The 103,507-nt window shown below is 42.0% G+C and carries 80 protein-coding genes (1 of these 80 running past the window's edge); 58 read left to right on the top strand and 22 right to left on the bottom strand.

Annotated elements, in window-relative coordinates; all coding sequences use genetic code 11:
* Nucleotides 1-894: 894 nt before the first annotated feature.
* On the bottom strand, nucleotides 895-4,335 hold the full coding sequence (locus J3U68_RS08840) for a PilC/PilY family type IV pilus protein (protein ID WP_267376168.1): 3,441 nt from the start codon (nucleotides 4,333-4,335) through the stop codon (nucleotides 895-897).
* Nucleotides 4,336-4,979: 644 nt separating this feature from the next.
* Between J3U68_RS08840 and J3U68_RS08835 the strand changes: the two genes are divergently transcribed.
* Nucleotides 4,980-5,489, top strand: coding sequence for a hypothetical protein (locus tag J3U68_RS08835; RefSeq protein ID WP_267376167.1), 510 nt, complete (start codon nucleotides 4,980-4,982; stop codon nucleotides 5,487-5,489).
* A gap of 984 nt (nucleotides 5,490-6,473) precedes the next feature.
* Here J3U68_RS08835 and J3U68_RS08830 read toward each other — a convergent pair.
* From J3U68_RS08830 to recC, 4 genes are all read right to left on the bottom strand, one after another.
* Nucleotides 6,474-7,787, bottom strand: coding sequence for a DUF445 domain-containing protein (locus tag J3U68_RS08830; RefSeq protein WP_267376165.1), 1,314 nt, complete (start codon nucleotides 7,785-7,787; stop codon nucleotides 6,474-6,476).
* Between the two features lie 48 nt (nucleotides 7,788-7,835).
* Nucleotides 7,836-8,240, bottom strand: coding sequence for a hypothetical protein (locus J3U68_RS08825; protein ID WP_267376164.1), 405 nt, complete (start codon nucleotides 8,238-8,240; stop codon nucleotides 7,836-7,838).
* A 61-nt stretch (nucleotides 8,241-8,301) separates the two neighbouring features.
* Complete coding sequence (gene recB, locus J3U68_RS08820; protein WP_267376163.1) at nucleotides 8,302-11,925, bottom strand: exodeoxyribonuclease V subunit beta; 3,624 nt, start codon at nucleotides 11,923-11,925, stop codon at nucleotides 8,302-8,304.
* Entirely contained in the window at nucleotides 11,922-15,149 is a 3,228-nt protein-coding gene (gene recC / locus J3U68_RS08815; RefSeq protein WP_267376162.1) for an exodeoxyribonuclease V subunit gamma, read from the bottom strand. Before recC ends, recB begins: the two co-directional genes overlap by 4 nt.
* A gap of 158 nt (nucleotides 15,150-15,307) precedes the next feature.
* On the opposite strand from recC, the gene J3U68_RS08810 reads away from it, so the two are divergent.
* Nucleotides 15,308-15,604 carry a hypothetical protein gene (locus J3U68_RS08810; RefSeq protein ID WP_267376161.1) on the top strand — a complete coding sequence of 99 codons (297 nt, stop codon included), beginning with the start codon at nucleotides 15,308-15,310 and terminating at the stop codon, nucleotides 15,602-15,604.
* A 465-nt stretch (nucleotides 15,605-16,069) separates the two neighbouring features.
* Nucleotides 16,070-16,444, top strand: coding sequence for a hypothetical protein (locus J3U68_RS08805; RefSeq protein ID WP_267376160.1), 375 nt, complete (start codon nucleotides 16,070-16,072; stop codon nucleotides 16,442-16,444).
* 74 nt (nucleotides 16,445-16,518) lie between these two features.
* Here J3U68_RS08805 and dsbD read toward each other — a convergent pair whose 3' ends face one another.
* Nucleotides 16,519-18,363, bottom strand: coding sequence for a protein-disulfide reductase DsbD (dsbD, locus tag J3U68_RS08800; RefSeq protein WP_267376159.1), 1,845 nt, complete (start codon nucleotides 18,361-18,363; stop codon nucleotides 16,519-16,521).
* Between the two features lie 134 nt (nucleotides 18,364-18,497).
* Nucleotides 18,498-19,271 (bottom strand): GTP cyclohydrolase FolE2, encoded by a 774-nt coding sequence (gene folE2, locus J3U68_RS08795; protein WP_267376158.1) that lies wholly within the window; start codon nucleotides 19,269-19,271, stop codon nucleotides 18,498-18,500.
* 256 nt (nucleotides 19,272-19,527) lie between these two features.
* Between folE2 and J3U68_RS08790 the strand changes: the two genes are divergently transcribed.
* The 3 genes from J3U68_RS08790 to J3U68_RS08780 are packed head-to-tail and all read left to right on the top strand — an operon-like array spanning nucleotide 19,528 to nucleotide 22,326.
* The gene (locus tag J3U68_RS08790; protein WP_267376157.1) at nucleotides 19,528-20,685 is read left to right on the top strand and encodes a trans-sulfuration enzyme family protein; all 1,158 of its coding nucleotides are present in this window, start codon (nucleotides 19,528-19,530) and stop codon (nucleotides 20,683-20,685) included.
* Between the two features lie 25 nt (nucleotides 20,686-20,710).
* Entirely contained in the window at nucleotides 20,711-21,499 is a 789-nt protein-coding gene (locus J3U68_RS08785) for a J domain-containing protein (protein WP_267376156.1), read from the top strand.
* A 50-nt stretch (nucleotides 21,500-21,549) separates the two neighbouring features.
* Nucleotides 21,550-22,326 carry a ferredoxin--NADP reductase gene (locus J3U68_RS08780; RefSeq protein ID WP_267376155.1) on the top strand — a complete coding sequence of 259 codons (777 nt, stop codon included), beginning with the start codon at nucleotides 21,550-21,552 and terminating at the stop codon, nucleotides 22,324-22,326.
* Nucleotides 22,327-22,830: 504 nt separating this feature from the next.
* Here the strand turns inward: J3U68_RS08780 and J3U68_RS08775 are convergent.
* From J3U68_RS08775 to J3U68_RS08765, 3 genes are all read right to left on the bottom strand, one after another.
* A complete protein-coding gene (locus J3U68_RS08775; protein WP_267376154.1) occupies nucleotides 22,831-23,724 on the bottom strand; it encodes a DUF817 domain-containing protein in 894 nt (297 codons plus the stop codon).
* A 519-nt stretch (nucleotides 23,725-24,243) separates the two neighbouring features.
* A complete protein-coding gene (locus J3U68_RS08770) occupies nucleotides 24,244-24,663 on the bottom strand; it encodes a DciA family protein (RefSeq protein ID WP_267376153.1) in 420 nt (139 codons plus the stop codon).
* Between the two features lie 4 nt (nucleotides 24,664-24,667).
* Nucleotides 24,668-24,955, bottom strand: a complete 288-nt coding sequence (locus J3U68_RS08765; protein WP_267376152.1) for a GNAT family N-acetyltransferase — start codon at nucleotides 24,953-24,955, stop codon at nucleotides 24,668-24,670.
* A gap of 228 nt (nucleotides 24,956-25,183) precedes the next feature.
* On the opposite strand from J3U68_RS08765, the gene secA reads away from it, so the two are divergent.
* From secA to J3U68_RS08735, 6 genes are all read left to right on the top strand, one after another.
* Nucleotides 25,184-27,874 (top strand): preprotein translocase subunit SecA, encoded by a 2,691-nt coding sequence (secA, locus tag J3U68_RS08760; protein ID WP_267376151.1) that lies wholly within the window; start codon nucleotides 25,184-25,186, stop codon nucleotides 27,872-27,874.
* A 758-nt stretch (nucleotides 27,875-28,632) separates the two neighbouring features.
* The gene (locus J3U68_RS08755) at nucleotides 28,633-29,409 is read left to right on the top strand and encodes a ferredoxin--NADP reductase (RefSeq protein ID WP_267376150.1); all 777 of its coding nucleotides are present in this window, start codon (nucleotides 28,633-28,635) and stop codon (nucleotides 29,407-29,409) included.
* A 100-nt stretch (nucleotides 29,410-29,509) separates the two neighbouring features.
* The gene (locus J3U68_RS08750; RefSeq protein ID WP_267376149.1) at nucleotides 29,510-30,427 is read left to right on the top strand and encodes a lysine exporter LysO family protein; all 918 of its coding nucleotides are present in this window, start codon (nucleotides 29,510-29,512) and stop codon (nucleotides 30,425-30,427) included.
* 1,487 nt (nucleotides 30,428-31,914) lie between these two features.
* A complete protein-coding gene (locus J3U68_RS08745) occupies nucleotides 31,915-33,168 on the top strand; it encodes an MFS transporter (protein WP_267376148.1) in 1,254 nt (417 codons plus the stop codon).
* Between the two features lie 1,416 nt (nucleotides 33,169-34,584).
* Nucleotides 34,585-36,612, top strand: a complete 2,028-nt coding sequence (gene uvrB / locus J3U68_RS08740) for an excinuclease ABC subunit UvrB (RefSeq protein WP_267376147.1) — start codon at nucleotides 34,585-34,587, stop codon at nucleotides 36,610-36,612.
* 70 nt (nucleotides 36,613-36,682) lie between these two features.
* The gene (locus tag J3U68_RS08735) at nucleotides 36,683-36,913 is read left to right on the top strand and encodes a hypothetical protein (RefSeq protein ID WP_267376146.1); all 231 of its coding nucleotides are present in this window, start codon (nucleotides 36,683-36,685) and stop codon (nucleotides 36,911-36,913) included.
* 878 nt (nucleotides 36,914-37,791) lie between these two features.
* Here J3U68_RS08735 and J3U68_RS08730 read toward each other — a convergent pair.
* Together J3U68_RS08730 and J3U68_RS08725 are read right to left on the bottom strand one after the other, a co-directional pair.
* Nucleotides 37,792-38,172: a VOC family protein gene (locus J3U68_RS08730; RefSeq protein WP_267376145.1), complete on the bottom strand. Its 381-nt coding sequence runs from the start codon at nucleotides 38,170-38,172 to the stop codon at nucleotides 37,792-37,794.
* Between the two features lie 142 nt (nucleotides 38,173-38,314).
* Nucleotides 38,315-38,728: a hypothetical protein gene (locus J3U68_RS08725; RefSeq protein WP_267376144.1), complete on the bottom strand. Its 414-nt coding sequence runs from the start codon at nucleotides 38,726-38,728 to the stop codon at nucleotides 38,315-38,317.
* A gap of 273 nt (nucleotides 38,729-39,001) precedes the next feature.
* On the opposite strand from J3U68_RS08725, the gene mqo reads away from it, so the two are divergent.
* Nucleotides 39,002-40,528: a malate dehydrogenase (quinone) gene (mqo, locus tag J3U68_RS08720; protein ID WP_267376143.1), complete on the top strand. Its 1,527-nt coding sequence runs from the start codon at nucleotides 39,002-39,004 to the stop codon at nucleotides 40,526-40,528.
* 628 nt (nucleotides 40,529-41,156) lie between these two features.
* Here mqo and J3U68_RS08715 read toward each other — a convergent pair.
* Nucleotides 41,157-41,663 carry a hypothetical protein gene (locus tag J3U68_RS08715; protein ID WP_267376141.1) on the bottom strand — a complete coding sequence of 169 codons (507 nt, stop codon included), beginning with the start codon at nucleotides 41,661-41,663 and terminating at the stop codon, nucleotides 41,157-41,159.
* Nucleotides 41,664-42,767: 1,104 nt separating this feature from the next.
* Between J3U68_RS08715 and J3U68_RS08710 the strand changes: the two genes are divergently transcribed.
* The 4 genes from J3U68_RS08710 to proP all read left to right on the top strand — a co-directional run bounded on the left by J3U68_RS08710 (nucleotide 42,768) and on the right by proP (nucleotide 50,410).
* Entirely contained in the window at nucleotides 42,768-43,175 is a 408-nt protein-coding gene (locus tag J3U68_RS08710; protein WP_267376139.1) for a hypothetical protein, read from the top strand.
* Nucleotides 43,176-43,802: 627 nt separating this feature from the next.
* On the top strand, nucleotides 43,803-45,491 hold the full coding sequence (locus J3U68_RS08705) for a glutamine--tRNA ligase/YqeY domain fusion protein (RefSeq protein WP_267376138.1): 1,689 nt from the start codon (nucleotides 43,803-43,805) through the stop codon (nucleotides 45,489-45,491).
* A gap of 134 nt (nucleotides 45,492-45,625) precedes the next feature.
* A complete protein-coding gene (yccS, locus tag J3U68_RS08700; protein WP_267376137.1) occupies nucleotides 45,626-47,776 on the top strand; it encodes a YccS family putative transporter in 2,151 nt (716 codons plus the stop codon).
* A 1,077-nt stretch (nucleotides 47,777-48,853) separates the two neighbouring features.
* Complete coding sequence (proP, locus tag J3U68_RS08695; protein WP_267376136.1) at nucleotides 48,854-50,410, top strand: glycine betaine/L-proline transporter ProP; 1,557 nt, start codon at nucleotides 48,854-48,856, stop codon at nucleotides 50,408-50,410.
* A 636-nt stretch (nucleotides 50,411-51,046) separates the two neighbouring features.
* On the opposite strand, the gene J3U68_RS08690 is transcribed toward proP, so the two are convergent.
* The 4 genes from J3U68_RS08690 to tsaD are packed head-to-tail and all read right to left on the bottom strand — an operon-like array spanning nucleotide 51,047 to nucleotide 54,971.
* Nucleotides 51,047-51,472, bottom strand: coding sequence for a DUF4124 domain-containing protein (locus J3U68_RS08690; protein ID WP_267376135.1), 426 nt, complete (start codon nucleotides 51,470-51,472; stop codon nucleotides 51,047-51,049).
* Nucleotides 51,473-51,499: 27 nt separating this feature from the next.
* Entirely contained in the window at nucleotides 51,500-51,979 is a 480-nt protein-coding gene (locus tag J3U68_RS08685) for a hypothetical protein (RefSeq protein WP_267376133.1), read from the bottom strand.
* Nucleotides 51,980-51,988: 9 nt separating this feature from the next.
* Complete coding sequence (locus J3U68_RS08680) at nucleotides 51,989-53,905, bottom strand: ABC-F family ATP-binding cassette domain-containing protein (protein WP_267376132.1); 1,917 nt, start codon at nucleotides 53,903-53,905, stop codon at nucleotides 51,989-51,991.
* A gap of 43 nt (nucleotides 53,906-53,948) precedes the next feature.
* On the bottom strand, nucleotides 53,949-54,971 hold the full coding sequence (tsaD, locus tag J3U68_RS08675; protein WP_267376131.1) for a tRNA (adenosine(37)-N6)-threonylcarbamoyltransferase complex transferase subunit TsaD: 1,023 nt from the start codon (nucleotides 54,969-54,971) through the stop codon (nucleotides 53,949-53,951).
* Between the two features lie 194 nt (nucleotides 54,972-55,165).
* Between tsaD and queC the strand changes: the two genes are divergently transcribed.
* The 7 genes from queC to J3U68_RS08640 all read left to right on the top strand — a co-directional run bounded on the left by queC (nucleotide 55,166) and on the right by J3U68_RS08640 (nucleotide 64,537).
* A complete protein-coding gene (queC, locus tag J3U68_RS08670) occupies nucleotides 55,166-55,849 on the top strand; it encodes a 7-cyano-7-deazaguanine synthase QueC (protein WP_267376251.1) in 684 nt (227 codons plus the stop codon).
* Nucleotides 55,850-55,985: 136 nt separating this feature from the next.
* Nucleotides 55,986-56,258, top strand: coding sequence for a YbeD family protein (locus J3U68_RS08665; protein ID WP_267376130.1), 273 nt, complete (start codon nucleotides 55,986-55,988; stop codon nucleotides 56,256-56,258).
* The gene (gene lipB, locus J3U68_RS08660) at nucleotides 56,255-56,899 is read left to right on the top strand and encodes a lipoyl(octanoyl) transferase LipB (RefSeq protein ID WP_267376129.1); all 645 of its coding nucleotides are present in this window, start codon (nucleotides 56,255-56,257) and stop codon (nucleotides 56,897-56,899) included. The genes J3U68_RS08665 and lipB overlap by 4 nt, the downstream gene beginning before the upstream one ends.
* Nucleotides 56,896-57,852 (top strand): lipoyl synthase, encoded by a 957-nt coding sequence (lipA, locus tag J3U68_RS08655; RefSeq protein ID WP_267376127.1) that lies wholly within the window; start codon nucleotides 56,896-56,898, stop codon nucleotides 57,850-57,852. The genes lipB and lipA overlap by 4 nt, the downstream gene beginning before the upstream one ends.
* Before the next feature lie 78 nt (nucleotides 57,853-57,930).
* On the top strand, nucleotides 57,931-58,215 hold the full coding sequence (locus J3U68_RS08650) for a pyrimidine/purine nucleoside phosphorylase (RefSeq protein ID WP_267376125.1): 285 nt from the start codon (nucleotides 57,931-57,933) through the stop codon (nucleotides 58,213-58,215).
* 398 nt (nucleotides 58,216-58,613) lie between these two features.
* Nucleotides 58,614-63,080, top strand: coding sequence for a glutamate synthase large subunit (gene gltB / locus J3U68_RS08645; RefSeq protein WP_267376123.1), 4,467 nt, complete (start codon nucleotides 58,614-58,616; stop codon nucleotides 63,078-63,080).
* Nucleotides 63,081-63,127: 47 nt separating this feature from the next.
* Nucleotides 63,128-64,537: an FAD-dependent oxidoreductase gene (locus J3U68_RS08640; RefSeq protein ID WP_267376122.1), complete on the top strand. Its 1,410-nt coding sequence runs from the start codon at nucleotides 63,128-63,130 to the stop codon at nucleotides 64,535-64,537.
* 305 nt (nucleotides 64,538-64,842) lie between these two features.
* Here J3U68_RS08640 and J3U68_RS08635 read toward each other — a convergent pair whose 3' ends face one another.
* The gene (locus J3U68_RS08635; RefSeq protein ID WP_267376121.1) at nucleotides 64,843-66,465 is read right to left on the bottom strand and encodes an FAD-dependent oxidoreductase; all 1,623 of its coding nucleotides are present in this window, start codon (nucleotides 66,463-66,465) and stop codon (nucleotides 64,843-64,845) included.
* Nucleotides 66,466-66,474: 9 nt separating this feature from the next.
* Nucleotides 66,475-67,983, bottom strand: coding sequence for a polyamine aminopropyltransferase (locus tag J3U68_RS08630; RefSeq protein WP_267376120.1), 1,509 nt, complete (start codon nucleotides 67,981-67,983; stop codon nucleotides 66,475-66,477).
* Between the two features lie 423 nt (nucleotides 67,984-68,406).
* Between J3U68_RS08630 and J3U68_RS08625 the strand changes: the two genes are divergently transcribed.
* The 4 genes from J3U68_RS08625 (at nucleotide 68,407) to speD (ending at nucleotide 72,350) form a co-directional block, all read left to right on the top strand.
* On the top strand, nucleotides 68,407-68,805 hold the full coding sequence (locus tag J3U68_RS08625) for a DUF350 domain-containing protein (RefSeq protein ID WP_267376119.1): 399 nt from the start codon (nucleotides 68,407-68,409) through the stop codon (nucleotides 68,803-68,805).
* Nucleotides 68,806-69,075: 270 nt separating this feature from the next.
* Entirely contained in the window at nucleotides 69,076-70,110 is a 1,035-nt protein-coding gene (locus J3U68_RS08620; RefSeq protein ID WP_267376118.1) for an SPFH domain-containing protein, read from the top strand.
* 9 nt (nucleotides 70,111-70,119) lie between these two features.
* Nucleotides 70,120-71,955 carry a DUF4178 domain-containing protein gene (locus J3U68_RS08615; RefSeq protein ID WP_267376117.1) on the top strand — a complete coding sequence of 612 codons (1,836 nt, stop codon included), beginning with the start codon at nucleotides 70,120-70,122 and terminating at the stop codon, nucleotides 71,953-71,955.
* Nucleotides 71,955-72,350, top strand: a complete 396-nt coding sequence (speD, locus tag J3U68_RS08610; RefSeq protein ID WP_267376116.1) for an adenosylmethionine decarboxylase — start codon at nucleotides 71,955-71,957, stop codon at nucleotides 72,348-72,350. The genes J3U68_RS08615 and speD overlap by 1 nt, the downstream gene beginning before the upstream one ends.
* Before the next feature lie 790 nt (nucleotides 72,351-73,140).
* Here the strand turns inward: speD and J3U68_RS08605 are convergent.
* A complete protein-coding gene (locus J3U68_RS08605) occupies nucleotides 73,141-73,947 on the bottom strand; it encodes an outer membrane protein assembly factor BamD (RefSeq protein ID WP_267376115.1) in 807 nt (268 codons plus the stop codon).
* On the opposite strand from J3U68_RS08605, the gene rluD reads away from it, so the two are divergent.
* Nucleotides 73,946-75,073 (top strand): 23S rRNA pseudouridine(1911/1915/1917) synthase RluD, encoded by a 1,128-nt coding sequence (gene rluD, locus J3U68_RS08600; RefSeq protein ID WP_267376114.1) that lies wholly within the window; start codon nucleotides 73,946-73,948, stop codon nucleotides 75,071-75,073. The genes J3U68_RS08605 and rluD overlap by 2 nt on opposite strands.
* A 9-nt stretch (nucleotides 75,074-75,082) precedes the next feature.
* The gene (pgeF, locus tag J3U68_RS08595; protein ID WP_416384645.1) at nucleotides 75,083-75,874 is read left to right on the top strand and encodes a peptidoglycan editing factor PgeF; all 792 of its coding nucleotides are present in this window, start codon (nucleotides 75,083-75,085) and stop codon (nucleotides 75,872-75,874) included.
* A gap of 161 nt (nucleotides 75,875-76,035) precedes the next feature.
* On the opposite strand, the gene J3U68_RS08590 is transcribed toward pgeF, so the two are convergent.
* Nucleotides 76,036-76,866, bottom strand: a complete 831-nt coding sequence (locus tag J3U68_RS08590) for a hypothetical protein (RefSeq protein ID WP_267376113.1) — start codon at nucleotides 76,864-76,866, stop codon at nucleotides 76,036-76,038.
* A gap of 329 nt (nucleotides 76,867-77,195) precedes the next feature.
* Between J3U68_RS08590 and J3U68_RS08585 the strand changes: the two genes are divergently transcribed.
* From J3U68_RS08585 to J3U68_RS08485, 21 genes are all read left to right on the top strand, one after another.
* The gene (locus tag J3U68_RS08585; RefSeq protein ID WP_267376111.1) at nucleotides 77,196-77,597 is read left to right on the top strand and encodes a hypothetical protein; all 402 of its coding nucleotides are present in this window, start codon (nucleotides 77,196-77,198) and stop codon (nucleotides 77,595-77,597) included.
* Between the two features lie 267 nt (nucleotides 77,598-77,864).
* The gene (locus tag J3U68_RS08580) at nucleotides 77,865-78,266 is read left to right on the top strand and encodes a hypothetical protein (RefSeq protein ID WP_267376109.1); all 402 of its coding nucleotides are present in this window, start codon (nucleotides 77,865-77,867) and stop codon (nucleotides 78,264-78,266) included.
* Between the two features lie 384 nt (nucleotides 78,267-78,650).
* The gene (locus J3U68_RS08575; protein ID WP_267376107.1) at nucleotides 78,651-79,316 is read left to right on the top strand and encodes a hypothetical protein; all 666 of its coding nucleotides are present in this window, start codon (nucleotides 78,651-78,653) and stop codon (nucleotides 79,314-79,316) included.
* Nucleotides 79,317-79,883: 567 nt separating this feature from the next.
* A complete protein-coding gene (locus J3U68_RS08570) occupies nucleotides 79,884-80,105 on the top strand; it encodes a hypothetical protein (RefSeq protein WP_267376105.1) in 222 nt (73 codons plus the stop codon).
* Nucleotides 80,106-81,769: 1,664 nt separating this feature from the next.
* Nucleotides 81,770-82,510, top strand: a complete 741-nt coding sequence (locus J3U68_RS08565; protein WP_267376103.1) for a beta-ketoacyl synthase chain length factor — start codon at nucleotides 81,770-81,772, stop codon at nucleotides 82,508-82,510.
* Entirely contained in the window at nucleotides 82,507-83,277 is a 771-nt protein-coding gene (locus J3U68_RS08560) for a lysophospholipid acyltransferase family protein (protein ID WP_267376102.1), read from the top strand. Before J3U68_RS08565 ends, J3U68_RS08560 begins: the two co-directional genes overlap by 4 nt.
* Nucleotides 83,277-83,552, top strand: coding sequence for a phosphopantetheine-binding protein (locus tag J3U68_RS08555; RefSeq protein WP_267376101.1), 276 nt, complete (start codon nucleotides 83,277-83,279; stop codon nucleotides 83,550-83,552). Before J3U68_RS08560 ends, J3U68_RS08555 begins: the two co-directional genes overlap by 1 nt.
* A 19-nt stretch (nucleotides 83,553-83,571) precedes the next feature.
* The gene (locus J3U68_RS08550) at nucleotides 83,572-83,829 is read left to right on the top strand and encodes an acyl carrier protein (RefSeq protein ID WP_267376099.1); all 258 of its coding nucleotides are present in this window, start codon (nucleotides 83,572-83,574) and stop codon (nucleotides 83,827-83,829) included.
* Nucleotides 83,822-84,376, top strand: coding sequence for a hypothetical protein (locus J3U68_RS08545; protein WP_267376097.1), 555 nt, complete (start codon nucleotides 83,822-83,824; stop codon nucleotides 84,374-84,376). Before J3U68_RS08550 ends, J3U68_RS08545 begins: the two co-directional genes overlap by 8 nt.
* Nucleotides 84,376-86,076, top strand: coding sequence for an AMP-binding protein (locus J3U68_RS08540; RefSeq protein WP_267376095.1), 1,701 nt, complete (start codon nucleotides 84,376-84,378; stop codon nucleotides 86,074-86,076). The genes J3U68_RS08545 and J3U68_RS08540 overlap by 1 nt, the downstream gene beginning before the upstream one ends.
* On the top strand, nucleotides 86,073-86,813 hold the full coding sequence (locus tag J3U68_RS08535) for a glycosyltransferase family 2 protein (RefSeq protein WP_267376094.1): 741 nt from the start codon (nucleotides 86,073-86,075) through the stop codon (nucleotides 86,811-86,813). The genes J3U68_RS08540 and J3U68_RS08535 overlap by 4 nt, the downstream gene beginning before the upstream one ends.
* Entirely contained in the window at nucleotides 86,764-87,759 is a 996-nt protein-coding gene (locus tag J3U68_RS08530; protein WP_323811435.1) for a glycosyl transferase family 2, read from the top strand. Before J3U68_RS08535 ends, J3U68_RS08530 begins: the two co-directional genes overlap by 50 nt.
* Nucleotides 87,740-88,189 (top strand): acyl-CoA thioesterase, encoded by a 450-nt coding sequence (locus J3U68_RS08525; protein WP_267376093.1) that lies wholly within the window; start codon nucleotides 87,740-87,742, stop codon nucleotides 88,187-88,189. Before J3U68_RS08530 ends, J3U68_RS08525 begins: the two co-directional genes overlap by 20 nt.
* Nucleotides 88,190-88,792, top strand: a complete 603-nt coding sequence (locus J3U68_RS08520; RefSeq protein ID WP_267376092.1) for an outer membrane lipoprotein carrier protein LolA — start codon at nucleotides 88,190-88,192, stop codon at nucleotides 88,790-88,792. It abuts the gene before it with no gap.
* On the top strand, nucleotides 88,767-91,121 hold the full coding sequence (locus J3U68_RS08515) for an MMPL family transporter (protein WP_267376091.1): 2,355 nt from the start codon (nucleotides 88,767-88,769) through the stop codon (nucleotides 91,119-91,121). Before J3U68_RS08520 ends, J3U68_RS08515 begins: the two co-directional genes overlap by 26 nt.
* On the top strand, nucleotides 91,118-92,371 hold the full coding sequence (locus J3U68_RS08510) for an NAD(P)/FAD-dependent oxidoreductase (RefSeq protein WP_267376089.1): 1,254 nt from the start codon (nucleotides 91,118-91,120) through the stop codon (nucleotides 92,369-92,371). The genes J3U68_RS08515 and J3U68_RS08510 overlap by 4 nt, the downstream gene beginning before the upstream one ends.
* Nucleotides 92,365-92,805, top strand: coding sequence for a hypothetical protein (locus tag J3U68_RS08505; RefSeq protein ID WP_267376088.1), 441 nt, complete (start codon nucleotides 92,365-92,367; stop codon nucleotides 92,803-92,805). The genes J3U68_RS08510 and J3U68_RS08505 overlap by 7 nt, the downstream gene beginning before the upstream one ends.
* A complete protein-coding gene (locus tag J3U68_RS08500) occupies nucleotides 92,798-94,018 on the top strand; it encodes a beta-ketoacyl-ACP synthase (RefSeq protein ID WP_267376087.1) in 1,221 nt (406 codons plus the stop codon). The genes J3U68_RS08505 and J3U68_RS08500 overlap by 8 nt, the downstream gene beginning before the upstream one ends.
* Complete coding sequence (locus J3U68_RS08495) at nucleotides 93,999-94,460, top strand: thioester dehydrase (RefSeq protein ID WP_267376086.1); 462 nt, start codon at nucleotides 93,999-94,001, stop codon at nucleotides 94,458-94,460. The genes J3U68_RS08500 and J3U68_RS08495 overlap by 20 nt, the downstream gene beginning before the upstream one ends.
* A 2-nt stretch (nucleotides 94,461-94,462) precedes the next feature.
* Nucleotides 94,463-95,197 (top strand): 3-oxoacyl-ACP reductase FabG, encoded by a 735-nt coding sequence (gene fabG, locus J3U68_RS08490; RefSeq protein ID WP_267376248.1) that lies wholly within the window; start codon nucleotides 94,463-94,465, stop codon nucleotides 95,195-95,197.
* Complete coding sequence (locus tag J3U68_RS08485; RefSeq protein WP_267376084.1) at nucleotides 95,191-96,420, top strand: beta-ketoacyl-ACP synthase; 1,230 nt, start codon at nucleotides 95,191-95,193, stop codon at nucleotides 96,418-96,420. The genes fabG and J3U68_RS08485 overlap by 7 nt, the downstream gene beginning before the upstream one ends.
* Here the strand turns inward: J3U68_RS08485 and J3U68_RS08480 are convergent.
* Nucleotides 96,401-97,030, bottom strand: coding sequence for a 4'-phosphopantetheinyl transferase family protein (locus tag J3U68_RS08480; protein ID WP_267376082.1), 630 nt, complete (start codon nucleotides 97,028-97,030; stop codon nucleotides 96,401-96,403). The two genes, J3U68_RS08485 and J3U68_RS08480, sit on opposite strands and share 20 nt — an antisense overlap.
* Before the next feature lie 30 nt (nucleotides 97,031-97,060).
* Between J3U68_RS08480 and J3U68_RS08475 the strand changes: the two genes are divergently transcribed.
* From J3U68_RS08475 to J3U68_RS08445, 7 genes are all read left to right on the top strand, one after another.
* A complete protein-coding gene (locus J3U68_RS08475) occupies nucleotides 97,061-97,486 on the top strand; it encodes a hypothetical protein (RefSeq protein WP_267376081.1) in 426 nt (141 codons plus the stop codon).
* A 320-nt stretch (nucleotides 97,487-97,806) separates the two neighbouring features.
* Complete coding sequence (locus J3U68_RS08470) at nucleotides 97,807-99,597, top strand: 2-isopropylmalate synthase (protein WP_267376246.1); 1,791 nt, start codon at nucleotides 97,807-97,809, stop codon at nucleotides 99,595-99,597.
* A 411-nt stretch (nucleotides 99,598-100,008) separates the two neighbouring features.
* On the top strand, nucleotides 100,009-100,311 hold the full coding sequence (gene ureA, locus J3U68_RS08465; RefSeq protein ID WP_267376079.1) for an urease subunit gamma: 303 nt from the start codon (nucleotides 100,009-100,011) through the stop codon (nucleotides 100,309-100,311).
* Between the two features lie 97 nt (nucleotides 100,312-100,408).
* Nucleotides 100,409-100,723 (top strand): urease subunit beta, encoded by a 315-nt coding sequence (gene ureB / locus J3U68_RS08460; protein WP_267376077.1) that lies wholly within the window; start codon nucleotides 100,409-100,411, stop codon nucleotides 100,721-100,723.
* 120 nt (nucleotides 100,724-100,843) lie between these two features.
* The gene (ureC, locus tag J3U68_RS08455; protein ID WP_267376075.1) at nucleotides 100,844-102,565 is read left to right on the top strand and encodes an urease subunit alpha; all 1,722 of its coding nucleotides are present in this window, start codon (nucleotides 100,844-100,846) and stop codon (nucleotides 102,563-102,565) included.
* 20 nt (nucleotides 102,566-102,585) lie between these two features.
* Nucleotides 102,586-103,107, top strand: coding sequence for an urease accessory protein UreE (gene ureE, locus J3U68_RS08450; RefSeq protein ID WP_267376074.1), 522 nt, complete (start codon nucleotides 102,586-102,588; stop codon nucleotides 103,105-103,107).
* 11 nt (nucleotides 103,108-103,118) lie between these two features.
* A protein-coding gene (locus tag J3U68_RS08445) for an urease accessory protein UreF (protein WP_267376072.1) crosses the window boundary here: on the top strand, nucleotides 103,119-103,507 show its 5' portion. Its footprint extends 331 nt past the window's final position; 389 of the gene's 720 nt are visible here — the first part of the coding sequence; its start codon is at nucleotides 103,119-103,121; the stop codon falls past the right edge of the window.

Below are 103,507 nucleotides of genomic sequence, written 5' to 3'. Positions count from 1 at the left end.
ACGCCCTATAAACATTCAATTCTCCATATTTACTTTATTATTGAATAAGTCGCAAAATCAAAATTAATTTAAGCTCTAATCTTCTTTAATTAATTAAATCATTTTTACATATATTTGTATATGTTATGGTTGTGCGTGGTAATTGTTTTAGCTTTTTGTATTTTTAGTTTATGATTAATTTTTATTGTTTGAGTATTAAATTAAATTAAATTATATTATATTTTATAGTGCTAATTTATGGCATACAATTATTTTAGTTAGGCATTATCAATTAATCGGCAAAGAAAATCTTCTGAAATGAATTTTAGTAAATATTTATAATTATTATTTAATTGATGTAAATATACAAATTCTGTGCATTTAAATTATATTAATCTGAGTTGGCAATCATACAGTTACTGCGGATGTTCATGCAAATTAGATATTGTTGATTAAGCCAATCAACAGTATGGTCTCGATCTGTCAAAGCGTTTTAGGGTTAGGTTTTAGAAATTTTGCTGATAAATTGTTGAAGAAATGAGTGACTAATTAAGTTGACATCATGTCTCAATAAAATTGAGGTTATTATAATTAACCAGATTTTATGGGCAATATAAAAGTAGTCGTTACTGGGCAGCAATCAGCAGCCGCTGTTATGGCAAAAAATTTTGGTTCGTCTGTTTTTGATTAGAATTTATAGGCAAATTATTAGTTTTGGGTCTGAATACTAGCCATGTTAAGCATGAATCATTTTACTGCAAGCTGTCGATGCAGGAGCCGATAAATAATTTAAGCTTTTAATTATGATGATTAATCATCAAAATCTGAATGATTTGAACAGATAAATATGATTAATTAAGATGGCAAAAAAAGGTCAGATAAATTATCTGACCTTGCTTGGCTTGTCCCTTTCTATCAATTCACATAATCAGTTTTAATTTCTCGCCAGCCAAGAATTTCAAATTTTCCCGGGCAAAGAGGCGTGGAAACTAATTCAAAATTTTCCCCATTAGTAAGATTTATATGTGGTTTTTTGTAGAAACAAGTATTAATTGGTGCAATTTCGCCAGGATTTTTTTGCATACCAGTTTTACCTGCATTTAGTGAATTATACTGATTACCAGTATTTATTCTCATTCCAACTAGTCCGTCCATGGCTATACTGCTTTTAAAGGATTGTTTATGTTGATATAGGGTGAAATGCGGTTGATTTTTGTTTAGCTTACCACCGCTAATACTATCAAATTGCGTTAAACGTGAAACCATGGTGGTGGTTTCACTGGTTTTTTGTATTTGGCATGGATCATTCTCAGCGGTTTGATTAAGCTTTTCCTTTTTCAGATTATAAGATCTGGTCATCACCATTCCGGTTGATAGTAGTTGGTTGACGGAACTGAGTACCCGTTCGCCGTCAATATTCAGTTTGAAGTACCAACCTTGATATTTTGTGGATGAGAAGGGGTGATCTGACAGCTCACCCGTTTTATTGTGGTAATCCATGAATTGTTGCAGCAAATTACGTTTTAAAACTAAAGCAGAGCCGCCTTGCTGTTCGTAGTCATCATAGATACCGTATATGGCTTGCTGTGTCTGCGATTCCAGATCAGATTGGTAAAGATCACTACCCGTACCAAAAACCACGATTACTTTATGCGCCGCATTGGGATCTTGACTGTCCGCTTTGGGCGCAAACAGGGTGGGTGCTACTGTGATCGGACCATCTGCGCGAAAGATTCGGGTGACTGTCCAATTGTCTGGATTAGGATCGCGAATATCAAAGCGGTACAGATTACCCCCATAATCTCCGGCATAAACCAGATCAGCTACGCCATCATTATTGCTGTCGTAAACCACTGGGCTGGCTAGACCACCGTTACCATTAGTCGCGGTCAGTTTTTTAACTAGTTTGCCTTTGCTGTCCCCAGTAACGAGATAACTTTCTGTTCCAACATCTATGCCAAGTACATCGTAAATGTATAGTGCCGATTCATTTTGGGATATTTCCTTATCGGGGAAATTAACGCCATTGTTGATAAATGCCAGTTCGCGCAGATGGGTTTTATAGGTATTCACTGGTGCGTTTTGATCGCGGTTAACTCGAGTAATGGCTACGGCAGGCGTACCGATTGTGTAACCGAATTGATTCTCTGAGCCACTGGGTGTTTGGAATAGAAATAGCTGTTTATACCAGTTGACGTCATTCATGTCGTCCGCTGCTATGGGTTCTTTAGTAGTCAGACTTCTACCCCCAATATTGATGGCAAACGCACCGCGTCCAGCTTGCCCCATATTAGAGACCATAAATATCTGCTGAGGCTTGTTCAGAAGGGCGGGTGTTTCAACCACGGTAAAGCCACCATTAAGCAAATAGCGATGGGGATGTTGGGCGTCTTTGCCATAATCTTTGCTGGTCAGATCTTTGTAATAATGACTGACCAGATCGGAACCATCGATACTGTTGCGTTCAATCGCCATTGGCATGTAGTTGAACTTCAGATCATAAGGGGCGCGATCGCTGTTGACCGCACGAAATACATACACCATGCCGTCATTGGCGGAGGTAATCAGATATTTTTGTTTGTTGAATTCTTCTTGTCCGATGGTTTCGATGGGATTATTGATGATGTCGCCCATATTTCTGGTATTACCAAAACCTGGTTTAAAAGGTCGTTGGCGATAATCCAGTACAAAGCCGTTTTGTTTAATTTTGTTGTCGGCTTTACCGCGGCTGAACCAATTAAGTAGGCCATCATGCCATTCGAGATTATTTGAATTTTGGTTATTACGGATGTTAAAACGTTCATTATTTAGGGCGTTACTTGCCGGATTTGCAAAGAGATAAGACGTTTTGCCGTCATTTAAAACCAGTTGGCGGTTGTTAAAAGAGGGCTGTATATTGCAATCATTTTTCTCTTCATTGGTTTCATTTTTAGAATGAAAACAAAGTTGACTACTCCAGTGTTCTGTTTCAACCTGAGCTTTGATTAATAGATCTTGATCCGTGGTAGAGGATTCGCCCATTGTTGGGGAGATGGTGTTGGTGGTGCCTGTCTCTATTTCTGACAGTGTTTTGATTTCTGTAAGAATTTCTTCAAAAGCTTTTAAAATTTCCTCAGGTTTTGAGACATTATAAAAGTAACGACTATCTGGATTAGTCACTGGATCATAATCAGGTTTGGGGGATGCGGCATTTTTTAACAATTCAATGCCCATGACATCGCCATCGGTGATTAATCCAAAGCCAATGGTGAAGGTGGTTGCTGTCTGGGTGAATTTTGCTGTATGCCCCGGTTGTTTGGCAAGTGGATCTGGTCCATCCCATGGTTGACCGGCGTTATCTGTTAGTCTGCGGTCGGTGCGTTTAGTTGTTTTATTATAGGATTTACCATCAGAATTAACTATATCTTTGCTATATATGTATTGACCAAAATTTTTGGTTCGTAATGTTTCAGTATAGTATTTTAATGTATTGGTAAAATTTTCAGTTCTTTCGGTAAATAATTTTGTATCATTTCGGCTTTGGTTACCGTCAAAATAGCCATCATAGCCATAATCATATTCATCTTGATATAAGGTTGAATCAGTGACCGGTCGATGGTAGCCGGAAGCAACGCCATCCGAAAGAATAATTAAATAGGATTTTTGACAACGGTACTGCAATTTATTCATCAGTATATTTCGAGCAGAAGCATTTAAACGTGAAAATGTTGGCGTACCCCAGTTAATTTTTGCCCATACTCGTCTAATTGTACGATGTAAATTTATGTAATCGACATATTCTTCGATATTGAAAAATTGATCCAGAAATGGGTCGCGATTATTGAATAGCTGTAAGGCAAAATTAAAATCGTGACGATATCGAGAGAGTATGTTAGTCAGTGCCAATTGAACAACGAGAAATCTATTATAGTCATGAGCTCTCCAATATTCGACCTTAATCATTTTTTCTGGAGGATCGTCTGGAGAAATGGGGGGTATAGGTATTGAATCTTTCTTAACAACGAAGTCTGGAAAATCAAAAGAATTTTGTTGTTTTCCCCATATTTTGCATTCATTATATCTTGGCCAAGGTTGCGCTTCTAAACATTTTTTAATTCCATATTCGAAGTATTTATCCTCAGATAGACCAGCATTCATACTGCCTGAATCATCAATAAAAAATAGAATATTGGGTTTGACACTATAGCCTACAGTTTGAATTGATTTACTGCGCAGATGGAGGGGAATATCTGCAAAGGTATTCTTTGCCAACGCAGAAAAGGGTAATGATAAGGACAATGTCATAATCAAAATTAATGGATTTTTGACTTTTAAGCATGTTCGGGGTTGGTGATCAGGCAAGAAGAGTTTTAACATTGCATTTCTCCTTTTTTATTATTTTGAATTTAATTTATGATAGTCTATGTGCAATAAAATTGAAATAATTTTATAATTTTTTTAAATTAAACATGAAGATTGATTAAAATTTTCTATAGATTTGTCATTATAAGTTGCATTTTTTATGCAAATTTAATGTTCAGTTTCAATTCTATTTTTGTTTGTATGTGGCGTTGATTCGATCTGGTTACTTTACAATTAATATATTAAGTTGTTGATGATAGGATCGATATCATTGTCTATTATCCAATCAATAGGCTTTTTTTCTCTTCTAAAATCCGCCATCGTTTTTTTGCAACTATTTAATCTACTGTTGTTTTCTGATGTTATGTTTATTCGACGTATGGTGATAAAAGTTGTGCTGTTGATGTTTATGGGATGATTAATGTGTTCTGTTATATTTTGTTGTTTTAATTATTTTGTGGGTATAGGCTGTGGTTGAGCTGTTTGCTCGATGTTTTTGTTGATGAATCTGATGGAATTATTTTGTCAACGCTGTTTTTATTAGCTGGAGTTTAAATTTTATTGCAATATGAATTCTTGTTTTTACATGGATTTATGAAATACTGAGGATTGAAGTTAGGTGGTAAGTAGTTTGTTAACGATATTATAGAGGAAACAATATGAAAATTTTAGCACGTGTATTAGCTGTATCTGCTTTATCTTCGATCAGTATTTCTGCTTTTGCTGAACCCAATACTAATTCTGTACCGGTGGCTGCGTTTAGCGAAACGGTTGAAACCAATACTTATACATCTGTGTTACCTGTTGTTGCAAATGATCCAATTTTGTCCAAATTGGATTTAAGTGCTCAGCAACAGGCTGAGGTAGCCAAAATTAGTCAGCAATTTGGCATTCAACGACCCTTACTGGACAATGAGCAGAAGCAAACTTTGGCCAATCTGCGTTATAGCCGCGATAATCTGGTCTTGGATCGAAATTTTGACGATGACAAAGCGAGAAAAATTATTGCACAAGAACAAAAATTCTGGAAAAAGCAAAAAAATAATATGGCCGATTTTGAATTGACTAATTTGAAACGTGAGCATGCTATTTATCAAATTCTCAGTCCATCGCAACAACAACAATTCTTACGTTTACGTCAGCAGTTAAAAGATATGCGTCGTAAATAATAATAAGGTCTTGAAAACACCACCTTCAGTAGATCTGCGGGTGGTGTGTTATTTGGTCTGTTAAGCAATCTGGATATCTTGGCTCTGATTGTGCATCGGTTGGGTATCTGTGATGGTTAAATGGTTGCTAGTTAGTTTTGTCGTATTTATGGATGCAAGGTCTTTAGAAATTTTTGATTTACGGTTGCGTTATGTGTGAATTAACAGTGGAACTGTTTTAGGTGACAGGTTGTGTTTTGCAGATATTAGAGCGGTGGTGTAATCAGGTGGTATTTAATTTCAAGCTATTGTCTTTATGATGAATTTTTTATTTTATAAGATAAATAATTGATTATTTGGATTGCTGTGGACGTTTTTAGATTTTTAATTGGTTTAAATCTGATATTTTAGCCATTCAATTTTTGATTTACGCATTTCGGTTCAAGTTTGATTTGCATTTGAGTAAGTCATTTCTATCCTTTTGTACAGCGGTTATTGATAGCAGTTCTTTTATTTTGACCTGGAATGGTGACGGTATTTTGCCAGGATTATGTTTTGTTGCTTCATCGATAATTGAGGCTGTTAGTCGGTTTATTAACCCAATTGGGGTTGAGTTTTTAGGTTTTATTGTGGTTAGATGGTTGTCATTGTTTATTTAGCATGTTTAATCAGGGTTTTCCCATTCATTGAAATCAATCTCTGTCTCTGTCAATCCTCTGGATTTAAGGTCTTTGTCCCTCGTATTTGAACGATTATTTTTTTCAGCAATTTTTAAACGTTGTATTTTTTATATGGCATTTTTTTCAATGTGTGTTTTATTGTATGCCCACTTTGATTATGGCAGAGTAGAAAAAATCAGTTTATTATTTTTGGCTTTGGTTGAATTACTTTATTTTCTTTACATCTCTAGGTTTGAATTCTGTTTTTATTCTTAAGCTCTCAGGTTGTTAGTATAGATGTTTGAGGTTGGATCTAGTTGGTTGTTTTTTGACAGATCTTGCTAGGTTATAGTTTTAGCCATTGGGCTATGAGGTAGATTAGTACGCCGATACAGCCTCCGACTACTGTGCCATTGATGCGGATAAATTGTAGGTCGCGACCAACGCTTAATTCGATTTTGTCTACCATTTGTTTATTGTCCCAGCTTTGCACTTTATCGGTGATAAACTGGGTTACGCGATGTTTATACCGGCTGATGAATGTGCGGGTACATAGGCTGATACGGATATCCAGTCTAAGCATGAAGCGTGGGTGCTGTTGAGCCAGTTGTTGGAGATGGAGGAATAGGCGATTGATCTGTTGTTGCCACCAAGAATGGGGAAGCTGGACATCGTTTTCGCTCCAATTAATTAGGCTTTCCCATAATTGGCTGAGGCTGCGGTGCAGCTCGGTTGAATGGGAGAGTTGTTGCCGACTGATGTTCAAGCGCTGATGCCACTGATTATTATGGCGTAGTTGCCTTTCGGTTTTGAGGATCTGCTTGCGACAGGCATACCAAAAGGGATGTTTTGGATTGGTCAATATGGTTTGGATGTAGGAATCGGCCCAGTTGAGTACTTTGTTGGCTACCCAGTCGTCAATACGAGCGGTAAGGTTGATTTTGAGTGAAGCTTTGAGGCGATCCCAGCTGGAGGGGTCGTTTTTTTCGATTTTGCCTACCCACTGTAACAGGCTTTGTTCGAGCATAGCACGGGTTTGTTGGTCGTGTAGCCAGCGACGAAGCTGTCGCAGTAAAGCACGCAGCATGATTTTATCGATGTTCTGTTTGCGACTTAAGGCTAGGATGTTTGCCAAGGTTATTCCCAGTTTGTCACCGCTAAATTGGTTGTTAAACAGTTGGGTACTGAATTTGGCAAAGTCATCACCTTTAACTGAGTGCAACAGGCCAGGAATTTGCTGGGTGATAAAGGTTAGCCACTGCTGATGGGTTTTTGGCTGATTTAACCATTCGAGTATTTTGGCGCTGGGGTGATAGAAGAAGATCTGCCTGGCGATGGTTTTATCGAGCAGAAAGTTATTTTCGATAAATCGCGCTATCTCTGTGGCGATTCTGTCTTGTTTCTGTGGCAGGATAGCGGTGTGTGGGATAGGAATGCCTAGAGGATGTCGAAAGAGGGCGGTGACGGCAAACCAATCGGCAAGGGCGCCAACCATGGCCGCTTCGGTGAAGGCTTTCAGGTAGGCCAGCGCTGGATACTGGCTTAGGTTAAGGCAACTGAAGATAAATAAAATGCATACCAATAGCAACAAGGCAGTTGCGATAAATCGCATCCGCCTGAGACGCTGTCGTTGTCGGTGAGTATTGGTTGTTGCAGACATGTTGCAGTCAATTGTTTATCAGGATGTCATCGCTTTAGGGATGAAACACTAGGATAATTTGGTTGTCGTTTTTTGTTTTTTGTAACGAAACCATTTGAACAGATAACCTGCTATAACGGGAATGAGGGCATAGATGATCAGTGCAGGCCAGGTTCCATACCAGCTAATGTTATTTTGCACGATGTTATCCGCATTCAATACGTTGAAGCTGGCTGACCAGTAAATGGCGCGCCACCAGCACATGACGAGTAAGCCCAGAAAAATTGGCCAGATCTGACGACTTTTACCACGCTGCCACACTAGGAAGAACACTAATGCCCATATTAAGGTTAGAGCGGTGATGAGTAAGCCGGTATCGGTTGGCAGGCGCAGGTAGCGACAGATAATAAATGTCAGCACGACCCAGATACCGGCCAATATGGACATGATAAATTCTTCGGGTTTGTTCAGCATGGTGTTAACTCCTCATTAAAATTCGCTGAAATAATATCTATATAGGTGCAATATACCGCAGCTACTGGGCTTTGTCATGTGGGTGTAACCATGGTTTAAGATCTGCAGTAGCTATATCCCACTGCCAGATACCATTGTGGTTGCTTGAGTTGAGTCCTCGCAGAAAGAGGTATCGAATGCTGATCATGTCTGGTAACCGCTTTTGGCTGTGCAGATAACGAGCACAAGCGATGCTGTAGATCAATGCCTGTAAATAATAGTGATGCTTGGCTACGGCTAAATCCATGTTGTTTTGTTGATAATCAGTTAAACGGTTGCCGAGATGGTTAGATTTATAGTCAATGATGTAGATCTGACCATGATTGTCTTCGCCAATAAGGTCTATCGCGCCGTTGATGAAGCCATTAACGGTGGTGAAATTAAGGGTTTGAGCCGCTTGGACGCAACAATCGGGTAAGTTCAGATGAGGCTGGGCAAGCCATTGGCGCAGTTGGAGGATGTCAAAGTCCTCGATATGCAGCATGAAGTTCATTTCTGCCACGCGCTGGTGTGGCGGAATATCGGCAAGGGTGGTTTGCTTTGATAGTTGGCAATGACACACGGCTTGGCGTAGGTTTAACATGGTGTTGGTATGCTCTGAATCAAAACCATAGCGTAGCAGGGTGTTTTGGATGGCTTCTTCATCTTGTGGATTGGCAGGTAAGCTGAATTCGGTTTGTTCGAGGATGGCATGCATGCACAGTCCGGCATTGATGCCGCGGGCAAAAGCCAGTAGGGGATTTTCAGCTTCTGTGTTTGTGGGTGCATTCGGCAGTATTTCCGCCTGATCGAGAGCTGGTGCCAGTTGTTCTTCTTCAATATGGTGATCATGGTGGTGTTGGCTCAAGCTGGTGAAACTGGTATAGCGGATAGGGTTAAATGGTTGTAGGTTGATGTTCAGTGCCTGATAGGGGTGTTCCAGATTTTGTCCCACGGATACTGTTGCTGGCGCAGCCATGCCTTCACACCAGCTAAAATATGTTGGATCGGTATTTTGAGCCAGAAAAGTGTGCCATTGATTATATAAGGTGCTGATTAGCTGGTTTTTATGGGTGGTTTGCCAATAATTTTGGGTTTCAGCCAAGGTGTGGTGCTGCTCACCACCTAACAGCCATGCTAAGGGATTGCTGGCAGTGCTGCTACACGCTGCGCTGTAGATAATGAGCTGTTCGCGTGCGCGGGTAAAGGCAACATAGTAAAGGCGTAGTTGTTCAGCCATGCTTTCTTCGATCAATTCGGTTTTGTCATTGTCGTTGAGCAAGGGCTGTGCCACCATTTCGATATGATTTTGCTGGTGCAGTCGATGCCATTGGGCGAAGTTGCTGATGGCTTCTTTGCCATCCCAGGCAAAGGGGCAAAATACAACTGGATATTCAAGCCCCTTGGATGCATGCATGGTGACGATTTTCACCAGTGCCTCATCACTTTCTAATCGCAATAAATAGCTGTCATTGGCTAGCTGGGGATTACTGATGGCTTGCTCAAGCCAGTCCAGCAAGGCATTGGCAGAGGGAATGGTTTGCTCTGTCTCGGCCAGTAATTCAGCCAGTTGCCAAAAGTTGGTGAGTCCGCGATCGTTACGCTGTTTGAGCAAGTTACTTTCCAACGCGGTTTGGCTGGCAAACCATTGTAGGGCGGTATATACCCCATGTTGCTGCCAATGTTCTCGAGCGTTGAGTGCTAATTGAATCCATTCATTCAGGGTATGTTCATTTAGATTTAGTTGGGCTAATTGGGCGGCTGTCCAGTTAAATAATACGCCACCAAGAATGAAGCGTAGGATTTGGGTTTGTTGCGGTTGCAACCAGAAGCGCAGCAAGGCAGCCATTGCTTCGGCTTCGCTGGTGCTGAATATGGACTGATTGCCGAGTGAAACGCTGATGACGCCACAACGCTTAAGTGCTTTGGCTATCAGCTGACCCTCTTTGTGAGAATGTACCAGTACGGCAATGTCTCCGGCCAGTAGCGCTCGTGTGCCCAATGTGAGCTCACCGCGCAGACCTTGGTTAATCATGTCGGCTATTTCATGAGCACAGCATTCGGCAGCACGAGCACGCAGGCTATCTTTATTGGGGATGATCTCGTTGCCTTTTTCACTTACGCTAATGTTTTCATGCAGCCACCGCACTTTTATGGCTGCTAGGGCATGGGGGTGATCAACGAGGCGTAATTTGCTGTGCTCGGCCTGAGCGTTGATCAGGGGGTAATCTATTCCGTGCAGGATAAAAGGGTGATCTTTGCTGGTAAATAATTGGGTGATGGACTGCACTAACGCTTGATGACTGCGATAGTTGGTATTCAGGGTATAGCGTTGCTGCGCAGGGGTATCGGCAGCTGCACGCAAATAGGCATGAATATCGGCACCCCGAAAACGATAAATGGCCTGCTTAGGGTCACCGACCATGACTAATGGACGATTCTGCGTGGCAAAAGCGGTTTTAAAAATATGGTACTGCATCGGGTCGGTATCCTGACATTCATCTACCAAAGCAATCTGCCATGTCTGCGCCAGTGCGGCGGCTAAGGTGCTGGCTTGGGGGTTGGTTGGTGACAATGCCATGGTCACATCGGCAAGCAGGTCATCGTAACTGCGCTGATGGCTATTGCGCCGGTGTTCATCCAGACATTGGCGCACGTACTGAAAGCAATCAATTTGTAATTGTAGGGCAATGCTGTTTTCGGCAGCCTGTTTTTGCTCCAGAAGCTGACCCAATTCGGCCAGCAATCGGACTGTGTTGAGCAATTTTTCGTCGAGAATTTGGTTTTTTTTGGCTTTGGAAGTTAGGTAGTCTGGCGCAAATTTGTTTAATTTTTCCAGTATTTTTTTGGGCAGTTGACAGGATGCTGGCGGTTCCTGCAGGGCTAGTTCAAGTTCGAGAAAAAACTCTTCATAGCTTTTAGTGCGGAATGTGGAGCCGTTAAGTTGGGGGTGCAACTGCCAAAAAGCCTGATGTATGGCATGAAACTGAGTGCTCAGTTGTTGCCAACAGTGCTGTAAGTTATGGTTGATGTCTGACAAATCACTGACAGGAGGGAGGCGTATGAGTAGGTTGGGTATGCTACTGTAATTTGCCGTTTCCTGTACCAATTTGGATGGGGTCAGTTTGCGCGAGACGGCCAGACTGGATAGGGTTGTTTGATGGCTGATATTTTTGCGCCAAAAATCTTCTGCAAAGCGACATAGTAGTTGTGGGTCGGTTTCGCTGGTTTCGGTATCAAAAGGCGTCTGACACAAGAAGGCATAATCGGTAAGAATACGCTGACAAAAACCATGAATAGTATAAACTGCTGCGCTGTCAAATTGGGTGATGGCAGCTTGCAAGCGCAGAATCAGGCTGGCGTCGTCACTTAGCTGGCGTGCCTGATCGATTAGTTGTTGTAAAACCGGATCGTTTTCTGCAGCAGGCAATTGATTTTGTAATAAGGCTAATGCCTGATTCAGACGAGTACGAAGTCGGGTTTTGAGCTCTGCCGTAGCAGCTTTGGTAAAAGTGACCACCAATATGGCGTCGATGGGCAATTGTTCCAGCAATATCAGTCGCGCAAATAAGGCGGCGATATTAAAGGTTTTACCGGTGCCCGCCGAAGCTTCTATCAAGCTGATGCCTTGTAACGGCATGGTAATGGGATTAAGTACCTGACTCATGATGATTGATGATTACCTTCGGTGCAATGCAGTAATGGCAAAAGCAGCTCTTCGATCAGATTCCAGAATAAAGGTTGATCTATAGGCAGATCCTGATCGCGGGAGAATACTTGAGCCACTTCATTATATTCGGCCTGCGGTTTGCCATGATGGCTGTCCATATACGCTTTGAAAGCTGCACTGTATTCTTCATTACTATGAGCAGCAGGGGGATTACTTTTCTGTCTGTTTTTGTACCAGCATGTCGCAGCCGCCAGACTGGTTTTGGCAAAAAACGGTAAGGGTCGCGATTGACCAAGCAGATAGTAATCGAGCCATTGGCTAAGTAAGGCTTGTGCTTGTGACTGGGGTATGGGCGCCAAAGTACGTGGTTTGGGCGGATACAGTTCATGGGTTTGTGCAGGAGAGATGCCGGAAGCACACAGTAACAAATGGCGCAAATACAATTCGATGTTGTCAGGCGAGGTTGGAGCACGGTGACATTCGATGATTTGGCCGCACTGATGCAAATGGGTGATGATCCCACTGAGCTGTAGTTGTGGATGTTGCAATACAAACGGCACATCAGCAACGGCGGGACTGAGTAATATTTCGCTGTCTAGAGCCATAGTCTGAATACGCAGACTATCGGTAATAATGCTGCCCAGTTCGCCTTCGGGAATGAGTCCACTGATGGCCAACGTTTTGTCTACTTCCTCCAGATCCAGATGTTGTTGACGGGCTTGCGTATAGGCTGTGTATACAGGTGCACTGTTTTCAATGGTGAATGGCTCAGCTGCGCTGATGGGAGTCTGCTGGTAAGGTGCCTGCCATTGTAATTGTTGTTGCAACCAGAAGCGCACGGGATTGCGCCAGAAACGGATGAATGTTTCGATATTTAACTCTGTTGTACTGTCTTGCGCTGGGAGCGGCACTTCGGTCAAAAACGGTGTCGAAAAATGGGCATCGCTGTTCAGTGCTTGAGCATAATCCTGACGGCTGCTGGCTAAATCACCGTTAAAGTAGCGTCGTGAAAAGGGTTGCAATGGATGGTGGATAATATGCTGCTGATTAAATGCCAGTGAGGTCGTGCCAGTCATGCCGGCCAATACATCGGTTAGTTCGTAGATCAAAGCTGATGGAGCCAGTTCTTCATTTTTACGGATATCTTTGCCGATGTAAGACAGATAAAGTTTGTCTTCGGCGCTCAATATGGATTCGAGAAATAAATAGCGGTCATCATTTCGACGCGCACGGTCGCCACGACGCGGATGCTGTGCGATTAAGTCAAAAGCGGCGGATTTGGTGGTGCGCGGATAATCACCGTCATTTAGTCCGAGCAGACAAATACAACGAAAGGGTAGGCTTCGCATCGGTACCATACTACAAAAGGTGATGCCTCCACGCAGAAACCCAGCCTGGCGGGTGGCAGAAAGATAGTTTTGCAGATGTTCAATAGCGATTTCAGGCGGGATAACTTGATTAAATTGTGCCATATCGGCCTGTGCTTGCCAGTCTGCCAGCGCGGTTTCCAGTTGCTGCATCGCTGAACCTGTTAAGCTGTCTTCATCGGCTAAATCTCTGAGTAGGTGTCGGGTATGAGCAATCCATTGTTCGATGGAGGCAGCCTGTTGCCACTGCTGATGATGGTACATCAGGCAATCAATCAGTTGTTGAGCTCGAGCCAATATTTCGGTATGACCGATATCGGTATACCACGGCAATTGTTGTTGCCATAATTTGGGGTGGCGCTGTTCTGGTAATAACCAGCCTAATACGGTGCGTTCACGTGCCTGTTCCCATGTATAAAGTTTACCCGCTCCACCGTATTGCTGGCGCATGGCAGCATCTGTACCCCAGCGTATACCTTGTTCCTGCCAGACACGTTTAATCAATTCGACATCGCTGTCATTGAGATCAAAACGTGCTCGCACAGCTATTTCATCCAGTAATGGTTGAATACTGTCAATGCTGAAACGACTGAGCATTAATGGCAATAATTTTTCTAATAACTGTAATACCGGCTCGTGTAAACTGATTTTGATGTCAGCGATGTTGTAGGGCAAAGCGGGTATTGTTCCTTGTTTTTGACCAAAGACAGCAGGAATATAGGGTAAATAAGGTTCAATGTGTGGCGTGAGAACGGCAATATGGTGTGGTTGCCAGTCAGGATGCTGTTGCAAATCCTGTAATAGTTGTTCTTTAAGAATTTGAAGTTCACGTAAGGGAGAATGGGCGGCAACAATCTGGATAGACTGATCATAGGGTTGTAATTGGTAGGCTTGATGCGTTTGTTTAGGATGTTGTAAACATTGAATATCATTTTGCAGGCGATGCAGTAAGGTATCGGCCACTTCACCGCACTCTGTATACACAGAAGGCATATTGTGCACTTCATCTAAATCATTGAGCGCATCGAAAAAATCTCGTCCTTGTTTGCCTAAACTGGCGAGCAAGGGATGGCCGACTACGTTGATATCCAAATTTTGATCCAGCAATAAGGCGTCTGCTGGCAACACATTACCCCAGTATTCAGCACAGGGATTGATGGCAAAAAGATGCACATCTGTATGTTGAGCGATGATTTGTAAGGCTTGTAAATAAATGGGTGCCAAAGTGGCCATACCAAAAACAAAAATCCGCTCGGGTAAATGCTGCGCGGTCAATTGAGATAGAAAAGATTGCATGATATCAGCACGATGCGGCAGATGGCTGTCTATACTTAGCCATTGCCACAATTCTGCCTGCCATTTTTCATCTTCTCCCAGATTGAGTAATTCTCCTTCTGCCCATTTTTCTATCCAATCAATGCGATAGATTAAATATTGGTCATAAATATCAGCAAGTTTACCGGCAAGTTGATAAGGTGCTTGTATACTACTGCTTAAATAATTTTTTAAAGCAGCTGCTGTATGCTGCAAAGTTGGCTGGTGCAATTGATCGCTACAAAAAAGTCTCAGCAAGCGCCAGCGCAGTACTTCAGTATGAAAAGGATTGAGTTTGGGCATTTCTGGCAAGACTTTATGCGTTAATTGCCAGATAAAGCTAGCAGGAAGGCTGAAATGCAGATTTGCAGCAATGCCATGCTCACGCGCCAGAAAATGATTTAGATAACGACGCATGCCTTGACTTTGCACAACAACTTCTGTGGTAGTCAGCACAGAAGCTGGAGGGGTATGCTGATAAACCCGACTGAACAAAATAGCCAGATCAGATAAATGATTTGATTGGTAAAGGTAGAACATGGACTACAAATCCTGATAGATAGATTATTATAACTTCCTTCTCTTGATTTGCGTGATGGAAATTCAACATGGGAGTAATCTGATAATCACATGTTAAATAATATTATTAAAAATCAATATTGGTAATTAACACTATGTATACCAGATTGTCACAAGTAATGACTAAGTCATATTATAGAGAAATATTAGACAAAGCGCTAAGACAGGCCAAGGAAGAGTATAAAATTTCTCCAAATATATCTTTCAATAGGTCAATTTATCATCAATTAGTTGATATAAAAAAGGTAGTTGTAGAACAAGGGTGTATTTTCACGTTAGAAGAATCAAAACAGAAATATCCTCTAGGAGTAATGACGCTACGCCATTTTGATGGATATGAAGATTTTGATTATAAAGATATGTTAATAGATATATCTTATGGGATATCACGTTATCCCACTATGCCGGAAGAATAAATGGTATGATACTATAGATTAATTTTTGTTCCTATTTCAATTTATTATCGGATTATTCTTTCCAAAAAGAAGAATCAAGCGAAAATGCATTGTTTCCGCTTAATTCCGAACAAATATCTTGGGCTGATCTGACTGATGATAGAAAATGTTTGATAGATAATTGGTTCCTCTAAAACTCAGGATTGGAGAAGTCATGGAGTATAAGCTGAAGAATCTAATGTTGATGAAAGAAAGATAAATTGGGATGAAATTATGGAGAAACTAGATTTAAAATTTTTATAAATTCATGATATTTAAAAAGGATTTTTTTAAATTATGGGTTATAAACAAGACAAGCTATCATTGAAAAATTAAGTTTATTTAAATTAAAATTAATTAACACTAGTCAAAGATAGAAAAAAAAAGGACAATAGACCATCGCTGCTTTATTGAATTGGTTGAAGGTATACATAAGAAGGAATTAATGTGAGATTTAAAGGTGTAATTGATAAGATGGCGCACACTAAAGGTGTGATGGCCTGTGCTGTTGTAGACTACGAAAGCGGTATGCTGCTTGATGGTGTTAGTCCCTCTGGTATGGATCTGGATATTTTGTCAGTATGTAATACTGAGATTGTGCGATCTGAAGTTAAAGCTATTGAGCGACTGTATGGCGAGGATGAGACTGAAGAAGCAATTGAAGATATCCTCATCAGTTTGCACAAAGAATATTATTTGCTACGTCCGATGCAGAGTAGCAAAGGTGTATTTATGTTCATGGTTTTAGACCGTAAAACAGCTAATTTAGCATTAGCACGTCGCGCCCTTGAAATTGCTGATCATCAATATGAGGATGCTTGAACAGAAACAAGCAAACATTAAACACTTTCGAATTATCAAAAAAGCCTCGCATGATGAACCGCGAGGCTTTTTTTTTATTTCTTTTGCATTTGCTGCTCATGCCAGCTGAGAAAATCCGCTTCAGAGACATAACCCAGTAGAGGTTTACTGCGATAACCATTGTTTTGCACGACAAAAAGTCCCGGTGGACCGTATAAACCATATTGGTGCAACAGCTTTTGCTGATCAATAGTATTATCGGTGACATCAATTTGTAAGAATCTACTTTCATCCACGACAGCGCGAACTTTGGCACTCCCTAATGTAAACGCATTCATCTCTTTACAGGAAATACACCATTCTGCATAAAAATCCAGCAAAACAGGCTTGTCGGGATTGGCAGCAAACAGTTCCTGCATTGCTTGTCGCAATAATTCTGGATCTTTAAATTTTTGACCAAAATGCTGTTGTTGCGGTGGAGTCAACGTGAGCAGATGATGAATGGGTGTGCTACGGTTTAGCGAGCTGGCGACAGCAAAATATAGCCCACTGACGAGAAAAATCAAACTGGTTACGCCATTAAATATACGTTGATAACCAGAGCTACGTTGCCAGCAAAAGTACATATAAATAGCTGGAATCAGCATCAGAAGTGTATAAGTAATGATGACAAACGTATAATTTAAAAAAGGCGTGGCAATATAAGTGGCGACAGCAATTAAAATCATTCCAAACAGATATTTAACGGTCTTCATCCACGCGCCTGCTCTGGGTAAAATATGTGCTCCAAAAACCGATATCAATACCAGAGGTACGCCGGTACCTAAAGCCATGACATATAAAGCCATGCCACCGAGCGCAGCATCACCACTTTGACCGATATAGCCCAATGCAAATGCCAGTGGTGGGGCCACACAGGGACCGACTATAAGAGCAGATAAGGCACCCATCATAAAAACTGAAAAAAGATGACCGCCATGAAAGCGATTGCTCACGCGTAATATGAAAGACTGCCAGCGTTGCGGTAATTGAATGTGATACAAGTCAAGCATAGCAAATGCCAGAAGCAGCAATATGATTGCTGCGGAAAGCACCACTAACGGTTGTTGTAACCAGGCATTAATAAAGGTTCCTGTCCTCGCGGTGGCTATGCCGACAATGGTATATGTCAAAGCCAAACCTTGAACATACACAAAAGATAAAACAAAAGCGCGCCATTTACTGTGGCGATGATTTGAGCCAACGACTATCGCCGACACAATGGGCAATAGTGGATACATACATGCAGTCAAACTCAGTCCCAGACCACCTATAAAAAAGGTCAGCAAATTGGTAATAATCGTGGCTCGGGAAAGTTGAAACAGGCTGTTAGTGGATGAAACAGCTTGCCTTGCCTGTAAAGTTTCTTGTTTCTGTTGAAAATTGGATACCTTCGGTGTCAAGACTACGGGTTTGTGCAAAAGCTGCTCTTTGGTAAGCGGGTTAATGGTCCAAACTTTTTCAACGGGCGGATAACACACTCCGGCGTCGGCGCAGCCTTGATAAGTCAATATCAGTTCAAACGGTTGTTGGGTATCAGCATGAACATATGGCCAGATTGCGTCTAATTGATGGTAAAAAACATATTGGTTACCATAAAAGTGATCTTGTTGCAGTGTTCCCGCTTGAATAAAACGACCATTCCCTAAAACACCATCTGGTTTGGTGGTTATCTTGATTTTGTTGCGATACAAATAATATTCTGGTGCGATATCAAAACGCACATAAATATGCTTATCCTGAATGGTCAATGCTGGTTGGAATGCTTTTGAAGCCGACAAAAGTTGGTAATTGTCAAATGCCAGCGCTGCCTGACACAACGATAAAAATAGAATAACCAATAGGCAGCATGATTTAAACATGCGTACAAATGGCAGGCGCGAAATCGTATTGTGAGACATAAAGGTCACAGAAACTATGATGGTGTCGAACTAAATTCATGAATAAATGGCAGTAAATCATCAACCCTTGCAACCATTTACCACCAACCTACTGGGTAAGGATAATGTTTCCAGCTTAAGTAGGTTGGATTTTTTTATGGGTATTGTATCAGAGCATAGGCAGAATGATTATGGATAGATTCGAAATTTTCGCTTTCAACAGTGAATGAAGTTACTTTGTTGTTGTTTTTTAAGGAAGTGGCCACATCACGAACCATATCTTCTACAAATTTTGGGTGATCGTAGGCATACTCGGTAACAAATTTTTCATCTGGACGCTTTAATAAAGCATACAGCTGACAGGATGCCTGTTGTTCAATCAGGTTAATAATCTCTTCTATCTGGATTTCATCCTGACCACTTACGGTGACTGTGACATGTGAACGTTGATTGTGTGCTCCATAAGCAGAAATTTCTTTACTACATGGGCATAGACTGGTGACCGGCACCATCACTTGCATGGTTTGCACATAGCTACCGTCGGTGATTTCTGCGCACAGTTTAACCTGATAATCCATCAGACTGCTGATGGCACTGATTGGCGCCTGTTTTTGGCGAAAAAAAGGAAAGCTCAGGCTAATTTTACCCGCTACTGCATCCAGTTTATGCAACATGGTTTCTGTCAATTGACGCAAAACCCGACCATCAATATTATCTTGCTGTGCCTGTATCAATTCGATGAAACGGGACATGTGCGTTCCTTTTTGCTCTTCAGGCAGAGCCACCGTCATCGTCAGTTCAGCAACGGTGTGTTGTATTCCATCGGCAGAAGCGATGCGCACAGGTAGGCGAAAATTTTTTATTCCAACCTGATTAATCGGCATATTGCGTTTATCAACACTGCTTTGCACATCGGCAATAGCGTTCATACTAATGATATTCCTTGTCAGACCAATACAATCCAGTCATTGCGTCTGGGATTTTTGCAGACATTCATGACCAATAAGGTCTAAAATTATACTGTATGCCTTAAATCCGAGCAAATCAGTCGGAATTAATATTACCCTAGCGATATAATGCCCGAAGTCAATGAGCATGCTAAACTTATAGCCACAATTAAATTAATTTAACCTACTTATGTAAGTACACGTTGGTGCCACAGTCTGTGCTTGCAGTGGAGAAAATATGAAATTTGCCACCCAGACCATCCATGCTAGCTATGAGCCGGATGAACACAATCGGGCTTTAATGCCACCTATTTATCAGAATAGCATGTTTGCGCTGCATGAAATAGGTGAGGACATCCCTTTTCGATATGCACGTATTTCCAATCCAACCCGTCAGATATTGGAAGATACCATGGCTGAACTGGAGCATGGTTGTGCAGGTTTTGCCTACGGTAGCGGCATGGCAGGCATTGATGCGATTTGGCGTACCTTTTTGCGCCCGAGTGATACCATCGTTGCCGTGGCAGATATTTATGGTGGAGCGTATGACCTATTGACTGAAGTTTATGCCCAATGGGGTGTTAATGTAATATTTGCCGATCTGACAGAACCAACCAATCTGGAGCGCATACTGGCGCAAACTTCTGTGAAAATGGTTTGGCTGGAAACACCAAGCAATCCGCTGTTGCGTTTAGTGGATATCGCTTCTCTGACGAAAATAGCCCATGAAGCAGGTGCTATAGTCGGCATGGACAATACCTTTGCCACCCCTTATATTCAACAACCGCTAGATTTGGGTGTGGATATTGTCTTGCACTCAGCGACGAAATATTTGTCAGGGCATTCTGATGTATTAATGGGCATAGCTGTAACCAAAAATCCTGAACATGCCAAACAATTACGTTCTGTTTCCATCAATACCGGTGGAATTGCTGGTCCAATGGATTGCGCATTGGTTTTACGCGGAATCAAAACCCTGGTTGTGCGTATGCGGCAACATATGGCTAACGCAGCCGAACTGGCACGACGCTTGCAACAACATCCTGCTGTTGAAAAAGTATTTTATCCAGGATTAGCTGAGCATGAACATCACGAATTGGCGTGCAAACAAATGCAACATGGATTTGGCGGAGTTGTTTCAATTTATTTGCGCAATGACAGCCGACAAGCGGCCAACAGCGTGGTTAAAAACCTGCAAATGATTCGACTGGCATCCAGTTTGGGCGGTGTAGAGAGCCTGATCAACCATAGTTCTAGCCAGTCGCATAGTGGCATGAGTGCCGAAGTGAAAAAATCTCTGGGCATTCGTGAAGGTTTATTGCGTATTTCTGCTGGCATAGAAGACATAGAAGATATTTGGAGCGACCTCAATCGGGCGCTAAACACCTTAATTTAATTTATCAGAAGTAAGCGAAACAGTTGTGCAGAATTATTACGATGTTTTGAATGTTGCTCATAATGCCTCGGATGAAGTTATTCGTGCGGCCTACCGAGCCCTATCACAAAAATACCATCCTGACCGCAATCCGCATAATCCTCAAGCACACCAGCGGATGACAGAAATCAATCAGGCTTACGCTGTGCTGTCTGATCCAGAAAAGCGACATCATCACGATGTTTGGATTGCGCGACAAGCTTTGCAGGCACATATCGCACCCGAATTACTGGCGCGCAAACATTCTCCTTTTGCCGCGCCAGTACATTTACCCAATCAGCACGATCAGACAATCACGCTTAATGAGCGTGGGCACGGCTGGGTATGGTTTATTGCAGCAGCAATTTTAGTGGTCATGGGGATGGTCTGGTGGCGCCAGCTGTATCCTGCTCCAACTACTAGCCAGCAGAGCAAGCAAGTAACCGGACCTGTCACCATCGCCCCTAATGGACATCAGTTTCCGCTAAAAGCAGCTTACGTGACCGGTTATCCCGTTTTACGCCAGCGCGGTGATAATCGCATTGTTGTGCACGCTACATCCTTGCAATCAGCGGTTTTTGCCCAATTATATGAGTTACACGACGGTAAATTTACTGCCATTCGTTCTTTTTATATTCCGGCTGGAGAAACCTTCATCATCCCTAAAATCGGTGATGGCGATTTCAGCTTGCAATACCAACGCATTAGCGATGGGAAATGGGCTGTCAGCGACGGAATACAAATAAAAAACACCGAAGCAAGTCGAAAATATCAGGATATAGATATCAGACTGTAAACACACATCTGCGGCCAGATTGTCTGGCGCAGCTTTGAAGGAAGCTTTGCATGAGTGCTGCACCAGAAGCCAAATTTACTGAAGAAACTGTATTATGGGTGAAACAGCTCACGCCGAAACTCATGTCATTTGCCATTACCCGACCGCATTCATACCGCTTCAGTGCCGGACAGTTTTCGCGACTTGGATTTCGTGACGGTGCAGGCTATATCTGGCGAGCCTATTCCATTGTTTCGGCTGAATATGCCGATACCTTAGAGTATTTTGTTATTCTGATTGAAAATGGTGCCATGAGTCAGCGTCTGGCACAAATGCAAGCAGGGCAAAGCATTCTGCTGGATAAAACCGCCTTTGGGTTCCTTCTGCCTGGACGCTTTACCGATGGGGAAGATCTCATTATGCTGAGTACCGGCAGTGGCATTGCCCCTTTCTTGTCCATGTTACAACAACCGCAGCTGTGGGAGCGTTTCCAGCATATTGGATTGGTGCACTCTGTGTCCTATGCTAATGAGCTGGTATTCAATCAGCGCGTAGAAGAATTTCATCAGCACCCGCTGGTGGCAGAGTATGCGCATAAATTAAGCTGGCAGCCGGTAGTGACTCGTGAAGAGACAAACGGCGCTTTAAACCAGCGTTTGCCAGAATTGTTACACAACGGCAGTTTGGCACAAGGATTAAAATTAGCATTTTCTCCACAGCGTACTCGTTTTATGCTGTGTGGTAATCCTGCTATGGTAGCGGACACCTTTAAAACCTTGCTCAATATGGGTTATAGCATGCATCGTAATAAACTGCCCGGACAGATCATCATGGAAAACGGATTTTAGTGATTACAGCGGGCAATGCTGTTACACCCAAAAAATGGTTTTCCTAGAACTGGCTTCTTGATATTTATTTATATTTATCAATACTATAAGAGTGAATTTGCAAATAGTCATTATGCCATATTCATTATTTGTAGATTCAAACCATCGTTTGTAATTGAGTCTCTCGTTACTGTTTGGTTGCAAACTGTTCTTACTAATACACGTACCATTCGGTGAAAAATCAGCCAAGAATAGGCAATAAAAAAGATCAGGCAAGTTTTGCTGTAGCGACAGGTGCAGCCTAGAAGCAAATAGCACACAGCTGGCAAGCGTAGGCAATAATGGCAAAAATATTCACAAGCAAAGTCTGAGCGCATAAGAATCAATATGCTATAGATAAGCCGGCCTTGAAGCCCGTGTTTTTAATATGATTAGATGACTTAAAAATCTTCCTGATAAATCAGCTAAAAAATTTGCATGATCAACAAACGTTAGCAGTCATCCTCACACTTTTCTAACCGCACTTTATACAATATGCACCCGGTTTCGGGTGGCTTTTAAAAATAGGGTAATGGTGAATGAAAGCATGACCAGTAATGACCAAGCCCCCCATTTACCCACATGAACTGTCGCCCAGGCACCTATTTGATTAGGATATTGCCAAATTCCAAAAAAAGTACTGATGTTTTCTGCCAACCAGATAAAAAAACCGATCAACGTAAAGGCTAAAAGTATGGGCATACGTCGTGGACGGTCATAAGGGGTAAATTCCACTGTTGTCCGGATATACAGCCCCAGAGCTATAGCGGCAAGATACCAGCGATAATCGCCGATAAAATGATGCGTAAAAAAATTCACATATAGCGCCCCAGATAATATTACTGTCAATATCAGAGGCGGGTGAAAATAAATTTTTAAGTTTTGCAAACGCCAGCACTGAATAATGTAGCTGCCCACAGCTGCATACATAAATCCACTGAATAATGGCACGCCGAAAACTTTGCTCCAGCCGGCATCAGGATAGTGCCATGAACCAATTGTTGCTGACGTTTTAAAAACTTCTAAAATAAATCCGAAAATATGAAATAAACAAATAGCTCTTAATTCTGCCCAGTTTTCAAGTTTAAGCATCATCATTAGCGATTGTATCGTTATGGCTATAAGTAACAGCACATCATAGCGGGGGATACCCCAAATTCCATTGCGGGGTACAGTAAAAATAGCCAGAAAAATTAGCCCAGCAAATAAACAGGCACGTGCTTCTTTCAAGCCAAACCACAAAAATTCCAGCAAAAACCGTTGTATGCCATGTACATCAACCGCAGGGGGAGCAATGAGAAATTGATCAAGAGGATTGATATTCGTGTCTATCGCCATTTTTTGTTCTGGCAAATGGATAGCAGAATTTGGACGAGACATGATCTGGATATCCCTTTTTTTCATACTTAAGTTTTCGAGCACACAATATGATTGGTTTAATTACTGTACTGACATACTAATTTTTTAATATCGATTAACTATGATGGTTAATACTTTTTATGCTTATTACGTCTTTTGCATGCAATTATAGTATATTTTCATGCGAGCGCTTATTTTTTATGCAGAATAGTTGAATAAACGAATAAAGGATTTGACTTTGTAAACTCATATGATGTTGTGATTACATATAGCATATGCAATACATAGGTTAGATATGACATATAAATATGCTAATCGTTGCCATTTTGCTTATATTAAAAAGAAATGATTGGTCACAAATCAAATAGTTGATTAACTACCCGTTTTTTTATTTTAATCTTTGGCTAATAAACAGACTGATTCTAATTAATATGCGGATAGATCTGTTGAGGATTTTTGAAAAAACGCTCACATTAAAAATGGCGGTTAACGCTTAATTTAATTGGTAGAGCAAAACCATAAAGCCAGCTGATATGGGTATTAATGACCACCCTTATTACTGAGCTGGCGTAATGCTGCGGCCAGTTCAGGGTGATGGGTCAGGGCGTCTGCTGAACGTGCCAATTCCTGTCTGGCTTTGGCCGTCAGGTTGGCCTGTTTGACCACTTTAGGCTGCGTTTCAGCCGGCTGAACTTTAATACGTACCGCTTCAATGTGTTGATCAATCTGTTGCAAGTTAGGTAACAAGGCAGGTAAGACCATGCGCAGGCGTGAGGCGATCATGCTGTTATGGGCAATCACCACTAATTGCCCGTCGCGGACGCAGGCCACAGTAAACTGAGCGTGCATATTGGCTGGCAGCTCCTGTTTGAGGCATGCCCCCAGTCGCTGCCAGTGCGCAGATTGACTTAATAACTGCTTGAGCTGCGCATTTTTTTTACTAAACTGTTCCAGATTCATAACACTACACTAATGGGATTTGCGGATAACGGCGAGGCATCATTTTAGCGACATAGCTACAAGAGGCTTGCAGGCGCAGATGCTGAGACTGAACGTGTTGTGCTAAGGCGTCCAGCAACGCAGCTGCCACACCATCACTACGTGCTTCAGGTGTCACATATGTGTGGTGCGCATCAATGAGATCTGGGGCAATAATAGTAAAATCCAGATGACCTAATTCGGTACCATCGCGCTGTGCACTCAGGCGACCACCTTGTTCAGAGGGGATCAATTGTATCGTAAAAGTCTTCATAGTTAATACCTTTCCTTAAACATCCCAATTTAGTCTTGGAATTTCATTATCTACCATTATATAGAGAATGGTGAAAAAGATAACTGCTCACTAAAAGTGCTAATTATTGTTCACAAAGAATAGAAAAATGCAATCAGCAACACATGAGACTAGAAGCTTGTGTTAAAATTTCCTATTTCTTGCCTATTTTTTATTATATTGCGCCTGCTGGTGCTGGACTACTGATTTATGTTGAAAAACTTAGCTAAAAAAATTCTGGGTAGCCGTAACGACCGACTCTTAAAACAGTATCGCAAAGAAGTAGCAAAAATCAATGCACTTGAACCTCAGGTTCAAGCTCTGAGTGATGCTCAATTACAGGCTAAGACCGCAGAATTCAAACAGCGTTTGGCAGCAGGCGAACATCTTGATAGCCTGTTGGTTGAAGCTTTTGCTGTCTGCCGTGAGGCCAGTAAGCGTACTTTGGGTATGCGTCACTTTGATGTGCAACTGATTGGCGGGATGGTTTTGCATTTCGGTAAAATTGCCGAAATGAGAACTGGTGAAGGTAAAACACTGGTCGCCACCACGGCAGTGTATTTGAATGCCTTGTCAGGTAAAGGCGTGCATGTGGTTACCGTTAACGATTACTTGGCCGCCCGTGACGCCAGCATCATGCGCCCATTGTATGAATTTCTTGGCATGAGCGTCGGTATTATTGTCAGCAATATGGATCACGACGATAAAAAAGCCGCCTATTTAGCAGACATCACCTACGGCACCAATAACGAATACGGTTTTGATTACCTGCGCGACAACATGGTCAGTGATCAAAGCGAGAAAGTTCAGCGCGAATTGTCATTTGCGGTGGTGGATGAAGTCGATTCCATTTTGATTGACGAAGCGCGTACACCGCTAATTATTTCCGGTCAGGCTGATGACAACGTTAGTCTGTATCAAATCATGGATCAGATTCCTCCTAAGCTTATTGCGCAGCAAAGCGAAGAGGGCGAGGGTGACTACTGGGTCGATGAAAAAGCCCGTCAGGTCATTCTGAGTGAGCAGGGACATGAGCATGCTGAAGAAATTCTGACGCAGATGGGCTTATTGCAGGAAGGTGATTCGCTTTATTCCACCAATAATATCATGCTGATGCATCATCTGATGGCCGCCTTGCGGGCTTATACCTTGTTCCAGCGTGATCAACATTATGTGGTTCAGGATGGTGAAGTGGTGATTGTGGATGAATTCACCGGACGTTTAATGGCGGGTCGTCGTTGGTCAGATGGTCTACATCAGGCAGTGGAAGCCAAAGAAGGGGTGGAGATCAACAAGGAAAACCAGACATTGGCCTCGATCACCTTCCAGAATTTTTTCCGCTTGTATGACAAACTGGCTGGTATGACCGGTACCGCTGATACAGAAGCCTTTGAGTTTCAGAGTATTTACGGTCTGGAAACCGTGATCATTCCACCAAACCGTCCAATGGTGCGTAAAGACCTGAACGATCAGATTTATCGTTCTAACGAGGAAAAATATGAAGCTGTGGTGGCCGATATCAAAGAACGCCACGCGAAAGGGCAGCCAATTTTGGTAGGTACCACCAGCATTGAAAATTCTGAGCTGGTGTCTGCCTTACTCAAACAAGCACACTTAGGCCATAATGTGCTCAATGCCAAGGAACATGAACGCGAAGCCGATATTATTGCTCAGGCTGGTCGTCCCGGTATGATTACCGTTGCCACCAATATGGCCGGTCGCGGTACCGATATTGTCTTGGGCGGTAACATTAAGCCACAGATCGATGCAATTGAGGCTGATGAAAATTTATCCGCGGAACAAAAACAAGCACAAATTGAGAAGCTGCAGCAGCAATGGCAGCAGGATCATGATGCCGTATTGGCAGCTGGTGGTCTGCATATCATCGGCACAGAACGGCATGAAAGCCGCCGTATCGATAATCAGCTGCGCGGGCGAGCTGGTCGTCAGGGTGATGCTGGTTCCAGCCGTTTTTATCTGTCGTTTGAAGATCCGCTGTTGCGTCTGTTTGCGCTTGATCGCGCTAGCGCCATTCTAAACCGTTTGGCACCGGAGCGCGGTGTGGCTATCGAAGCCGGTATGCTTAACCGGCAGATTGAAAACGCACAACGTAAAGTTGAGAACCGCAATTTCGATATGCGTAAGCAAGTGCTGGAATATGATGACGTTGCCAACGATCAGCGTAAAGTGATTTACCATCAGCGTGCAGAGATTTTGCATAGTGAAGACATTGATGCGTTGATGCAGGATGTGCGCCATGATGCCATTGTGGATACTGTGGACAGTTATATTCCACCGAATAGTATGGAAGAGCAATGGGATGTTTCCGGATTGGAACATAAATTGGCGGCTGATTTTAATCTTCATCTGTCCATAGCTGATTGGCTGAAAGAAGACAATACTTTAGACAACGAAAGCATCAGTGAGCGCTTGCTGGCGATTGTTGAAGAAGATTATGCTAAAAAGGTGGAATTAGCCGGCATAGAAAACATGCGTCGATTCGAACGCAATATCATGCTGCAAATTATTGATACGCGCTGGCGTGAACATCTGGCTGATATGGATTACCTGCGCCAAGGCATCCATTTACGAGGATATGCGCAGAAAAATCCTAAACAGGAATATAAGCGTGAAGCGTTTGAAATGTTTCAGCAGATGTGGCACAACATCCGCCAAACCGTTGCTTCATTGTTGATCTCCGTACAGTTTGAAAATGCGGAAAATCATGCAGACATGGACAATCAGGAGACTGATTACTTATCGACAGCTCATCAGTATGATGATCAGGATTATAGTCCCCAAGCCATGGAAGAACGTGGCGAAATGATCCTTCGTAACGATCCATGTCCCTGTGGCAGTGGTTTAAAATATAAAGCATGCCATGGAAAACTGAAGAACTAATTTCGCAGTAATTATTTGCTCAACACTTTGCGTGTGCTGCATTAAAAAATTTTATTGATCTGTAAACATAACCTGCCAGCTTGCTGTGCAACTTTGCGTAAATAATCACAGCGGCGGCATGGTTATGCAATATATTATTGATGAATTTGCCCAGAATGCTGCTTCGGGTAAGTGGCGCCAAATGCAATGAAATATGTTCATTGTCATTCCTAATCATATTCATTTTCGTATTCGGCAATAAGCACGCTATGGAGCGGAAACTCGTTAGCACAATTGTGCGCATGTTGCTTGCTGAACATCGCTTTGTATTAGCAAGAAATAAAATAAATAATGAGTCTGTGCCGGTCAAATTGAAATATCATTTCATGCTGCTCTAAAAATCAAGTTGGCTATGGTTTATCGCATGGGTAATGATAGTAAAATCATGCATGCTTGATTACATAATGATGTGCAATAACATGGTGATGCTGCTTGAAAAACGTTTCTGACAAACTGGTTACAGCCAGTTTTTTTAACCACTTCTTGAGCTAGACGACAATGGTGGTTTGCTACATTGCATGCAAGCCAGTTTTCCGACAAGGTGTCGCATCAACATTAGTTTTAAAGCTAATACTCTAAATATCGTTGTATAAAGAATAAATTTGGCTTAAAATCCCTCCTTTACACTCTGATTGAGTGAATAAAAGGCTGTTAGCTGTTATGCTAACTTGTTTTCGGTTTACGCTAAAGATACCGCTTCCTAAGATATTGGATAATAAATGGCAGCTTATAACGTACAGAAAGTCCTGTCCGTACACCATTGGACAGATGCATATTTCACCTTTACCTGCACCCGCGATGATTCATTGCGCTTTCAGAATGGTCAGTTTGTCATGATCGGCTTGATGGTAGACGGTAAACCGCTGATGCGTGCCTACAGTATTGCCAGTGCTAACTGGGAAGAAGAGTTGGCCTTTTTCAGTATTAAAGTTCAGGATGGTCCGCTCACCAGTCGTTTGCAGCATTTGCAAGTGGGTGATGAAGTTTTGGTCAGCAAAAAGCCCACCGGTACTTTGATTGCCAGCGATTTGAATCCCGGTAAAAATCTGTACTTACTCTCCACTGGTACCGGACTGGCTCCTTTTCTCAGTGTGACCAAAGATCCAGAAGTATACGAACAGTTTGAAAAAATTGTGTTGATTCATGGCGTGCGATATCAAAAAGATCTGGCTTATTATGACCACTTTACTACTGAATTGCCTAACCATGAATATCTGGGTGAAATGGTGCGCGAAAAACTCATTTATTATCCAGTTGTATCGCGTGAAGATTATGTCCATCATGGTCATTTAACTGATTTAATGCGATCCGGCAAACTATTCGAAGATATTGGTTTGCCAAAAATGACGCCGGAACATGATCGTGCCATGATTTGTGGTAGTCCTGCGATGTTGAAAGATTCCTATGCGGTACTGGATAGTTTCGGTTTATCGATTTCACCTAAAATGGGACAACGTGGTGATTATGTGATTGAGCGAGCTTTTGTGGATCAATAAATCACCAAAAATGCGAATAGGGCAGCATGATTTTCCATCATGCTGCTTTGATTTTTAATAAACAGATGATTTAATCATTTTTTTGTAATTTTCTAAAATTATGCAAAACCTGATCACCCTACTGATTATTTTGTTGCCACTACTAGTGGGGTTTTTGATTCGATTACCCAAAAAGGCAATGGTGTGGCTGGATCGTGGTTTAGGGTATTTGATTTATGCCATCCTCTTTTTGATTGGTTTGTCTCTGGCGCATGTACCCAATCTCAGTGCCCAACTCAGTGTGATCAGTATTAATGTGTCGGTTTTATTTGTGTGTACTATGGGCGCAAATCTGCTGCTCATGATCTGGTTTGACCGTCGCTACCCGTGGCATTTGACGGCACAAGAACCGAGTAAAACTAAGCAGTCATTTAGTTTCGGCGGCAGTTTCAAACAGATAGCCTGCTTAGCCATTGGGCTGACTTGTGGGTTATTTAGTGATATCAGTGCTTGGCTTTATCCAGAAACAACAATTAAATATGCTTTGATTTTATTGATTTTTCTTGTCGGAATGCAATTGCGCAGCAGTGGAATAGGTTTGCGACAGGTATTACTGAACCGGCGCGGGGTAGTGATCTCATTGCTGTTTATGCTCTCGTGTATGCTCGGTGGCTTGGTGTTTGCGCTGATTATGCCTGATGTGTCTTGGTCCAAAGGTTTAGCGTTAAGTAGTGGCTATGGTTGGTATTCCTTGTCCAGTATCATTTTCAGTCAGGTTTACGGACCGGTCTGGGGCAGTATTTCCATGCTTAATGATTTGGCCAGAGAATTTTTTGCACTCTTTTTTATACCAATCCTGATGCGCCGTTTCCCTTGTACAGCTATAGCCTCTGGTGGTGCAACCAGTCTGGATTTTACCTTACCGGCGATACAATCTTCTGGTGGTATTGCGGCCGTACCGGTTGCGATCAGCTTCGGTTTTATCGTTAATTTGCTTAGTCCGGTATTGATGGTGTTTTTCTCTTCTTTATCCGTTTAGATGAGGCCGTCTATTCGAGCGCAGTCAGCCCATTTGTTTCATTCAACCGCGATGGACCTAGCCACCACCACTGAAGCATATGCCGGTCTAACTACAACACAATCAACCATTGTCTCAACTTATTGATGATCTAGTTTTAAAAAATAGTAAGCAAATTGATCATCAATTTTATCATTTAATTTTTCATACAATGCTCTAGCTTGGTGGTGTTCGATTGCTGTGCACCATGATATTCCATTATAGGTAGAATGATTCGCAAAGCTTCTCACTTTTTGCATTTATTGGGTGGCAATACCGTACTTTCTGTGGCTTTTTATAATATATCAGTCATTTAAAATTAGGGTTGGTGATATGGATAAAGAAGAATAGGTAAAGTATAGCTGTACGCAACCACATGGTGTTTTAAGGTCGTAAGCAAGAAAAATTACTCAATCATGGTTGATCAATCTCGCTTGAAAAAACTTTTTTGATTCAGAATGACAGTCCTCAATAGCATAAAATTCTCGATGCTGAAAAAAGTCATAATATGTCATCAAGCTGGTTTATGTAGCTTGTATTATATTCAATGAAATATTCTTAGCTAACCCTTATTTGGTTAGACACATAACAGATGAAGTAATCAAAAATATAACGAACTTTATGTTAAAAAATTGCGTACCTCTTATATTGCAAGGATGCTGGCTATCATACTGAATCAGATAGCATGGGAATGCGTAGGGATGTTGATTTGAGGGTAATCAGGCTCTAGGGGGATGAGTTAATTTTTAGCTGAATAAGTCGGTTTTTTACCAACATATTATCAATTTATTTATATCAGCATGATTCTAATTGCAGATGCATATGATATTACGTTTGATTATGGATAAATAGACTTAAGTTAATCAGATAGATTAGACATTGGTTTAGGTTTAATTTAACAAAATTAACACATATCAGGTCTTTTAAGACATTAAGCCGACATGTTTACTTCTTCATACTGCGTATCAAAAATTATGAGAGTATATTTATTCAAAATAATTCTAAATTACATTATGGTTTCAAACATGACTAATCTAAGCATTCTTAGGCAAAGAATCGCTTAATTTCTGCATACTTTTTTTAGCATAAATAGTACAATTATCAATTTTACTTAGTAAAAAGTTTTGTTTTTATTGAAATATTTACTATTACTAAATATATTTGCCTATAATTGCAGTTTGATTATTTACCCAGTCAGGAGGAATAGTCTTATTCATTCATGTTGAAGAAAAATAATGGCATTTATTGGCATTATTGGCACAATAATTAAAATGTTAATGATTAATGTGACTTCGTCATGTAAATCATTTAAGACATTAATCCGGATTTATCTAGTTTATTGGGATAAATTAGGCTCTAATTTATTTTTTTTTTATTAATTAACTGTTAATGCTAGACATTTAAGTTTGTATCTTTAGGGTGAGGGAGAGTATCGAAACTTGAATACTATTTAGAGAAAGAGAGAGAATATGACCAAATGGTGTCAGAATGTTTCTAACAATGAGAAAAAAACTTTCTGGGCATGTTTTAGTAGCTGGGGATTGGATACTTTTGTCAATCAGATGTTTGGACTGCTATTACCAACTCTGATTTCCACCTTTGCCATTTCCCAATTAAAGTTGTGCTGGATGAGCGCTTGTACTTTATTAACCACTGCTTTGGGCGGTTGGGTTGCCGGCGCATTATCAGACCGATACGGCCGAGTTAAAACATTACAATTGATGATTATTTGGTTTGCTGTCATGACTTTTATGATGGCCTTCGCTAATAATTATTATGTAATTCTGATATTACGTGCGCTGCAAGGCTTTGCTATTGGTGGCGAATGGGCAGCCGGTGCGGTGCTGATGGCAGAAACTATTCGCAGCCAATATCGCGGTAGAATGATGCCGTTGATGCAAAGTGGTTGGGCAATCGGTCTTGCTTTGGCATTAATCGTATTTTTTGTGGGTTCAAGCTTGTTACCCCAAAATAACGGTTGGCGTATTATGTTCGCCATTGGTTTATTGCCAGCGTTATTGATTTTCTTTGTCCGTCGCCATGTTGTTGAACCTGAACGAGAAATAGCTCTATCTGTAGATCAGCCAGCCAAATTCTCTAAGGCATTATTTGGTATTTTTTCGCCGCCCATGTTGCGTATTACGATTTTAAGTTCTTTACTTGGCATAGGCGCTCATGGCGGTTATCACACCATCACGACATGGCTGCCGATCTATCTCAGACAAGAACGGCAATTTTCCATGCTGCACACCAATACCTACATGACCGTGATCATTATTGCGTTTTGTTGCGGTTGTTTAGTTAGTTCTTATTTAGTGGATAAAATTGGCAGACGATTTAATGTCGTCTGTTTTGCTATTGGCGCCGCGGTCACCATTCGTTGTTATTTATTTTTACCTTTAGATAATGTGCATATGTTACTGCTTGGTTTTCCTTTAGGCTTTTTTGGAGCCGGCATACCAGCAACATTAGGTATTTTATTTAATGAATTATATCCGCAGCAATATCGTGGTGCTGGAGTGGGATTCAGTTATAACTTTGGTCGACTGTTGGCTGCATTTTTGCCTTTTCTCGTCAATAGAATGAGTGCCAAAATGAGTTTAGGTACTGCCATTGGTATAGACGCTAGCTGGGCTTATAGTTTGGTGGTGATTAGTGTGTTGTTATTACCGGAAACCAGAGAAGGGTTTAAAACTGATAAGTTAAATCGGTCAGAACTTTAATGGATTATTACAATTAAATTAAATCATTAAACCATTAATTTTCCCGCATACAAACAGCTTGAAACATCTTAGCCCTTTTTTGTGGCTGATCAGATTATGCTGACAAGCGGGGCAATGATCATCCTCTCTGGCGTGGATGATAAGAATATTTATGCGTGTTTATTTTTTGCGGTCACCAACAGAAGCGATCGTTGTTGATGGTTCATGAGTCAGATTGTTGATGCTATGTTTGCTGCGTGATATGGATTAGCAGCAATCTGCCTGTTTACTGTGATGTGTATCATGCAAATATTGACACCAAATTAACCGCTAGCGACGCTGTCAATTTTTAATTTTAGGGTAGTTAACAGTATTCCTGAATACTTTTTTTCTGCTGCAATTTTGTCTTTTTGATCTGATGTTATGTCATCTATTTTTTAACGATTTAATGCGTTAATTTTTATTTTAAATCAAGACTTAGTTAATGCTGGGTTTGCTATTTCTGGATTTCATCCATTTGCGCAATATAAGCCATTTCTCAGATTCCTGCCGATATCTTTAAGTTCAGCTATTTGATGATGTTTCTTTAAAAGACTTCTCTCATCGCAACAGCATGGTTTACCTTTATCTTAAATTTGTTCTGCATTAGCACTAAATTGTTCATTGACGCTGGGATGACATTGATACAATAGAAAATAGATGTATAGGTGTTTTAGCCATTTGCCTGTTGCTTAAAGCGTATAGAGATAATTTTGATAGGCGCGATAGCAATTGATCACTCAATTTCCGTATGAATAAATCCGATTTTGCGATTGCACAATAAGATCTATACGATATCTGAACCTTTTGCCATTGATGAAACTGCTCATCATAAACTGGTTTAATCATTGCCACTGAGGCTTTTTGTTCTTCATCTAAATTTCAGGTTTTTCATGGTTGTTTTGCCAAGTTGATACCAGCTCTGATCCAGTATTTTGTTTTATTAGTGTTTTTTTAATATCACTTTTGTTTTTAATTTTTTTTTATCAGCAATATATTCTTCTAATCATTCTATTGTGTTGATTTTGATTGGTACTTATCCTCGTTTTTAGCGATTTTCGTTTGCTTTTTATTCGCTAATTATTTTTCTTAGCTTTTGTTATGAGATGCATCATATCAATTCGATTTATTGATGGTTGGTGTATGACGGTAGAGGCACATTGTTGGACAGCGCTCTGGGATAGTTTAGGATTGTTGCTTAGATAAATATTTGATTTGTAAGTTAATGAAAGTTGAAGGTAAAGTCTGGTTGCAGCCGTGCTTTTATCCAAGCTATGGGTTATAAACATCGTTGCTTAGCTTGCTTTTCGGGTAAATGACCTTATGTGACAAGGTATTGACATGGCGCGGTATTCATTGCCTTTATTTCTGGTTGAATTTATTTCAGGTTTCTAATGTATGGATGTTATTCAGTATCCCAATAGTGTATTTAAACTGCACCGTCCCTTTCCGCCGGCTGGCGATCAGCCAACAGCTATTCAAGGTTTGCTGGAAGGGCTGGAGGATGGTTTATCCAGTCAGACATTACTTGGGGTGACCGGCTCGGGTAAAACTTATACGATGGCCAATGTGATTGCCCAGAGTGGTCGTCCGGCAATTATTATGGCTCATAATAAAACGCTGGCTGCTCAGCTTTATGCAGAAATGCGTGAGTTTTTTCCGGAAAATGCGGTGGAATATTTTGTTTCTTACTATGATTATTATCAGCCAGAAGCCTATGTTCCCAGCCGCGATCTGTTTATTGAAAAAGATTCAGCGATTAATGAACACATTGAGCAGATGCGTTTGAGTGCGACCAAAAGCCTGATGCAACGGCAAGATGTGGTGATTGTGGCTACCGTATCGGCGATATATGGTATTGGTGACCCCAATGAATATCATCAGATGATTTTGCATCTGAAAGAGGGGCAAAAAATGGATCAGCGCGAGATTATTGCCCGTCTGGTTGCCATGCAGTATGAACGTGGAGATATTGACTTTGCTCGCGGTACTTTTCGCGTGCGCGGTGACGTGATTGATATATTTCCGGCAGAAAGCTCTGAGCTGGCTTTGCGCATCAGCCTGTTTGATGATGAAGTCGACCGTATGCAGTTATTTGATCCCTTGTCCGGTAGTTTGCAACAGCGGGTGGGTCGCTACACCGTTTTCCCTTCCAGTCACTATGTTACGCCGCGTGATACGGTATTGCGAGCTTGTGAAAATATCAAACAGGAATTGGCTGAGCGGATTAAATGGTTTAGTCGCGAAGGTCGACTGGTGGAAGCACAACGCATTGAACAGCGTACTCGCTTCGATTTGGAAATGCTCTATGAAATGGGTTTTTGCAAGGGTATTGAAAACTATTCACGGCATTTTTCCGGCAAAAATGAAGGCGAGCCACCACCAACATTAATGGATTATTTGCCCAGTAATGCTTTGATGTTTATTGACGAAAGCCATGTCACTGTTACGCAGATTGGTGGTATGTACAAAGGCGATGCTTCGCGTAAGCAAAATCTGGTTGATTATGGTTTCCGTTTACCCTCAGCGCGGGATAACCGACCGTTGAAATTTAATGAATTTGAACAGGTGATGCCGCAAACCATTTTTGTTTCAGCTACTCCGGCTAAATATGAAGAAGAGCATGCGGGTCAGGTTGTTGAACAAGTGGTGCGTCCCACTGGGCTTATCGACCCCGAAATTATTATCCGTCCAGTAGCGACGCAGGTGGATGATCTGTTATCAGAAATCAATATTCGTAAAGAAAAAGGTGAGCGGGTATTGGTGACCACGTTAACCAAACGTATGGCAGAACAGCTTACCGATTACTATTCCGAACTGGGGGTTAAAGTTCGCTATCTGCACAGTGATATCGATACAGTAGAACGGGTGGAGATTATCCGTGATCTGCGTTTAGGTCTGTTTGATGTGCTGGTGGGAATTAACTTATTGCGTGAAGGTTTAGATATTCCTGAAGTGTCGCTGGTGGCGATTCTCGATGCGGATAAAGAGGGTTTTCTGCGTAGTCATCGCAGCCTGATTCAAACCATTGGTCGAGCAGCACGTAATGTGCACGGACAGGCAATTTTGTATGCCGATAAAATTACTGACTCTATGCAAGCGGCCATTTCGGAAACTGAACGCCGTCGGGCGAAACAAATTGCCTTTAATACTGAACATGGCATAGTGCCGCAGCAGATTAAAAAGCAGGTTCGCGATCTGATTGATGGGGTTTATCATGATGACAACGGAGCGAAGGGGCGTGGGCGCAGTAAAGTTAAAGTGAAAGAAATTCACAATGAGGAAGAGGCGTTGAAAGAAATTGCCAAACTGGAAAAAGCCATGCAAGCGGCAGCGCGGGATTTACAGTTTGAAGAAGCGGCACAAATTCGCGATAAAATTCGAGCGATTAAAGAAAATCTGCTGTTTGGTGCAGCAGAAAAATAACCAGTGATGCAGTCATTGAACCAGTGGCTATTTTGATCAATGTCTTGGTCTTTAGAGATGATGTGATTTTATGCTAGCTGATTTTAAGCCGATGTCTCAAGCCAAGTTGGTTGAAATAAGCTCAGTTGCTTTAAGGCTGAAGAGCTCAGCCCTAAGATTTAAAGGCACAACCAGTCAAAAAATAGTTGAATGCTCAATTCTTGTGGCCGCTGGTTATTTGGCAACCGATTTTGTTGAGCACTTGGTGGCAAACAATGTCTTCAGCTTGGTCATTGTTGTCATTTTTTGCGCGGCTGCATGATGCTGAAATATGATTGACTCAGCAACACGCTGATTGATTATCTGGCTGCTGCAGTTTATTCATTCGTAGGTTATCTGACGCTGTATAAGTTCAGTTTTAAGCTTGAATTTTTGTGAAGTCATCTTTTGAATAAACTGTCGTGATTTTATCTTGTCTATTATGCACATAAATAAACCGTCAGGATTGAATGGCATGCTTTGTCTATTAATGGAATGTCGTTGATATTTTATTTATTACTGCTAGAGTTGATTGATTAATAAGTGAGTTTTGTCTGTGGATTTAAGTAGATAGAAACCAAGTTTAGTAGGTTCCATTCCTTAATTTAAGCAAATTAATCTCTGCTGTTTTTTTTCGATTTTGTGACTTCCAAAGCGAACTACCTGACGTAATCAGTTTTGAGCTCGGGTGTTGAATTCGGTAGACGCAAGAAAGTTAAAATTTCTCGGTCTTTTTGATCGTGCAAGTTCAAGCTTCGCCTCAGGCACCATTTAAAACATTTCTTTTATACGGGAATAGCTCCGCTGGTAGAGCGCAATCTTGCCAAGCTTGAGGTTACAAGTTCGAACTTCGTTTTCCGCGCCATGTTCACATCCTGAGTAATCGGTTAAAGTCGGCAAAGTTCAGATTTTGATTGATGCCTCACTAGTGCTTAACTGAAGTAAATTTTGAGGGATATGCTTGTTTAAATACCTCTAAGTTATTAATGTTTCTTGCAACTGCAATGACCATATCACCTCAAGCCCAAACAGATTTTTACTAAGCAAAATCCGATGCACTAGATGCTCGCGAGCTCAACCATACTTTTTTTTAAATGAATTCATCCTAAACAATGGCTGCATAATGAAGCACCCATTGTTTTAATTTCTAGAAATATTATTCTATTCAAACTTTGAAGTGTCGGTAGCACAAACACGGAGTCGATGACCATCGGGATCAGTTCCTACAAATGTGTATCCGAAATCGAGCATTTGGGGTTCAAGTTCAATGTTAACGTTTAATTCTTTCCATGCCGAATAAATTTCATCGACTTCATTTTTGGTTACATCACTAAATGACAGCTCAAAACCACCATAATGATTGGGTGCCTTTGGCGTTATTTTATCAGCCTCTTGGAGCCCCAAAATAAAATTATCATTCAATAAAAATACAACAAAGCCAGGATAAGTTTTAACCGGTGGGCGTCCTAATATTTTAGTGTAAAATTCTCGACTAATATCCACATCTTTGACATAAACAATAACGCTATTGGGTTTAAACATAAAATTTCCTTTGTAGTGCTAACGATAAATCTACTTGATTTTAATAGTCTTTAATTTTGAAGTAGCATTGATGAAAGCTGTTGGTCTTATTTGAAGTTGATGCTTAATTATTTTGCCAACAAAAAGCGTGAGAATTAATGGGTTAATGAATAACATCTTTTAATATATATTTCTCATATTCGCCATTTTTATTTGTTTTTCGTACATGTAACAATTTCACTTTATCGCCTTTTTGGGCATTGACCAAGGCATAGGCACCAGGCAATGAGATTGATAATTCATAAGGTCGATTCTGAGGTAATTGACACCCACTGTCTGCTCTGCCTGCTATCTCTGACTGTTCGATTTTCACTTTAATCTCAAAGGTACTTTTTTCGTATTCTTGTTGGTGGTTTAGCTGTCCATTCGCGCCCCTAGGGCTGATGGATGCAATCCTTTCCTGCGGAGCTTGTAAAAGTGTGCCGGTTAATAAACACGTGTTCACGTAGGAGGCAGATGCTGCTGGAATGAAGCACATTGATGCCAGTGCAAAAAAACACCCTCTAAAACTTTTCATAAATTTCTCCGCTTTATAGAAAAAATATATTTATATCATAAATGTTAAGGCAACTGTCCCATTTTATCTGGGATGAACTTTTAAATAATTTTTAATTGTAGGCAAAAATATCATTGCCGAAAGATGACAAAAGTGCTTAAATTAAACAATTATTGATATCGATCAAATTAATTCAACTTTTAGCCCCAATTTTACCTACAACATACATCAATGTGATCTGGTTTAACCAGTCAACGCAATAACCCAATTTCACAAACAGGGAGAGTTTGCAAAATGAATAATACCGAAAGTGAAAATCCAATCGATGTAATTCTTATCGGCGCAGGCATCATGAGTGCCACGCTGGGTACGTTACTCAAAGAACTACAGCCGGACTGGAATATTAAAATTTTTGAACGTTTAGATGGTGTTGCTCAGGAAAGTTCTGATGCCTGGAATAATGCTGGTACAGGTCATTCCGCTCTGTGTGAGTTGAATTACACACCCGAGCAGGCTGATGGAAGTATTGATGTCAGCAAAGCGATCAAAATCATTGAACAGTTCGAGCAATCTAAACAGTTTTGGGCTTCACTTACAGATCAGGGCATGATTGCTGATCCATCGGAATTTATTCGCAGTGTGCCGCACATGAGTTTTGTGATCGGCAATAAAGACATTGAATTTTTGCGTAAACGTTATGCCGCGCTTCAACAACACAGTCTGTTTAAGGATATGTGTTTTAGTGAAGATAAAGAGCAGATCGCTAAATGGATACCTTTGATGATGCAGTCACGGCAAAGTGATGAACCACTTGCTGTTACGTATTCTGAGCTGGGTACGGATGTGAATTATGGTGCATTAACCAGAATCCTGATGAAAAATTTGATTAATCAGGGAGCGGAACTTAATCTTCAACATGAAGTTGTGGATTTAAAACGCCATAATCAGCACTGGCAGCTTAGTGTTAAGGATTTACGTACCCACAGTTTGCGCAATGTGCGCGCTCGCTTTGTCTTTATCGGCGCTGGCGGGGGCTCGCTGAAGTTGTTGCAAAAAAGTCAAATTGAAGAAAGTAAAGGATATGGTGGCTTTCCGGTTTCCGGTGAATGGCTGGTTTGTAAAAATCCGGATGTAGTGCGCCAACATAATGCCAAGGTGTATGGCAAAGCTTCTGTGGGTGCGCCACCTATGAGTGTGCCTCATCTGGATAAGCGGGTTATCGATGGTCAAGATGCATTATTATTCGGACCGTTCGCCGGTTTTACCACCAAATTCCTGAAAAATGGCAATTTTACCGATTTGTTTAAAACGCTGAATATCAATAATATTTTGCCTATGCTGACCGTTGGCATGCATAACATTAGCTTGGAATATTATTTAATGCAGCAAGTGACCTTAAGCTTTGCCGATCGCATGCAGGAGTTGCGCACTTTCTATCCGGAAGCAAAAGATGAAGACTGGCACTTGGATATTGCCGGAAATCGTGTGCAGGTGATTAAAAAAGATGCGCAAAAGGGTGGGGTATTACAATTTGGAACTGAGTTGGTGAAATCGGCAGACGGTACTTTAGCGGCGTTGTTGGGCGCCTCTCCAGGAGCTTCTACTTCTGTTTCCATCATGCTGGAACTGTTACAACACTGCTTTGCTGATCAAGTAGCCAATGAATGGTCGCAGAAGTTATTGCAGTGGATACCGAGTTATGGTCAGAAGTTGGAAAACAATCCTGAGCTGGTGCAACAAATTCGGCAGTGGACAATTAAATCATTACGTCTACAAAACCCAGCCGAACAACGCTCACCGCAATCTGCCGCCGTTGAGTAAATCAAAGCAAGCAGTATTGTGCGGTTGAAAATGTTGAAACAGCCAGATAGTAATTATCTGGCTTGTGTTTTATGGTTGATAATAACCAAATGGTTGCAGAAATGGTCTTTGTTGGCGGTGATGATTTGACCTTTTAGGGTGAGTGGATCAATGAAGCCATGTTAAGCGCAATATTTTGCCCCTAAAAGGGTGGATTATAGTACCAAAGTTGGTGTCAATATGATCCCGACCATTGTGCTCTGTCTTCAGTAGCTTGAGTTTTAAGGGGTAGCATAGTCAGTTTGCTTAATCACTTTAATATGCTGTTGAGACATAGAGGATTGGTGAGAATAAAAATGCTCAACAGGGGGTATGCTATCTTGAGCAAATGACTACATTTTTCATCATATTCTCAGATCAATTTTAGCTTGAGGATTATCTCTTTTAACAGGTCTTGATCTGCATCTATTTTAATTATTGAAGCCATTTTTTCTGTTTCTTCAAGTGAATACGCTAGCGAATAAAATAAGTCATTGATAAAAGGTTTGTTGGCGATGAGCCTTGAACATGCTATGATGTGATGTGTTAATTCAGGTTGTATTCTTATAAAATTTGGGCAGATATCGAAATGAAATAACGGTAAATTTATCTAGATATAGCCTTTTTTATGCAAACATAGGTGCATTTTTTTCTGAGTTTGGTGGCGATTATTTTCTAAATAATCGAGCAGAGTATCAGGATATGAAGAATTTTCAGATATAACATCAAACTGAATTTTTAAGCATTTGGAATAATATATATTATCAAGTTTTATTAAATATAAAAATGCGATATCACCTTTTTTCAGTTCTGTTGATTTCAATTTTGTTGCTACATTCAGTAATTGATTGTTTGTGATACTGTCTAGAAGGATTTTTATCTTTTTTTTATCATTTTTCAGATCCTTATGGTATTGATCAATAATGAAATTATCTGCAACACTATTCCAACTTAGTACAATATTATCTCCAAAATCAATGTGCACTATTTTTTTTGGGTTCTTTGTATTGTCTACTGTTATCGTTTCTCCGTTATTAGACAATTCAGGTGCAGGATTGTTTGCATGACACCCAATAAGAAACAGGCACATATAACACATTAAAATTAAATTTTTCATATTATTGATAAATCAGGTTTCTGGAAAAAAAGAAGGGATTTTATTTGCTCTGTTTTCATCCAAAATTATCGATGAGCCATGTGTTCTTTTTTGGTAAAAATGATGATATCCCCCTAACACGTCACGACCAAGTGCTCATTTATACCGCCTCTTTATGTCTATAAGTAAGACTTCCGATAACTCGACCATAGTCATGCTTGAATAATTCAGATGCAAGAAGTTCAGTAGGAGTTGAGTATCTCTCGTCAGCAATACCTTTAAGTTTAAACGTGATGTCTCTTATAGCGATTTCGCAGTCTACTACAATAATAGAAATAGTGTCATTAGGGAAAACGGTATTGACTCTGTCAGCATTTAAGTATCTACTCGTATTCCAATAGCACCTTAGGTAAATGGAGAGAGGGTATGGCAACAAAACTGTTTTCCTCATCCTGAGTAAATCTGCCAATGATTTTTAGGTTATGCCGGTTATGCTCAGCAAAAAATCAATCAATTTTGCTTCAATGAATTTGGTTAGTAAGTTTTGATTTAGAACATAAGAAATATCAATTTATAATTAGGATGGGTTTTCAGTTTGAGCAACTTTCATCTGATCCAGCAGGTTTTTCCTTGTTATCGCCAAGCAAATGATTCAATTTTGCCATCCTACTAATCAGATAAATAAGCAGTTATAGTCGTATGCTGTCGTGGCGATTTGTTAAGCATGCACAATAATAAGAATAATTTTTTGCCTTTTGGCCTCCGATCATCATTGCTTTTTTTATGAGCATTAACCATAATCGCTACCCCCTCTGACTGGGTACGAATAGGCAGATTCAAACCCATGATTTGTAATGGGGTGTTCTACTCAAATAAGGCTAAATGATCTACTGGTCCAATTTCTTAGCGACAAGAAGATTTGACTTCTGCATCATTCGGTATTCTCTTTGTTTTGTGTTTTTTATTTAATTATCATAGGTGTACGCCTAAAAAAATTTAACATTAAACTAACATTTTAATTAATTTGTGTTAACATTATTGATGAATATGTCAATATTCAAGCATCTAATCATTTATATATTTAGATATTACATTATATTTTTCTACAACTAATAGGAGTCATTTATGCGTAAGATTTTTTCCTCCATTGTGGTGGCGTTGAGCCTGTGCATATTTAGTGCCAGTGCATTCAGTGCAGAATTTTATACCAGACGGCACACCACCAAACGCCATCATGTGGTGCATAAACAAGGTAAAAAAACTCAAAAAACTTATCGTAGTAGTGTCAGAAAAAAACGGCATTATGCGGTAAAACCCGTCAATAAAAATCGGCATCACTATCGCCGTCAGCACAGTAAACAAAAAAATCACTACGGTATTCACAAGAAAAATCGTCAGACCAGCTATCGCCATAAACGTCGCGTGGTTCGCAAAACGCACTACCGTGGTAACAGCCGATACCATTATCGTAAAAGTACCCGCAGTCATTACCACCGTGGCTACAGAGTGCATCGTCGTAGCGCGCGATACTAATCATGCTTCCTGCCGGCATACAAGTGTAAGTCGGCAGTTTTTTTCAGTGGTAAAGGGTGATCAGGAATTGGTCATGTCCGCTTAATGTTGAAATGATAGCAATGGAATATTGTGCTCTTTATACTTTGCCGCCAATTTGCTGCGAGGTTTGCTGTGGGATTGATTGCTTATTCTCAACATGGTCATCATGATGCGATGTGTTATGGCGGATGGACTCGTTTATAGGGTTATTGGTGCTCTTTTGGCGGCACTAATTGCGTGGTAATAGGTTGGCTGAAGATTGATTAGGCTTTCTTTCAATATAAATCGCTCAGTAGCCTCTGGTTATGAACACAATCTTGGCTATTTTCACGCTGACAGGGTGGTGATTAGGTACCATTGATCTGTTGGCAGCATCCGGTTGGTTTAATGTTGTGTAGGACTTTTGCTGCGGCGTGTTCTATCGGTGTGGTGCTGTCTTGGCCATAGGTCGGACGTTGCCGCTTTACTGTCCGGTTGGTTGGAAATAGTGTGCACGCTAATGTAAATTATGATTGTTTTTCAGGTATAATTATATTTTTAATGTTGTTTTCAGACGAGCTGTTTTGATTGTTCAGGCAGGTTGTCTCTATCTCTATCAATATAATTATGCTCAGTAAAGATCAGTTTGCGGATAATCATTTTATCCGATCTATTATCGAAGACGATTTGCAAAACGGACGTTGTCAGCAAGTGATAACACGTTTTCCGCCGGAACCAAATGGCTATCTACATGTTGGTCATGCTAAGTCTATTTGTCTAAATTTTGGTCTGGCCTTTATTTATGATGGCTTATGTAATCTGCGCTTTGACGATACCAATCCGGAAAAAGAATCGGATGAGTATGTGCGGGCGATTAAGGAAGATGTGCAGTGGCTCGGTTTTAAATGGCATGAGGAGCATTTTGCTTCTGATTATTTCGAGCAATTGTATGAATATGCGTTGGAATTGATTCGTGCTGGCAAGGCGTATGTAGATGATCTGGATGCGGAAGAGATGCGCCAGTATCGAGGTACGCTGACTGAAGCGGGTAAGAATAGTCCGTATCGGGATCGTTCGGTGGAAGAAAATCTGGATCTGTTTCAGCGGATGCGTGACGGTGAATTTCCAGATGGCAGTAAAACGCTGCGGTTAAAAATTGATATGGCCGCCGGTAATATCAATTTGCGTGATCCGGTGATTTACCGTATTCGTCGAGTGCATCATCATCGTACCGGGGATAAATGGGTGATTTATCCGATGTATGACTATACGCATGCGATTTCCGATGCGATTGAACAGATTACTCACTCTTTATGTACGCTTGAATTTGAATCACACCGTCCATTATATGACTGGGTGGTAGAAAATATTACGATTGCGCATCAGCCACATCAATATGAGTTTTCTCGTCTTGAACTGCTTTATTCTGTGACATCGAAACGCAAGCTCAATCAGTTGGTGACGCAGGGGCATGTCAGTGGTTGGGATGATCCACGGATGCCGACAATTTCTGGTATGCGTCGCCGAGGCTATACGCCACAAGGTTTGCGCTTGTTTGCCAAACGGGTAGGCATTTCCAAAAGTGAAAATGTGGTGGACATGAGTGTGTTGGAGGGAGCGATCCGTGAGGATCTGGAAAATGTGGCTCCACGCATGATTGCGGTGCTCAATCCAATTAAGGTGGAACTGACCAATTTTGATGAGGTGCTCACGCAAAGCCGTACTGCGCCGTTTCATCCACACCACCCTGAAATGGGTGAGCGTCTTATGCCACTAACGAAAAACATTTATATTGAAGCCGATGATTTCGCGCTTGATCCACCCAAAGGATGGCAAAGACTGACGCCAGGTGGAGAGGTTCGTCTGCGTTATAGTTATGTGATTAAGTGTGATGAGGTGATTCGCGATGCCTCTGGGCGAGTGGTGCTGCTTAAATGCAGTATCGACCATGAAACTTTGGGGGCTAAGCCACAAGGACGCAAGGTGAAGGGGGTTATTCACTGGCTTTCCACTGAGCATACGGTACCGGCTACGGTTCGTTTATATGACCGACTGTTTACCCAACCTCGTCCAGATGCGGTGCGCGGTGAAGATGGTCAGTATGTTGATTTTGTTGAATTCATTAATCCAGAATCGGTGACGGAAATTGACGCACTGGTTGAACCGGCTGCGCAAACGTTGGCACCGGAAGCTCGCTATCAGTTTGAACGTCTTGGTTACTTTGTGACCGATCGGTATGATCATACGCCGGAAAATCCGGTATTTAATCGTACGGTTACGTTGCGTGATACCTGGCAGGCGCAAGCAGATAAGTAGTAATGTGGTTTAATTTTGGAGAAGACCGGTTAATTTGTACCGGTCTTTTTGTTTTGCGGTAAATTTTGTTCGCGGTTAGCCATCTTGGCTTGTAAAATGTTTTTATGTTGATTAGGTTAAATTGAGGCGGATTGATGCGACTTTTTCCGGTGCGTACAGGTTATCTGACTAATTTACCCATGCTGATTAGTATGGTGCTGGCGGCGTTATGGGTTTGGTATACGCACAATACGCATGAAAGTACGGCGCTGTTTCTGGGCATTATCGCTGGTGGGCTGGTGGATCTGGATGATGGCTTTACCGGTAGGTTACGCAATCTGTTTTTTACGTTGATCTATTTTGCGCTGGCTGCTACGGCAGTGCAGTTAACTTATGGGCGAGCATGGGAATTTTCGCTGTTGATGGTGTGTGCGGCTTTTGGTTTGACGATGGTTGGCGCTGTGGATATGCGTTACCGCACGATTGCTTTTGGCACTTTGCTGGTGATGCTGTATACGGTTCTGACCTATGCACCACAACTACCATGGTATACCAATCCGCTTATGCTGATTTGTGGCACAAGTTTATTCAGTTTATGCACACTGGTGTTGCATGTGCTGTTTCCGGATCGACCGGTGCAGGATAATCTAGCCAATGCGTATGCGATGCTTTCGGAATATATGTTGATTAAAGCGCGGTTTTTTGATCCGGACGAAGCGGATTTGTTGCCAGAGCAGGAATTTAAGTTGGCGATGCAAAATACGGCGGTAATCAATGGTTTTAATCAGTGTCGCACGGCTTTGTTTTACCGTTTACGTCGGCAACAGCGTTATCGGCGCACGGGGGTATTACTGCAATATTATTTGACCGCGCAGAATATTCATGAACGCATTAGCTCCCGTCATGTGGATTATGCGGCCATGTCGCAGAAGTTGGTGCATTCTGATCTGATTTTTCGTATCCAACGCTTAATTGTTTTACAAGCAGAAGCTTGCCAACAGATGAGTTGTTGTTTACATGAAGACCGGCCTTTTGTATTTGACGCTAAGCTGACTCGGGCTGGGGAAGGGCTGCAACGTTCGGCGGGTTTGTATGGTGATGAATATGGTGCAGATGATGATACCCCCGGTTGGCGGCAACTGATTGCGAATATTTTGGCGATTAATGAGCTGCTGCAGTTGCTGGCGCAGGTCAAAAGTGATGCGATCAGTCAGCCGGCAGCAGAAAATACCATTATTGGAATGGATGTAAATCGGTTGCGGGATGTGCTGCCGGCATTAAAGATGCATTTTACTTTGCAGTCTACAGTATTGCGACATGCTACCCGATTAGCAATTCTGACTGGGTTAATTTGTCTGATGGTAGAGGGATTGCACTTAAAATTAGGCTACTGGATTTTGCTAACCGGCATTATTGTTTGTCAGCCTAACTATACTGCGACAACCACGCGATTAAAACAACGAATAATCGGTACTTTGCTTGGGGTATTGGTGGGATCGGTGATGCCGTTTTTTGTACCTACTCTGGCAGGTAAGTTGGTGATTGTGGTAGTCAGTACGGTATTGTTTTTTGTGTTTCGTTTTCGCCGTTACAGTTTTTCGACATTTTTTATTACGGTGCAGGTGCTGGTTGGTTTTGCCATTATTGGTATTGATACCCAAGCCATGATGTTGCCGCGTTTTGTGGATACGATTTTGGGTGCGGTTTTGGCGTGGATGGCGGTATCGTATTTATGGCCGGATTGGCGTTATCTGACATTGGGGCGGATCGCTAGTCGAGCGTTAAACAGTGATGCAGTCTATTTGCAGCAGGTTGCCCAGCAGTTGTTAAATGGACAGAAGGATGATGTGGTTTATCGCGCCGCCAGACGCGATGCATATGAGCTGGCAGCTACGCTAAGTAATACGGTGGCAGACATGTCGATGGAGCCACAGCATTACGGACAACGAGTGGATGAGGGTAAAACGCTGTTGCAATTGAATTATGTTTTGGTTAGTTGCATTTCGGCTCTGGGGGCACTGCGTAGTCAGGTTGATCGGCTGCGTGCCCAGTTACCGGATACTGCTATTGAACAATGGAGTAAATTGGCGGCAAATATTGCTTTTTTGATGTCTGAGCCCATGGATTTAGAAAAGTTTGAGCAAAGCTGGATGGAAATTCAATCTAATCTCGAGCGTGGCATGCAAGAGAATAGTACTGAAGTGGTTGAACAAGTGTTGTGGCGTCAATTGCAGCGAATTCATAAGCAGTTGCCGTTATACCGCTACGAACTTTACCCAGCGCAAAGGGACGCTAGCAATTCCTAAACGTGGTGGTTGGTTGAATAATAATATTTTTAAAATATGCGTTAGGGCTTTGTGTCAATTTTGCTGCTGTCAATGCTCAAATATTTGGTATTTAAAAATTGATATTTTAAGCATGCTATAGCCTTATTTGAACAATTTATTGGCTAAATGTTCAGGAGAAATATAGGTTTTTTACTTCAATCTACTTAGATAAACAGTCAGGCAACAAAGAATTGATGGTTTAAAACCGTTTGAATAGCAAATTTAAAATATGGGTATTTTTTGGCTGAAGAAATGGGGGAGAGTGAGGTGTTGTGTTTTAGGATAGGGCGTTTACGAAGTTAAAAGCGAGATTTAACTCAATGGTTACTAAGATCAATTCTGAATAAAATAGCTTATACTCGCAATTTTTCTTAATAAAAGTAATTATGCAAATAAAATAATTTATGATGCATTTTTTTCTTATTAAAAAGAAAATTGAGTTGATAAAAATTTGGATAATATTTAGATATAAGGGGTTTAAGTTGTGATTATCACGTTGAAGACACACCGACGTAGTTTAAATTTGATCATGGATGTACCGTTTCTTGGCGCTTGGATCATGTTTATTTTTGCCTTACTTCCTGCAATTATTTTAATTATGTTCGGTGAATATCTTGGATTTAATGAAGAAATTTTAAGTAGGGGTATCATACAAATTATTGCTGCTATCTATAATCTCATTTTGTCTTACTTTTTTAACATAAAAATTGGGATTATGTTTATACCTTGTTGGTTGCTTTTTTTCCTCTTAGGGATATTGAAAATTTTCGGTCTGATTTGATTGTTATTGAATTATTTCTATTTTAACTCCCATTCTAGCTGAGCATGGTTAAACATGCTGCTGAAAAATCCTTTAAAAATCAATAGCTGATGTTGCTGTTGCAGCGTTAAATTTTAGGTTAAATATTAGCATTAATATGTAAATATTTTGCTGTTGGCCCAGTTTTGTGGCTTGATGTTTGATGTCTCTCTTGATATTGAAGGCTGTTATTGCTGTTTTTTTATTATGGCTATGGCTTTTATCAGGGTATTTCAAATGTTAATGATAGGATGATGATGTCTATGACGAATGAGCAAAATGAGGCTTCTTCTCATGTACCGCCATTGATCCCGACACAAAATGGTACGCTGGAGCTACATGATATTACGATTATTGATCAGGGCAAGTTACGAAAGGCTATTTCGGCTGCAGCTCTGGGCAATGCGATGGAGTGGTTTGATTTTGGGGTGTATGGTTTTGTCGCTTATGCGCTGGGGCAGGTGTTTTTCCCGAATGCATCTCCAAGTCTGCAAATGATCGCAGCATTAGGCACATTTTCAATTCCTTTTTTGGTGCGTCCGCTTGGCGGGGTATTTTTTGGGATATTGGGTGACCGGTTTGGTCGGCAGAAAGTTTTGTCGACCACGATTATTGTGATGGCACTAAGTACGTTTTTTATTGGATTAATTCCTTCTTATCACAGTATTGGTATCTGGGCACCCATTTTGTTATTGCTGTGTAAGCTAGCTCAAGGCTTTTCTGTCGGTGGTGAATATACCGGCGCAGCTATATTTGTGGCTGAGTATTCGCCCGATCGTCAGCGCGGTTTTCTGGGCAGTTTTCTGGAATTCGGCTCGATTTCAGGATTTGTTCTGGGCGCCGGTTTGGTGGTGTTGCTGGAAAATATTATGGGCTCAGCGCATTTTCTATCCTGGGGCTGGCGTATTCCATTTTTTCTGGCAGCGCCTCTGGGCTTGTTAGGTTTGTATCTGCGTCATGCTGCGGATGAAACACCAGCCTTTCAGCAGCATGTAGCGACGATGGAAAAAGAAGAGCAGCAGCAATCGGACAAAATATCGTTTCGTGAAATTGTGTCTCGTTTCTGGCGTGCTTTGCTGGTGAGTATCGGTTTGGTTTTAACCACGAATATTACTTACTATATGTTGCTGACTTATATGCCCAGTTATTTATCGCATAATCTGCACTATGCTGAGGATCGAGGTGTCCTGATTATCATTGCGATTATGATTGGTATGTTGTTTATGCAGCCTATTGTGGGCTTTATCAGTGATAAGATCGGGCGAAAGCCTTTTGTGATTTGTGGTTCGTTGGCTTTGTTGGTGTTGGCCATTCCCTGTTTTCATCTGATTATCAGTGGCAAGGTTGGGCTGATATTTCTCGGTCTATTTATTTTAGCGGTGATTTTGAATTGTTTTACAGGGGTGATGGCCTCTACGTTGCCGGCGCTGTTTCCCACCCGTATTCGTTACAGTGCTTTGGCTAGTTCGTTCAATATTGCGGTGATTATTGCTGGACTAACGCCAACTGTGGCTGCCGCTTTGGTGGATTCAACCAATAATCTGTATCTACCCGCCTATTATTTAATGGTTGTGGGCTTAGTGGGTATCGCTACTGGTATTTTTATGCGCGAGACCGCGAAACGCCCGCTGCGGGGTGTGACGCCCTCTGCTGCAAATAAGCAGGAAGCGCGTGAATTACTGGTTGAATCTTATGAGCATATTGAACAAAGTGTGGAAGATATTGATGCAGAAATTGCGCGCTTACAGGCGCAAATTGAGCAATTGGAGATACGCAAGCAACAGTATGTTGATTTGCATCCCAAGCTGGAATAAACTTTGATTTGCTGATCGCTATTAACCCTTAATATGCTTTGTCTGATGAATATTAAGGGTTTTTTTGTATCTGCAGGAAGTGATCTTGTTTCAGTTGAAATCAATTGAACTAGATGGGATAAATGCAGTCTATTTGCTGCTCAGCATTGGCAAATTCGGTGATAGGTCTTGTCCCTCAATTTTGGTTTGAGCTTAATTAGATGAATGTATGTTTTGATGCTCGGATAATGTCAGGTCAAGATGCAGCGGATGATTTGATTGATGCTGATGGGCTAAGAGCGCCATGCATTATTTTTGGGTGTTGCTTTCGAGGCATTTGACCTTTTTGTGGTGGAAGATGATATTTTAATATTAGCCAGTTTATTAGGTTTTTTGCAGGTTAAGCTTTTTGATAGGGGTGGCTGACAATTAGGATTCAATCGGTAGAATTTATGGTTGACGTGTCTTGCTGACTTGAATTGAAGAAGTGATGATGCGTGATTCTCAGTGATAAATGAGTTGTATTTCAGGCCAGCGCGTTGAGCAAAATTGCTGTTGGTGGCTTGATAAGGCTATGTGCTAGCTGTTTTGAGTGGAGCTGATGATTCTGTTGCGCTGCTATTGGCAGGCAACAGAATGTGCTTAATGCAGAGGCGCTCATTCTTGTTGTTTGAGGGCGTTGTTTAATTCTTGCTGACGAGCCTGAACATTTTCTTCCAGACCCTGGATGCGCTTGAGATAAAACACGTAGTTTCGTTCGTTACCAAGACGAATTTTTTTGCCTTCTTCTAGGGCTTTTTGTGCGTCTTCGAGATTTTTACGCGCGTTTTTAACCCCGACAGAATCGCCGCGTTTGCTGTTGAGGTTCTCCATTTCGTTGACATGTGGGGGTTCAACTGGTGGATGATAGGACTCTATTACGGAAAAAGAACCTGCAGAAGTATTGCTGATTTTGCAGTTTTTGCCATTTGGGGACTCTGAATAACTGCGATTGCCACGTTTATCGATACATTCATAAATCTGTGCGACAGCAGTCGTACTAATCAAGGAACATAATACGGCGAGAATAAGCTTTGTCTTCATGAGGTATGACATCCTGTAAAATTTGGTTTACATGCGACCTAGTTCACGTTGTATAGCCTGAATATTTTGCTGCCGGTCAAGTACGGCGCTTTGTAGTTCGGTGATGTTACCCCCTTTGCCGGTGCGGCTGCGATTTAACGCTTGTTGTGCCTGTGCCAATGCATTGCGTTCGTTGGTTAATTCTTGTTGTAAAATGGCTTTGCGGGTGTTGTCACTGCCTTTAGGTACGATGTTAATCGATGGCTGTGGCCCGTTATACGCCGTGTTGACACGGTTAGAAGTGTTGCGCGGACGAGAATTGATGTTCGTATTGACTACTTTCGGACGTTGAACGTTGCTGTAGTGGCCGATGGTTGGCAGTTTTGCTACCGCACAATTGCCACTAGGTTTGGAGGTGTAGGTAACCTGTCCGTTTTGTAAGCACGTATACACTTGGGCTTGTATGTTAAAGGCACTTAACAAACCCCAAGTCATGATTATTGTCGCTATTAATCGATTTTGCTTCATTTAAATACCTTATGCATCAATCAGATGTGTTTGGTTAATGGCTTCTATTTGTTGCTGCCATTCAAGCCAATTTTCTTCCATTTGGGCTAATTTTACTTTGACTTCGCCCAATTGGGTAATAGTTTGTTGTAATTTTGTTTTATTTTCGTCAAGGTAAGCTTCTTCGCTGGCCAAAAATTGCTCAAATTGCTGTTGTTGCTGTTGCCACTGTTCCATTTGCCGCTCGGCTTTATCGATGTTGGTTAATAATGGTTTAAGCAGTTGGGCTTTTTGCTGGCGTTGTTGTGCTTGTCGTTTTTTTTGTTCTTTGCGATTGATGCTGTCTGTTGAGGACGATAAGCATTCACTTTGATTTTGTTCCTGTGTCAGACGCCATTGTCGGTAGTTGTTCAGATCGCCATCAAAGTGGTGTAGGGTACCTTGATTTAGATAAATAAATGAATCGGTGGTGGATTCGAGCAAACTGCGATCGTGCGATACGACGATCAGTGCACCTTGAAAGCTTTGTAGGGCAATGGTCAGGGCGTGGCGCATATCCAGATCAAGGTGGTTGGTTGGTTCGTCTAGTAATAATAGGTTGGGTTTTTGCCAAACGATCATTGCCAGTGCTAAACGGGCTTTTTCACCGCCAGAGAACGGGGCAATCGCTTGGATTGCCATATCACCAATAAAGGCAAAGCTGCCGAGAAAGCTGCGGATTTCTTGTTCACGTACTTCTGGTGACAGTTGCTGAATATGCCACACCGGACTTTGATCGCTACGCAGGGTCTCAAGCTGGTGTTGGGCAAAATAGCCGATTTTTAGTTTTTCGGCGCGAATGATTTGTCCTGCTTGGGGTGAAAGTGAGCCAGATATGGCTTTGATTAAGGTAGATTTACCGCTGCCATTAACACCCAGCAGACCATAGCGCGCTCCTGATTCGACGGACAGGCTGATGTTGTGCAGTATGGTTTTATCCTGATAACCCAGATCGAGGTTTTCAAGTTTAAGTAGTGGGTTAGGTAGATGGTCTGGCTGGGTAAATTTGAAGGAAAACTCGCTATCCAGATGGGCTGGGGCGATGCGTTCCAGTCTGGCAAGTGCTTTAATGCGACTTTGTGCCTGAACGGCTTTGGTTGCCTTCGCCTTGAAGCGGTTAATAAATGCTTCCAGATGCTGGATATGCGCTTGTTGTTTTAGGTAGGCACTTTGTTGTTGGCTCAGGCGCTGGGCACGTTCCTGCTGATAAAAGTCGTAGTTACCACCGTATACGGTCAGTTGTTGTTGCGCTAGTTCTACGGTGATGTTGGTGGTGGCGTTAAGGAAATCGCGATCATGGGAAATGATGATCTGGGTGGTCTCCAGTCCGGCAAGGTGATTTTCCAGCCACAGTACCGTCTCTAGATCCAGATGGTTGGTCGGTTCATCTAACAATAACAGGTCGCTGCGACACATCAGTGCCTGTGCCAGATTGAGCCGCATTCGCCAGCCACCGCTGAATGATTTAACGGGTTGCTGCTGCTCCTGCTGGGAAAAGCCCAGCCCATTAAGCAGTTTGGCTGCCCGAGCGGGTGCGCTGTAGGCTCCTATTTCTTCTAGACGAGCATGTAATTCACCTTGCTTGATGCCATCGTTATTTTCTTCAGCTTGTTGCAGTTGCAGTTGCAGTTGTTGCAGTTCGTCATCGCCCTGTAATACGAAATCGATAGCCGCTATGTCTAATGCAGGCGTTTCTTGTTTGACTGTGGCTGGTTTCCAATGCTTGGGTAGGCGATAGTCGCCACTGTCATAGTTGATTTTGCCTTCAATTAATGCAAACAAGCTGGATTTACCGGTACCATTTTTGCCGATCAGGGCTACGCGCTGACCAGGGTAGATACTGAGGTTAGCATTTTGCAGCAAGGTTTTATTTCCTCGCTGCAAGGTCAAGTTTTTTATTTCAATCATGGTTGATGATGTTGGGTAAGAGGTTTGTGGTACAGGTCAAGTCTTAATGCACGATGTCGCTTAAGGGCCAGCGTGGGCGCACATTGAAGCTGCCCGCTGGCTGGGCAAGGGCAAGATGCATGGCACCGGCAAAAGCGATCATGGCGCCATTATCGGTACAGTAGGCCATGGGCGGAAAGAAGGTTTGTATGCCCGGTAGTTGGCTTAAAGTTTGCCGCAGCTGCCAGTTGGCGCCCACTCCACCTGCGACAACCAGTTGCCGGTAGCCAGTTTGTTGCAAAGCCTGACGAGCCTTGGCACTCAGAACGTCTACCACAGCATTTTGAAATTCCAGACAAATGTCATTGCGTGTTTGTTCGGGTAGTGCATCGGTAAGATGGTTGTCATTTTTGATTTTGTTTACGGCGGTCAGAACTGCGGTTTTTAGTCCGGAAAAACTCATATTCAGATCATGGGAATGCAACATTGGGCGTGGAAAGCTAAAAGCACCAGGTTGTCCCAGTTTGGCCAGTTCAGATAATTTTGCGCCACCGGGATAGGGCAAGCCAAGGAGTTTGGCGGTTTTATCAAAGGCTTCTCCGGCAGCATCGTCAATGCTTTCGCCCAATAGGACGTAATCTCCGATGTTTCTGACCGCCATAAATTGGGTATGACCACCGGAGACGAGTAACGCAACAAAGGGAAAGGCTGGTTTATGCTCACTCAGTAATGGTGAAAGCATATGTCCCTCAAGGTGATGCACCGGTATGACGGGTTTATTTAGCGCAAAAGCCAGCGCATTGGCAAAGCTGGCACCGGCAAGTAAGGCCCCGCCTAGTCCGGGACCTTGGGTATAAGCTATGGCGTCTAGGTCTTTTAAGGTTTTGTTCGCCTCTTGCAGGCAAGCCTGAGTTAATGGCGTAAGGCGACGGATATGGTCACGGCTGGCTAATTCTGGCACCACACCACCGTATTCAGCGTGCATGGCTATTTGTGTATGCAGTTGATGTGCTAATAATCCGTGGTCGGTGTCATAAAGGGCAACACCGGTTTCGTCGCAAGATGATTCGATTCCCAATACCAGCATGGTGAGTAGTCTGTATGAATATGGCTTAAATAAGGGGTATTTTACCTGTTTTACCCGCTTTCGGGGCGAAGTAACCGTTTCTTTGCGCAAATGTTTTATAATTATTCCTTTCGTGGTTCGAAACCCTCCCACGACAGTTGGGTCAGTACAGCTGGCTGACTTATCTGAAATCAAAACTAGGAATTGGAATTGTGATGAAACAAACTGCTAAAGCACTGGTGATTTTTTCTGGCGGACAGGATTCCACAACCTGTTTGCTGCAAGCGATTGAACATTATGGTCGCGAAAATGTGCAAACGATTACTTTTTTTTATGGGCAACGCCATGCTATAGAGCTGGAAAAAGCACGTTGGATAGCGCAGGATTTAGGCGTAGCGCAGACAGTGATGGACTTATCGTTGTTGCAAAGTATTACGCATAATGCTTTGATGAATGCCACTGAATCGATTGAAGCTCCTACGGACGGTTTGCCTAATACTTTTGTGGATGGACGCAATGCGCTGTTTTTATTGTACGCGGCTATTTTTGCTAAAGGACAAGGTATTCATGACATTATTGCCGGAGTGTGTGAAACAGATTTCTCCGGCTATCCGGATTGTCGGCAGGTTTTTGTTCAATCGATGAATGTCACGTTGAATCTGGCTATGGATTATGATTTCCGTTTGCTTACGCCGTTAATGTACTTGGATAAAGCGCAGACATGGGCTTTGGCTGATGAGTTGGGCTATCTGGATTATGTGCGTGCACATACGCATACCTGTTACGATGGTGTTGTCGGTGGATGTGGTTGCTGCCCGAGTTGTGTATTGCGAGAACGAGGCTTGGCTGCCTATCTGGCCGGTAAAGCGAATCAGGTGGATGAAAAGGTTTCCAACTGAGTGCGCATTGGGCTTGAGCGATGCTGAGTGTGACATAGCGGAATTATTTGCTTTGCATTATAATTTTTTACTTTTTTAGCCTGTATTACTGTCGATTATCGTGTTAAAAAAGGTGGCTAACAGAAAAGGTTTAGATATGAGTGAAAATCTGAAAACCAGTGTGATGGAATTTCCTCAGGATTTTCCGATTAAGGTAATGGGTGAACAGCATCCAGAATTTACGGCGACGGTTTTACAGGTAGTGCAAAAGCATGCGCCCACAACGACAGAGACCAATATCAGCAGTCGACCAAGCAGTAAAGGTAATTATGTTAGTGCAACTGTGATGATTCGTGCTGAAAGTCAGGAACAACTGGATAATATTTACCGCTCTTTAAGCGGGCATCCAATGGTGAAAGTTGTATTATGAAGGTGGTACAGCTTGGCTTGCGTGATTATGAGCCGGTCTTTGCGTCAATGCAGGCATTTACCGCGGCACGCACTGAACAAACGGAAGACGAGCTTTGGGTGGTGGAACATCCGGCGGTATTTACTCAGGGCATGGCAGGTAAACCAGAACATATTCTGGTACATGATGATATTCCTGTGGTGCAGATAGACCGCGGTGGGCAGGTTACTTACCATGGTCCCGGTCAGCTTGTGGTGTATACGTTGATTGATTTTAAGCGCCGACACATGACGGTGCGCGAACTGGTCAGTAGACTGGAAAACAGTATTATTGCCACATTGGCCGATTACGGCGTGGTGGCAGTCAATGATCCGCAGCGACCTGGTGTATATGTTAACGGGCAAAAAATCGCCTCTCTTGGATTACGCATCAAGCAAGGAGCGGTTTATCACGGGCTGGCTCTCAATGTGAATATGGATCTTGCGCCATTTAAGCATATTAATCCCTGTGGTTACGCCGGTTTAGAGATGACCCAGCTTGCTGCACTGGTTCAACCTTGCCCGTCATTGGCAGAAGTAGCAGATCGTTTAACCGAATATTTGATATTGCAATTGAATGCACCGCTTTCTGAGCGGACATCTACACAGAAAGTTGTATTATGAGTCAAGACAATAGCCAAGGGGTTAAGCACAAAGGTGCGGAAAAAATGGCGCGTATACCGATCAAGGTTGTACCGCTTGAAGAAAAGTTGAAAAAACCGGATTGGATTCGCGCCAGACTTCCCAGTAGTAAGAAGTTTTTTGAAATTAAAAGTATCGTGCGCGAACAAAAGTTGCATACGGTATGCGAAGAAGCAAGCTGTCCCAATATTGGCGAATGTTTCAGTAAGGGTACCGCTACATTTATGATTATGGGTGATATCTGTACTCGTCGCTGTCCGTTTTGCGATGTGGGACATGGTCGTCCTAATCCGCTCGATCCAGATGAGCCGAAACATTTGGCGCAATCTGTCAAAGCCATGAATCTACGCTATGTGGTGATCACTTCGGTAGACCGCGATGATTTGCGTGATGGTGGTGCCCAGCATTTTGCTGATTGTATTACAGCGATTCGTGAAGCCAGTCCGCGCACTCAGATTGAGGTATTGGTACCCGATTTTCGAGGTCGGCTGGAAACAGCCTTGCAGATTTTGGCTGAAACGCCACCAGATGTACTGAATCATAATCTGGAAACGGCGCCACGGTTGTATAAACAAGCACGACCAGGGGCTGATTATCTGCATTCTTTGAAGTTGTTAAAAGAGTATAAGGCATTACGACCAGAAGTGGCGACCAAATCAGGCTTAATGGTTGGTTTAGGTGAAACTGATGAAGAAATTCTGGAAGTGATGCAGGATTTGCGCGCCCATGATGTAGAAATGATTACTATTGGTCAATATTTACAGCCGAGTAATAGTCATTTACCGGTATTGCGTTATGTGACACCGGAGCAATTTAAAGCATTTGAAAAGCGAGCTTACGAAATGGGCTTTAAGCATGGCGCTATCGGCGCCATGGTTCGCTCCAGTTATCATGCGGATGCACAAGCAGAACTGGCTGGGGTAGTTGGAGAATAAGCGAAAACAGGAAGATTAAGATCGATCTTCCTGTTTTTTTATCAGGGCTTTAAGCTGGTTTAACTGAGGAGATAAAAGATGCGGATTAATGAATATTTTGATGGCAAAGTCATTTCGATTTCGATGAAAACAGCAACTTTGCCAGCTACGGTGGGGGTGATGCAAGCGGGTGAATACACCTTTTTAACTGAACAGGTTGAAACGATGAAAGTTATTTCCGGCGCATTATCAGTGTTGTTGCCCGCTAGTGATGAATGGCAGACATATCATGAAAACGAGGAGTTTCAGGTGGCCTCTGGACAGAAGTTTTCAGTGAAGGTGATGCAGGATACGGCTTATTTGTGCACCTACGGACAGAAATAATACCTATAGCATAATATATGATATGGGTAACATTTAGTTTATGCCTGAAGGACAAAATATAATTATTTGATATATTAAATTAAACGATAATAATTCTCATTTATAATAATTTGCCAATGACATTTTTTAGTGGTTGGCGAATTTTTTTGTCCAATTTTGTCATTAATTTTTTAATATTAAATTTAGTGAAAAATGGCTGTTTTTTCTCCTTATTCATCATTTGTCAGTTCAATACCCTTTTTAAGTAGTTAATTAATCTAAAATTTATCAATTTTGTAGTGTTTTTCTTGATGAAACTGATAAAGAAAATTTTGACTTAACTCTGTAAGTTTTTGTATGTTAGTCATTCTGTTAAATAAATTGTACTTTCTGTCAGTGCAGCGAGAGGGGGTTTGGAAATGTCCAAATTATATGACCAGTCTTTGGTAAGAGAAAATTGTGGCTTTGGATTAATTGCGAATATTGATGGTGAACCAAGTCACAAAGTAGTGCGCACGGCAATACTGGGACTGTCACGCATGCAACACCGCGGCGCGATTCTTTCTGACGGGAAAACAGGTGATGGCTGTGGTTTATTATTGCAAATGCCACAAAAATTTTTTCAAGCTATTGCTGAAGAAGAGGGTGTCACTTTAGCCAAGAATTTTGCCGTAGGCATGGTGTTTTTCCCGCGTGATGAAGCGTTAATTCAAGAATATAAAGCCATTATTGAAGAAGAGCTGACGCGAGAAACCTTGAATATTTTGTTGTGGCGTTCTGTGCCCATCAACCCCAATGTATTGGGGGAAATTGCGTTGGCTGATATGCCACATATTGAGCAGGTTTTTATTAATGCGCCGGCAGGTTGGTTACCGCGGGATCTGGAGCGCAGGCTGTTTATGACGCGTCGACGCATCGAAAAACGTATTGATCATCGTGATTTTTATATTTGTAGCATGTCTAATCGGGTGATGATTTACAAAGGCCTGTGTATGCCTAAAGATTTGCCCAAGTTTTATCCTGACCTAGCTGATTTGCGCATGCAGAGTGCTATTTGTTTGTTTCATCAGCGGTTTTCAACCAATACTTTACCGCGTTGGCAGCTGGCACAACCATTTCGTTATCTGGCTCATAATGGTGAAATCAATACCATTTCTGGCAACCGTGCTTGGGCTCGAGCTCGTTCCTACAAATATCACACGCCACTGATTCCAGATTTGCAAACCGCCGCACCGTTTGTGAATGAAACTGGTTCTGACTCCAGTTCCATGGATAATATGCTGGAATTGTTTGTCAATGGCGGGATGGATCTGTTTCGTGCTATGCGTTTACTGGTTCCTCCAGCCTGGCAGCATAATCCAGATATGGATGAGGATTTGCGCGCTTTCTATGATTTTAATTCCATGCATATGGAACCCTGGGATGGTCCGGCTGGTATCGTGCTTAGTGATGGTCGTTATGCTGCTTGTACGCTGGATCGCAACGGTTTGCGTCCCGCTCGCTATGTGATTACGCATGACCGGTTGATCACCATTGCTTCTGAAGTGGGTATTTGGGATTACGCGCCCGATGAAGTGGTGGAAAAAGGACGGGTGGGTCCGGGAGAATTGCTGGTGATTGATACGCGCGAAGGCAAACTGTTGCAATCATCTGAAATCAATGCTGAATTGAAAGCCCGTCATCCTTATAAGCAATGGCTGGATAAAAATGTGTTGTCGCTGATTCCGTTTGAGAAGCTGCCTGATGATCAGGTGGGGGAATCCAGTTTAACGCCAAATGAATTACTGATTTATCAAAAACAGTTTGGCTACAATTTGGAAGAACTGGAAAATGTGGTTAGGGTATTAGGTGAGAACGGGCAGGAACCAGTTGGATCGATGGGGGACGATACTCCTTTTGCGGTGTTGTCACAGCGTCCCAGAATCCTGTATGACTATTTTCGCCAGTATTTTGCTCAGGTTACCAATCCGCCGATTGATCCTTTGCGTGAAAAACACGTGATGAGTCTGAATACCTGTATCGGACGTGAAATGAGCGTGTTTTTTGAAGCTGAGGGAATGTCGCATCGGGTCAGCTTTAAATCACCAGTGCTGTTGTATTCTGACATGATGCAATTATTGAAACTATCACCAGAGTATTATCAGCAACATCTTCTCAATGCGGTCTACAACCCTAAAGAAACCAGTCTTAAAGAGGCTCTAATTCGCTTAGGCAATGAAGCCGTGGAAGCGGTGCGCAATGGTGCGGTGTTATTAGTGATTTCGGATCGTCATATCAGTCGGGATCTTATTCCGATACCATCGGTACTTAGTGTTGGGGCGATTCAGCAACGGTTGGTGGAAACCAATTTGCGTTGTGATGCCAATATCATTGTTGAAACCGCATCAGCGCGAAACCCACACCATTTTGCCGTACTAATCGGCTTGGGTGCGACGGCGGTTTATCCTTATCTGGCTTATGAAAGTCTGGCGCGAATGGTGAGGATCGGTGCCATCACTAAGCCATTGCGTGTGGTCATGAAAAACTTCCGCGATGGGATTAACAAAGGTTTGTATAAAATCATTTCCAAAATGGGAATTTCTACCATTTCATCCTATCGTTGCGCATGCTTGTTTGAAGCCATTGGCTTTCACCAAGAAGTGATGGATTTGTGTTTTAAAACCATGATCAACCGCATTGAAGGGGCAACGTTTGCCCAGCTTGATGCAGATCTGCAATCTTTTCATAAAATAGCGTGGCAGAAAAGTCGTGATCTGGAGATTGGTGGATATCTTAAATTTAAACCGCAGGGAGAATACCACGCTTACAACCCCGATGTGGTCAACACTTTGCAAGCAGCCATTAATAGTGGTGATTATGCCAAATATCGTCGTTATGCCGATGTGGTGAACAATCGTCCACCGGCCATGTTGCGGGATTTGCTGCGCTTAAAAACCGAGACAACCACGCCGATCGGCATAGAAAATGTCGAAGCGGCTGAAAATTTGTATCAACGTTTTGATACAGCGGCGATGTCGATTGGGGCGCTGAGCCCAGAGGCCCATGAGGCATTGGCTACTGCCATGAATCGTCTCGGTGGATTTTCCAATTCGGGGGAAGGTGGTGAAGATCCGCGCAGATATCATACCGAAAGAGTGTCACGTATTAAACAAGTTGCTTCTGGGCGTTTTGGCGTGACACCAGCTTATTTGATGAGTGCGGATGTGATTCAGATCAAAGTGGCTCAGGGCGCTAAGCCAGGTGAGGGCGGGCAGCTACCAGGTGATAAAGTGACACCTTATATTGCTCAGTTGCGTTTCGCTGTGCCAGGTTCGACGCTGATTTCACCTCCTCCACATCATGATATTTACTCAATTGAGGACTTGGCGCAACTGATATTCGATTTGAAACAGATCAATCCACGCGCGCTGATTTCGGTCAAACTGGTGTCTTTGCCTGGTGTTGGAACCATTGCTACCGGTGTGACCAAGGCGTATGCCGATTTAATCACCATTTCCGGCTATGATGGTGGCACGGGTGCCAGCCCGATCACCAGCGTGAAGTATGCAGGTAGTCCTTGGGAGCTTGGTTTGGCGGAAGCGCAACAAGCTTTGGTTGAAAATAATCTGCGTCATAAAGTGCGTCTGCAAGTCGATGGTGGTTTGAAAACCGGTTTGGATATTATCAAGGCCGCCATTCTGGGGGCAGAAAGTTTTGGATTTGGTACCGGACCGATGATCGCGTTGGGGTGTCGCTATTTACGTATATGCCATCTAAATAATTGCGCCACCGGTGTGGCGACGCAAGACGACACGCTGCGTCAAGAACATTTCCATGGTTTGCCAGAAAAAGCGATGAATTATTTTAAATTTATTGCACAGGATGTACGGGAAATCATGGCTCAACTTGGTGTCGCACAGTTGAATGATCTGATTGGACGTACTGATTTACTTGAAGTGGTTGCTGGCATCACTCCGAAGCAGGCTACGCTGGATTTAAGCAAACTGCTTTATCAGCCTAAAGTACCCGCGGGCAGTACCTGTTATTGTACTCAGAATAATCCGCCTTTTGATCAAGGAAGACTTAACCGTACCATTATGCAGGATGTGGGCGAGGCGGTAGTCAATGGAACAAATGTTGACCTGAGTTATGACATCAACAATACCGATCGTTCAGTGGGTGCCTCTTTATCTGGCCAGATTGCGGTAACTTATGGCAATCGTGGATTGTCTACTCAAAAATTTGATCTGCATCTGACTGGCACAGCCGGACAAAGTTTCGGTGTGTGGCTGGCTGGCTCAGTGAATTTGTATCTGACCGGTGACGCCAATGACTATGTTGGTAAGGGTATGGCAGGAGGTAAAATCGTGATTCGACCCCATGGCGGAGTGGCTTTTCGGCCGGAAGAAACCACGATTATCGGCAATACCTGTTTATATGGTGCTACTGGTGGCAAATTGTTTGCTTCCGGCAAAGCCGGTGAGCGCTTTGCCGTGCGCAACTCTGGCGCCACCGTGGTTGTTGAGGGAATCGGAGATAATGGTTGTGAATACATGACCGGTGGTGTGGTCTGTGTATTGGGACAAACTGGCATCAACTTTGGTGCTGGCATGACAGGTGGTTTTGCTTATGTGTTAGATGTGGATGGTCGGTTCCAACAACGCATCAATACCGAGTTGGTTGAGGGATTGGAACTGAGTTCCTTAGGTATGCATCAGGAAAACTTGCGTGGTTTGATTGCTGAACATGTAGAAAATACCTTCAGTCCGCTGGGCGAGCGCATATTGGCCGAATGGGACAATTATGTAGACCGTTTTGTACTGGTTAAGCCCAAAGCCAACGATGTTAATGCATTGCTCGGACATAAGCCGCGTACGGTTACGGAATTACGTGCGGTAACCCAATAGCAAGCGCAAGAGACCTGAATAATCAAGAATAATGCAAGGAACGCACCATGAGTCAACGCGAAAATGTTTATCAGTTTGTCGATGTTCCGCGGGTAAATCCGCCAAAAGAGCCGATGACAATCCGTCGGCACCAATTTGTAGAAATCTATCAGCCTTTCACACAGGCTCAGGCCATAGCACAAGCGGATCGGTGTTTGGCCTGCGGCAACCCATATTGTCAAAATAAGTGTCCGTTACACAATAATATTCCCAATTGGCTGCGTCTGGCCAACGAAGGACGCATTATTGAAGCGGTAGAGTTGGCACACAACACCAATAGTTTGCCGGAAGTGTGTGGTCGCGTCTGTCCACAAGACCGATTATGTGAAGGTGATTGCACATTGAATGCAGAGTTTGGCGCAGTCACCATTGGCGCGATCGAAAAGTACATTACCGAGCAGGCTTTTGCTCAGGGCTGGCGGCCGGATATCAGTCATGTGGAAAAAACCGATAAAAAAGTGGCAGTCATCGGTGCGGGGCCGGCTGGACTAGCTTGTGCAGACAAATTAATTCGTAACGGCATCGCTGTCACGGTATTTGAACGGGCAGCAGAAATCGGTGGATTACTCACTTTTGGCATTCCGTCTTTCAAACTAGAAAAAGAAGTGATGAAACGACGGCGTCATGTACTCAGTGATATGGGTATAGAATTGAAGCTGGGCGTGAATGTTGGTGAAGATATTTCACTGGAGGAAATAGCCAGCGAATATGATGCTGTGTTTTTAGCTGTCGGCACCTATCAGGGGCTGACCGCTGGGATCGAAAATGAACAAGCGCAAGGCGTGTATCTGGCTTTGCCATATTTGATTGGTAACACCGAACATCTACTCAATCTGCCCACGACGCAATATGTTTCACTGCAAGGTAAAAAAGTGGTGGTTTTAGGTGGGGGTGATACCGCTATGGACTGTATCCGAACAGCGGTGCGTCAGCAGGCAAGTGAAGTCATTTGTGCCTATCGTCGCGATGAGGCCAATATGCCAGGCTCGAAAAGAGAATTTAATAATGCTAAAGAAGAAGGGGCAAAATTTAAATTCAACCTACAACCTTTAGGCATAGTCACTGATGCTGGCAATAACGTCACCGGTTTAAGAGTAGTCAAAACCTCTTTAGGGCAGGCAGATGAACATGGACGTCGACGAGCAGAAGTGATTGCTGGTACCGAAGAAATAATCAGCTGCGATGCCGTCATTGTTGCCTTCGGTTTTGCCCCACATGCCATGCCGTGGTTAAGCCAAGTTGGCGTGACAGTAGATGAACGAGGCAGAATTCAAACTTGTGGCAAATTTAAGCAGCAAACAGCCAATCCTAAAATCTTTGCCGGCGGCGACATTACCCGTGGTTCCGATCTGGTGGTCACGGCAATAGCAGAAGGTCAAGAAGCAGCCCAAAGTATCATGGATCATCTGGAAGTTTGAAGGATCAATAAAATAAACCGCATGTTGCGCACATGCGGTTTTTCTTAATCACTGAGCACCTGAAAATAGTTTTAAATAAAATTATCGCAACCTACATGCTTCTCCATTTAGCACTAATTGGAAAATTCATCTTAAATTGTTAAAATATTAATGGATAGTCAGATTGACCGGCTAGGATTTTATGAGCATTAACCATCATGCAATTCAATCAAAGTTAACGAGATAAACTGATTCATGCATCAACAATGATCAGTAAATGATTACTTTAGCCTAATTAAATCTTTGCCCACCTCATCACAACCAGTCTAAAGCCCTAGAATGTGTTCAGCCGCCTGCATACCCCAGTAGCTTGCTTCTTCGAAAATGGAAAAACCAGATAAATCACTGTGCGCAAAGTGCAATCGGCTATGATGATTGCGCAGTGCCAAAAGTCCTGGATTACTTAAATAGCCTGGTTGCGGTACTGCCATTGCATGACCACGTAAAGTTAAACGCGCCTGTAAAACCTGTGAGCGCAGTTGTACTCCATAGATACTTTCCAGTTCTGATGCTACCTGAGCATAAATTTCTGCAGGCGATGCGGATAACATCCAGCGCCGTATATTAGCAGGCGTATCATGATTCAGAGCCGTATAAGTGGTAAAAGAAGTATACGCTGGAGGACCTTGTCTAATCTGCTGATGGGTCGCAACCACATAGCCCAAGCCTTTACCCTGATAGAGCACATTATCCCAAGACAACGGTACTCCAGCAGCTTCTGCGGGTAAGCCACGCATTAAAAAATTACCAACAATCCATGGAGCATAAGCCGGCATGTGTTTAGCAGGATCAAACCCATACTGAGCCATATTTTTGACCACATATGCAGCAATATATAACGGCATAGCGCAAACAGCATGGTTTGCTTCAAGCCAATAACACTCACCATGTGCTGTCTGCATCAAAATACGTACACCCTGATCGTGTTCGCTAATTGACAGTGCTGATGCGTTTAATGCAATCGGCAGTGGTAATTGAACAGATTTTGGCCAATGCTGTACTGATTGCAATTGACAAAATTGCCGCATCCTTTGGGACAGTTCATTTAAACCATCGGGCCAAGATAAGACTGTGCTGTGCTCTGACTGCTGATTGTCGCGGGCGCAAAAATAGTGTAAACCTGCCCATGCCGATACCTGATTGATGCCTTGGCCGTAATCATCGCGGCAACAATAATCCAGATACCAAAGTAAAGTGGTAGAACGGTATCCTTGCTGTTGTAGCCATTGAGCGAACGTGATTTTTTCCAGCATGCGCCATTGATTGTCGTCGCTTGAGGACACCAATGGAATGGCAAACAAACGCTTGCCATCTTGTCCACGCTGATTACTCGTTTGCTCAACAAATCGAAAAAACCGTTTACTGTCCAAATCATTTTCTGGTAGTAAACCTTCTTGCCAATGCTGTTGGTAAAACAGTCTTTCACTGGGAATCTGTATCATTGCCAGTTCATCATATTTACCATCCTGATACAGCTTTAAATCAGTCAGCAATTGTTGAATATGAGTGGATTCTACTGAAGGAAGCGGTAGATAGTGCGCACCGGTAGGATAAGGCACCCCATACTGAATTTCTCCCCGATTATTACCATTATATTCGGGTCCTTCTAAAAGCAAATAGTCATTTCTGCCTGCTCGGGACAATTGCCAGGCAACAGTCAAAGCGGCAGCACCACTACCGATAATGGCAATATTGGTGTGAACAGTCGGGATATTTTCCGGCAAAGTTATACTGGCTTTGCGCAGGGTATGACCTAAATTTTTTCCTGGAAAATCGATGTTGATTTCCGGTAATGAGGGGACAAATTGCCTAAAGCTGCTATAACCGGTCAAACCGACTAAACTGGTACCTAAAGCATGGGTGAGAAAACGACGACGGCTAAATTTCATAAATTTGTTTTAGCGCATGGCAATGCGCCAATCGGCTTCAAAATATTCTACGAGTTTCTGGGTATTTAAGTAATTTGGTTCAACCGGTAAACGAGCCATATCTTTGGGAAACGAAAACATCGCTTTGGTACTTTCACGATCCAAATAACGCGTGGGGACATGATATTGTTCAGGGATGTTGAATTGTCCTTCTACATTAGCCATGACGTAGCCCCATTCTCCAAAAGAAGGCACATAGACATGATAAGGAAGGATTTTCAAACCAGCGGCTTCTAAAGTTTTGGCAATGCACCAGTAAGCATGCGGGGCAAAATAAGGAGAGGTAGACTGCACCACAATATTACCGAGTGGATTTAAATGCCTGGCTACCATACGATACATGGGTACTGAATACAGTTTACCCAATGAAAAATTGGACGGATCAGGAAAATCAATAATGATTACATCATATTTTTGCTGGTTTTTTTCCAGCCATTGAGCGGCGTCAGCATTGATAATCTCCATTTTAGGATGGTTAAGCGAATTACCATTCAAACGGCGTAACTCGGCGGAATGGCGAAAAACCTCAGTCATCTTGGCATCCAGATCAACCAAAGTAATCTTTTCAACTTGAGAATATTTTAATATTTCTCGTGCCGCTAGTCCGTCTCCACCGCCCAAAACCAAAATAGTTTTGGCATTCGGGTTTTGCTCCATCACCGGTAAGACCAATGCTTCATGGTAACGGGCTTCATCTACAGATGAAAATTGTAGATTGCCATTAAGAAACAGACGAGTATCGTTGTGCCATTTAGTGATGACCAGTCGCTGATAGGGTGATGCAGTCTGATAAACCACCGGATCGCCATAATAACGCTGTTCAGCTTTGCTGGTAATCAGATTGGCATAGACAAATAAACCAAGTAAGAACAGCAATACCAAAGTGCCGCGTAATCGTAAACGACCATACTTTGCTAAACTGGATTTAAATAAGCGGGCAGTAAGCAAAGCCACCACCGTATTCAGGATGCCAAAAAGCAACGCACTGCGCGCCATTCCAAGGCGCGGAGCCAATATTAACGGAAACAACAACGATACGGCCAGCGCCCCCAGATAATCAAAAGTCAATACTCGGCTAACCACTTCCTTGAATTCGACCTGACGCAGATTCAAAACCCGCATCACTAACGGCAATTCCATTCCGGTCACCATACCGACAACCAGAACGAGTGCATACAATATTGTGCGAAACGGTGCGGCTGAAAACCCGAACAGGACAAATAACAATAACGCTGAAATGCCCCCAATCACCCCGACCAGTATTTCAATCTCAATAAAACGGCTTAATGTATCTTCATCTTTAATATAACGAGTCAAATGGGCACCAATACCCATTGCAAACATGTATAGCCCAATAATTGAAGAAAATTGTAAAATCGAATCACCCAGCAAATAGCTGGCCAAAGCAGCCATAATTAATTCGTACGCCAATCCACAACTGGCTACGATAAAAACCGAGATAATTAATGCTGGATTCACTACTCAACTCTTAAAAAATCATGGTAGAATAATTCATTATATTAATAAATATAGCTATTGTGTTAATAGAATTACTCAAAGTGTTATTAACAGAATCTCTTTAGCTGGTCTAAATATGTTCATTTTTATCAGCCTAAAAAATTTTTTTAATCTATGCATTTGGATTGTATTGGTTTAAAACTGATTTATCCATTGATAGAGATCTCATGGCTTTGTAAGCCAGTCTCAAGCCAGAAAATTTCCTGGTAGCTAAGTGAACATTCTTACTAAAATTAACGGATTGATTGATAACAATGCTATAATTGTCATGATTTTGCTTAACCATTCTGTCATTAACTATTCAGCATGAGACACGCTTTGCCACTGTTGAAGAAAGTGATGGGATAAACGAATTTATGTCATCGTGATGAGAGATTTAAGTACATGACTACGCATTTATGGCAATACCTGCTGTATTTAAAATTTTTTGCTGTCGGTCTGGTGATGATGGTCACCTATATTGCAGTTTATTTGAGGATCACACCCGTATCCGAACTCAGTTTAATCCGACAAGGTAATTCTGCCTGTGCTTTATCTTTAACCGGTACCATGATCGGCTATAGTGTCACCTTGATTTCTAGCATGCTCCATTCAGCCAGTCTGCTCGATTTTATTATCTGGGGTATAGGCGCCGCTATAATTCAAATAGTGGTTTATTTCATCGCCACATTATTGATTCCTCAAGCCAATCAGCAATTGAAAAATAACAATGTGGCTGTCGGTATCCTGTTTTCCGGTCTTTCCGTTTCCATTGGCATTTTAAATGCAGCTTCATTAAGCTAAGATCAGATTTGCTAAAAAGCAAAGGTGCAAATGAATAAATGGAGCTTTTTGTCTATTTAAAACCAACACAAACGCGATTTAAACTTGACTGAAAAACTTTCAATTTATCCATATTGATGGAGAAACACCGACACTCTAAGCTTTGCAGATAATGATAGACGAGATCAACCTTTAACATGTCATCAAGCCGTTACTAACCAATCATATTTGGTTTAATTTAACCTGCAGCATTGAGTAATCGGTACCGTACGACGAAATCGGAGAAAATTTATGATATTAGATTCAATTTTTGGTAGTAAAGGTTTGGGTGGTTTCATTAAGAAACAATTTATCGATGTTATCCAATGGGAAAATCCTGAACCAGATGTTTTAATGTGGCGTTTCCCCATACGAGATCAGGAAATCCAGAATGGGGCGGCGCTGATTGTGCGTGATTCCCAAAGCGCACTGTTTGTTGATGAAGGTTCTATTGCTGACTTATTTGAAGTCGGAACCCATAGCCTGATCACCCAAAACTTGCCTTTACTCACCAATCTGAAAAACTGGTCAAAATTATTTGAATCACCGTTTAAATCTGATGTCTACTTCTTCAACATGCGTCAGCAGTTATCTAAGCGATGGGGAACAGCCCAGCCTGTCACCATTCGCGATCAGGACTTTGGAGCAGTAAGCGTGCGTTCATACGGTATGTATTCTTTCCGCATAGCCGATCCAGCCATGTTCTTTCGTCAGGTAACAGGTGTTTGTGAAGAGTATCGCTCCGAACGTCTGGAAGAACAAATCAGAAATCTGGCGGTGACTAATTTGGCTACCGCCTTTGGTACAGCGGATATTTCTTTCATCGATATGGCTGCCAATCAGTTAAAGTTATCCGAGCAGATGACTAAACTATTGCAACCGGCATTCGCAGCCTTAGGATTACAATTGGAATCCTTTACTGTTGAAAGCATTACCCTGCCAGAAAATCTGCAAAAACAAATGGAAGAAAGAATCGGAATGGGGATTGTTGGCGATCTTGGCCGTTATACACAATATCAGACAGCACAAGCCATACCCAAAGCGGCCGAAAATGAAGGTGGCATTGCCGGTATTGGCGCCGGTCTGGCGGCTGGAATGGGGATTGCTGGTAGCATGAATGCAGCTTTAAACCCTAATTTTGCCCAAGCCCAGCCTCAGGCTACCTCAACCGCTGATGAGCACACCGTTAAATTAGCCCAATTAAAAAGTATGTTGGAGCAAAATCTGATCAGCCAAAATGATTATGACGCCGCTAAAGCAGAAATCATAAAAAAAATAACCAGTTAATCAGGAAATATGGATAATCAGTCTCTGTTTTTTCACGCTAATTGCCCCAGTTGTGGCGCTGAAGTTGGTGTACATTCAGCCACCTCGCTGACAGCAGTCTGTCAATACTGTCATTCAGTATTACTGATTCAGAATCAGAAACTAATCAGCAGCCATCGTTCTTCCGCGGTTGTGGATGATTTATCGCCGTTGCAAATAGGAACATCTGGAGTATGGAATAAAAAACCATTTGTATTGATTGGTCGTATTCAGGTTAATTATGATGCGGGCGTGTGGAATGAATGGCATGCCTTATTTGCTGACGGTAGTAGCGGCTGGTTATCCGAGTCTGGCGACCGTTTTGTCTTTACGCTGGAACAAATTGGACAAGAGATCCAGCTTGATACCTTGCAATGTGGTTATAGACAGCCTACTTTTCGAGGTAAAAATTGGATTATCAGTGATGTACGTCTGATTAAAGCAGGCAATTATGTAGGAGAAGGCGAGCTACCTACCGATTTGCCCATGCAGCAGCAAGTGCACAGCATCGATTTGCGCTGCGGCAAATACTTTATGACGGTCGAGAATGCCAATACGAAAGGCAAGCAAAAAATCTTCATAGGTGAAGGTGTTAGTTTAGAATCATTAAAATTACAGCATATCCGCACAGCAGATCAAATTCGCGCTCAGTCAGGCAGAATTAAGGGTAGCGTGCAAACAGGTTCATGCCCATCCTGTGGCGGTAGCATTCAATGGGTCAGCGCCTTAACCAACCACATTATCTGTCAGCAATGCAACAGTACAGTCAGTCTCAGCCAAGATAAGCTACAGTTGCTAAAAAGTAAAAAAAAACGTGATCAGCAGAAACAAAATCTAACCATAAAACCCGGCAGTCAGGCATGGATTGATGGACATAACTGGCTGGTATTAGGTGCAGTAGTCATCAAGGAAATACCTCCCGAAGACGCCTTGAAAAAATGCAAACTACCTATTACCCCATATTCTCAAGATGAAAACGATGAGGAAGATTTTACTTCAGTCTGGACCGAATATTTATTGTATTCACCTAAAAAAGGTTTTTTATGGCTGACTGAACAAGAGGATAACCATTGGTCGCTGGCTAGCACTTTAGATATCTGGCCAAAGATTGATTTTCCAGGCATCATCACACCAGCAGGATATAACGATAAAGATTTACGCTGTTTGTATGATTACGGTGGTCAGGTATTGTACGCAGCAGGGGCTTTCTACTGGCAAGTCAAGGCTGATGATATTAATTACTATCGGGATTTTGGTACTCCTAAACATAAACTGTCGACCACATTAAATCCTGAAGAACAATCTTGGTCTGTGATCAGCGAAGTACCCGCGTCAGCGGTGGCCACATGGTTTCAAAAAGATCAAAAAACGGTTATCCCAGCGAAACCAATGGCAAGAGAAAATGCCGATAATCTGGTTCAAGAACATCTGGGTATTACCGCAAAAGATTTTCGCAATAAAAAATTGCTGCGAAAATGGTGGCGACAAAGTTCAGGATATTCCCTGTATAAATCAAAACTATGGATGTTTGTTTTTTTATTTCTGAATGTGCCTATATTTGGTTTAGCTTGTATTAATGATAATGAAAATGAAAATGATTTTATCTATTTTGCCACTGTGTACTTTAGTTACTATTTGGCTAAATTTTTATTAGGTGAGAAATATTTCGGCAAATTTAAATTGTTTTTAGTGAGAACAAAATTATTTCCTTATTACTGTATTATTTCTGTGATGATTTTGACCACTTTTCACTGGAAGGTTTACAAGGCAATCGTTTACTCTGGTTCTTCCAGTTATCATCATTCTAATAGTCGATGGCATAAATAATGCAAAAAAAATATGCAATAGGGCAGCATGGTTTACTAGAGATTTATCCGCAGGATTGTGGTTGGTTGCAAGATGAACAGGCGATCAAACAATTGCTTTATCAAGCTGCACAAGCAGCACAAGCGCATATTTTAACCAGTCACTTTCACACTTTTGGAGGAAATGGGGGGGTGACGGGCGTATTATTGTTGGCCGAGTCACATATGAGTATTCATACCTGGCCTGAGTATCAATATGCCGCCGTCGATATTTTTATGTGTGGGCGTTTATCAATGCAATCGGCCATCTGCGTATTTCAACAGCAATTAGCTGGAGCACGAATTGAAATACGCTTAGTGCAAAGAGGTTGTACTGAGGAAAGGCAGCATAGTGATTGTGAAGAGATGGCACCATAATGTGTTTGTTACACAATATAAAGGGATAATATCAGTAGTTAAAAAAATCAACGAGTGGGTAGATATGCTTTATGCATGATGCAGATGATCAGATCGCATATTTTCTTCAAAACCGGGTAAATGCGTTTACCAGTGTGTCGATCTCTATGGCGACTGATTCAAGTGTGCTTTTTATCTGCCCACACTAAAAATTCAAAAATTGATATTAAGGTGACAGAAATCAACTTGGTATCAACCAAAGTATAAAACCATTCAGCGCAATTTATCCGGCTATATCACTGGTTTAGCTTAATTTTCTCTTTAACGTCACAATAAAATTTTCAATATCACCATGGAGTGATGGTTGAACTAAACACACTTTTAAACGATCGTTGTAACAAAGTGATTAAGCGATCAATTTAGACGGTTAAACTTGATATCATCCTCAACAACTCACACTTTTAGTGAGCATTAAATCTTGAACAACGTTTGTGACTCAGTGCATGCGTCTGAAAGAATTTCATCAATCAAATAGCAGTTTGACCAAACTATCTTGATTCAACCCGTCACTATTGGATTGATGTTGATTTACTTTTTACCCAAGCCAAACCGTTGGCTGCCTTGACATCAGACTGCATATAAAATGTTTATCCTGAATAAAAGCACTGATAAAACCAGTTAAATCAAAGCACTATTAACGGTGTTGTTAATTCGTTCTTGCCACATGTAAGTTATACGTGCTCTGGATAACAAAAACCACCAGAGAACTGGTGGTTTTAATCATCAAGCTAAATCACATACCATGACCAACTTATTTCCAATAACGCCACCAAGGGATATCGTTGTGATCTCGCCATGGGTTCTGCAGATATGGACTATTGGGAAAATTTTGCCCCAAAACACGTTTGGCATCGTCACTGAGCTTTTGTTCGCCCAGATTTTGATAAGCTGCCACCAAAATAGCTAAGGATTCTTCCACATTGGGTGTGTTTTGATATTGAGAAATGATGATTTGCGCTCTTCCGGCCGCTGCCAGCCAGGCACCGCGTTTCATATAATACCGAGCGACAGACAACTCATGTCCAGCCAGAGCGTTAAGCAATTTTTGCATTTTATCGCGCGCATCACTGGCATATTTGCTATTTGGAAAGCGATCCACCAATTCAGCAAAAGTGGCATAAGCTTCGCGATTGGCTTTTGGATCGCGGTCAGACCAATCTTGTTTGGCTATTTTGCTCACGAATGACTTGTCTTCGTTTAATTGAATCAATGCCTTGAGGTATAATGCATAATCCATATTGGCATGCTTTGGATATAAGCGGACAAACTGATTAATCGCGGCCAAAGCCTTTTCAGGTTCATTGTCCTTATAATAAGCATAAGCAGTATCAAGTTGAGCTTGCTCGGCATGAGATCCATAAGGAAACCGCGCCTGCAGAATTTCATATAACTTCTCAGCGCGAGTATAATTATGGTGCATCAGTTCATCGTGGGCTTCTTTATACAAACGCTGAACCGACCAATCCTGGGTGATTTGGGAGTCTTTATCGACTGTACTTGTACTGGCACAGGCTGTCAGTAATAAGCCTAAAGCCACCGCCAAAAACAAATTTTTCATGAAAGACACTTTTTTGTTAGAGAATGATGACGATTATAACGATGATTTACCTTTTGCGGCAGATCATCATGCAGAAAATTGCAAAAATTGGATCGTACCCAATGAGCTGGCCGGCTTACGCTTGGATGCTGCATTAGCTAAATTAATGCCTGACTATTCCCGCAGTCGCCTGACAAGCTGGATAAAGGAAGGTCATGTTACCGTAAATAATGCGATAGTGGTACCCAAATTTAAATTAATTGGTGGTGAAAACATTCAAGTTGTTATTCAGGCCGATCAGATGCAACAAGCTTTCACCCCTGAAGAGATGCCACTAGATATCATTTATGAAGATGAAAGTGTGCTAGTGTTGAATAAGCCTGCTGGCTTGGTGGTGCATCCGGCAGCAGGAAACTGGCAGGGAACCCTCTTAAACGGTCTGTTAGCCTATTGTCCTGCACTAACACAAATACCCCGTGCCGGCATTGTTCATCGTTTGGACAAAGACACCAGCGGTTTACTGGTGGTGGCTAAAACCTTACCAGCCCAGAATCACTTGGTGCGGCAGCTGCAGGAACGCACTGTTAAACGGACTTATCGGGCAGTTGCCGATGGAATAGTCCCTTTTGATGGCAAAATTGAAACGCTGATTGGGCGAGATCCGCATAATCGTACCCGTATGGCGGTGGTTCCATTTGGCGGGAAAGAAGCCATAACCCATGTCAAAGTATTAGAGCGGTATGCTGACTTTAGCTACATTGAATGTCAGTTAGAAACCGGTCGTACACATCAGATCCGGGTACACATGAAAGCAGCTGGACATCCGCTAGCAGGAGATGCGCAGTATGGCAATCCCCGTCATCCGGCCAGTCCTGAAGTCAAAACAGCGATTAAAGCCATGGCGCGACAGGCATTACATGCCTACCGCTTAAGCTTTGTGCACCCACAAACACATGAAGTAGTGCAATTCGAAGCGCCATTAGCTGCCGATATCTATCATCTTTTATCGGTATTGCGTTTGCAGGCTGGTATGAGTTCATCGCTACGACATGAAGATGAATGGCAGCAACGTCTGGCAACCGAACCAGATGATGAAGACTGGGACGATGATGATTATGATGTTGATGTCATTTACGTGCGTGAATAAGGAAAGCCAATGACTCAATGGGATATGAATCAGGCTTTGGGTCTGAAACACGATGATCAGACATTTTTTGCTGCTCACTGGCCGGCACCGTCTAATGTCCATACCTTACTGACGACACGTCAAGGGGGGGTGAGCCGTCCGCCTTTTGCTACCCTCAATCTGGGCATGCATGTCGGTGATGATATTCAGGCTGTTGAGCAAAATCGAGCTTTAATACAGCAACATGTCGCCAAACCTCTTGCCTATCTGCAACAGGTGCATAGCACTGAAGTGATGGCGGCGACAACAGCGTTAACAGCAGCGCATAAGGGATATGTGCCTGAAGCTGACGCCAGTTTCAGCCGGCAAGGGGAAGCGGTGGCCTGTGCCATCATGACCGCAGATTGTTTGCCGGTGTTGCTGTGTGATCGTGCCGGAACAGTTGTGGCTGCAGCTCACGCAGGTTGGCGCGGGCTGGCCGGTGGGATCCTGCAGAATACTGTTGAGGCTATGCAGGTTCCGGCAGTAGAAATCATGGCTTATCTGGGACCAGCCATTGGGCCGGAGGCGTTTGAAGTGGGCACAGAGGTGTGGAAAGCTTTCTGCCTGCCACAGCCCAAAGCTCAGGCAGCTTTTATCGAAATTGATAATGATCATTATCTGGCTGATATTTATGCTTTGGCGCGACTGGCTTTAGCGGATGCTGGTGTTCATCAAGTGTATGGTGGAACTGAATGTACTGTCTTGCAACGTGATCGCTATTTTTCCTACCGTCGCGAGGGGCAAACTGGACGCATGCTCAGTGCAATATGGTTAGATTAACCGCCAAAAAGTTGTGAGATTAATTTCATATCCACGGCTGAAACACAAAGATGCAGTAGTCTCAAAGTGTTAGAACTGATCCGGCAGTAACAAACCTAAGTTGCACAGTGACCAGATTGATAATGCTTGCAGTATGACAACCAGCCATGAATACGCCAATGTCACGCCGGAACAAGACCTGACTGTCGCACAATCGTGGCAATTTCCTGTTGCAGTGCAGTATTGGCACTGTAACCAAGTTGAGTCGGGTAATTAAACATTTCTTCAACCCAATGGTGGGGCAGAGAGGTGGCTTCATTCGCAAGTAATTGGCTTTGAGACTGAGCATCCTTCACCAACCATTGTCCACCAGCCCAGGAAACCCAGTTTCTCCATGTGCGGGAATAGCAGTGATGGCGCAAGCGGATGTGAAAACCTCGGATATTGATCCAGTTGGCGCATACCGGCACCGGTACAAGGGGATAGATCTTAGCTTGTCGTATCAAATGCCCAGCCAAAGGAAAATCATGATTTCCATACCCGACAGGATCAAGCGTGATTAAATAACGACAACTAATCCCATGTGCTGCCAGTAAATGACTTAGATGCGCTCCATTCCATGCACCCAAACTGTGACCCACGATAAACACTTGCGTTTGAGATCCGATATTTTGCAATAAACGTTGAAAAGCGGGTGCTTCTATTCGCATGCTAAGATTATCGGGTTCATAACGCCGAGCATCGCGATAAAATACCTCAGAATAGCTCAAATAATCACATCGATAGTATTGGTTAATCATCGAAGGGGAGATGGCATACGCTGTTTGCAGGTATTTGCGCAAACGGAAATGGAAACGCCGAGCCAGATGATAGGTCATATAATGCGGTCTGCGTTGATCAAACGGCAGCTTAACATTACCCCATAAAAAAGATTCTTTATCAGCTGCACCACCAATGAAAATGACATAAATCAACGGTGTACGGTGAACTGAAAGACGATCTGGTTCATTCATATTTGACCATGCATTGATAGCAACAAGATGGCAAGCATAAGACGGTGTATATTACCACCATAATAAATTTAAAATAAATAGAATCATTTGATATTCTCAATAACCATAAGGCTACACTTAAAGCCAGCGTAGACAAGCAGCATAGCATGAGCGCGAGAAAGGCTTTTGCGCTAGTTTTTTTCATAACGTGGTTCAGTTGTCTATGCTAAAAAATCAATTCATCATTTTCTCGGGTAGCATGCTTTAATATTCATACACAATCAAACCAACACCTAAAAAGATGACCATTTGTCAGGCAAAAAACCTTGCTGTACCCATAAATAACCTAAATGGCGAATAAATTTTTATTTTCCGGTTTACTTTATAATGCGTATTATGGACATAAGCAAAATATTAATTTGCTAAAATCATTGCAAGAAAAGTACCAGCTAAGCTATTTGTTTATTAGTCATGATTTAACCTTAGTGTACTCAATATGTCATCCAGTGGTGGTGATGAAAGATGGCGAAATTATTGAACAAGGATCGCGTGAGCAGATCTTCTATTCGCCAGAATCTGACTATACCAAGATGCTGCTTTCATTTTTGGATAAGCCGCCTCGAAAAGTGAGTAAAACCCTAATTCATGGAGATAAGATTGAAAATAATGATCAATCAGATGATAACAAAACAGTATCAACGGAAGTCTCAGCCGTTAACTGGGCCGATGCATGGTTAATGAGAAAACAGTAATGTTAAATAATGATAAATGGTTAATTCTATAAATTTAATATAACGATCAACTAAGTAGATTAGTAGGCAAAAAACATAATATCTATTTTATTCGCAACATGTTTATCTATAACATCAATGGATGTTTTGGCGTTGATGTGTACTGATAATCCTTCACAAAATGTGGTTCTAGCAAACAACTATATTTTAAAGGTCGATGATTTTATCGATATACCAGCTAAAGGCATTAAGCAAGAGACTTGAACTTTGCATTACCATGATGAATCAATGGCTAAACACATCGTTGCTTATGATGAAAATGGTTTATTCACTCAAAGCCAATATGACCTCTATTTAAATAACACTCAGCTTAATTATACTGAAAGTTTACAAAAAAAGGATTTTGGTTGGCAAACTATTATCGATAACCAATCTGATAAGAATCATACGATTATCAATTTTAAAGTTGATGCACAAGGTAAAATTGTTGAGTCTGAACAAATTAAAAAATCGGATGCGGAAAATTTTGTTTTTAGCCAAAATGATCGTTACCAATTTGATAATAATAACTGCTTAGTGAGTAAACAAATAACATGGAAAATTGAAGACATTGAAGCAAAACAAAACAATAACGTGTACAGTCAAAAAGGCGATTCAAGTTATACTTTTATCAATCGGTCAAATTTATAAATATGCAATGACACTTTTTCAATCTGTGTATCTTAGATATTTAGTCATTTACCAATTATATAGAGGGAAAAAAGATAAATAATTTTAGGGAGCTTAACAATGATAAAGTTTTTACCCAAAGAGTGGTACCTGAAAAACATAAATTATGTGACAGCAAATACCAGAGAGATTCAGTTGATTGATTCTTCTGCTGCCAGTCATGGGGAGAAATATCCACCAGGAAATACATTTAGAGGATAAAATTAAAATTATGACAGAAAGAGAAATAGAGAATTTATTAAAAAAAGCCAATAACGAAAGACTTTTTGGCGATACGCTAAAGCGCTGGCAATCCTCCATCAGCTACACACTGAATTTCCTAAAGAAAAAAAGTATATAGGCTTATTGGCGAGTACTTACTACGGTAAAGGGGAAAAAGAGATTGCTCTGGAATACTGCGAAAAAGCATTAGCATTAGACCCCAATTACAAAGAGATTTATGAACTAAAAGGAATGATTGCTTATTTAATGGGAGATATAGTCCTGGCAGAACAGTATTATAAGAAGGCATTAGAGATAGACCCGCTATTCGCAGGAGATAGAATACGTTTAGCACAGTTGTATTTTGAACAAAAACAGTATGAAAAAGTCATAGAAGAATGTAGTTTTATCCTTAAGAATAATGATATAGAGAGATGGAGTTATACAATTGAACAAAAAGATATTTTATTAATTAATTGGTTGCTTTCCACGTATTCTTTACTATGGCAAGCTTTTATAGAGTTAAAAGAATATAAAAAAGCAATAGAAACTATAACCGAGTATTTAAAGTTTGCTTCTTGTACTGTGAAAGACCCTTATTATTTTCATCAAGAAGATGAATTATTATTTAAGCTTTATTATTTAATAGGAGATCAAAAGAAATTTGAAGAATACAAAGACCGATGGTTACATTTTTATAAGGTAGTCCAGGGAAGAGTTTTAGGAATGCAAAAAGATGCAGATCAGGGTTATATAATTACAACTAATTTTGATAATTATAATATTGACGAAAACGGTGTTGTACATTAAATAAATAGTATTTAATAGAACATAAATAAAGCAAGTCATGGGGGGGAAATATCCACTAGGAAATACATTTAGAGGATAAAATTAAAATTATGACAGAAAAAGAAATAGAGATATTATTAGAGTAAAAATAGATTATAACTTTATAAACAATTAGAAAAGATTAAATCTAAAGGTTTTGATATTTTTTCAATTAGAAAAAAATAAATTCATTAACATTATTTCATCAATGGAATTTCAGTATTTTACCGATCAGGAGCCATCTAAATACCAATTTGCTTTTCATAAAAAGAGTACATACAAGAACAAAACATTACTTAATGTTAATTCTCATGGCTCTATTAGTTTTCTTCGCCAGGAAGAAAAAGAACAAAAAGAAACCCTACAATATATTTTTCTTATTCTAAAATATACCCAGAAAAATGTTCAATCTCCCCTACTATTTACTCCTGTAAAATGGGCTTATAATACGAAATTGAATATAACAGGAATAAAAAATAAAGAGCATCTACTTTTGAAAACCAACATCTAAGAGAAGTTTCCTTTACCCTTAACGGTACGGCACTCCATATGTATTTCTATTCATATCTATATGATCATTTTCAACGGTTAAACGAATTAGAAATCTTTAGAACAGCAGATGAAAATGCGATGGAAGGCGGAGCCTATTCTAGGATAACTACTTTTTCAGGGTTTAATGATAAAAATGATTGGCTCAACGCAACGGAAGAGGAAGGTTTTAAAAATGTTGTAACCCGACTAGCGACTGAAAGAACAATTACTTATTATTAATCATGTTTTAAAACAAGCGTTAACATATAGATTCAAGTACAGCAAACAAATTTAGTCATGTTCTTTAATCTTATTGGTACATCTGCATCACTCAACATTCATTGAATATTCCAAACGGTTTTTAAATCCGATTAATGATCTAAGCTGATAATTCAAAGTTGGTAAAACTTAGGGCAAAGTTGTTTATACAATAATGATGGTTAGAATTTAACCAGCATTTCTTGAAAATATACATGAATAATTTAGTACGAAAAAACAATCTTTCAATCATCCATTGGCGATAATAAATGCTTATTTTAGCGACTAAATACCCGAATAACCGGCGACAATAACTAAAAAAGTCTCTCAATGAAGATCTGAGCATCTGGATTATTTAAAGCCATAAGAAACGATAATGCTTAAACCATCGATTAAATAAAGTAAAGACAAAATCCTGTTCTATTTTGTATCGATATCCAAAACTTGATATCCATGTTGATATTATTGAAATAATCAAAAAAATTTTCAACATACTTTCTGATTGATTGCAGGTGTTAGACAGTGCTACTGATATCCATACAGGTAAAAAAACAATAATTATTTTAGAAGGATCATGCCTTAAGCATGCTGTAGACCCACCAGTGAATTCTAGGACAAAACTGGTCTGGATAAGTGTTGTCCATTAGCCGAAGAAAAAAGGATTTATCAGCAAGACGAAATGATTAATAAAATAGTATTTGAACAAATGAAATTAACTGCCTAATTTTTTTGCATAAAATATTGCGCAGCATAACAATATGAGAAATCTAACTGCAGACAAATGCATATTGGCTGTTGCAGCGATTTAAGCTTATTCTGATTTATTCAGTATATCGATTAAAGATATGCTTAATTACAATATCATTAAAACAATATGGAATAATTTGAACTTTGCCTGATCTAAACCCTTAACTTGAATTACAGTGGCTATTGACACTCATTAGGTGATCTTTTTAGTTTGACAATCAAATTGTTGCGTCTAGTCATTTTCATCATCAACAGCAACAGCATGCAAGTGTGTCTGTCAGGATCAGTCTGAAAGAAGAGTTAACTTAGAATATGCCAAACCATATTCAGTAACGCTAGACTATTGTTATGAAGGATGAATGTTCGTATTTCATTTGTCGCATGCGGCAACCTAAGTCAATCTAAACTTAATATATACATATCGTTATGAAGGACAATTCATTAATGCTATCGGTTTTAATGTTGCAAACTTCAACTAATACCATCTTTGTTTTGGTTAAAAATGGTTTGAGCGCTTACATTTAAGCTCTGTACTAATATTAAATGATCATAGATTGATGGGTAGATCTCTGGTAATGAGCAAGATTAACCATCTCGTCATTTGCAGTATACGGGTTTAATTTGGCCATGTATCAATATATAAATATGGAATTATGTTGAAACTAACCGGCTATCTTTATTTAATACTTTATTTTTGATCACATAATGGGAAATAAAATAGATATTAATTAATTTAAAAAAGAAGGAGTTCAATGGAAAACAAGGGGATTTTTTAATATTAATTAATTTAAAATAAGAACATAGTCAAATAAATTTATTTAAGTAAATTTTAATCTCATATTGTTATAAAACGTAAACTTATTTATAATAAAAATTTTATCATAATTTGTTTATTTTATATGCAGTTCGCAATACCTTTCTGGCGCGCAGTTAGCCCGTATCATCAGACTCATGAAGACTGGCAAAAGTGGATAGCACAAGGTCAGAAAAGCACTGGATTGGTAGCATGTGAGGTAGATTTATCTTTTTTATCTGCAATAAAAAGAAGGCGTTTAAGTTCAGTAGCAAGATTAATGTTTGCTGCTGCATGGCCGCTTTTAGCTGAACATATTCACTGTCCACTGGTTTTTGTATCGCACGATGGTGAGGTTAACCGCAGTTTTGCGCTGTGGCAGAGTTTTTTGCAGCACGAGGAGTTATCTCCAACTTCTTTTGCTTTATCTGTACATAATGCTATTGCTGGGCAATGGTCATTGATGCGCGCAGATATGAGTGAAAATGTGGCGCTTAGTGCCAAATGTAATGGTTTGGAAATAGGCATTACTGAAGCTTATGGTTTATTACAAGAGGGGGCAGAGCAGGTGCTTGTTGTGGTGGTTGATGAACCGATCAAGCATGAATATGAGGTCATTGCCGAACGTGCGCCTTTTCCTTTAGCTCTCGCTTTAGTCATCACTCGAGGTGATCAGACCAGTTTGAACTATCTGGTCGATGCTGCCCAAAGCACACTGACACAGGGGCAGCAAGATATTAGCTATTACACCAGTACGATTGCCTGGATCGTGCAGCAATTGACCGGCCAAACCAGTCGCAATCAAGTAGATACCCATGGTGTTTGGCAGTGGAAAAATAATCCATGAAGCGTATCAATCGCGTTTGGCGTTTGATCGCCACAACAATGGGTTTTGTGCTGTTTGGTTTGTTTGGCGTAATCTTCAAAATTATTTTGCTGCCATATATTGTTGTTCCAAGCAAAGGTAATTTATCCCGACAAATCAGAGCACGCTATTTGGTGTCGTTAATCTGGAAATGCTTTGTGCATTATCTGTGTATTACTGGGGTGGTCAGTGTTCGATATCATGGCTTTGAACGATTAGGCCAGCCCGGACAGCTGGTACTGGTCAATCACCCGTCATTGCTGGATGTGGTTTTTTTATTGGCTAAGGTGCCGGTACTCAATTGTATTGTTAAAAAGGAGTTGTTGCACAATCCGGTAATGAAAAGCCCGATTATAGCCTGTGGTTTTTTACCCAACGATGAGTCGATGCAGGTCATTGAGCAGGCAGATGCTATGTTAAAAAATGGTCAGAGTTTGCTGATTTTTCCGGAAGGGACGCGCACAGGTTGGGATGGTCAGATCAAATTTAATCGTGGTGCAGTTTCCATTGGCTTACGTAGTGCCAAGGTCATTACTCCAGTCACGATAGTGATGAATCCGCCTAATTTTAAAAAGCATCAACCGTGGTATCAGATACCGAAAAAGAAAGTGCAGTATGATTTTTATGTCGGAGAAGATATTGATCCGCAACAGTGGTTAGAGGCGAAGCCTTTACCGATCGCTGCCAGAGAACTCAATCAGAGTTTACAAGTATATTTTCAACAGGAAACTACCAAAGAAAGAAAATAATGAAGGAATTAATGACTCAGGTAAAGGAATTAATAATTGACTGTTTGGGATTGGAAGATATCTCAGTAGCTGATATTGACGATGATCTGGCTTTATTCGGTGATGAAGGATTAGGATTGGATTCGGTAGATGCGCTTGAATTGGGATTGGCGATACAAAAAACGTTTGGCTTACAAATGGAAAGTGATGGTAGCCAATTGCGTGAGCATTTTTACAGTGCCAAAACGTTGGCCGCTTATATTAATGATAATCAGTCCAGTGGCATAAACTCATAATTAACTGGGGAACGATGTGATGACAGAGCAGGAAATTTACACCATTTTGGCTCACGCCTTAGAAAATTTGTTTGAAATCGATGCGCAAAGAATTACTCCAGAAGCTGATTTATTTACAGATCTGGAAATAGATAGTATTGATGCTATTGATTTAATTGATTATATCAAGCGTGAAACCGGACATAAACTACAAGCTGAAGACTTCCGCAATGTACGCACTGTCGCTGATGTTGTGCAGGCAGTATTGGAGCGGGCTAAGCAGGTAACTCATGTCTAGGCTGTACACAGCCACAAATATTTGTCTGGCAGTTGTAAGTGTCATCTATCCTTTAATCTGGTATTTCGGTCAGCAATATATTGGGGTAACGCCCATTGCGGTCTTAATGGCAGTGATTTGGTTAATGCGAGCATGTTTAGCTAGAACAAGCTATCACAGAATGATCTCAAGTGTGGTGATGGTGATTTTTTTGTGTCTGGCGTTCATCCGTTCGGCCACAGCTATGTACTGGTACCCAGTCATGGTCAGCATGATGATGTTATTGATATTTGCAGGTAGCTTATTTAGCAGTCAATCGCTTATCGAACGTCTGGCTCGATTCAAAATGCCAGATTTACCACCATCAGGTGTGCGTTATACCCGTAAGGTTACACAGATTTGGGTGATGTTTTTCATAATGAATATTTTGATTACCACTGTACTAATTGTCACCGAACAGTGGCAAGCATGGGCGGTTTATACCGGTATTGTGGCTTATGTGCTGATGGGCGTGTTGTTTGTCGGTGAGTTTCTTTATAGACAGTTTTGCTTAAAAAAAGAAATGTAATGTTTGCTGATCAATTATGGATTGAGCGGGCAACCAGTGAAGCATCTTTTGCTACTGGTAGCGCCGATTTAAGCTGGCAAAATGCTCTGCAGCAGATTCAGGCATTGGCACGAGAATTGCGTGAACGACAGGTTCATTCTGTAGCCTTGTATTTTGATGATGCCGCTTCGTTTGCCATGGCTTTGCTGGCGAGTATCGAGGCCAACGTTACGGTTTATCTACCCGGTAATGTGGCGCAGACTAACCGACGCTGGTTAGAACAGACTGTTGACCTATATTTGTCAGATCAGAAAATCGATGATCTGATGCTGCCTGTAATGCTTGATGCAGCGTGGCCGAAACCATCACCTTCTGATCGTCCACCTCTTTTTCAGCACAATATTGATATTTTTCTGCAAACGTCTGGATCGACGGGGGAGCCGAAGATCATTCGCAAAGACTGGCAAGCACTATGCCACGAAGCAAGCACGGTGGCTCAATTGATGCCTGTAGCAGTAAAGTCAAATCAATCTGTGGTTCTCGGTAGTGTCAGCACACAACATATGTATGGTCTGAGCTTTCGAGTGATGTTGAGTCTTTATCTGGGATTGCCGATCTATCGGCAGCGGGTACAGTTTCCAGAATTACTGTTATTGGTTAGTCAGTCACAAAAAGATGTTATTTGGGTCAGTAGCCCGACCTTGCTGCATGCTTTACAACCTGCCCACGATGTTGCCATGGTTCGTTCATGTGTCAAGGCCATTATTTCATCTGGTGGGTTATTGCAAAAAGAATGTAGAACTTTTTTACAACGGCATATCTGTGAGGATGTGATAGAAATTTATGGCAGTACTGAAACTGCAGCTATTGCTTATCGAATGGATGAAGCGCATTGGCAAGGCTTGCCGTCGGTAGTTTATCAAAAAGTTGCTAATGGCTTGGAAGTTCAATCTCTTTGGTGCCCTCAGCCGCAATTATTGGCTGATGCTGTAGAAGAACATCAGCATGGCTTTGAACTCTTAGGGCGGATGGACAGAATCATTAAATTGGCTGACAAGCGAATTTCTTTGGTAGAAATCGAAAATCAGCTTTTAAAACATGCCTGGATCGCCGATGTTCATTTGGTGCAACAACCACAAGGTAGCCATTTGGCCGCTTGGGTGGCGTTAACTTCTGCGGGTATTCAGCAATGGCGACAGGAAGGACGCAAACAGGTTATTCAGCTATTAAAAAATTATTTAGCTGTTGATACCGAGAAGATCGCTTTGCCTCGGCAATGGCGTTTTACGACTCATTTGCCGCGAAATGCACAACATAAATTAAGCCAAAAAGATATTTTGCACGCACTATTGCAACCGATAACCGAACCGATTGTGTTAGCTGAAACCCAAGTGAGTATAGATGAATATTACCTCAGTTTTCAGGTGCCCCTAGATTTGATCTATTTTAACGGGCATTTTGATCAATTTCATTTGGTACCCGGAGTCATACAGCTCAAATGGATAATGCAGTTTTTGCAGCAATGGCAATGGATTGAGCATCAACCAAAACAAATCGAAAATTTGAAATTTCAGCATTTTTTACGTCCGGCAGACGTGGTCACGATGCAATTCAAACGCGACGCTATCCGGCAAAAAATCACTTTCTCATGTAGTTGTGGGGAACAAAAAATTGCTTCAGGTAGAGTGGTTATTGATGAACAAAAGGAGCAACAGGGATGAAGTTGATTGCTCTGATTCCACATTATAACCATGCCGCTACGATCGGGCAGGTGGTTGAAGCCATGGTTGGTATGGGTGTTGATTGCCTGATTGTTGATGACGGCTCTGATGAAGCCGCCAAGAAGGTAGTGACACAATTGCTTAAAGATGGTGTTCAGGTCATCTTTAGAGCAACAAATGGTGGAAAAGGTGCTGCGGTTAAGGATGGAATTAAATACGCCGGTGATCAAGGTTATACGCACGTTTTGCAAATCGATGCTGATGCACAGCATTGTCTAAATGATTGTGAAAAGCTGATTACATTGGCACAGCAACATCCTCAATCTGTTATTTGTGCGCGTCCTGTTTACGGTGCTGATGCGCCAAAATCACGGTTATACGGACGAAAAATAAGTAATTTTTGGCTGGTAATCAATACGCTTTCTTTTGATATTAAAGATGGGATGTGTGGTTTTCGCATTTATCCCTTATCCCTGACAGCTGTGGTGGTGCATCAAGATCGTTTGGGCAACTATATGGATTTTGATACGGAGATATTAGTGCGATTGCATCGCCGTGGCGCCGATTTTGTCTGGGTCGATACGCCAGTTAGTTATGCTGATAATGGGGTCTCTCATTTTCGGGCATGGCAGGACAATGTATTAATTTCAAAAATGCATGCGCGTCTTTTTGCTGACATGTTATGCCATGTACCGCAAATTATTCTGGCTAAAAGGCAAAGAGACAGAAATGGGTAAATCTGTACAGCATTGGGCTAAGCAAAAGGAACGTGGTAACCATTTAGCTTTATGGATTACCCGCCATATGGTTAGATATTGTCCAGCTTGGCTCATGATGCCGTTGGTGTATGCCATCGTTAGTTATTTTTTTCTCACTGCTCCTGGCGCACGACGCAGTATTTCCCGTTATCAAAAATATTTGCTTCAAAGCTTTCCCGAATTGAAACCTTCTCTTCAAGCCAGAGGGGCAGTATTTAAACAGTTTTATAGCTTTGCTATGTCATTGGTTGACCGCTTTGCCGTGTGGCAAGGGCGCATAAAATATGAAGATCTGGTGATTCATGATTTAGACAATTTGTATGCAGAAATAGATCATCCTGTAGTCAATAATCCCGGACAAATATTGGTGTGTTCTCATCTTGGCAATACGGAAATATGTCGAGCTCTGGTGAAAAAACATCCGCATATCGTACTCAATGTCCTCATGCATAGCGCACATGCGGTGAAGTTTAATCAGGCACTCAATGAAGCCGGCGCCAGCCGCATTAAGGTAATCCAAGTGACCGAATTGGATGCGGATATGATGATGTATTTGCATAACTGTGTCAGTCGCGGCGAGTGGTTAGCTATTGCTGCAGACAGAGTACCCATTCGGGGCGAAAAAACGGTTACGTCCTCTTTTTTAGGACAACCCGCAAATTGGCCCCAAGGAGTGTGGCTGATGGCTGGTTTGCTAAAAGTGCCGGTCAACACTTTGTATTGTTTGAAAGAGCAGGGCAAATATCATTTGTATTTACATCGATTTGTTTCCTCTATCAAGTGGCAGCGGCATCAACGTGATGAATGTATCCGCCAATATGTTGAGGAATATGCTCGTCAGTTGGCATTTTATTGTGCCAAAGCGCCTTGGCAATGGTTTAATTTTTTTGATTTTTGGAACCAGAATGACAAAACAACCATGTGAATTACGCCATAGTGTGGTGTTAGAAGTCCCTTTTTTTGATGTCGATTCGATGGATATTGTATGGCATGGTCATTATGTCAAATATCTGGAATTAGCACGCTGTGCTTTTTTACGCGCCATAAATTATGATTATCAGATCATGAAAGCCAATGGTTATGGTTGGCCTGTGGTTCAGATGCATCTTAAATATGTTCGACCGGCGGTTTTCGGGCAGAAAATTCGTATTGAAGCCATATTAAAAGAGTATGAAAGTTGTCTGAAATTCGATTACGTCATCAGTGATGCCAGCAGTGGCAAGAAATTAACGAAAGCATCCAGTATGCAGGTAGCGGTGTGTATGGCAACCGGAGAAACACAATATCAGACACCTTCAAGCTGGTTACAAGCGGTGAATCATGCGCTTACTCATGGGTTAAAGGAGGAAATTTAAGTGTTCAAAAAAATATTTTGTTCAGTGGTACTGGTGTTGTTAAGTTCGTCAATTTGGGCGTTTAATTTGAATGATTTGCAGACTTTGTTACAACAGCCGCAAAATATTAAAGGTCAATTTACTCAACTGCGTTATTTAAAAAGCATGAAAAAACCTGTTGCAGCTCAGGGTGAATTTTTACTTGTTCCGAATGCCGGTTTATTGTGGCAAATGAAAAAACCTTTTGTCGATAGCATGCGCATTCGCAAGAGTGGTATTGAACAGTTAAATGCACAAAACAAGTGGGTTGCCAGTAAGCAATCGGCCAGTGCACAGAAAAATCAGGTGAAACTGTTTTTAAACTTGCTCGCCGGCCAAACCAGTGGTTTACAAAGTCAATTTAATTTAAAACTTCAAGGTAATGCCAAAAACTGGCAATTACAGCTATTACCGAAAACTATGCTGATGAAGCAAATTTTCACCCGTATCGATATACAAGGCGATAGTCTGGTTAGAAAAATCCATTTATATGAAACACAAGGAGATCGGACGGAGATTGCTTTTACTGACATAAAAATGAATATAAGGTTGAATCAGTTTGAACAAAATGCCGTTTTACCGTAAACCTTTCTGGCGCTGGCTGTATTTATTGTTCATTTTGCTGGTGTTTGCAACATTAGTACTGGCATGGCAGCAAAGCAATCGTCTTGATACCGATCTAACCAGTTTGTTACCGCGAGAGAGCCAAACTATTCAGGCTCAGCTCATGGCTAAAGAGCGGATGAACCGCCGGATGAATCGAGATATTGTTGTATTGGTCGGGAGCAACAATGCTGAGGACGCGATGGCTGCGGCAGAGAGCATTCAAAGCAAATGGCAAAACGCTCATCTCTTTCAATTTGTCAGCGGAAAAACTCAGCCCGATTTGGCTGTCTTGCAGGCAGATATAAGACGCCTGAGCTTGGCTGTCGTTCCCGCAGATATTTGGTCGGCGATAATCCAAAAACCGTCAGCAGCGTTCACTAAACAAGCTCAGGCTTTAGTCAATCCTTTCAACGGTGTAGGAATAGTGCCAGTTGAACAAGACTGGTTAGGACTGAGTACCGCCATTATGCATAACATCAGTCAAGACAGCCCGGTTTTTTTCAACGCTGAAACAGGATGGTTAAACATTGAAGACGGTGAGAAAACTTGGGTGTTACTGCGCGCGCGTTTGCCGGAAAAAGCGGGTCTCATTAATGTACCCGATGAGTTATTACCCTTACTGCAACATACCCAGCTAGAAATGGCTGAGCAAAAGGTTGAGGTGCTGATGGCTGGCGGTTCAATTTTTGCTGCGGAAAATAAAACGGTTGGTGAAAAAGAAGGCCAGTACATGAGTGTACTGAGCATGGGTTTAACGTTCCTTCTGTTGCTATTTCTGTTTCGGTCGTGGCGCATTTTGCTATTAGTACTGCCGCTGTTGGTAGGCGTATTGTTGGGGTTAGCGGCCACTGTGGCCTTATTCGGGCAGATTCACATTTTGACGTTGGTAGTGGGTACCAGCTTGGCCGGGGTATTACTGGATTTCCCGTTACACTGGTTGGCCAGCAGTATCGTTCAAAAGCCATGGCAGCGATGGCAGGCGCTACATGTAGTGACTAAAGCCTTTCTGCTCAGTTTGATCATCACCTTGCTCGGTTATGTGTCATTATTAATTACGCCATTGCCCATTTTGCAGCAAACCGCAGTTTTCTCTGCCGTTGCCTTAATGAGTGCTTTTTTGTTCAATCTATTATGGTTGCCATTTATATTTGCCAACGTACAGCTGCGTATAGGTTTGGGAAATTTAAGATTAATGCTGTGGTTTGGTAATGGGGTGATTCGTTGTCGCCAATGGCTTTTACGCCAGAAATGGCCATTATTGCTCATACTATTATTGATTGGTTCGGGTCTGGTCAAATTAAATACCCATGATGATATCCGTCAGTGGATTAATTTACCTGATAGCTGGCTAAAACAAGCAGAAAAGATCGGTAAACTCACTCAAACTATGCCTGCGGCACAATATTTTATTGTGATGGCTGATGATGATGATGATTTGCTGCGTAAAAGTCATTCATTAACACAGCAATTGAATCAGTTGGTTGAGCAGAATCAGTTATTAGCTTATCAATCATTAGATCAATGGGTTGTTCCGCTGGCGGAACAAAAACAACGTCAGCAAGAATTACGCACGTTACAGGAAAACGCTGATCACTGGCAAGAATTATTACAATTGGGTATAGATGAGCAAAGTGTGCCAAACTATTTGCATGCTTTACAGCGTTTACCCGCACAATCGATCAGTCAAAGTCTGAATACTGATTTGGCCACAGCGTGGCAGGATTTATATTTGGGGAAAATGGCTAATGGTAGGGTGGCGGCTATGGTCACTTTGTCTGGAGTGATAGACGTTTCAGCTCTACAAAAGATGGCAAATAATCAGCATGAAGTCTATTTTATCAATGATTTACAACAATTAAACCAGCTATTCTGGCATACACGTAATCTAGCTATCGGATTAAAACTGGCTTCTTATTTGCTGGCCATTGGCATCCTTTCTTATGTATTTGGCTGGCGCAAAGGACTGACCTTATTAGCGGTACCTGTCACGGCAACTCTATTGAGTGTCGCGTTGTTTGCGTTGTTTGGCTGGACAATGTCATTATTTGCGATATTTGGGCTGTTTCTGGTGACCGCAATTGGTCTGGATTATGCCATTTATGTTTCTATGTCTCAGATGACAGCAGAGGAGCGGCTGGCTGGTGTGATGTTAGCCGCGACGACAACAATGATTTCCTTTGCCATTCTGGGTTTTAGTGCAACACCAGCTATTGCCAGTTTTGGTCGTAGTGTTGCATTTGGTGTTTTCTTCAGTGTGATTCTGGCTTTGGCTTTGTTGCCAAAGTTAGAAATAAAGGGGTTAAAATGAATCAATATGATGTAGTTATTATAGGGGCAGGACCTTCTGGATCTATTGCTGCTGCTTTATTAAATAAAAAAGGGCATCGCGTTTGTGTGTTGGAAAAGCAGGTTTTTCCACGATTTGTGATTGGCGAAAGCCTTTTGCCTCATTGTATGGAGTTTATTGAAGAAGCCGGCATGCTTGAGGCTGTGGTAGCCGCTGCTGATGAAGGATTCCAATTTAAGAATGGTGCCGCGTTTACCTGGGGAGATCGTTACACTACTATTGATTTTACGGATAAATTTACCTCAGGACCGGGCACAACCTTTCAGGTGATGCGTGATCGCTTTGATCAGATCTTAATAGAAGAAGCACAAAAACAAGGGGTTGAAGTACGCTTTCAACATCAGGTAAACGGTATTGAGTTTACTGATGAAGCTGCCATTTTGACGGTTTCGGATGAGCAGCAACAAAATGCTCAATTACAGGCCAAATTTGTTCTTGATGCGAGCGGATATGGACGGGTGTTACCGCGTTTACTGGATTTAGAGCAACCTTCACTTTTACCTGAACGAAAAGTTTATTTTACGCACATTGATGATCATGTGACCGATCCACAATTTGATCGGAACAAAATTCTCATCAGTACTCATCCTCAATTTCGTGATGTATGGTTATGGTTTATTCCGTTTAGTAACGGACGTACCTCGATTGGTGTGGTCGGTTTGGCGCAGATACTGGATAACCACGGAGCAGAAGGGGGAGAAGCGATTTTGAAAAAATTTGCCAGTGAAATACCCATGCTCAAGCGCATTTTGACTAACGCTAATTGGGATAACGACGTACCTTTCAGAACCTTATCCAATTATTCAGCGGATGTGAAATCTCTGTATGGTGAACGTTTTGCACTGCTTGGCAACGCTTCAGAATTCCTTGATCCAGTATTTTCTTCTGGTGTCACCATTGCGATGCATTCTTCCAAGCTGGCAGCAGATTTACTGCATCGTCAATTTTCAGGTGAAACTGTTGATTGGCAAAAAGATTATGCCGATGCTTTGAAAATTGGTATCAATGCATTCAAAACCTATGTCAATGGCTGGTATAGCAATGCTTTCCAAAATGTCATTTATGCAGAAAATATCAATCAGGATATCCGACGTTATATCAGTTCGATTTTGGCAGGTTATGCTTGGGATACCAATAATCCATATGTTATCCAATCAGAGCGTCGTCTGGCAGTTTTAGCTGAAGTCTGTGGTGAGGCTCAGGCATGTTGATCAGGTTTGTTAGCATTCTGATATTCATCCTGAGCTTAAGTGCCTGTCAACATACTGTCGATATGGCACATTTACCTCTACTAAACGAACCATTAACTTTTCAAATCACTGATCAGGATGAGCGAAATAGCATGCTGATCGTTGAGCCTTATGCTGATGGGCAGTGGCGTTTTGTGCAAGTTGATTCTCTGGGTGCCCCTATATCGCGGCAGATTCTGCATCAGGGTAAATGGCGAAATGACGGTTTTCTTCCCCCAAATGCCAAAGCACAAAAGTTATTTACCGCCGTCTCTGTTTTAATTAGTAAACAAAAAAACTGGCCGCTTGCAGCTGGTTCAGAACAGATTCGTATTGAAAATACTGCAGAAAGTGGGATTTATCAATTGTATTGGCATAAACAGCAATGGACAATTCGGGAAATAACCAATGACTGATGCAGTTTTTTTAAGTCAGCCAGCTATGATCAGCGCGTTAGGTTGTGGAGTACAACAGCATATTCATGCTTTATTGGGCACCAAAGACAACTACCTGACTGAAGATGAAATGTGGATACCAGCCAAAAAAACATTATATGGCATGGTTAAGGAATCATTACGTGCACTACCTGCTGCAATCCACCCTGATTTGTGTAGTCGTAATAATCAATTGTTATGGCATGCTTTAGCACAGATTGAAGAAGACATACAGTTGACCATTGCTGAATATGGTGCAGATCGCATCGGGGTAGTCATCGGTACCTCCACTACAGGTGGTGATGAAAACATCACGGCATTGGATAAAGGCTTTACCACCGGTGATTGGAAAAGCTGTGGTTACAATCAAGCAAAACAATTATTGTCTTCACCGGCAGATTTTATCGCAGAAGTTTATGGATTAACTCATGTTCGCTATGGGATATCCACCGCTTGCACTTCAGGTGCTCGGGCACTCATCAGTGCGGCCAGACTATTACGCATGGGAATATGTGATGCTGTCATCTGTGGCGGAGTAGATACCTTATCACATCTGACCATCAATGGTTTTCATGCTCTAAATGTTTTGTCACAGGGGCAATGCCAGCCATTTAGTGCTATGCGTGACGGTATCAATATCGGTGAAGCAGCCAGTATTTTTATCATGACGCGTGATGCGACCAAAGGACTGCCTTTGCACGGTTATGGAACCAGCAGTGATGCTTATCATATGTCCAGTCCACGTCCAGATGCGCTTGGAGCACGCAATGTGATCAAAATGGCGCTGGAGCAGGCGAAATTATCTGCCAATGACATTGGCTGGGTTAATCTGCATGGAACGGGCACAGAGCAAAACGATGCCATGGAAGCATTGGCTATCCATACAGAGCTAGGCGAACAAATTTCCTGTGCTTCAACCAAAGCACTCACTGGTCATACTTTAGGTGCAGCAGGTGCCCTGGAAGCGGCTTTTCTGTGGATTGTTATCAGTAAAAAATGCAATAGAAATGGTTATTTGCCCCATCATCGCGCCAATGCAGCCTTGGATGAGTCTTTACCCTTTATTCATTTGACCAAATATCAGGAACGATTCGCCAGCCATCAGCCACGCATCGGATTAAGTACCTCGTTCGCTTTTGGCGGAAATAATACCGCATTAATTATTGGGAGTAATCATGCAAACCCCGATTTATGATGTATCCAGTTTACTTCCACATAATGGCAGAATGGTATTACTCAGTGAAATTGCGGCTTATGATGAACAATGTTTAACCGCTTTTGCTCAGGTTAGTACTGAACAAATCATGGTCACGAACAATGTGTTACCTTCATGGGCTGCCATGGAATTGATGGCGCAGGGGGTCGCTGCCTGGGCCGGCGTGTTGGCGCAAGATGCTGGAGAAAAAGTTCGTCTGGGTTTTTTGCTTGGTACTCGCAAACTAAAGCTCTATTTTGACCAGTTGCCAGTGCCCGCTTTATTGCAAGTCAACATTGAATGTTCATTACAAGACAGCAATGGATTTGGCGTATTTAATAGTCAATTATGGCTCTGTAATGAAGCAAAACAAACTGTGCAGTTACTGGCCGAAGCAGCTTTAAATGTTTATAGCCCCCATGAGGATATAACAAACACATGAAAATGAATAATGATAAAACAATATTGGTCACCGGCTCAGCCCGAGGGATTGGTAAAGCCATCGCATTAACGTTAGCTCAGGCAGGATGGGATATTGTTGTTCACGGTCGTAATCCGCACAGTCAAACTGAAGCTACGGCTGCAGCAATTACAGCAGCCGGTGGGCGATGTCGGACGATCACTTTTGACGTGTGTGACCGTCAACAAGCTCAAGAAAGTTTGTTGGCAGATATTGAACAACATGGTGCATATTATGGTGTGGTACTTAATGCAGGCATCACCCGTGATAATGCTTTTCCGGCCTTAAGTTCAGAAGATTGGGATCAAGTGCTGGGAACCAATCTGGATGGATTTTTCAACGTTCTACATCCGCTGATGATGCCAATGATTCGCAGGCGTAAGGCTGGACGCATTGTTTGTGTGGCATCGGTTTCTGGCATGATTGGTAATCGCGGTCAAGTAAATTACAGTGCGTCTAAAGCAGGATTGATTGGTGCTGCCAAAGCTTTGGCTGTTGAGCTGGCAAAACGCCAAATTACCGTTAATTGTGTTGCACCGGGATTAATTGAAACAGACATGATTGAAGAACATGTTCCCATAACAGAAATTATGAAAGCCATTCCCATGAATCGTATGGGTACCGCGGAAGAAGTAGCTCATGCTGTGGCTTTTCTGGTTTCAGAACAAGCGGCTTATATCACCCGTCAAGTTTTGGCGGTGAATGGAGGTTTATGTTGAGAAGGGTAGTGGTGACAGGCATTGGCGGTATCAGTGCACTTGGACGTGACTGGTCGTCAATTAAAGAAGGGTTGCTGTCATATGAAAATAAAGTCATCTGCATGCCACAGTGGCAGCGTTATGAGGAATTAAATACCAAATTGGCGGCACCGGTATTGAATTACACTCCGCCGAGTCATTGGACACGCAAGCAGTTGCGCAGTATGGGTAAAGTGGCGCAGATGTGTACAGAGGCTGCGGAGCAAGCCCTAGCAGATGCTGGTTTATTGGGCGATGAATCTATTAAAGATGGGCGCATGGGCGTGGCCTGCGGTTCTTCTACTGGCAGTCCGCCTGACATTTGTCACATTAGCGAGCTGGTGTTAAATGGAGATTCTTCGCATTTCAATGCCAATACCTATGTGCGTATCATGCCGCACACTACGGCCGCTAATCTGTCTATATTTTTTGGATTAAAAGGACGGGTCATTCCGACTTCCAGTGCCTGTGCTTCAGGTAATCAAGGCATTGGCTACGCGTATGAAGCCATCAAATATGGCAAGGTAGATATGATGCTGGCTGGAGGTGGCGAAGAGTTATGTGTTTCTGAAGCCTTTGTATTTGACTCTTTGTTTGCCACCAGTCAGTTTAACGATGCAGCAAAAGCTACCCCTAAACCTTATGATATTCATCGTGATGGGCTGGTTATTGGCGAGGGAGCAGGAATACTGGTGCTGGAAGAATATGAAATGGCAAAAGCACGTGGCGCGAAAATATATGCTGAAATAGTAGGTTTTGCCTGCACCAGTGATGGAACACATATTACCCGTCCGGAACGTGCCACCATGCGCCGTTGTATGGAAATGGCATTGGAAGATGCCTGTCTTCCGCCCAGTGCCATTGGTTATGTTAATGGTCATGGTACGGCAACTGAACAAGGCGATATCGCTGAAACACAGGCTACTGCAGAGGTATTTGGCAATGTTCCGATCAGTTCACAGAAGAGTTATCTTGGGCATACGCTAGGGGCATGTGGGGCATTAGAATCGTGGTTTTCTATTCAGATGATGAATGAAGGTTGGTTCGCGCCAACCATCAATCTGAAAGAAGTTGATCCACGCTGCGGTGAGCTGGATTATATCGTTGATCAGATCAGAACGATTGATACGGAATATGTGATGAACAATAATTTTGCTTTTGGAGGGGTAAATTCATCCTTGATTTTCAAACGGATGGATGGTTAGGCCAGCGATGCCAGATGATGTCATGCTTATTCCACGCCCCAAAAATTTGGGTACATTTGGTGACATCGGTATAAATGGCTGGATAAACCACGCTCAGAAACCAAGATTGCTTGATCACGGCAGTATACGCTTGTAATTGAAGTGTAGGAATGTGAATACTTGATTTGGCTGGCTGGATTAATGACCATTTGCAGAGGTCACTTAATTGACCATGGTGTGCTTTGATTAGTGCTTCCTTGAGAGTCCACAATTGGTAAAAAGAGGTCGCCAAATCTTGTTGCTGTGTAAGCCACTCTTGTTCGACTTCAGAGCAGCAAAGCGTTGATAAAGCCAGGAAATCACGCTGTTGTACATATTCTAAATCAATTCCGAGTGGGCAACAGCTGGTGCTGGCAATGAGGGCGGCACAACCCTTTTTATGTGTCAAAGACGTATAAGAATAATCACTGGGCAATTGCTGTTTCAAGAAACGACTGTTTTGCCAATCGAGGCGTTGAGCTAGTTGAGGAAATTCTTGTATTCGTTGTTGATCAGCAAAACCAAGTTTATGTCTATCGTATAGATTAGAGGAATCAGCAGAAGTAAGTAAAACCAAACAATGATTTTTCATAAATTGAATATTTAATATAAGGAATCTGCAATGAAAAAAATTGCTCAACTATTCATGTTAACTGGATTATTAGCGAGTGTATCGGTTGCTCAGGCTAGAGATGATAAACTATTATTATCTATTCAGGATGCTTTAAATATGCCTGAAGCCAAGAAAATAATTGATCCAAAAGTTAAAATTTATTTTGCTCAAGGCTCAGGAAAAGTCATTAAAGCAGGATTGGTGACCAACCGTAAAACCAGTGGCGTGGGAAAAACCGACGATGCTGCCTGTCATTGGGCTTTTTTAGCAGCAGTTAAACAACTTCAACAGCAGGCCGTGGCTGAAAACGCCAGCAAAGTGGTTAATATTGTGAGTTTTTATAAGAAAAATGTGATGGCTGACTCAAAAAAATATGAATGTCATGCAGGTGGTGTCGTAGTCGGTGTTGCATTAAAAGGTGATCTAGCTAGATAAATCACTTTAGTTAAAATTTATTTACCACAAAACACTATTCTATTTTTGTGGTAAATAAATTATAAAGTCATAATTCAAAACGTAGTTTCTGGTAGCGGAAATTGCTTGAAATTGATCTTATGCATCATCATCTTAACAACATGCCTGTTTTATGGGCGGTGCTACGTTAACAAGGTAATGTTGACAAAATGTCTAATAATGACTCATCAATGACGATTGCTGTAAATATAACTTGTCTTTCTGTCTAATTTTACGTATATTTAATTTTGTAGAATAATATAAAGCATAATGATATGAGTGAATTGGACAAAAAGTCTGTTATGCAACTGAATATTGATCGCTTAATTGCCTATTTTAGTGGCGTCAATGCTTTAGCCGAAGCGCTGCAGAAATATTACCCAGAAAATGCAGTATCTGCTGCAGCCATCTACAAGTGGCGCAAGCGTGGTTCTCTGCCTTTGAATCAGCTACAAAAAATCATTTTAATGGCCGAAAAACAAGGCAAGCCGATTGATATCAATATGTTTATGCGACACAACCACCACAGTGCGGAGAAATATACAATGAATATGACCAATAATCGAGTCATTATATTTGATACCACCTTGCGTGATGGGGAACAATCTCCGGGCGCAGCCATGACCAAAGAAGAAAAAATCCGCATTGCACGCCAGCTTGAAAAACTTGGGGTGGATGTCATTGAGGCAGGATTCGCGGCCGCCAGTCCTGGAGACTTTGATGCTATTCATAGCATTGCAGAAGTGATTCAGCATGCAACGGTTTGTTCGCTTTCTCGGGCTAATGAGCGGGATGTGCGCAAAGCAGGTGAAGCCATTGCACCGGCCAAACATAAACGTATCCATACGTTTATTGCCACCAGTCCGCTGCACATGGAACATAAACTGCGGATGAAACCACATGAAGTAAAAGAAGCAGCAGTAAAAGCTGTTAAAATAGCCCGAGAATATACTGATGATGTGGAATTTTCCTGTGAAGATGCATTGCGCAGTGATATTCATTTTTTGGCCGAAATTTGTCAGGCCGTGATTGAAGCGGGTGCCACAACCATCAATATTCCCGATACAGTTGGTTATGCCATTCCGTTTCAAACAGAAGCTTTTTTCCGTGAACTGATCCACAAAACACCAGGAAGTGAAAAAGTGATCTGGTCGGCACATTGTCATAATGACCTTGGTTTGGCCGTCAGCAATTCACTGGCGGCGGTAATTGGGGGAGCCAGACAAGTAGAATGTACCATTAATGGCTTAGGCGAACGTGCTGGTAATGCCAGTCTCGAAGAAGTGGTGATGGCATTGAAAACCCGCCAAGATGTGTTTAATCTGGAAACCCATATCGATACAACTCAGATCGTTCCAACATCCAAGATGGTTTCAACCATCACTGGCTATCCGGTGCAGCCCAATAAAGCTATCGTCGGCGCCAATGCTTTTGCGCATGAATCAGGCATCCACCAAGACGGCGTTTTGAAATGCCGCGAAACTTATGAAATTATGTCAGCCGAATCGGTGGGCTGGAGTAATAATCGCCTGACTTTAGGTAAACTTTCTGGTCGCAATGCTTTCCGAACCAAACTACAAGAGTTGGGCATTGAGCTGGAAAGTGAAGAAGCCTTGAACGCCGCATTTGCCCGTTTTAAAGAGCTGGCAGATAAAAAACGCGAGATTTTCGATGAAGATTTGCATGCGCTGGTTTCAGATGAGCTGGTTAGCCGTGCACCTGATCGCTATAAATACGTCTCATTATGCATACACAGCGAAACCGGCGAAGAGCCGACGGCTGAGATTGTGTTCAACACAGATGGCAATGAAAAACGTGCCAATAGTCATGGGACGGGTCCTGTCGATGCGGTCTTTAAAGCCATTGAAACCGAAGTCAAAAGTGGGGCTGCTTTACAACTGTATTCTGTGAATGCGATCACGGCTGGAACAGAAAGTCAGGGTGAAGTCACAGTAAGATTGGCGCGAGGTGAATATATTGTCAGTGGGCAGGGCGCCGATACCGATATTATTGTTGCCAGTGCCAAAGCCTATTTATCCGCCTTAAATAAACTCGAAGAAGGTCCACGCATCAAAGCCCAAGGGGTGATTTAACCGATTTGTCACTTCAATGAAGTAAAGAATAAAGCCTGTTACGTTTTAGTTTGCTGAGAACGTAACAGGTTTTTTATTTTAAAAATCTTGATTTTTATAAACAAAAAGCCTATTTTATATCAAAGATATTTTACAAATTAAAATTTTTTTGTTTGGGGGTATATGTCTAAAAACACCAACGTAAAGGGGAAGCATTTAATTTTCTGAAGGGTTAGGCACAAGAAGACAAGCTGTCTGATGATGGCAAAGATGTAGCAATGCTGGAGCCTGAAGATAGGCAGGTATATGGCAGACTTCATGACCCAGAATTGCATGAAAGGTGTGATCTATACCAATGCATGAGTGACAAGCAAAAAAGATTTCAATTTAGTTTGAATATTTTGATTAATTTATTATTTCACTGAGAATATTATGCATTTAACCAGTCGTGAACAGGAAAAACTGATGTTGTTTTTGGCCGGCGAACTTGCCGCCAAACGGCGTGCTCGCGGGCTACGACTCAATTATCCAGAGGCCATTGCTTATATCAGCAGTCAGTTGCAGGAAGCGGCAAGAGATGGCAAGCGTGTTGCCGAACTGATGCAATTGGGCGCGACTTTATTAACTCGAGAAGATGTTATGGATGGCGTAGCTGAAATGGTGCAGGAGGTACAGATTGAAGCCACATTTCCTGATGGCACCAAGCTGGTGACGGTGCATCAACCTATTCGTTAAGCATGCGATAAGTGTATTTCAGTTTTTTAGGGTAAATTCATACCGACTAACCTGGCAAAATTAATCGGTCATATTGGTAGAGTAACAGGACATTTTTATGATTCCCGGAGAATATATTCTGGCAGATACAGATATTGTGGCTAACCAAAATCGCCGTACGCTATCAATCACTGTGGTTAACAGTGGCGACCGTCCGATCCAAGTTGGTTCACACTATCACTTTTATGAAAGCAACGCTGCATTAAAATTTGCTCGCGAGCAGACTAAAGGCATGCGACTAAACATACCCTCTGGTAATGCAGTGCGTTTTGAACCGGGGGAAGCCAAAACGGTGGAACTAACAGAGTTTGGTGGTCGAAGAATGATATTTGGTTTTCATAACGCCGTGAATGGCAAAATTAGCTCTGATTGAGGTTGGTTTTAAATTGTAAGTAAGCCCTCGCAAGTAGACATAAACGTATAGCTGTTTTGATTGAATCTTTGTCAATATAGAAAATAAATATTGAAAAAGCATGAAATAGAGAATAATGACATGAGCTTAAACATTTCCCGTCAACAGTATGTTGCCAATTACGGTCCCACTATCGGAGACAAAGTTCGCTTAGGCGATACTGAGTTATTGGCCGAAGTTGAATGTGATTTACTCACGTATGGAGATGAGGGTAAGTTTGGCGGTGGTAAATCTATTCGGGATGGCATGGCACAATCAGCAACTGCGCCGCGCAACAATCCCAATGTGCTCGATTTAGTGATCACCAATGTACTGATCATCGATTACTGGGGCATTGTCAAAGCTGATATTGGTATACGTGATGGCAAAATCGTCGGGGTGGGGCAGGCTGGTAATCCTGATACCATGGATGGTGTCAGTCCGAATATGATTATTGGTGCATCCACTGAAGTGCATAATGGAGCCAATTTGATTGCTACTGCTGGTGGAATTGATACCCATATTCACTTTATTTCACCCCAGCAAATTACCCATGCCATTGAATCCGGTATTACAACGATGATTGGTGGCGGTACAGGACCTGCGGACGGCACTAATGCTACCACGGTGACACCGGGGGCATGGCATATTGAAAAAATGTTGCAAGCTGCCGAACAGGCTCCAGTCAACCTTGGCTTTTTCGGAAAAGGCAATTGCGCCAGTCTTGAACCCTTGCGCGAGCAGATTGCTGCTGGGGCATTGGGCTTAAAAATTCATGAAGACTGGGGGGCTACAGCTGCGGTCATTGATGCATCATTACAAGTTGCAGATGAAATGGATGTGCAGGTGGCGATCCATACCGATACCCTAAATGAAGGTGGATTTCTAGAAGACACCATGCAAGCCATTGATGGCAGAGTAATCCATACCTTCCACACTGAAGGAGCTGGGGGTGGTCACGCGCCTGATATTATCAAAGCAGCTATGTACCCGAATGTTTTACCAGCTTCCACCAATCCGACTCGTCCCTTTACGGTCAATACCATTGATGAACATCTGGATATGCTGATGGTGTGTCATCATTTGGATAAAAACGTTGCCGAAGATGTGGCCTTTGCCGATTCACGTATTCGTCCTGAAACCATTGCTGCTGAAGATATCCTGCATGATATGGGGGTCTTTTCAATCATGAGTTCAGATTCACAGGCGATGGGACGGGTAGCAGAGGTGATTTTACGTACCTGGCAGACCGCAGACAAAATGAAGCGGCAGCGTGGGCGTCTGGCTGAAGAAACGGGTGCCAACGATAATTTTCGCATCAAACGCTATCTGGCTAAATACACCATCAATCCAGCGATTGCTCAAGGTATTAGTGACTATGTTGGTTCAATTGAAGCAGGTAAATTGGCTGATATTGTCTTGTGGAAGCCAGCGTTTTTCGGAGTAAAACCAGAAATCATCATTAAAGGTGGGGCCATTAGCTTTGCACGAATGGGTGACCCAAATGCTTCTATCCCGACACCGCAGCCGGTAATCTACCGTCCTATGTTTGGTGCGTTGGGTCGCGCGGTGCAAGATACAGCCGTACTGTTTGTTTCGCAAACAAGCGTGGAAAATGATATCCGCAACCAGTATGGCTTAGGTAAACAAACTTTACCGGTGCACAACTGTCGTAACATTGGCAAAAAAGACTTGATTCACAATCATAGCATGCCAGAAATCGATGTTAATCCGGAAACTTATGCAGTGCGGGTTAATGGTGAACATATTACCTGCGAACCCACTGAAGAAGTCCCTTTAGCGCAAAGGTATTTTCTGTTTTAAAAATGAATGAATAAACAAAAATGAATTTGATCATCCAAACCATCATTGGCAACCAGCAATCGCTTAAGCAACAACAGCGCTTGCATACACAAAATATAGATACCGTTAGCTTGCAATGGTTTGAAGCAGACCGGCGTATTATCCGCACAACCACAGCCGCAGGACGGGATATCGCTTTTCGTTTGTTGAAAGAAGGACAGCGTTTGCATCATGATGATGTGGTTTATCTGGATACACAACTGGCGATTGTGGTGCAGATCGAGCCAAGTGAAGTAATGGTGCTGGCACCACAGACTTTGCCTGAGATGGCACGTGCCTGCTATGAAATCGGTAATAAACATACCCCTTTATTTTTAGATGGCAATGAATTATTGCTGCCGTTTGATAAACCATTATTTGAATGGTTACAGGCAGCCGGTTTTGCCCCAGTACGCCAGCAACGCCGATTAAGTGAGCAATTACGCGCCAACTCTGCTCCGGGTGTCGGAGGCGGGCACGCCCACAGCCATGCCCATGCTTCGTCCGATCATCACCATCATTGATATGTAACGATATGACTGCTTCCGATAGGTCGATTGATATACATTCTTTAACGCGTAATGGCTTATTACTGCAACTGGCTGATCCTACTTTACCCATTGGGGGGTTTAACCATTCTGGTGGATTGGAAACCTTTGTACAGCAAGGTTGCATCTCTGATGCAGCTAGCCTGAAAGAATTTGTTCATACCCAGTTGCAACAAAATTGGCTCCATAATGATGGAGCCTACGTATCACTGGCCTACAACGCCAGTTGCGCCCAGAATTTACCTGCATTGATTCTCTTGGATCAACAGATTGGGGCAGCCAAAACGGCGCGAGAGTTGCGCGAATGTAGTTACAAGCTTGGGGTACGCTTGTTAAAAATTTTCGCTCCACATATCCATACGCCCATCGTCACAGG

It is taken from the genome of Snodgrassella sp. B3882 (assembly GCF_026535915.1).
Classification (GTDB): Bacteria; Pseudomonadota; Gammaproteobacteria; order Burkholderiales; family Neisseriaceae; genus Snodgrassella.
Note: the sequence above shows the minus strand (reverse complement) of the source record. Positions and strands in the feature narration are given on the sequence as shown.

Excerpts from the sequence above, each read along its gene's own strand:
- J3U68_RS08840 (WP_267376168.1), bottom strand. The coding sequence starts at position 4,335 with ATGTTAAAACTCTTCTTGCCTGATCACCAACCCCGAACATGCTTAAAA.
- J3U68_RS08835 (WP_267376167.1), top strand. The coding sequence starts at position 4,980 with ATGAAAATTTTAGCACGTGTATTAGCTGTATCTGCTTTATCTTCGATC.
- J3U68_RS08830 (WP_267376165.1), bottom strand. The coding sequence starts at position 7,787 with ATGTCTGCAACAACCAATACTCACCGACAACGACAGCGTCTCAGGCGG.
- J3U68_RS08825 (WP_267376164.1), bottom strand. The coding sequence starts at position 8,240 with ATGCTGAACAAACCCGAAGAATTTATCATGTCCATATTGGCCGGTATC.
- recB (WP_267376163.1), bottom strand. The coding sequence starts at position 11,925 with ATGAGTCAGGTACTTAATCCCATTACCATGCCGTTACAAGGCATCAGC.
- recC (WP_267376162.1), bottom strand. The coding sequence starts at position 15,149 with ATGTTCTACCTTTACCAATCAAATCATTTATCTGATCTGGCTATTTTG.
- J3U68_RS08810 (WP_267376161.1), top strand. The coding sequence starts at position 15,308 with ATGACTAAGTCATATTATAGAGAAATATTAGACAAAGCGCTAAGACAG.
- dsbD (WP_267376159.1), bottom strand. The coding sequence starts at position 18,363 with ATGTCTCACAATACGATTTCGCGCCTGCCATTTGTACGCATGTTTAAA.
- folE2 (WP_267376158.1), bottom strand. The coding sequence starts at position 19,271 with ATGAACGCTATTGCCGATGTGCAAAGCAGTGTTGATAAACGCAATATG.
- J3U68_RS08790 (WP_267376157.1), top strand. The coding sequence starts at position 19,528 with ATGAAATTTGCCACCCAGACCATCCATGCTAGCTATGAGCCGGATGAA.
- J3U68_RS08780 (WP_267376155.1), top strand. The coding sequence starts at position 21,550 with ATGAGTGCTGCACCAGAAGCCAAATTTACTGAAGAAACTGTATTATGG.
- J3U68_RS08775 (WP_267376154.1), bottom strand. The coding sequence starts at position 23,724 with ATGTCTCGTCCAAATTCTGCTATCCATTTGCCAGAACAAAAAATGGCG.
- J3U68_RS08770 (WP_267376153.1), bottom strand. The coding sequence starts at position 24,663 with ATGAATCTGGAACAGTTTAGTAAAAAAAATGCGCAGCTCAAGCAGTTA.
- J3U68_RS08765 (WP_267376152.1), bottom strand. The coding sequence starts at position 24,955 with ATGAAGACTTTTACGATACAATTGATCCCCTCTGAACAAGGTGGTCGC.
- secA (WP_267376151.1), top strand. The coding sequence starts at position 25,184 with ATGTTGAAAAACTTAGCTAAAAAAATTCTGGGTAGCCGTAACGACCGA.
- J3U68_RS08755 (WP_267376150.1), top strand. The coding sequence starts at position 28,633 with ATGGCAGCTTATAACGTACAGAAAGTCCTGTCCGTACACCATTGGACA.
- J3U68_RS08750 (WP_267376149.1), top strand. The coding sequence starts at position 29,510 with ATGCAAAACCTGATCACCCTACTGATTATTTTGTTGCCACTACTAGTG.
- J3U68_RS08745 (WP_267376148.1), top strand. The coding sequence starts at position 31,915 with ATGACCAAATGGTGTCAGAATGTTTCTAACAATGAGAAAAAAACTTTC.
- uvrB (WP_267376147.1), top strand. The coding sequence starts at position 34,585 with ATGGATGTTATTCAGTATCCCAATAGTGTATTTAAACTGCACCGTCCC.
- J3U68_RS08735 (WP_267376146.1), top strand. The coding sequence starts at position 36,683 with ATGCTAGCTGATTTTAAGCCGATGTCTCAAGCCAAGTTGGTTGAAATA.
- J3U68_RS08730 (WP_267376145.1), bottom strand. The coding sequence starts at position 38,172 with ATGTTTAAACCCAATAGCGTTATTGTTTATGTCAAAGATGTGGATATT.
- J3U68_RS08725 (WP_267376144.1), bottom strand. The coding sequence starts at position 38,728 with ATGAAAAGTTTTAGAGGGTGTTTTTTTGCACTGGCATCAATGTGCTTC.
- mqo (WP_267376143.1), top strand. The coding sequence starts at position 39,002 with ATGAATAATACCGAAAGTGAAAATCCAATCGATGTAATTCTTATCGGC.
- J3U68_RS08715 (WP_267376141.1), bottom strand. The coding sequence starts at position 41,663 with ATGAAAAATTTAATTTTAATGTGTTATATGTGCCTGTTTCTTATTGGG.
- J3U68_RS08710 (WP_267376139.1), top strand. The coding sequence starts at position 42,768 with ATGCGTAAGATTTTTTCCTCCATTGTGGTGGCGTTGAGCCTGTGCATA.
- J3U68_RS08705 (WP_267376138.1), top strand. The coding sequence starts at position 43,803 with ATGCTCAGTAAAGATCAGTTTGCGGATAATCATTTTATCCGATCTATT.
- yccS (WP_267376137.1), top strand. The coding sequence starts at position 45,626 with ATGCGACTTTTTCCGGTGCGTACAGGTTATCTGACTAATTTACCCATG.
- proP (WP_267376136.1), top strand. The coding sequence starts at position 48,854 with ATGTCTATGACGAATGAGCAAAATGAGGCTTCTTCTCATGTACCGCCA.
- J3U68_RS08690 (WP_267376135.1), bottom strand. The coding sequence starts at position 51,472 with ATGAAGACAAAGCTTATTCTCGCCGTATTATGTTCCTTGATTAGTACG.
- J3U68_RS08685 (WP_267376133.1), bottom strand. The coding sequence starts at position 51,979 with ATGAAGCAAAATCGATTAATAGCGACAATAATCATGACTTGGGGTTTG.
- J3U68_RS08680 (WP_267376132.1), bottom strand. The coding sequence starts at position 53,905 with ATGATTGAAATAAAAAACTTGACCTTGCAGCGAGGAAATAAAACCTTG.
- tsaD (WP_267376131.1), bottom strand. The coding sequence starts at position 54,971 with ATGCTGGTATTGGGAATCGAATCATCTTGCGACGAAACCGGTGTTGCC.
- queC (WP_267376251.1), top strand. The coding sequence starts at position 55,166 with ATGAAACAAACTGCTAAAGCACTGGTGATTTTTTCTGGCGGACAGGAT.
- J3U68_RS08665 (WP_267376130.1), top strand. The coding sequence starts at position 55,986 with ATGAGTGAAAATCTGAAAACCAGTGTGATGGAATTTCCTCAGGATTTT.
- lipB (WP_267376129.1), top strand. The coding sequence starts at position 56,255 with ATGAAGGTGGTACAGCTTGGCTTGCGTGATTATGAGCCGGTCTTTGCG.
- lipA (WP_267376127.1), top strand. The coding sequence starts at position 56,896 with ATGAGTCAAGACAATAGCCAAGGGGTTAAGCACAAAGGTGCGGAAAAA.
- J3U68_RS08650 (WP_267376125.1), top strand. The coding sequence starts at position 57,931 with ATGCGGATTAATGAATATTTTGATGGCAAAGTCATTTCGATTTCGATG.
- gltB (WP_267376123.1), top strand. The coding sequence starts at position 58,614 with ATGTCCAAATTATATGACCAGTCTTTGGTAAGAGAAAATTGTGGCTTT.
- J3U68_RS08640 (WP_267376122.1), top strand. The coding sequence starts at position 63,128 with ATGAGTCAACGCGAAAATGTTTATCAGTTTGTCGATGTTCCGCGGGTA.
- J3U68_RS08635 (WP_267376121.1), bottom strand. The coding sequence starts at position 66,465 with ATGAAATTTAGCCGTCGTCGTTTTCTCACCCATGCTTTAGGTACCAGT.
- J3U68_RS08625 (WP_267376119.1), top strand. The coding sequence starts at position 68,407 with ATGACTACGCATTTATGGCAATACCTGCTGTATTTAAAATTTTTTGCT.
- J3U68_RS08620 (WP_267376118.1), top strand. The coding sequence starts at position 69,076 with ATGATATTAGATTCAATTTTTGGTAGTAAAGGTTTGGGTGGTTTCATT.
- J3U68_RS08615 (WP_267376117.1), top strand. The coding sequence starts at position 70,120 with ATGGATAATCAGTCTCTGTTTTTTCACGCTAATTGCCCCAGTTGTGGC.
- speD (WP_267376116.1), top strand. The coding sequence starts at position 71,955 with ATGCAAAAAAAATATGCAATAGGGCAGCATGGTTTACTAGAGATTTAT.
- rluD (WP_267376114.1), top strand. The coding sequence starts at position 73,946 with ATGAAAGACACTTTTTTGTTAGAGAATGATGACGATTATAACGATGAT.
- J3U68_RS08605 (WP_267376115.1), bottom strand. The coding sequence starts at position 73,947 with ATGAAAAATTTGTTTTTGGCGGTGGCTTTAGGCTTATTACTGACAGCC.
- pgeF (WP_416384645.1), top strand. The coding sequence starts at position 75,083 with ATGACTCAATGGGATATGAATCAGGCTTTGGGTCTGAAACACGATGAT.
- J3U68_RS08590 (WP_267376113.1), bottom strand. The coding sequence starts at position 76,866 with ATGAATGAACCAGATCGTCTTTCAGTTCACCGTACACCGTTGATTTAT.
- J3U68_RS08585 (WP_267376111.1), top strand. The coding sequence starts at position 77,196 with ATGGCGAATAAATTTTTATTTTCCGGTTTACTTTATAATGCGTATTAT.
- J3U68_RS08580 (WP_267376109.1), top strand. The coding sequence starts at position 77,865 with ATGGCTAAACACATCGTTGCTTATGATGAAAATGGTTTATTCACTCAA.
- J3U68_RS08570 (WP_267376105.1), top strand. The coding sequence starts at position 79,884 with ATGTATTTCTATTCATATCTATATGATCATTTTCAACGGTTAAACGAA.
- J3U68_RS08565 (WP_267376103.1), top strand. The coding sequence starts at position 81,770 with ATGCAGTTCGCAATACCTTTCTGGCGCGCAGTTAGCCCGTATCATCAG.
- J3U68_RS08560 (WP_267376102.1), top strand. The coding sequence starts at position 82,507 with ATGAAGCGTATCAATCGCGTTTGGCGTTTGATCGCCACAACAATGGGT.
- J3U68_RS08555 (WP_267376101.1), top strand. The coding sequence starts at position 83,277 with ATGAAGGAATTAATGACTCAGGTAAAGGAATTAATAATTGACTGTTTG.
- J3U68_RS08550 (WP_267376099.1), top strand. The coding sequence starts at position 83,572 with ATGACAGAGCAGGAAATTTACACCATTTTGGCTCACGCCTTAGAAAAT.
- J3U68_RS08545 (WP_267376097.1), top strand. The coding sequence starts at position 83,822 with ATGTCTAGGCTGTACACAGCCACAAATATTTGTCTGGCAGTTGTAAGT.
- J3U68_RS08540 (WP_267376095.1), top strand. The coding sequence starts at position 84,376 with ATGTTTGCTGATCAATTATGGATTGAGCGGGCAACCAGTGAAGCATCT.
- J3U68_RS08535 (WP_267376094.1), top strand. The coding sequence starts at position 86,073 with ATGAAGTTGATTGCTCTGATTCCACATTATAACCATGCCGCTACGATC.
- J3U68_RS08530 (WP_323811435.1), top strand. The coding sequence starts at position 86,764 with ATGTACCGCAAATTATTCTGGCTAAAAGGCAAAGAGACAGAAATGGGT.
- J3U68_RS08525 (WP_267376093.1), top strand. The coding sequence starts at position 87,740 with ATGACAAAACAACCATGTGAATTACGCCATAGTGTGGTGTTAGAAGTC.
- J3U68_RS08510 (WP_267376089.1), top strand. The coding sequence starts at position 91,118 with ATGAATCAATATGATGTAGTTATTATAGGGGCAGGACCTTCTGGATCT.
- J3U68_RS08505 (WP_267376088.1), top strand. The coding sequence starts at position 92,365 with ATGTTGATCAGGTTTGTTAGCATTCTGATATTCATCCTGAGCTTAAGT.
- J3U68_RS08500 (WP_267376087.1), top strand. The coding sequence starts at position 92,798 with ATGACTGATGCAGTTTTTTTAAGTCAGCCAGCTATGATCAGCGCGTTA.
- J3U68_RS08495 (WP_267376086.1), top strand. The coding sequence starts at position 93,999 with ATGCAAACCCCGATTTATGATGTATCCAGTTTACTTCCACATAATGGC.
- fabG (WP_267376248.1), top strand. The coding sequence starts at position 94,463 with ATGAATAATGATAAAACAATATTGGTCACCGGCTCAGCCCGAGGGATT.
- J3U68_RS08485 (WP_267376084.1), top strand. The coding sequence starts at position 95,191 with ATGTTGAGAAGGGTAGTGGTGACAGGCATTGGCGGTATCAGTGCACTT.
- J3U68_RS08480 (WP_267376082.1), bottom strand. The coding sequence starts at position 97,030 with ATGAAAAATCATTGTTTGGTTTTACTTACTTCTGCTGATTCCTCTAAT.
- J3U68_RS08475 (WP_267376081.1), top strand. The coding sequence starts at position 97,061 with ATGAAAAAAATTGCTCAACTATTCATGTTAACTGGATTATTAGCGAGT.
- J3U68_RS08470 (WP_267376246.1), top strand. The coding sequence starts at position 97,807 with ATGCAACTGAATATTGATCGCTTAATTGCCTATTTTAGTGGCGTCAAT.
- ureA (WP_267376079.1), top strand. The coding sequence starts at position 100,009 with ATGCATTTAACCAGTCGTGAACAGGAAAAACTGATGTTGTTTTTGGCC.
- ureB (WP_267376077.1), top strand. The coding sequence starts at position 100,409 with ATGATTCCCGGAGAATATATTCTGGCAGATACAGATATTGTGGCTAAC.
- ureC (WP_267376075.1), top strand. The coding sequence starts at position 100,844 with ATGAGCTTAAACATTTCCCGTCAACAGTATGTTGCCAATTACGGTCCC.
- ureE (WP_267376074.1), top strand. The coding sequence starts at position 102,586 with ATGAATTTGATCATCCAAACCATCATTGGCAACCAGCAATCGCTTAAG.